At 50.7% G+C, this 115,343-nt stretch carries 98 protein-coding genes, 1 pseudogene and 1 riboswitch (2 of these 100 only partly in view); of the genes and pseudogenes, 32 read left to right on the top strand and 67 right to left on the bottom strand.

From position 1 onward, the window contains the following. A protein-coding gene (locus METMI_RS27075) for a beta strand repeat-containing protein (RefSeq protein ID WP_019867288.1) crosses the window boundary here: on the bottom strand, positions 1-2,473 show its 5' portion. The gene continues 1,610 nt to the left of window position 1, outside the view; 2,473 of the gene's 4,083 nt are visible here — the first part of the coding sequence; it begins with the start codon at positions 2,471-2,473; the stop codon falls past the left edge of the window. A gap of 550 nt (positions 2,474-3,023) precedes the next feature. After that, positions 3,024-3,176, bottom strand: coding sequence for a hypothetical protein (locus METMI_RS27070; RefSeq protein WP_156829875.1), 153 nt, complete (start codon positions 3,174-3,176; stop codon positions 3,024-3,026). Positions 3,177-3,255: 79 nt separating this feature from the next. Between METMI_RS27070 and METMI_RS0115890 the strand changes: the two genes are divergently transcribed. From METMI_RS0115890 to dbpA, 6 genes are all read left to right on the top strand, one after another. Beyond that, positions 3,256-3,879 (top strand): glutathione S-transferase family protein, encoded by a 624-nt coding sequence (locus METMI_RS0115890; RefSeq protein ID WP_019867286.1) that lies wholly within the window; start codon positions 3,256-3,258, stop codon positions 3,877-3,879. Between the two features lie 69 nt (positions 3,880-3,948). Continuing rightward, complete coding sequence (locus tag METMI_RS0115885; protein ID WP_019867285.1) at positions 3,949-4,509, top strand: methylated-DNA--[protein]-cysteine S-methyltransferase; 561 nt, start codon at positions 3,949-3,951, stop codon at positions 4,507-4,509. A 160-nt stretch (positions 4,510-4,669) separates the two neighbouring features. Beyond that, a complete protein-coding gene (locus METMI_RS0115880; RefSeq protein WP_019867284.1) occupies positions 4,670-4,954 on the top strand; it encodes an encapsulin-associated ferritin-like protein in 285 nt (94 codons plus the stop codon). 40 nt (positions 4,955-4,994) lie between these two features. Next, complete coding sequence (locus METMI_RS0115875; protein WP_019867283.1) at positions 4,995-5,516, top strand: peroxiredoxin; 522 nt, start codon at positions 4,995-4,997, stop codon at positions 5,514-5,516. A gap of 91 nt (positions 5,517-5,607) precedes the next feature. Next, complete coding sequence (gor, locus tag METMI_RS0115870; RefSeq protein ID WP_029151749.1) at positions 5,608-6,960, top strand: glutathione-disulfide reductase; 1,353 nt, start codon at positions 5,608-5,610, stop codon at positions 6,958-6,960. Between the two features lie 403 nt (positions 6,961-7,363). Continuing rightward, positions 7,364-8,746 carry an ATP-dependent RNA helicase DbpA gene (gene dbpA / locus METMI_RS0115865; protein WP_019867281.1) on the top strand — a complete coding sequence of 461 codons (1,383 nt, stop codon included), beginning with the start codon at positions 7,364-7,366 and terminating at the stop codon, positions 8,744-8,746. Positions 8,747-8,846: 100 nt separating this feature from the next. Here dbpA and METMI_RS28310 read toward each other — a convergent pair whose 3' ends face one another. From METMI_RS28310 to METMI_RS0115835, 5 genes are all read right to left on the bottom strand, one after another. Further along, positions 8,847-9,044, bottom strand: a complete 198-nt coding sequence (locus tag METMI_RS28310; protein WP_019867280.1) for a type II toxin-antitoxin system HicA family toxin — start codon at positions 9,042-9,044, stop codon at positions 8,847-8,849. Beyond that, positions 9,044-9,406: a DUF1902 domain-containing protein gene (locus METMI_RS0115855; protein ID WP_019867279.1), complete on the bottom strand. Its 363-nt coding sequence runs from the start codon at positions 9,404-9,406 to the stop codon at positions 9,044-9,046. Before METMI_RS0115855 ends, METMI_RS28310 begins: the two co-directional genes overlap by 1 nt. Positions 9,407-9,541: 135 nt before the next feature. Beyond that, positions 9,542-10,585 carry an SIR2 family protein gene (locus METMI_RS24330; RefSeq protein WP_083930351.1) on the bottom strand — a complete coding sequence of 348 codons (1,044 nt, stop codon included), beginning with the start codon at positions 10,583-10,585 and terminating at the stop codon, positions 9,542-9,544. Between the two features lie 10 nt (positions 10,586-10,595). Then, complete coding sequence (locus METMI_RS0115840; RefSeq protein ID WP_019867276.1) at positions 10,596-12,518, bottom strand: Piwi domain-containing protein; 1,923 nt, start codon at positions 12,516-12,518, stop codon at positions 10,596-10,598. Between the two features lie 147 nt (positions 12,519-12,665). Then, positions 12,666-12,899 carry a hypothetical protein gene (locus tag METMI_RS0115835; RefSeq protein WP_019867275.1) on the bottom strand — a complete coding sequence of 78 codons (234 nt, stop codon included), beginning with the start codon at positions 12,897-12,899 and terminating at the stop codon, positions 12,666-12,668. A 454-nt stretch (positions 12,900-13,353) separates the two neighbouring features. Between METMI_RS0115835 and METMI_RS0115825 the strand changes: the two genes are divergently transcribed. Beyond that, positions 13,354-13,677 (top strand): type II toxin-antitoxin system HicB family antitoxin, encoded by a 324-nt coding sequence (locus tag METMI_RS0115825; protein ID WP_019867273.1) that lies wholly within the window; start codon positions 13,354-13,356, stop codon positions 13,675-13,677. A gap of 22 nt (positions 13,678-13,699) precedes the next feature. Here METMI_RS0115825 and METMI_RS0115820 read toward each other — a convergent pair whose 3' ends face one another. The 9 genes from METMI_RS0115820 to METMI_RS0115780 all read right to left on the bottom strand — a co-directional run bounded on the left by METMI_RS0115820 (position 13,700) and on the right by METMI_RS0115780 (position 21,433). Beyond that, positions 13,700-13,993 (bottom strand): type II toxin-antitoxin system RelE/ParE family toxin, encoded by a 294-nt coding sequence (locus tag METMI_RS0115820; RefSeq protein ID WP_019867272.1) that lies wholly within the window; start codon positions 13,991-13,993, stop codon positions 13,700-13,702. After that, entirely contained in the window at positions 13,990-14,205 is a 216-nt protein-coding gene (locus METMI_RS0115815; protein ID WP_019867271.1) for an addiction module protein, read from the bottom strand. Before METMI_RS0115815 ends, METMI_RS0115820 begins: the two co-directional genes overlap by 4 nt. Before the next feature lie 150 nt (positions 14,206-14,355). After that, a complete protein-coding gene (locus METMI_RS0115810; protein ID WP_156829874.1) occupies positions 14,356-15,432 on the bottom strand; it encodes a PA0069 family radical SAM protein in 1,077 nt (358 codons plus the stop codon). Between the two features lie 63 nt (positions 15,433-15,495). Beyond that, complete coding sequence (locus tag METMI_RS0115805; RefSeq protein WP_019867269.1) at positions 15,496-16,617, bottom strand: glycoside hydrolase family 5 protein; 1,122 nt, start codon at positions 16,615-16,617, stop codon at positions 15,496-15,498. A 70-nt stretch (positions 16,618-16,687) separates the two neighbouring features. Beyond that, on the bottom strand, positions 16,688-18,364 hold the full coding sequence (locus METMI_RS0115800; protein ID WP_232215239.1) for an ABC transporter ATP-binding protein/permease: 1,677 nt from the start codon (positions 18,362-18,364) through the stop codon (positions 16,688-16,690). Positions 18,365-18,668: 304 nt separating this feature from the next. Continuing rightward, positions 18,669-18,839, bottom strand: a complete 171-nt coding sequence (locus METMI_RS0115795; RefSeq protein WP_019867267.1) for a rubredoxin — start codon at positions 18,837-18,839, stop codon at positions 18,669-18,671. Positions 18,840-18,935: 96 nt separating this feature from the next. Further along, positions 18,936-20,078, bottom strand: a complete 1,143-nt coding sequence (locus METMI_RS0115790; protein WP_019867266.1) for a GNAT family N-acetyltransferase — start codon at positions 20,076-20,078, stop codon at positions 18,936-18,938. A 47-nt stretch (positions 20,079-20,125) separates the two neighbouring features. After that, positions 20,126-20,908, bottom strand: a complete 783-nt coding sequence (locus METMI_RS0115785; RefSeq protein ID WP_019867265.1) for a ParA family protein — start codon at positions 20,906-20,908, stop codon at positions 20,126-20,128. Positions 20,909-20,947: 39 nt separating this feature from the next. Further along, the gene (locus METMI_RS0115780) at positions 20,948-21,433 is read right to left on the bottom strand and encodes a zinc ribbon-containing protein (RefSeq protein ID WP_019867264.1); all 486 of its coding nucleotides are present in this window, start codon (positions 21,431-21,433) and stop codon (positions 20,948-20,950) included. An 82-nt stretch (positions 21,434-21,515) separates the two neighbouring features. Between METMI_RS0115780 and leuS the strand changes: the two genes are divergently transcribed. The 4 genes from leuS to METMI_RS0115760 all read left to right on the top strand — a co-directional run bounded on the left by leuS (position 21,516) and on the right by METMI_RS0115760 (position 29,315). Next, positions 21,516-24,161, top strand: coding sequence for a leucine--tRNA ligase (gene leuS / locus METMI_RS0115775; RefSeq protein WP_019867263.1), 2,646 nt, complete (start codon positions 21,516-21,518; stop codon positions 24,159-24,161). 13 nt (positions 24,162-24,174) lie between these two features. After that, positions 24,175-24,669 (top strand): LPS-assembly lipoprotein LptE, encoded by a 495-nt coding sequence (locus METMI_RS0115770; protein WP_019867262.1) that lies wholly within the window; start codon positions 24,175-24,177, stop codon positions 24,667-24,669. A gap of 1 nt (position 24,670) precedes the next feature. After that, positions 24,671-25,696 (top strand): DNA polymerase III subunit delta, encoded by a 1,026-nt coding sequence (gene holA, locus METMI_RS0115765; protein WP_019867261.1) that lies wholly within the window; start codon positions 24,671-24,673, stop codon positions 25,694-25,696. A 109-nt stretch (positions 25,697-25,805) separates the two neighbouring features. Then, complete coding sequence (locus METMI_RS0115760) at positions 25,806-29,315, top strand: transglycosylase domain-containing protein (protein ID WP_019867260.1); 3,510 nt, start codon at positions 25,806-25,808, stop codon at positions 29,313-29,315. Here METMI_RS0115760 and METMI_RS0115755 read toward each other — a convergent pair. Continuing rightward, entirely contained in the window at positions 29,312-30,025 is a 714-nt protein-coding gene (locus METMI_RS0115755) for a TSCPD domain-containing protein (protein ID WP_019867259.1), read from the bottom strand. The genes METMI_RS0115760 and METMI_RS0115755 overlap by 4 nt on opposite strands. A 378-nt stretch (positions 30,026-30,403) precedes the next feature. On the opposite strand from METMI_RS0115755, the gene coaBC reads away from it, so the two are divergent. The 4 genes from coaBC to argB are packed head-to-tail and all read left to right on the top strand — an operon-like array spanning position 30,404 to position 34,085. Beyond that, a complete protein-coding gene (coaBC, locus tag METMI_RS0115750) occupies positions 30,404-31,615 on the top strand; it encodes a bifunctional phosphopantothenoylcysteine decarboxylase/phosphopantothenate--cysteine ligase CoaBC (protein ID WP_019867258.1) in 1,212 nt (403 codons plus the stop codon). Then, a complete protein-coding gene (gene dut, locus METMI_RS0115745) occupies positions 31,612-32,067 on the top strand; it encodes a dUTP diphosphatase (protein ID WP_019867257.1) in 456 nt (151 codons plus the stop codon). The genes coaBC and dut overlap by 4 nt, the downstream gene beginning before the upstream one ends. A gap of 28 nt (positions 32,068-32,095) precedes the next feature. Beyond that, positions 32,096-33,136 carry a hypothetical protein gene (locus METMI_RS0115740; RefSeq protein WP_019867256.1) on the top strand — a complete coding sequence of 347 codons (1,041 nt, stop codon included), beginning with the start codon at positions 32,096-32,098 and terminating at the stop codon, positions 33,134-33,136. Between the two features lie 49 nt (positions 33,137-33,185). Continuing rightward, on the top strand, positions 33,186-34,085 hold the full coding sequence (gene argB / locus METMI_RS0115735) for an acetylglutamate kinase (protein ID WP_019867255.1): 900 nt from the start codon (positions 33,186-33,188) through the stop codon (positions 34,083-34,085). Here argB and METMI_RS0115730 read toward each other — a convergent pair. The 3 genes from METMI_RS0115730 to proC all read right to left on the bottom strand — a co-directional run bounded on the left by METMI_RS0115730 (position 34,062) and on the right by proC (position 36,631). Further along, positions 34,062-35,060, bottom strand: coding sequence for a hypothetical protein (locus METMI_RS0115730; RefSeq protein ID WP_232215238.1), 999 nt, complete (start codon positions 35,058-35,060; stop codon positions 34,062-34,064). The two genes, argB and METMI_RS0115730, sit on opposite strands and share 24 nt — an antisense overlap. Positions 35,061-35,228: 168 nt before the next feature. Continuing rightward, complete coding sequence (locus METMI_RS0115725; RefSeq protein ID WP_019867253.1) at positions 35,229-35,804, bottom strand: YggT family protein; 576 nt, start codon at positions 35,802-35,804, stop codon at positions 35,229-35,231. Next, positions 35,804-36,631: a pyrroline-5-carboxylate reductase gene (proC, locus tag METMI_RS0115720; RefSeq protein ID WP_019867252.1), complete on the bottom strand. Its 828-nt coding sequence runs from the start codon at positions 36,629-36,631 to the stop codon at positions 35,804-35,806. The genes METMI_RS0115725 and proC overlap by 1 nt, the downstream gene beginning before the upstream one ends. 492 nt (positions 36,632-37,123) lie before the next feature. On the opposite strand from proC, the gene METMI_RS0115715 reads away from it, so the two are divergent. Genes METMI_RS0115715 through METMI_RS0115705 form a run of 3 tightly spaced genes read left to right on the top strand, consistent with a single transcriptional unit; the run spans position 37,124 to position 40,054 of the window. Continuing rightward, complete coding sequence (locus tag METMI_RS0115715; protein ID WP_019867251.1) at positions 37,124-38,116, top strand: SPL family radical SAM protein; 993 nt, start codon at positions 37,124-37,126, stop codon at positions 38,114-38,116. Continuing rightward, positions 38,104-38,814 (top strand): SDR family oxidoreductase, encoded by a 711-nt coding sequence (locus METMI_RS0115710; protein ID WP_019867250.1) that lies wholly within the window; start codon positions 38,104-38,106, stop codon positions 38,812-38,814. The genes METMI_RS0115715 and METMI_RS0115710 overlap by 13 nt, the downstream gene beginning before the upstream one ends. Before the next feature lie 4 nt (positions 38,815-38,818). Next, a complete protein-coding gene (locus METMI_RS0115705; RefSeq protein WP_019867249.1) occupies positions 38,819-40,054 on the top strand; it encodes a glycosyltransferase family 4 protein in 1,236 nt (411 codons plus the stop codon). A gap of 16 nt (positions 40,055-40,070) precedes the next feature. On the opposite strand, the gene METMI_RS0115700 is transcribed toward METMI_RS0115705, so the two are convergent. From METMI_RS0115700 to METMI_RS0115665, 6 genes are all read right to left on the bottom strand, one after another. Continuing rightward, the gene (locus METMI_RS0115700) at positions 40,071-43,652 is read right to left on the bottom strand and encodes a PAS domain S-box protein (RefSeq protein ID WP_019867248.1); all 3,582 of its coding nucleotides are present in this window, start codon (positions 43,650-43,652) and stop codon (positions 40,071-40,073) included. A gap of 7 nt (positions 43,653-43,659) precedes the next feature. Beyond that, the gene (locus tag METMI_RS0115695; protein WP_019867247.1) at positions 43,660-44,100 is read right to left on the bottom strand and encodes a response regulator; all 441 of its coding nucleotides are present in this window, start codon (positions 44,098-44,100) and stop codon (positions 43,660-43,662) included. A 585-nt stretch (positions 44,101-44,685) separates the two neighbouring features. Further along, complete coding sequence (locus tag METMI_RS25595; protein ID WP_019867245.1) at positions 44,686-46,911, bottom strand: PAS domain S-box protein; 2,226 nt, start codon at positions 46,909-46,911, stop codon at positions 44,686-44,688. Then, positions 46,908-49,880 (bottom strand): PAS domain-containing protein, encoded by a 2,973-nt coding sequence (locus METMI_RS25590; protein WP_019867244.1) that lies wholly within the window; start codon positions 49,878-49,880, stop codon positions 46,908-46,910. Before METMI_RS25590 ends, METMI_RS25595 begins: the two co-directional genes overlap by 4 nt. A 146-nt stretch (positions 49,881-50,026) precedes the next feature. After that, positions 50,027-51,127, bottom strand: a complete 1,101-nt coding sequence (locus tag METMI_RS0115675) for a response regulator (protein ID WP_019867243.1) — start codon at positions 51,125-51,127, stop codon at positions 50,027-50,029. 345 nt (positions 51,128-51,472) lie between these two features. Beyond that, positions 51,473-53,977, bottom strand: coding sequence for a glycogen/starch/alpha-glucan phosphorylase (locus METMI_RS0115665; RefSeq protein ID WP_019867242.1), 2,505 nt, complete (start codon positions 53,975-53,977; stop codon positions 51,473-51,475). A gap of 171 nt (positions 53,978-54,148) precedes the next feature. Here METMI_RS0115665 and METMI_RS0115660 point away from each other — a divergent pair, with 171 nt between their 5' ends. After that, on the top strand, positions 54,149-56,533 hold the full coding sequence (locus METMI_RS0115660) for a calcium-binding protein (RefSeq protein WP_019867241.1): 2,385 nt from the start codon (positions 54,149-54,151) through the stop codon (positions 56,531-56,533). Between the two features lie 47 nt (positions 56,534-56,580). Here METMI_RS0115660 and METMI_RS0115655 read toward each other — a convergent pair whose 3' ends face one another. The 3 genes from METMI_RS0115655 to METMI_RS0115645 form a co-directional block, all read right to left on the bottom strand. Next, the gene (locus tag METMI_RS0115655) at positions 56,581-57,144 is read right to left on the bottom strand and encodes a hypothetical protein (protein WP_019867240.1); all 564 of its coding nucleotides are present in this window, start codon (positions 57,142-57,144) and stop codon (positions 56,581-56,583) included. An 85-nt stretch (positions 57,145-57,229) separates the two neighbouring features. Beyond that, positions 57,230-59,080: a TonB-dependent receptor domain-containing protein gene (locus METMI_RS0115650; RefSeq protein WP_019867239.1), complete on the bottom strand. Its 1,851-nt coding sequence runs from the start codon at positions 59,078-59,080 to the stop codon at positions 57,230-57,232. Between the two features lie 165 nt (positions 59,081-59,245). Continuing rightward, a riboswitch (cobalamin riboswitch) is annotated at positions 59,246-59,452 on the bottom strand. Between the two features lie 153 nt (positions 59,453-59,605). Further along, entirely contained in the window at positions 59,606-61,165 is a 1,560-nt protein-coding gene (locus METMI_RS0115645; protein ID WP_019867238.1) for an alkaline phosphatase D family protein, read from the bottom strand. Between the two features lie 83 nt (positions 61,166-61,248). Between METMI_RS0115645 and METMI_RS0115640 the strand changes: the two genes are divergently transcribed. Beyond that, positions 61,249-61,929, top strand: coding sequence for a glutathione S-transferase (locus tag METMI_RS0115640; protein WP_232215237.1), 681 nt, complete (start codon positions 61,249-61,251; stop codon positions 61,927-61,929). A 10-nt stretch (positions 61,930-61,939) separates the two neighbouring features. Here the strand turns inward: METMI_RS0115640 and METMI_RS0115635 are convergent, their stop codons facing one another. From METMI_RS0115635 to METMI_RS24310, 9 genes are read right to left on the bottom strand one after another with little or no spacing between them, the layout of a single operon-like run. Next, positions 61,940-62,443: a bifunctional adenosylcobinamide kinase/adenosylcobinamide-phosphate guanylyltransferase gene (locus METMI_RS0115635; protein WP_019867236.1), complete on the bottom strand. Its 504-nt coding sequence runs from the start codon at positions 62,441-62,443 to the stop codon at positions 61,940-61,942. Then, complete coding sequence (locus METMI_RS0115630; RefSeq protein ID WP_019867235.1) at positions 62,443-63,843, bottom strand: cobyric acid synthase; 1,401 nt, start codon at positions 63,841-63,843, stop codon at positions 62,443-62,445. The genes METMI_RS0115635 and METMI_RS0115630 overlap by 1 nt, the downstream gene beginning before the upstream one ends. After that, positions 63,840-64,403 carry an alpha-ribazole phosphatase gene (gene cobC, locus METMI_RS0115625; protein ID WP_019867234.1) on the bottom strand — a complete coding sequence of 188 codons (564 nt, stop codon included), beginning with the start codon at positions 64,401-64,403 and terminating at the stop codon, positions 63,840-63,842. The genes METMI_RS0115630 and cobC overlap by 4 nt, the downstream gene beginning before the upstream one ends. Then, the gene (gene cobS / locus METMI_RS0115620) at positions 64,388-65,158 is read right to left on the bottom strand and encodes an adenosylcobinamide-GDP ribazoletransferase (protein WP_019867233.1); all 771 of its coding nucleotides are present in this window, start codon (positions 65,156-65,158) and stop codon (positions 64,388-64,390) included. Before cobS ends, cobC begins: the two co-directional genes overlap by 16 nt. Positions 65,159-65,170: 12 nt before the next feature. Next, positions 65,171-65,506 carry an STAS domain-containing protein gene (locus tag METMI_RS0115615; protein ID WP_019867232.1) on the bottom strand — a complete coding sequence of 112 codons (336 nt, stop codon included), beginning with the start codon at positions 65,504-65,506 and terminating at the stop codon, positions 65,171-65,173. 4 nt (positions 65,507-65,510) lie between these two features. Continuing rightward, positions 65,511-66,626, bottom strand: coding sequence for an amino acid ABC transporter ATP-binding protein (locus METMI_RS28175; protein WP_019867231.1), 1,116 nt, complete (start codon positions 66,624-66,626; stop codon positions 65,511-65,513). Then, positions 66,623-69,622 (bottom strand): ABC transporter substrate-binding protein/permease, encoded by a 3,000-nt coding sequence (locus tag METMI_RS0115605; protein ID WP_019867230.1) that lies wholly within the window; start codon positions 69,620-69,622, stop codon positions 66,623-66,625. Before METMI_RS0115605 ends, METMI_RS28175 begins: the two co-directional genes overlap by 4 nt. After that, positions 69,619-71,580: a SpoIIE family protein phosphatase gene (locus METMI_RS0115600; RefSeq protein WP_019867229.1), complete on the bottom strand. Its 1,962-nt coding sequence runs from the start codon at positions 71,578-71,580 to the stop codon at positions 69,619-69,621. Before METMI_RS0115600 ends, METMI_RS0115605 begins: the two co-directional genes overlap by 4 nt. Continuing rightward, the gene (locus METMI_RS24310) at positions 71,564-72,583 is read right to left on the bottom strand and encodes an ABC transporter substrate-binding protein (protein WP_156829873.1); all 1,020 of its coding nucleotides are present in this window, start codon (positions 72,581-72,583) and stop codon (positions 71,564-71,566) included. The genes METMI_RS0115600 and METMI_RS24310 overlap by 17 nt, the downstream gene beginning before the upstream one ends. A gap of 556 nt (positions 72,584-73,139) precedes the next feature. On the opposite strand from METMI_RS24310, the gene METMI_RS0115590 reads away from it, so the two are divergent. Then, positions 73,140-73,850 (top strand): HisA/HisF-related TIM barrel protein, encoded by a 711-nt coding sequence (locus METMI_RS0115590; protein ID WP_019867227.1) that lies wholly within the window; start codon positions 73,140-73,142, stop codon positions 73,848-73,850. A 29-nt stretch (positions 73,851-73,879) separates the two neighbouring features. On the opposite strand, the gene fae is transcribed toward METMI_RS0115590, so the two are convergent. The 6 genes from fae to METMI_RS0115560 all read right to left on the bottom strand — a co-directional run bounded on the left by fae (position 73,880) and on the right by METMI_RS0115560 (position 84,470). After that, positions 73,880-74,398, bottom strand: a complete 519-nt coding sequence (gene fae / locus METMI_RS0115585; protein ID WP_019867226.1) for a formaldehyde-activating enzyme — start codon at positions 74,396-74,398, stop codon at positions 73,880-73,882. A gap of 119 nt (positions 74,399-74,517) precedes the next feature. Continuing rightward, on the bottom strand, positions 74,518-75,363 hold the full coding sequence (locus METMI_RS0115580) for a triphosphoribosyl-dephospho-CoA synthase (protein WP_019867225.1): 846 nt from the start codon (positions 75,361-75,363) through the stop codon (positions 74,518-74,520). Then, positions 75,339-76,253, bottom strand: a complete 915-nt coding sequence (locus METMI_RS0115575) for an ATP-grasp domain-containing protein (protein WP_019867224.1) — start codon at positions 76,251-76,253, stop codon at positions 75,339-75,341. Before METMI_RS0115575 ends, METMI_RS0115580 begins: the two co-directional genes overlap by 25 nt. A gap of 180 nt (positions 76,254-76,433) precedes the next feature. After that, a complete protein-coding gene (gene fusA / locus METMI_RS0115570) occupies positions 76,434-78,521 on the bottom strand; it encodes an elongation factor G (protein WP_019867223.1) in 2,088 nt (695 codons plus the stop codon). Positions 78,522-79,355: 834 nt separating this feature from the next. After that, the gene (gene hrpA, locus METMI_RS0115565; protein ID WP_019867222.1) at positions 79,356-83,348 is read right to left on the bottom strand and encodes an ATP-dependent RNA helicase HrpA; all 3,993 of its coding nucleotides are present in this window, start codon (positions 83,346-83,348) and stop codon (positions 79,356-79,358) included. Positions 83,349-83,624: 276 nt separating this feature from the next. Next, a complete protein-coding gene (locus tag METMI_RS0115560; protein ID WP_019867221.1) occupies positions 83,625-84,470 on the bottom strand; it encodes a GNAT family N-acetyltransferase in 846 nt (281 codons plus the stop codon). A gap of 344 nt (positions 84,471-84,814) precedes the next feature. On the opposite strand from METMI_RS0115560, the gene METMI_RS25585 reads away from it, so the two are divergent. Continuing rightward, entirely contained in the window at positions 84,815-86,413 is a 1,599-nt protein-coding gene (locus METMI_RS25585) for a transglycosylase SLT domain-containing protein (RefSeq protein WP_019867219.1), read from the top strand. 80 nt (positions 86,414-86,493) lie between these two features. Here the strand turns inward: METMI_RS25585 and METMI_RS0115545 are convergent, their stop codons facing one another. Continuing rightward, a complete protein-coding gene (locus METMI_RS0115545) occupies positions 86,494-88,239 on the bottom strand; it encodes a hypothetical protein (RefSeq protein ID WP_019867218.1) in 1,746 nt (581 codons plus the stop codon). 418 nt (positions 88,240-88,657) lie between these two features. On the opposite strand from METMI_RS0115545, the pseudogene METMI_RS0115535 reads away from it, so the two are divergent. Beyond that, positions 88,658-89,719 (top strand): annotated as a pseudogene (locus tag METMI_RS0115535) (IS701 family transposase). A gap of 121 nt (positions 89,720-89,840) precedes the next feature. Here METMI_RS0115535 and METMI_RS0115530 read toward each other — a convergent pair. Further along, on the bottom strand, positions 89,841-90,233 hold the full coding sequence (locus METMI_RS0115530) for a CBS domain-containing protein (RefSeq protein WP_019867216.1): 393 nt from the start codon (positions 90,231-90,233) through the stop codon (positions 89,841-89,843). A gap of 521 nt (positions 90,234-90,754) precedes the next feature. Between METMI_RS0115530 and METMI_RS24300 the strand changes: the two genes are divergently transcribed. From METMI_RS24300 to METMI_RS28165, 3 genes are all read left to right on the top strand, one after another. Next, positions 90,755-91,186, top strand: coding sequence for a helix-turn-helix domain-containing protein (locus METMI_RS24300; RefSeq protein ID WP_019864175.1), 432 nt, complete (start codon positions 90,755-90,757; stop codon positions 91,184-91,186). A gap of 12 nt (positions 91,187-91,198) precedes the next feature. After that, complete coding sequence (locus METMI_RS28170; protein ID WP_156829872.1) at positions 91,199-91,453, top strand: transposase; 255 nt, start codon at positions 91,199-91,201, stop codon at positions 91,451-91,453. Positions 91,454-91,539: 86 nt separating this feature from the next. After that, positions 91,540-91,788, top strand: coding sequence for a transposase (locus METMI_RS28165; RefSeq protein WP_156829871.1), 249 nt, complete (start codon positions 91,540-91,542; stop codon positions 91,786-91,788). Between the two features lie 210 nt (positions 91,789-91,998). Here the strand turns inward: METMI_RS28165 and METMI_RS0115510 are convergent, their stop codons facing one another. The 3 genes from METMI_RS0115510 to METMI_RS0115500 form a co-directional block, all read right to left on the bottom strand. After that, positions 91,999-92,181: a type II toxin-antitoxin system HicA family toxin gene (locus METMI_RS0115510; protein WP_019867214.1), complete on the bottom strand. Its 183-nt coding sequence runs from the start codon at positions 92,179-92,181 to the stop codon at positions 91,999-92,001. Next, complete coding sequence (locus tag METMI_RS0115505; protein ID WP_019867213.1) at positions 92,171-92,368, bottom strand: type II toxin-antitoxin system HicB family antitoxin; 198 nt, start codon at positions 92,366-92,368, stop codon at positions 92,171-92,173. Before METMI_RS0115505 ends, METMI_RS0115510 begins: the two co-directional genes overlap by 11 nt. A 130-nt stretch (positions 92,369-92,498) precedes the next feature. Next, positions 92,499-92,990, bottom strand: coding sequence for a hypothetical protein (locus METMI_RS0115500; RefSeq protein WP_019867212.1), 492 nt, complete (start codon positions 92,988-92,990; stop codon positions 92,499-92,501). 44 nt (positions 92,991-93,034) lie between these two features. Here METMI_RS0115500 and METMI_RS0115495 point away from each other — a divergent pair, with 44 nt between their 5' ends. After that, positions 93,035-93,214, top strand: a complete 180-nt coding sequence (locus METMI_RS0115495; RefSeq protein ID WP_019867211.1) for a hypothetical protein — start codon at positions 93,035-93,037, stop codon at positions 93,212-93,214. A 1,056-nt stretch (positions 93,215-94,270) separates the two neighbouring features. Continuing rightward, positions 94,271-94,672 (top strand): transposase, encoded by a 402-nt coding sequence (locus METMI_RS26345; protein ID WP_156829870.1) that lies wholly within the window; start codon positions 94,271-94,273, stop codon positions 94,670-94,672. Here the strand turns inward: METMI_RS26345 and METMI_RS24290 are convergent. From METMI_RS24290 to recA, 4 genes are read right to left on the bottom strand one after another with little or no spacing between them, the layout of a single operon-like run. After that, the gene (locus METMI_RS24290; protein ID WP_019867209.1) at positions 94,597-95,661 is read right to left on the bottom strand and encodes a DUF2971 domain-containing protein; all 1,065 of its coding nucleotides are present in this window, start codon (positions 95,659-95,661) and stop codon (positions 94,597-94,599) included. The genes METMI_RS26345 and METMI_RS24290 overlap by 76 nt on opposite strands. 15 nt (positions 95,662-95,676) lie before the next feature. Continuing rightward, entirely contained in the window at positions 95,677-98,286 is a 2,610-nt protein-coding gene (gene alaS, locus METMI_RS0115480) for an alanine--tRNA ligase (RefSeq protein WP_019867208.1), read from the bottom strand. A 14-nt stretch (positions 98,287-98,300) separates the two neighbouring features. Beyond that, complete coding sequence (locus METMI_RS0115475) at positions 98,301-98,774, bottom strand: regulatory protein RecX (protein WP_019867207.1); 474 nt, start codon at positions 98,772-98,774, stop codon at positions 98,301-98,303. Between the two features lie 2 nt (positions 98,775-98,776). Next, positions 98,777-99,823, bottom strand: coding sequence for a recombinase RecA (gene recA / locus METMI_RS0115470; protein WP_019867206.1), 1,047 nt, complete (start codon positions 99,821-99,823; stop codon positions 98,777-98,779). A 213-nt stretch (positions 99,824-100,036) separates the two neighbouring features. On the opposite strand from recA, the gene METMI_RS0115465 reads away from it, so the two are divergent. After that, positions 100,037-100,918, top strand: a complete 882-nt coding sequence (locus METMI_RS0115465; RefSeq protein ID WP_019867205.1) for a carbohydrate kinase family protein — start codon at positions 100,037-100,039, stop codon at positions 100,916-100,918. Positions 100,919-100,923: 5 nt separating this feature from the next. On the opposite strand, the gene METMI_RS0115460 is transcribed toward METMI_RS0115465, so the two are convergent. Together METMI_RS0115460 and hemL are read right to left on the bottom strand one after the other, a co-directional pair. Continuing rightward, positions 100,924-101,346, bottom strand: a complete 423-nt coding sequence (locus tag METMI_RS0115460) for an HIT domain-containing protein (RefSeq protein WP_019867204.1) — start codon at positions 101,344-101,346, stop codon at positions 100,924-100,926. Positions 101,347-101,528: 182 nt separating this feature from the next. Then, the gene (gene hemL / locus METMI_RS0115455; protein ID WP_019867203.1) at positions 101,529-102,809 is read right to left on the bottom strand and encodes a glutamate-1-semialdehyde 2,1-aminomutase; all 1,281 of its coding nucleotides are present in this window, start codon (positions 102,807-102,809) and stop codon (positions 101,529-101,531) included. Between the two features lie 160 nt (positions 102,810-102,969). On the opposite strand from hemL, the gene cobO reads away from it, so the two are divergent. Both cobO and METMI_RS0115445 read left to right on the top strand, forming a co-directional pair. Then, complete coding sequence (gene cobO, locus METMI_RS0115450) at positions 102,970-103,506, top strand: cob(I)yrinic acid a,c-diamide adenosyltransferase (protein WP_019867202.1); 537 nt, start codon at positions 102,970-102,972, stop codon at positions 103,504-103,506. 91 nt (positions 103,507-103,597) lie between these two features. After that, positions 103,598-103,960, top strand: coding sequence for a hypothetical protein (locus tag METMI_RS0115445; protein WP_019867201.1), 363 nt, complete (start codon positions 103,598-103,600; stop codon positions 103,958-103,960). A gap of 60 nt (positions 103,961-104,020) precedes the next feature. Here the strand turns inward: METMI_RS0115445 and METMI_RS0115440 are convergent, their stop codons facing one another. The 12 genes from METMI_RS0115440 to METMI_RS0115385 all read right to left on the bottom strand — a co-directional run bounded on the left by METMI_RS0115440 (position 104,021) and on the right by METMI_RS0115385 (position 114,087). Next, positions 104,021-105,625: a tetratricopeptide repeat protein gene (locus METMI_RS0115440; RefSeq protein WP_019867200.1), complete on the bottom strand. Its 1,605-nt coding sequence runs from the start codon at positions 105,623-105,625 to the stop codon at positions 104,021-104,023. A 152-nt stretch (positions 105,626-105,777) separates the two neighbouring features. Then, entirely contained in the window at positions 105,778-106,863 is a 1,086-nt protein-coding gene (thrC, locus tag METMI_RS0115435; RefSeq protein WP_019867199.1) for a threonine synthase, read from the bottom strand. A 70-nt stretch (positions 106,864-106,933) separates the two neighbouring features. Next, positions 106,934-107,335, bottom strand: a complete 402-nt coding sequence (locus METMI_RS0115430) for a putative toxin-antitoxin system toxin component, PIN family (protein WP_019867198.1) — start codon at positions 107,333-107,335, stop codon at positions 106,934-106,936. Then, complete coding sequence (locus tag METMI_RS0115425; RefSeq protein WP_019867197.1) at positions 107,332-107,556, bottom strand: hypothetical protein; 225 nt, start codon at positions 107,554-107,556, stop codon at positions 107,332-107,334. Before METMI_RS0115425 ends, METMI_RS0115430 begins: the two co-directional genes overlap by 4 nt. A 29-nt stretch (positions 107,557-107,585) precedes the next feature. After that, the gene (locus METMI_RS0115420) at positions 107,586-108,896 is read right to left on the bottom strand and encodes a homoserine dehydrogenase (RefSeq protein ID WP_019867196.1); all 1,311 of its coding nucleotides are present in this window, start codon (positions 108,894-108,896) and stop codon (positions 107,586-107,588) included. A 118-nt stretch (positions 108,897-109,014) separates the two neighbouring features. After that, entirely contained in the window at positions 109,015-110,238 is a 1,224-nt protein-coding gene (locus METMI_RS0115415; protein WP_198007927.1) for a cation:proton antiporter, read from the bottom strand. Between the two features lie 193 nt (positions 110,239-110,431). After that, complete coding sequence (locus tag METMI_RS24285) at positions 110,432-110,851, bottom strand: hypothetical protein (protein WP_019867194.1); 420 nt, start codon at positions 110,849-110,851, stop codon at positions 110,432-110,434. Positions 110,852-111,027: 176 nt separating this feature from the next. Further along, the gene (locus METMI_RS0115405; RefSeq protein ID WP_019867193.1) at positions 111,028-111,384 is read right to left on the bottom strand and encodes a hypothetical protein; all 357 of its coding nucleotides are present in this window, start codon (positions 111,382-111,384) and stop codon (positions 111,028-111,030) included. 11 nt (positions 111,385-111,395) lie between these two features. Next, complete coding sequence (locus METMI_RS0115400) at positions 111,396-112,625, bottom strand: beta-ketoacyl-ACP synthase (protein ID WP_019867192.1); 1,230 nt, start codon at positions 112,623-112,625, stop codon at positions 111,396-111,398. Further along, on the bottom strand, positions 112,619-113,344 hold the full coding sequence (fabG, locus tag METMI_RS0115395; RefSeq protein ID WP_019867191.1) for a 3-oxoacyl-ACP reductase FabG: 726 nt from the start codon (positions 113,342-113,344) through the stop codon (positions 112,619-112,621). The genes METMI_RS0115400 and fabG overlap by 7 nt, the downstream gene beginning before the upstream one ends. Then, complete coding sequence (locus METMI_RS0115390; protein WP_019867190.1) at positions 113,341-113,853, bottom strand: ApeP family dehydratase; 513 nt, start codon at positions 113,851-113,853, stop codon at positions 113,341-113,343. Before METMI_RS0115390 ends, fabG begins: the two co-directional genes overlap by 4 nt. A gap of 3 nt (positions 113,854-113,856) precedes the next feature. Further along, the gene (locus tag METMI_RS0115385) at positions 113,857-114,087 is read right to left on the bottom strand and encodes a DUF2281 domain-containing protein (RefSeq protein WP_019867189.1); all 231 of its coding nucleotides are present in this window, start codon (positions 114,085-114,087) and stop codon (positions 113,857-113,859) included. Between the two features lie 325 nt (positions 114,088-114,412). Between METMI_RS0115385 and METMI_RS0115375 the strand changes: the two genes are divergently transcribed. Continuing rightward, positions 114,413-115,343, top strand: partial view of an Eco57I restriction-modification methylase domain-containing protein gene (locus METMI_RS0115375; RefSeq protein ID WP_029151739.1) — the 5' portion only. It continues 821 nt past the right edge of the window; only the first 931 of its 1,752 coding nucleotides appear in the window; its start codon is at positions 114,413-114,415; its stop codon lies off the right edge, out of view.

Below are 115,343 nucleotides of genomic sequence, written 5' to 3'. Positions count from 1 at the left end.
TGAGGGTATCGGTGCCTGCTGCGCCCGTATTTTGTGCCGTGGCCAAGCTAAGGTTCACCCTGACCCCCGCTCCGGCATTGAGGTAGGAAGCCGTGTCATTACCGTCCGCCCCATCCAGGCTGTCATTGCCGTTACCGCCGCTTAGGACATTGTTACCACTGTTACCGGTTAACGTGTCATTGAAATTGCTACCAATGAGGTTCTCGATGCTGACGAACGTGTCGGTATCCGTGCCGCTGGTGGCCGTGTTGCTTGCCAGATTGGCCGTGACCGCCACGGCCGCCGAACCGTAAGCAGCGGTGTCGTTGCCAGTGCCGCCATTTAAGGTGTCGTCGCCGCCTTCGCCGCTAAGGAGGTTATCCCCGTTGTTGCCAGTGAGGGTGTCATTGAAGTTGCTGCCGATGAGGTTTTCAAAATGGCTGACCGTGTCGCTGCCGGCCCCGCCAGTGTTTTGTGCGGTGTTGATTGCCAAGCTTATGGTAATGGCGGCGGTGGCATTGAGGTAAGACAAGGTGTCGTTGCCTGCACCGCCATCAAGGAGATTATTGCCGTCATTGCCGGTGAGGGTGTCGTTGTAGCCGCTGCCAATGAGGTTTTCGATGTTCGACAGGTTGTCGTTGCCGGCACCCAAGGTGTTCTGCCATTCCCAGCCCGCGAACCCTAGGCTAACGCTTACCCCGGCCCCTGCATTGGCATAAGTCGCCGTGTCATTGCCGTCACCGCCGTTCATGCTGTCATCGCCCGCCCCGCCTTCCAGCGAGTCATCCCCAGCCTGCCCGGAGAGGTTATCGTTGCCGTTCCCACCGGTTAGGCTGTCATTGCCCTCACCGCTATAAAGGCTATCGTTGCCATCACCACCGTCCAGGATGTCATTTCCAGCCAAGCCGTCAGCGTCCCCATAGATGACATCGTTACCTTCCCTGCCATAAATTTTATCGTCGCCTGCCCGGCCCTCGATGTAATTGTTCCCGCTATCGCCAGTGAGCGTATCGTTGAAACCGCTGCCGATGACCGCTTCAAAGTTGCTAAGCGTGTCGTTGCCATCGCCGCCAGTGGCATTGCCAGTCAGCAGGTTCACGGTGACACCGGCGGTGGCGTCCGTGTAGTAAAGGGTGTCTTGCCCGTCGCCGCCATCCAAAATATCGTTGCCTGCACCACCATTGATAGTGTCGTCATCGGCACCGCCGTTCAGCGTATCGGCACCACCGTTACCCCAAAGGCTGTCGTTGCCGTCGCCACCGTTCACGGTGTCATTGCCCGTCAGGCCATCGTAGCCACCATCCCCTGACAGGTTGTCGTTACCGCCGCCGCCCTCCAGAAGGTCATCACCGCCACCTCCGGCGATGCCGTCGTTGCCGTTGCCGCCATCCAAGGTATCATTGCCCGCCACGCCGTAACTATCACCGGAAAGGTTGTCGTTGCCCTCCCCGCCATAGATATGGTCGCTTCCGCCACGGCCTTCGAAGTAATTATTCCCGGCATCGCCTGTAAGGGTGTCGTCGAATCCGCTGCCCACCAATTGTTCGATATGGCTAAGCGTGTCAAGGCCGGAACCGCCCGTATCCTGTTCCGCACTTACTAGCAGGCTCACTGTGACAGCTGCGCTGGCGGTATCGTACCAAGCGGTGTCGGTGCCATCGCCGCCGTCCAATTTGTCATTGCCGTCACCGCCGTTCAAATTGTCGTTGCCAATCCCGGCACTCAAAATATCATTGCCTAATTCTCCGTTCAGGTTGTCGTCCCCTGCCCCGCCAACCAGTTTGTCATCGCCGGCTTGCCCATATAAGGTGTCGTTGCCGTCGCCACCGTCCAATTTATCGTTGCCGTCGCCGCCATAGAGGGTGTCGCTTCCAGTGCCCCCGCCCAAAGTGTCATTGCCAATTTCCCCGACCAAGCTGTCGTTGCCAGTTCCGCCAATTAAATTGTCGTTGCCGTCACCACCATAAAGCGTGTCGTTACCGGCCCCGCCGTCCAAAATATCGGCGTAACTGCCATCGCCACCATAGAGGTTATCGTTGCCGACATCACCGTAAAGTTTATCGCTGCCTAGGCCGCCAAATACGTCATTGTTTAAAGCGTTGCCATAGAGGGTGTCGCTGTAACGGCTGCCAGTGAGGTTTTCAATGTTGAGTAAGGTATCGGTACCATCGCCGCCAGTGTTTTGTGCGGCGGCCAGCTTTAAGTCCACGGTCACGCCAGCCGCCGCCGTCTCGTAGCTGGCACGGTCAATACCGTTACCGCCATCCAACAAGTCATTGCCACTGCCGCCGTTCAACAGGTCGTCGTCAGCTTCACCGTAAAGTTTGTCATTGCCATTACCGCCGAGCAGGGTGTCATTCCCCTCCCCGCCCAGTAATGTATCGTTGCCAGTGCCACCTTCCAGATGGTCGTTTCCGGCCAGTCCATTGATCCAGTCGTTTTCGATGCCGCCGATAAGCCAGTCATTATTGGAATTGCCAAGTATTTTTGCCATGGTAGATACCTCTTTCAATTATTATTAGAATGGGTGCTTACTTACAAAATCAATGGATTATACAACTACGGGGCATAATAGCTTATGTTTTTCAGGCGATGGGCCAAACCCGTAATTCGGCATGGAGACCCAAACCGGATCCGGCCCTTTCGATCAGCAATCTGATGGCAGTGCAGTGCCTGTTTGCGGACGGGATTTCCCGTCCAAGCGCCGGGGCTTTTCCTGGAGGTTAGGTTATCCGCCTGTTTTTCTAGGTATCGGCGCCGCCTTGGGTTTAAGGCCTACGATGGCGGCGAATGTCCGCCAAATAGCTTAGGCCTGGCCTTTTGGAGCTCTGTTTGCCACTGCGGGCTATTTCAATGATAATCACAACAGCCGTTGCAGGTATTTTAGGGGTTGCCTAATTGGCCCATGATACAAAATATCGTAACGGCTTTTTATTTTGTCTTGCCTTAAATTTAGTGGCCAAAACTCAAAGCAAAATGATGAACGGATTCTTGGCTAGGGGAAAATTATGAATTGTCGTCTAGCTTTTGTTGCAACGCTGTTTTTAGCCGCTTTCTCGTAGGATTATTGACCGGCTCCAGTCCAGTGAAATCAGGACGGGGTTGCTGCAAATGACGAATGCGGCCAAGCGTATCGAACTGGGCAAATCCAGCCTTAAAGCATTGGGCGTGCTGTAAGATTTATATTTGCCCATCATTCTAACAAACCCGCTCAGGGCCGGTAACTTCAGATGCTATACGGCTTGCGGGCAATCATTCTCCAGATTAAGGAACCCTATGAAGCTCTACGACTACCCAAAATCAGGCAATGGCTACAAAGCAAGGCTGTTGCTGGCGCAGCTGAACCAGCCTTATGACTACATACCGCTGGACATTTTGCGCGGTGAAACCCGGACGGACAGTTTTTTGCAGAAAAACCCCAATGGCAGGATTCCCCTGCTCGAACTGGACGACGGGACATTCTTGCCGGAATCCAATGCGATTTTGTTTTTCCTCGCCCAAGGTTCCAGGTATTGGCCCAGCGCAACGCTTGAGCAGGCGCAAGTCCTGCAATGGCTGTTCTTTGAGCAATATAGCCATGAGCCGAATATCGCCACGGCACGTTTTTGGTTGTCCATCAAGGGCTTGGAGGACACGCCATTCAACAACGGATTGCTCGCACAAAAACAAAAGCAAGGCCGTGCCGCCCTTGAGGTCATGGAAACCCACCTCAACAACCGTCCGTTCTTTGTCGGCGACCGTTACACCATCGCCGATATGGCGCTGTATGCCTACACCCATGTGGCTGGCGAGGGAGGCTTCACTTTATCGGATTACCCTAACGTCAGCCATTGGCTAGGCCGGGTCTGCGGGCAGCCGGGCCACGTCACCCTGGGGCAATGGCAAAGTGCTGCCAGTTGATATGATGGCCTTTGTGCTAGCGCCATTGCCGGCCATGACCTTAGCACCGCTAACCCAGGGAGAATGCCCATGAAGCCACCCTTGGCCTATTGCCTGTTTGAGACGGCGTTGGGGTGGTGCGCCATTGCTTGGCGGGAACCAGGCAGCCCTGAAGCCACGCCTGCCGTGGCCTTGTTACAGCTTCCCGAGGCCACGCCGGAGCTGACCGGACAGAGGATCGTGCGGGATGGCGGCACCCACCCATCAGACCCGCCACCTTATCTTTCCCGGATTATCAGGAAAGTTGGCAGGCACTTCAATGGCGATCCCCAAGATTTTCAAGACATCGTCCTGGATTTGGGCGGCGCCGGCCCGTTTGCACAACAAGTCTATGCCGCCGCCCGCACCATCCCGGCAGGCGAGACCCGGACTTACGGTGAACTGGCCAAAGCGATGGGCTGCCCGGCGGCGGCCCGTGCCGTTGGCCAAGCCTTGGGCAAGAATCCGGTCGCGCTCATCATCCCCTGCCATCGTGTCCTCGCTTCCGGTGGCAAGCCCGGCGGGTTTTCCGCACCTGGCGGGCTGGCGACCAAAATACGGATGTTGGCGGCCGAAGGTGCGGCTGCCGGATTGCCGGTGACGCTTAAATAGCAGAGGGGCTTGTATTGACTATATCAATTGTTTTAATAGGAACAATCAATTTTTTAATAAGCCGCACAGCCGTTAGACTATCCATCAACTGGACGGGAACAGGGTAAGCAGCCCCCATTTTCCCCGCCCGCATTTTTCACCAAAACCAGAGGCACTGAGCATGGCAAATGAAGGTTATCACGAACCCATTGACGAATTGTCCGATGCGACCCGCGACATGCACCGGGCGATCACGTCACTGATGGAAGAACTGGAAGCGGTTGATTGGTATAACCAACGGGTCGATGCCTGCAAGGACACCGAACTGAAAGCGATACTCGCGCATAACCGCGATGAGGAAAAAGAACACGCGGCGATGGTGCTGGAATGGATACGCCGCAAAGACCCGAAATTCGACCATGAACTGCGCGATTACCTGTTCACCGACAAGCCTATCGCGCATTGAAACCTTGGACTACACCAACCCTAATAACCGGAGCAATGACATGAGCTTAACCGTACCTAATGTAATTTTTAAAACCCGCGTCCGCGATGAAAGCATCGGCGGCGACAACCCCTTCCGCTGGCAAGATGTCAGCACCGACGATATTTTCAAAGGCAAGAAAATCGTTGTCCTGGCCTTGCCCGGCGCGTTCACGCCCACCTGCTCCAGCACCCATTTGCCGGGCTTTGAAGCCAAATACCCAGAAATCATCGCCCAAGGCGTTGATGAAGTGTATTGCCTGAGCGTCAACGACGCCTTCACGATGTTCCAATGGGGCAAGCATTTGGGCATCAAGAACGTCAAGATGTTGCCGGATGGAAACGGCGATTTCACCCGCGGCATGGGCATGTTGGTGAAAAAAGAGAACCTGGGCTTTGGCTACCGTTCATGGCGTTATGCGATGTTGGTGGACGATAAGGCCATCGTCAAAGTGTTCAGCGAACCTGGCATAGCCGATAACCACCCCGAAGACCCGTTCACCGTCAGTGATGCGGACACGATGTTGGCTTATTTAAAACAGTAGTGGGTCAGAACCGGAGCGCGGACATCCTGTCCGCCATCTGTTGCGGTCAAGATGACCACGCTCCAACTTCATAACAGGCAAGAGAATGCACATGACAAATTACGATTACGGCCTGTTCGTGATAGGCGCAGGATCAGGCGGAGTCCGTGCCGCACGGATGGCGGCGGGGATGGGCGTGCGGGTGGCGATTGCCGAAAACCGGTATTTTGGCGGCACCTGCGTCAATGTCGGTTGCGTGCCCAAAAAACTGTTCGTCTACGCCTCGCACTTCCACGAAGATTTTCGGGCCGCTAAAGGCTTCGGCTGGACAGTCGGCGGGGCGCAATTTGATTGGCCACGTTTGCTGGCGAATAAAAACCAGGAGATCAACCGGCTACAAGGCATTTATGAAAACCTGCTGGACAATGCCGGCGTGACGATTTATGAAGGCCAAGCCAGTTTGGTGGATGCCCATACCGTGCGTGTCGGCGACCAGCAATACCGTTGCGGACGTATCCTGATCGCCACGGGCGGCTGGCCTGCCATACCCGACATGCCGGGCAAGGAACACATCGTCTCCTCCAATGAAATGTTTGCGTTGGAGGTGCTGCCGAAACGTATCCTGATCGTCGGCGGCGGTTATATCGCCGTGGAATTTGCGGGCATCATGCACGGTTTGGGCGTGGAAACGACCTTGTGCTATCGCGGCGATAAATTGCTGCGTGGCTTTGATGAAGACATCAGGGACTTTGTTGTCCAGGAAATGCGGAAAAAAGGCATCGACATCCTGCTCAACACACAGATCAACGCCATAGCAAAAACAGCAAGCGGGTTTACCGCACAGACCGAAGAAGGCACTACCCTTGATGCGGATTTGGTGTTATACGCCACCGGCAGGGCACCGAACATCGCCGGGCTGGGGCTGGAAGCGTTGGGCGTGGAACTGGGTGAAAGCGGCGCAATCAAGGTCAATGAAAGTTATCAGACCAACATCCCGTCCATTTACGCCTTGGGCGACGTGACCCACCGGATCAACCTGACCCCGGTCGCGACCGCCGAAGCCATGGCCTTAGTGAACGGGCTTTATTCAGACAAACGGACACCCGTGGATTATGACAATATCCCCACCGCCGTTTTTTGCCAACCCAATGTCGGCACGGTGGGTTTGACTGAAACCGAAGCGAGGAAGCGTTTCGACGATATTGCCGTGTTTAAGTCCGTGTTCACACCGATGAAACATACGCTCTCAGGCTTAGGCGAAAAGACCTTGATGAAAATGATCGTCCGGCGCAGCACGGATAAGGTGTTGGGCATCCACATGGTCGGCGCGGACGCCGGGGAAATCATCCAAGGCATGGCGGTGGCGATACGCGCGGGAGCCACCAAAGCCGTATTTGACTCGACCATCGGCATCCATCCGACGGCGGCCGAAGAATTTGTGACCATGCGCAAGCCAGTTGATTGATTTTTGTCCACGAAAAGCACGAACAAAATACGGGGGCTTGGATTGTTTCGTGTGGCTCAATTGGGGATACTCGCTGGAACGGGTTTGTAACCCATGCCGTTAAGTTAATATATAACTAATGAAAATCAATTTGTTACGCTTATGTATGTTGGGTTAGCGATAGCGTAACCCAACAATAGGCGCATTTAGGAGACACAAAATGCACGAAAAGCCCCCGCCCCTATTTTGTTCGTGCCGCCTAATGCGCCTACTGTTGGTTTTCGTGCCTTTCGTGGACAATTTACCCTAACCCGAAAAATTATCGCCAATCGAGTTAATCCTATAGATTACCCCCCAGTATTGTTATCATAAGCCATTGAATGGCGGCAGTTCGCCGCCCTTCGCGTGACTAAAAGAGCCTTTTGTGAATACTGCCGAATTTTCATCCTTACCGCTAGACCCCGCCCTACTCGAAAACATTGCCTCCTTGGGCTACACCCGCCTGACCCCTATCCAAGCCGAAGCCCTGCCGCACATCCTTGACGGCAAGGACATCATCGCCCAAGCCAAAACCGGCAGCGGCAAAACCGCCGCGTTTGGCATCGGTTTGCTGTCGCGCATCGACTTTAGCCGTTTCAGCGTCCAGGCTTTGGTGATTTGCCCAACCCGCGAACTGGCCGACCAAGTCTGCAAGGAATTGCGTCTGCTGGCGCGGTTTACCCAAAATGTCAAAATCCTGTCCTTATGCGGCGGCGTACCGAGCAGGCCGCAAATTGATTCTTTGGAACATGGTGTGCATATCGTCGTCGGTACGCCAGGCCGTTTGCAGGAACATTTGCGCAAACGTAACCTCCGTCTCAACCATTTGCAAACGCTAGTGCTGGACGAAGCCGACCGCATGTTGGACATGGGCTTTGCCGAAGCCATTTCCGACGTGATTTCCTACGCGCCCAAACAGCGGCAAACCCTGCTGTTTTCCGCCACCTACTCCGACCCGATTAGGGAAATCAGCAAAAAATTCCAAGACCAGCCGATCACCGTCAGCATCGACAGCCACCACCACGACAGCGTCATCGAACAACATTTCTACCACACCGAAAAATCCAAACGCCTCAGTGCCTTAGGTTATTTGCTTGCCTACCACCGCCCCGAATCGACAGTGATTTTCTGCAACACCAAACGCGAATGCCAAGACATCGCCGCCGCTTTAGATAACTGCGGCTTTTCCGTACAAGCCTTGCACGGCGATTTGGAACAAAACCAACGCGACCAAGTGCTAGTGCGTTTCGCCAATAAAAGCTGTTCGATTTTAGTCGCCACCGACGTCGCCGCACGGGGTTTGGACATCAAAGACCTGCAAGCCGTGATCAATTACGAACTGCCTTGGGATCCTGAAATTTACGTCCACCGCATCGGCCGCACCGGACGCGCAGGCAAACAAGGCCTAGCCTTAAGCCTGTGCATAGCAGCGGAACTAGACCGCGTCAAAGCCATAGAAGAGTACCAAAACATGACCGCCAAATGGGACGAACTCGCCCCCTTCCAAATGGTTTACGAAGAACGCTTTAGGCCGCCCATGGCGACTTTATGGATAGACGGCGGACGTAAAAACAAACTCCGCCCGGGCGATATTTTGGGCGCCTTGACGGGCGAAGGCGGCATAGCTGGCAGCGACATCGGCAAAATTGATATTTTTGACGACCAGGCTTATGTGGCGGTCAGGCAAGATAGTGTTGATATGGCTTTGGCTTGGCTGAAAAAGGGCAAGATTAAGGGCAAGAGTTTTATGGTGCGGAAGTCGAAATAAAGGTTGAGGCACAATGTAGGATGGGCTGACGTAAGGAAGCCCATCAAACTCGACAATACCCAATGATGGGCTTCCCTTCGTTCAGCCCATCCTACGAATTTTAAATTTTCGTTTTCAAACCAGCTTGTTTGAGTATGGCATTAGCCGTTGGTTTGGACTTAATGGTAAATGGCACACAGAAAATTTTCTGATTAATTGGGCTACGCCAAATTTCATGGCTACCCTTACCTTGGCGGACAAAAACACAACCAGAAGCGCGTAACAGCTCAATCAACTGCGGATAGAGCGTTGAAACCATTAAGCTTTCACCGGATGCGTGGTTTGTTCATGAGAAAAACGCAACCGAAGATTCTCAGCATCGACACCCACGTTATTTAATTCCGCCAGTTCAGGCGCAATTTGCCAAACTCGTTCCAACAAATCATCATAACTTTCTGCCTCGGTGACCAAACCCAAGGGGTCACATTCAGCCGTCCAAATGCCATCCAACACAGAAACCTCAACCACAAAAATAGTCTCGGTTGGTTCAAATAAATCAACCGGCTTACGCGTCTGTGCCGCCAAAGCCGTTTTTAAAGTGTTTAGTACAAACGCATTGATGTTTTTGATTCCCGCCAATTCGGTGTTCATTTCATCGGGGATTTCAATGGTAATATTCATGTTTTACCTTATTGATTATATTAAAATTTATCTTTATAAACGGCTAATGCTTGTATTACAGGCTGGCGGGATTGTAAAAACTAGTGCTCTTGACTTAACTATTAGTAACGCAAGCTATTTGCTATAAATATTAATTCAAAAAGGCATCTCATTTTCTGCACTAATATTGTTCGTACATATTTCTATAGTTAAGTAGGTTTCAAAAAACTCCTTACCTTTCTTTTCTATCGAAACTAAAGAATCTGGTGAAATACCTAATTTGCGTAAAATTTTCTCTTCATTTTTTTTTGCGTTCGGATCAATATTTACGATACGCTTCCTAGGGTCTCGCTTGATTGCCTGACTTAATAATTTATTGATGTAGTCATCACTAAAACTATAACCGACTGAAAAAATTAGGCGTGTCGATGATTCAAGTGAATATTTCCTTAACTCATGAGTATAGAAAAGATATGGATCACCAGAATTTAATTTGTAGTTCACGCCAAAAATTAGTTCTGGATTTTTACATGAATCATCTCTGCAATATAAAAAATCTTCAGCTGTTCTGCCACGCTCCCAATCAATTGATCCATGCATCTTATAAAGATAAAAATCAACATCCTCAGCCTCATTCCTCTCAAAACGTGATGCTTCCCACTTATAATCAATTGGATCAAATCCCGTTTCGACTCGATAATTTGAATTTTTAAGATTTCGTTCTAACAAAAGGTCATAGTTCAAAGTGAATATTCGAATAGCATATCCATATTGCTTTTTGAAATTACCTAGTCCATTTAAATAGCTACCGTCTTTAAAGGAATTTTTGGGTTTAACCCAATCTATTAGATTACTTCTAATTAATGTATCCAGCTCTTCTAAATTCCTAAATTCTGATCCAGCAACTTTTGTAAGATGGGTATTCCACGCGCCTACAAACGGGTATAACTTGTTTTTATGCTTTTGATTAAGTTCTTCGATAACACCTAATAAATCTTCAATACCTACTGGATCTTCAAAATTCCCCTCAAGCCCTCGCTGATACATAATTGAACTTTTAAGAAAATAATATAAATCACGAAGTTCAGGCTTTTCACCAAGTAGTTCCTCAGTCTGTTGGCTCATTTTAATAGCCATTGGAATACCGGCATCACAACTTGCACCAGCCCCTAATAGAAAAATTACGGATTCAGGGTTCATAATTTAACTTTTATAGAAACCAAGGGTTAAATGATTCACAAGACAATATTGAAAAATCACCTACTGCCTCGTATTTGCTGAACCTCTTCATAAATGTTGCTATCAGCCATGGATAGTAAATTGAAACGGGTTGTGCTTTAGAATTAAAACCTCGCCAATTTGCTCCTGTAAGATTAATAATATCCTGAAGATAAGATTTATCATCATCATAATTATTTTCTGAGCCATGCAAAAATTCGACATGTAAAGGTTCTGAAACTCTTCTACTGACTGTTGGATTACCGTATTGCAAACCTTCCGTCCAAATTAGATATTCTGTATTCGATAACTGTACCATCGAACTTTCATAAGGAATTTTGGTGTTGTGGTAACTAAAACCCAAAAATTTATGTTTTGAATTTATTTTGATCACCTTTATCTGAAAGCTTATGTCCCCAGTTACCTCTTGTACGGATTTTTTAATAATATCCACTTCTTGTCGGCTGACTTTATAAGGAACGTGAATAACACATTCTTCGATATGTGTATTATTCTCGCTGCAGATAATTTTGATCAGTTCCTCCTTTAAACGAATTAAATATTCACCCTCATTTTCAGATGATGACAGTGGCTGTACGCGATTAAAATTTCCTTTTGTATCAATACAAACGGTATATGCAGTGTACTTTATGATATTTCCCTCAGAATCTTTTTCATGGGCACTTCCAATTCCAAATATCAAACATTTTTCATGACTAGGTATAAGCAACCATGGGATGCCTCCCAATTTGCTAAATATTTGAAGCCCAATATTACCAATTGACCATTTTAGTTGTTCTTTTTTACCCATTGTTTCTTGAGTAATTGTCTGAGTATAAAAACCATGCTTTATCGCTTGAAATTTCAAATGTGAATATATTTCTTTATTTTTATCTTCCGTCAACAATGATGGAAAAAAAGTTAGCACACATACCTTGCAATTATTTTTACCAATCATTTCTACTGCTTTTTCAATAACTTCTGCCATTTCAGCATTGTTATAATTGATAACTAATTTGTACTCCACACAGTTTTTTGAAAATGGCAAACTAAACATACTTTCTAATCCAGAAAACATACCATGAAATAATTTGCCATCCAAACCAGAATAAACTTCACGAGCCAATGAACGGAGAGGTTCTGTAAATACAAACAGATATTTCACTTCATCTGATACAACTTTATAAGGGCCATTTTGCTTTATCCCAACAAATGGAGAGCTTGATTGATTACCACCGCCAAATTTATATTGCTTTGTATCTAGTTTATCAGATGGTGTATCAGCAAGTTTGGTCACAATCGAAATATCCTCGAATAAGTTACCAAGATTTGCGATAACAGAATTTATAAAATCTGAAATAAGCCGGAATTTATCACCATAAAAACTACGATTTTGTTGGTACCTATTATCTAAAGAAAGGCTTAATTTCTGAACTTCCCTATTAAAAGGCTGATTCGAATTTACTTTGAAATGATGTTGAATTAGGAAACCAAATTCGAGGTGATTTTTTAGAAAATAAGGCATTAATATGATTTCTGAATTACCTTCTTTATATTCTTTGATAATAAACCGTAATTCGTTATAGAAAGATTTCGGTGGAAAATACCATTGGAATGAACAAGCAACTTCTTCTAATCGGTTTTCAAGTGAACGAAGTAAGTACCGCTTTGTTAAATCAAAATTTTCTTTGGCATCGCAGATATATTCATCAAATCCATCGAGTTTATTCCAACTAATATCAAATTCCTGATAATTATTATATTTCGATAACTTTAATCTGAACCTAATGCCTGTTTCACTTCTTTCATGGCTTTTATTTGCCTCCTTTCGGTAAATTGTGATAGTAAAATTTTGGTCAGATAATGGCAAAAAATTTAAAGTTATTTTATTCATCAAATTCTTATCTGTAACCATACTTCCGCCTCCATGTATTCCTGAATACATTCATTTTATATTACCGATAATTTAATAATACCTTTTCGAGCAAGTACGTCTAGCACTCTCAAAACTGGCAAGTGATATAAATTTCTCAAATTAAGGTGTGGCTCATTCCGCAAAAAGTTAGTCCACATGTTGATCGATGCTGCCTTTAGTAAACCGCCCCGCTGCAACATCTTGCTGGACTTCATAAAACGCCGCTTCCAATTCCATTTCACGGAGGTAATGGTAATGGTCAATTTTCATAACCACGAAGGACTCTTTGCCATTGACGGAAATAACAGCTTCCGGTTGTATGGCTAGGCTTTCTTCCAAACAGGCAATGCCTTTGGTTTTTAAGTCGTTGGCTGTAATCATTTGCTTGGCCTAAGTTTATGTCCGTTTAAGTTTAACTATAGGACTGAGTGGATGCTAGGTCAAATCCTATCTACACAAGGGAAAACAACAGCACCATAGGGTGTGTGCTGAGGCACAAAGCGCATCTGTCGGGTTATCTCCAACTGATCCTACGGAAAAATATCAACCAGCCCAATTGACGCCATGGTGTCATTATTGATACCATTTTAAGCATGACCACTTCCCAAAAAATACTCGAACAAATGCGCCGGGAACCGAACAATGTGCGGTATTCCGACTTGCTCAAAATTTGTGAGGAATTCTTTGGGAACCCCCGACAATCGGGTAGCAGCCATACCGTATTCAAAACCCCTTGGCGATCCTCGCGTGAATATTCAAAATGACAAAGGAAAGGCCAAGGCCTATCAAGTCCGGCAAGTGCTGCTAGCCATAGACAAATTGAAGGAGCGCAAAAATGAACATTGACCACTACACCTACCGCCTCACTTGGTCACCGGAAGATAATGAACATATCGGACTGTGCACTGAATTCCCATCGCTTTCGTGGTTAGCACCCAGCCAAGAAGAAGCCTTAGCGGGTATCCGGCAAGTAGTTGCGGAAGTCATCGCTGATATGCAAAGCAACGGCGAAACCATCCCTACGCCTTTGGCGGATAAACACTACAGCGGTGAATTTCGGGTTAGGATTCCGCCAGAAATCCATCGCGCTTTGGCAATGCAAGCAGCAGAGCAAGGTATCAGTTTGAACCGCTTGGCTAGTGCAAAGTTAGCGGGTTAGAGTTTTCTCCACGACGGACTCACTATTTCAATAATTCCTTCCGAATCCGGTTTGGATCACGCCGACAATCAAGGACGCGATAGACGATTGCCGTATCACCCGTAATTTTGTAATACACGGCATAAGGAAAACGTTTGGCCAACAAACGGTAAAATCCGAAATGGACAGAATGGATGCCTGCGTAGAGGGCCAATGAATCAATCTCGGCGAACAAGCTATCGAAAAAATAGTCGCCAACACCGGGTGCTTGGCGGCCATAGAACCGCCTCGCTGCGGCAAGGTCTTCGATTGCAGAACGGAAAACTTGGATTTTCATTCAAATTGCGAACGTAGCGCTTTCTTGGCATCTTGCCAATCCAACACGTCAATATCGCCAGCCAAAAATTTTCCCTCGGTTTCTTTTAGCTCGGTTTCATGCCAAGACAAATTGGGCAAATTGCTTTCATCACTGACCAAATCGCCCCAAAGGGCTTCTATCAGCTTGAGTTTTTCAATGGCAGGTAGGTTATGGAGTTCGGTTATGTTCATAATGGGAAACACCTGTTGTACTTATGGGTAAAATTCAAATCGGCTGCGGATAAAGTGACTGCCCTGTCAGATGAACCCATCGCTAGGCCACGCAAGTAGGGCGGGATGGATACCCGGCATATTTCCCATTATGAACATATTTGCCGGAACTCAAACAAAAAAATCAAAACTCATCTGCCCGCTTTCGTCGGGTTTGCGGAACAAATCGGTACGCAAGGCGGGCAAGCCTCCATCCAATTGCAAACGTTTGCTAATCAAACGGAAACGTTGGGCGAGCAAATCCGCGTAACTGCCAGTGCCAGTCATGCGTTGGGGAAATGCCGGATCATAGGTTTTGCCGCCCCGGCATTCGCGGATCAGGTTCAACACATGCCCGGCTTTGAGCGGGTAATGCCCATGCAACCATTCTTCAAACAATCCGGCAACTTCCATCGGTAACCTTAGAAGGATGTATTCGGCGCCCATCGCCCCGGCGGCGTGGGCGGCTTTGACGATGCTTTCCAGCTCGTGGTCGTTTAAGGCCGGGATTACGGGCGCGACCATCACGCCTGCCGGAATGCCCGCTTCGCGCAATTTCGCCAAGGCCTCCAAGCGCCGTTGCGGCGCGGCGGCGCGGGGTTCCAATGTACTTGCCAACCCCTTGTCCAGCGTCGTGACCGAAAGGAAAACCGACACCAAGCCCTGCCCCGCCATTTCCGACAGCAGGTCAATATCGCGCTCGACCAATGCCGATTTGGTGACGATGCTCAGCGGATGCCGGGTTTCCGCCAGCACTTCCAATAGTTGCCGCATGATTTTGTGCTGGCGTTCTAGCGGCTGATAGGGGTCGGTGTTCGTCCCCAAGGCCAAGGGCGCACAACGGTAATTGCGTTTGCCTAGCTCTTCGCGCAACACCCGCGCGGCATCGGGTTTGATCAGGATGCGGCTTTCAAAATCAAGGCCAGGCGACATGCCCAAATAGGCGTGGGAAGGCCTGGCAAAGCAATAAATGCAGCCGTGTTCGCAGCCCCGGTAGGGGTTGATGGAGCGGTCAAAGGGCAAATCCGGCGAATCATTGTAGCTGACCACCGACTTGCTGCTGTCGATGATGGTTTCGGTTCTCAGCGGCGGCAAGTCGGCATCCAGGCTGCCCCAGCCGTCGTCTTCCGCCACGCTGCCTTGCTTTTCGTAACGTCCGGCGGCATTGCTGATGCTGGCGCGGCCTTTATAAACTAAGGGTTTTGGCATATCCGTCATGCTTGTGATGGCAAGTGGCCACAACCTAAACGGTTAGCCCAAACGTTGCTGGCATCATACAAATTGGTCGGGCAACCAGCCCCTTTGCACACCTTCACGAAAACACCACGCCGGTGTGGTTTCGGTTTTGTAGCTCCAAAAAAACCAGCCCAGGTATTTTTCAAAGGTGATCAGCTGTGCGCCGGCGTGGGCGCGGTAGGCAACCTCGGTTTGAAAATCATCAAGCCCTTCCAATGCGTGGTTGAACGGGCCGTTCGCCCACAGTGACACGACCCGCAAATCAATCCCCAAGCTCCATTCGCCGACCACGGTCCATACGCCACGGTCATTGTTGATGTCGTCGGCTTCGTTTTTCCATTCGACGACGGTTTTTTCAAGGTGGCCTTGCACGTCCAAATCAATATCTTCGCGGACGAAACACTGGTAGCGGTGGATGTCGAAAATGACATTGCGGAATTCAGGTCCGGCCATGAAGCCGCTGTATTCGGTGTAGGAACGGAAACCATCATGGAAAACTACGGCGACGTCTTCAGGCGGGCAGTATTTGCGGATACGGTGGTAGGCATCGGTATGGTATTTTTTTAACAAATCGGTCGGGATGTCCCAACGCGGTTCGTTGAGGGTCTCGATGGCATGTAAGGCAGGGCGGGTGTGGTAGCGTTCCGCCAAGCGTTCCAGCACGGATAAGGCATGGTTGATATAGGCGTCTTGGGTGTGCCATTCGCACACGTCCTTAATGCCGCCGTTGTCGAAACCGTTTTGGCAGCCTGGTGCGGCATGCAAGTCCAACACGATATGCAGGCCAAATTCTTCCGCCCAATCGAAGGCGCGGTCAAGGACATCAATGCCGCCTTGCACAAACGGGTATCTTGCATCGCCATACGCGCGGTGATAGGGGTAATCGTGGCCGAATATCCAATGCCCTAAAGGGATGCGCACGGCATTAAGGCCCCTGGCGGCTATCCATTCAAAATCAGCGCGGGTGATGAAGGTGTTCCAATGGTGCGTCAAGGTTTCTGCGGCACGTTCGCCCAATTCCACGCAGTAGGAAGTTTCATCGGTCGCTTCCAGACCGTCAAATAGGCTGGGCACCATCCATTTTTCAATGACCAACCAACTGCCCAGGTTGACGCCGCGCAATTTTTTGCCAAATTTGTTTGCGAAAGTTGTTTTCATCTTAATTCACTATCGGTTAAGGGGTGAAGCGGGATTGCCAGGACATTTGGCAATGCCGCCAGGATGCCGTTCAAGAGCCCAATGCGATCCGCCGCTCATGAAAAGGCTCCGCCGTTGGTTGGTTGCTGGTCGTCAGAAGTGTGGCGTTCGGCAATTGTTGGCAAATCAGGCGGTACATGTCTGACTCACCGTTTGGCGAAAGCGAATCCAGGGATTCTTGCAACAGGATCCATTTGGGTTTTTTTAACAGCAACCGGGCCACACCTAAACGTTGCTGCTGTTCGCGCGGCAGGGCGGTATCCCATGATTCCACCCGGTCAAGCTGCCCGATCAATTCGGTAAGCCCCACCAATTCCATAATCTGTTGCAGTTCGTTTTGATCAACATCTATCGGGTCATCGGGATAGCAAACGGCGTCGCGGAGCGTGCCCGTCGGCAGATAAGGCCGTGGCGGCATAAAGAACATGGGCTCGTTATCCGGCAACTCGATGCGCCCTTCCCCCCAAGGCCATAATCCGGCGACCGCCTTAAACAATTTGGCGGCGGTGGCCGTATCACCTTCCATCAACACATGTTCACCGGGCCTAATATCTTCGTTAAACGCGGACATGCAAACCTTGCGGTCAAGTTTGGCAAGGCACAGGTTGTGAAAACGCAAGAACGGTTGGTCAGTCCTTTCCAGGGCGATACGGTAGGGGTCGGGGCGGGAGAGTTCTTGCTCAAGGTCGTCCAACGCCTTGACCAGGCTTAACACCCTTTCGACCGAAGCGCGCCATTGGGCGACTGCGGACATATTGTCAACCGGCCAAGATAACGCGGAGGTGGTTTGCTGAAAAGCTTGCACGGATTGCATCAAGCTACCTAAGCTAATGCTACCGAGAATATAACGGGGGGCTGACATCAGCACGGGGAAGGCCATCGACAGCACCGAATACCCGGAGGTGAACAGCATGATGTTCGACATGGCGCGGGTTTGCTTATGGAAGGCTTCGACAATGTCGCCAAACAATCCCTGAAGATGTTTGCGTTGCGTGCTTTCCCCGTAAATCAGGGCAATGGCTTGGGAGTTTTCACGGGCGGTGGCCAAATCAAAACGGAAGTTGGCCTCAACGGTCTGCCGGGCATCGGTCGCTTGGGTCAATGGCTGGCCAATACGCCAACCCAGGAAAGACGCGCTAACGGCATAAATAATGGCCGCCCAGACCAGATAACCATGGATCGTCAAGCTGAACAAGCCGACATCCAGCGTGACCGTGCCGGAAATATCCCAGAGTATTGTCGTGAAACTGGCTATCAGCAGCAGGCTATAAAAAAGCGAGTGGGACAAGGCAATCGCTTCTTCAGTGGCAATGCGGATATCTTCGGCGATGCGCCCGTCGGGGTTATCGTGTTCGGCAGACTGGATATGGGTCACCTGGTAATGCCGCCCTTCCCTCATCCATAGCCCCGTGACCCGTTCAGTCAACCAAGCACGCCAGTCAACTTGCAGACGCCGCTTGATTTTCAGATGGTTGACGGTGACCGCCATACTGGCGGCAAAAATTAGCGCCAGCAAGGCCATTTCTTTCAGCAAACCGGACATGGAATGCTGTTCCAAGGCGTCAAACAGTGCGGCGCTCCATTCAGTGATGATCACCGCAAGCATCATTTGCATCACGGTCAAAGCAATGAGCAACAGCGTTTGTAAACGTATTTTGGCCCGATTTTCGGAGCACCAGAATGGCCCCGCCAAACGTATAAATTGCATAAAAAATCCGTTTTTATACCACATAAGCCTTACTCCTTATGGACGTGGCACCAGCACAGTTTTGTCTTTAAGTTGTTATTTATACTGTGATAATACCGGGTTAGTGTAGAAACGCAGGAAGCGCATAGTGGCGTTTATTGTTATTGTAAATGCCGCGTCTTCGTCTACGGTTAGGTGTTTTTTTGTTTTTATTATTTTTGTTTTTATTATTAAGGACGGAACGTCAAGCCCAGTATCACCCTAAAGCCATCAAAATTTCCATGTTAAAGGATTGTTCATATCCATTAACCGCATCCCTATCTAATTAATCCATCAAGACAAAATCTTCCTTACCGACCCTGCAATCAGGGCAGCGCCAATCATCCGGCACATCTTCCCACCGTGTCCCCGGGGCAATATCAGCATCCGGGTCGCCTTCCGCTTCATCATAAACATGGCCGCAAACTTCACATGCGTATTTTTTGTATTCAGACATAGTCATTTCCTGTATCGATATAGTTGTGAGAAAGCCGTATCGCCCTTTTCGTCGTTGGCTTATCCGACTGTAACATTTTCAGCATAATTTTCAATGCTAATCTGCCCCGCACTTTTTAAAGGGTAAATACGTGGCCGCTTCGGCTTTATAGGTTTGCACCTCCAACCGCTCACGGCGTAAAAAATCGGCAATGGCTTCAGCGAATCGCCCATCTTGGATCCAGTGTGCGGAATAGGTTGTCACAGGCTCAAAACCACGCGCAATTTTATGCTCACCCTGCGCACCGGAATCAAACTTGGCCAGCCCATGTTCTATGCAGTAATCAATGCCCTGGTAGTAACAGGCTTCAAAATGCAGGGAATCATATTCTTCGTAACACCCCCAATAACGCCCGTATAAGGTGTCTTCGCCAATAAAACTTAATGCGGCACCGACCGGGCTACCGTCTTTAAGTGCAAAAACCAACAAGAGTTGCCCGGGCATAGTTTCTGCAATTTGCCGGAAAAAGGCCAAGTTCAAATACGGCTGGGAGCCTTTTTTTAGATAAGTGAGGGCGTAAAATTGGAAGAACACCTGCCACTGCCCTTCACTAATGTCCTTTCCTTGAATTTTTTGCAATTGGACACCTTGCCCTATGACCTTGCGCCGCTCCCGCTTGACCATTTTGCGTTTGCTGGCGCTTAAGGTTTGCAAAAAATCATCAAAATGCCCATAGCCTTTGTTAAACCACTGGAACTGCACACCCTCACGGATACTTAATTGTGCGTTTTGCAGCAACGCAAGCTGTTGGGGATCAGGGAACAGGCAATGCCAAGACGAGACGCCATATTGCAGGGCCAGTTGTTTTACGGTGGCAAGCAGCAACACCAGGGTTTCATCAGCATTGACGCCCGGCTTAACGGCAAAACGCGGGCCTTGGCAGGGCGTGAACGGGATGGCGGCCAGCCACTTGGGGTAATAGTCCAGACCGTGTTGGTGGTAAGCATTGGCCCATTGCTGGTCAAACACATATTCGCCACGCGAATGGTATTTAAGGTACATCGGCATGATGGCGCAGAGTTCGCCAGCATTGAAAACCAACAGATGCCTGGGCAGCCAGCCCGATTTTTCGGACACGGCACCGGATTGTTCTAAGGCAAGCAGGAACTCATGGCGTAAGAACGGGTAAGCACCCTTTGCCAAGCCATTCCAAGACGCGGCATCCACTTGGCTAAGGCTTTCAAGCAGTTTCACTTCCATGGCCAATCAGTGGGGACGGGTAAAAAACTTGAAAGCCAGGATAAGGTTTAACGGGTGTGAAGTTCCGCGTACAAGGCGCGGAATTCGTCGCTTAATTTGTGGTTAGGCACATAATGCACTAAGGGTTGCGATACCGAATGGGATTCCCTGACCTTGACCGAAGGCGAAATCATCGCCGCGAGCACTGGCAAGCCTTCCGCAATCAGCTCATCGACCAATTGCCGTGGCAAATTGGCCTGTTTTTGGTACTGGTTAACGATGATGCCTTCAATTTCCAGGCTTTGGTTATGGTCGGCCTTGACCTCGGCGACCGTATGCATCAGCGTATAGAGGGCTTCCCTGGCAAAGGTGTCGCAATCGAAGGGAATCAGGCATTTTTCCGCCGCAATCAATGCGGATTGGCTATAGAAATTTAAGATCGGCGGGGTGTCGATGAAGATATTGTCAAAACCCGCCAATTTTTCCAACGCCTCTTTGAGTTTAAATATCTTAAACCGCGATTCCAGACGGCCTTGCAAGGGATCCAGTTCAGGATGGGAAGGGATGACAAACAAATTCGGGAAAGGCGTGTCATGGATAAGGCCTTCCAAACCCGAGGCATTACTGTTGCCACCAAACAATGACAAGCTAAGGGAATTTTTGAAGAACAGCGCAATAGTTTTGTCGCTTTCGCTGACTTTACTACCCAACAAGTATTGCGTGGAGTTACCTTGAACATCCAAATCGACCACTAACGTCCGCTTGCCTTCCATAGCGCTGATGGCCGCCAGATTACAGGTGATTGTTGACTTGCCGACACCGCCTTTTTGATTAAAAATCACTCTACGCATGGTTATTCCTGCTAAATTATGGTTAAGCCTTGGCTATTGTTAGATACGGACAAAAGTGTTGCCATGGCAAGAGGGGCATTCGGGGATTTCGCTGGCGGCTTTGAAGGCGATTTCCTTACCGCAAGCATCGCAGATAAAAGTGCCGGGGCTAGTGATGTCACCGCTGTGGTACACATGCTTGGTCGCCAATTGCTCAAGTTTTGCCAATTCGATACGGGTTTTGTCAGCAAGGCTTAAAAATGCGTCCAGGGCAAAGTTCTCTATCAATTGCACATCAAACTTAAACCATTCGCTAAGGGAATCGTTATCGGTGCTGCCGGACAAGCCATGCGCCGCATGCTCCACATCGCGTTTGACAAAGCCCGCCACTTTATCCAATTCCTCGCTGGTCAAGTTGCTGACTTTGCTTATTTTTCCTTTGGCGATTTCCAGACTGTCGGCAAACGAATGCAAGGTGTCGTCCATCGCTTCGTAAAGATGGTTCATCAGTTCTAGGTAAGCATTGATAAGTTTATTTTTATTCATAGTCCAACTCCTGAAAATGGCGCTTTAGATTTAAGCAAGTGTACGGTATTCTAACGCTTTTGATCGGTAAAAGACGAGAAGGATGCAAGAAAATTATCAACCGCTCATGATTGAGCAAGACGCGCAAAACGCTTGGGAACATTCCGGCGTATTCAAAGCTTCAGAATCTTCTACAGCAGACAAGTACTATTGCCTGTCGATGTTCCCCTACCCTAGCGGCAAACTGCACATGGGCCATGTCCGCAACTACACGATTGGCGATGTGATCAGCCGCTATCAACGTATGTTGGGCAAAAATGTCTTGCAACCCATGGGCTGGGATGCCTTTGGCCTGCCCGCCGAAAATGCCGCGATGCAAAACAATGTCCATCCTGCCGACTGGACGTACAGCAATATCGACTACATGCGCGACCAGCTCAAACGCTTAGGGTTTGGTTATGATTGGGATAGGGAAATCGCCACTTGCGACCCTAGCTATTATAAATGGGAGCAATGGTTCTTCCTGAAATTGCTGGAAAAAGGCTTGGTTTACAAAAAAACCGCGCCCGTCAACTGGTGCCCGAACGACATGACCGTGCTGGCGAACGAGCAGGTCATTGACGGCTGTTGCTGGCGTTGCGACACCCAAGTCGAACGCAAGGAAATCGCCCAATGGTTTTTGAAAATCACCGCGTATGCCGAAGAATTATTGACCGCGTTAGACACATTGGACGGTTGGCCTGAACAGGTCAAGACCATGCAGGCCAACTGGATAGGGCGCTCGGAAGGCGTAGAAATGGATTTTGCCGTGCCTGAGCTGGGCGAACCTGTGCGCATTTACACCACCCGCCCTGACACCTTGATGGGCGTGACTTACCTTGCGGTTGCCGCCGAACACCCGCTGGCCTTGAAAGCCGCCGAAACCCATCCTGAAATCGAAGCGTTTATCCACGAATGCAAAATGATGGAAACCTCCGAAGCGGCGATGGAAACCATGGAAAAACGCGGTGTCGCGTCCGGCATCTCTGCCCTGCATCCGATCACTGGCGAAGCCGTGCCCGTGTGGATCGCCAATTTCGTGCTGATGGGTTATGGAACAGGCGCGGTGATGTCGGTGCCGGCTCACGATCAACGCGATTACGAGTTTGCTAGAAAATACAGTATTCCAATGAGGCAGGTAATTGAAGAAACACCTCCTTTGCCTACTTACCCAGCACAAATATCATCTATGATCCGTTGTGAATCTGAGCTCTGGACTAATGATAAATGGCAAGATTGGTACGCAACAAAAAATGGCAAATTGATTAACTCAAGTGATGAATTTAATGGAATGCCCTTTAAGGTGGCATTCGATGCAATTGCCAAAAAATTAGAGCAAGATGGAAAAGGTACACGCAAGACCAATTTCCGCCTGCGTGATTGGGGCGTGTCCCGCCAACGCTATTGGGGCGCACCGATCCCGGTCATTTATTGCGACGGCTGCGGCACTGTGCCTGTGCCGGAACAAGACTTGCCTGTCACCCTGCCGCGTGATGTGGTGTTGGACGGTTCACAATCGCCGCTGGTCGCGCATCCGACCTTCTCCAAAACCACTTGCCCGACTTGTGGCAAACCCGCGCGGCGCGAAACCGACACTTTCGACACCTTCATGGAATCGTCCTGGTATTTCGCCCGGTTCGCCAGCCAGCCCGGCAACGCCATGCTAGACACCAAGGCCAACCATTGGTTGCCGGTCAATTATTACATCGGCGGTATCGAACATGCGATTTTGCATTTGTTATATGCACGGTTTTACACCAAGCTATTGCGTGACGAAGGTTTAATCACCTGTGACGAGCCGTTCAAAAAATTGTTGACCCAAGGCATGGTGGTTGCCGAGACTTTTTATCAGCTTAACGGCCACGGCCACAAACAGTATTACAACCTGACCCAAGTCGATGTTGAATGTGATAAAAAAGGCAAAATCATCAGTGCCAAGTTGAAAACCGACGGTTCGGAAGTCACCGTGGGGCATATCGAAAAAATGTCCAAATCCAAAAACAACGGTGTCGACCCGCAAGTGCTGATCGACCAGTATGGGGCGGACACGGTGCGTTTGTTCATCATGTTCGCCGCGCCGCCTGAGCAATCCTTGGCCTGGTCGGATAGCGGCGTGGAAGGCGCGTTCCGCTTCCTGAAACGGCTGTGGCGGCAAGTGCATTTGCATGTCAGTTCCGGTTTGGCGGCATCAACGGTCGATAAAGCAACTTTGACACCTGAACAACGCAACGTCCGCCGCCAATTGCACCAGACCATCCAAAAAGTCAGCCATGATGTCGGCGTGCGGACGATTTTCAACACCGCCATCGCCGCGAACATGGAACTGATCAACACGATGTCCAAATTCACTGATGAATCCGCCAATGGCAAGGCCATCAGCCAAGAAGTGTTGGAAGCGATAGTGCTGATGTTGTCGCCTATCGTGCCGCATATCTGCCACAGCTTGTGGCAGGCATTAGGCCATGAAAAAGCCGTGATGACCGAAACCTGGCCTCAGGTCGATGAGGCCGCCTTGGTGCAAGACGAGCTGGAAATGATGGTGCAGGTCAACGGCAAGCTGCGCGGCAAAATCGCCGTGCCGGTCGGCACGTCCAACGATGAAGTGCAAGCGATGGCGCTGGCTGACGCGCAAGTGCAGCGCTTCCTTGAGGGGGCGCCGATCAAAAAAATCATCGTCGTCCCAAAAAAACTCATCAATATCGTTATTTAAAAGGAACTGCTTGATGGCGCCCAAAACTTTTATCTTTATTTTTGCCTTATTCCTCAGTGCCTGCGGTTACCATCTGCGCGGTGCGGTGGATTTGCCGGAAGGCTTAAAAAAAGTTTATCTGGAAGGCGCATCCATGCAATTGCGCGAACAATTCAGGAAGGTCTTGCGCACCGCGTCAGGCGAACTGGTCAGTTCGCCTGACGCGGCCAGTGTCTTCATCAGGATCGCTAACGAAAACAATGACCAACGGGTGCTGTCCCTGAGCGCGAGGGGCCGGTCGAATGAGCTGGAGCTGTATTACCGCCTGAACTATACCTTGGCGAAAGCCGATAATTCCGTGCTAATAGAAAGCCAACCACTTGAAATAAAAAGGGAATATTTTAATGACCAACAGGATATGGTCGCCAAGGATAACGAGCAGCAAGTCATCCGCAACGAAATGTACCACCAAGCCGTGCGCATGATGATAGACCGTATCCAGGCCGTACTGGTAGCCAACACCAAATAGCATGCAACTTAAAACTGAGCAACTTAAACCTGCTTTGCAAAAAAGTTTGGCACCCGTTTATTTTATCAGTGGCGATGAACCCCTGCAGATCGGTGAAGCCGCCGACACCATTAGGACAGCCGCCCGCCAGGCCGGCTTCACTTCCCGTGAGATATTTTCGGTTGATACGGGGTTTGCTTGGAACCAGTTGGGCATGGCCGCCGATTCCATGTCCATTTTTGCGGATAAACAAATTATCGAGCTACGCTTGTCTTCAAGCACCCCTGGAATTGAAGGCGCGAAGGCCTTGACGGCGTATTGCGGACGCCCGCCGGAAACGTCCTTGTTATTGGTGACTGCCGGCAAGCTCAGCAAAGAATCGCTAAAAAGCAAATGGTTCCAGGCGCTAGATAAAGCCGGGGTGACCATTCAGGTGCGGGCGTTGGAAGGCCAAGATTTACTGCGCTGGTTACAACAGCGTTTGTCATCGCGTGGCTTGCAGACCGGACAGGCCGGCCTAAGGTTATTGGCGTCCCGCGTCGAGGGCAACTTACTGGCGGCCGCACAGGAAATTGAAAAACTGTACGTGCTATATGGGGACGGGGCACTGGACACGCAGCAAATCGAAACCGCTGTTGCGGACAGCTCCCGCTATGATGTCTTTAAATTGATGGACAGTATCCTGGCGGGCAAACCCAACCGTATTTTGAAAATCTTATCCGGCCTACATGCCGAAGGCGTTGCCCCGCCAGTGATATTATGGGCGATCATGCGCGAAGCCAGGACTTTGGTGAAAATAAAATGGGCCGTCGTACAAGGCCAGGGCTTGGAAACCGCTTTTAAAAACCACCAAATTTGGGACAAACGCAAACCCTTGGTGAGCGAAGCTTTGCAAAGGTTAAGCGACAGCGACCTGGACAAAGTGCTGGTGTTAAGCGCAAAGGCTGACCGGCAAAGCAAAGGCCAGCAAGCAGGTGATGTTTGGGAAACCTTAAGGGTGCTTTGCCTGGTGTTTGCATCAGTTCCCGTTATGGCCCCCATCGGCTGAACCATGGATGTCATAACCCATTCACAACATCTTCAGTATTATCAAACCTATGATGTTTTCCCCCCACAAGAAAATGGGGCATCTTTTTACGTTGTAATGGAAATGGCGCGTGAAACAAAATAGCAGCTCATTGATAAAGCGGATTTTGACCATTTACATTGTGGTGGTCTTGCTGGCGGTAACGCTGGTTGTGGCGCGGCTGATCCAACAAGAGGTGAAAACCTCCAAATACCAGGCCCAATATCTTTCACAAATTAGCAAGCAACTGAGTTTCAAGCTCGTCAACGGCGCCAGCACTTCAGTCCGTTACCCGCAATTTGGCCCTTATGACCAAAGGCTGGGCTACACCTTATTACCGGATGCGATAAGCCGATTAACAAAACTCGGCTATGGCATTACCGCGCAAGCGGATTTTTCACCGATGATGGCGGAATTGGTCGATTACGGGCTATTTACCGTTTACCACGAAAAAAGCCAGGCAGGCTTGCGTATCCTGGACCGCCGCAACCAATTGGTCTTTAAAGCCGTTTACCCTGCATTTGGTTACCCCAACTTCGAATCCGTCCCCCCTGTCATCCTCAATACCCTGCTGTTCATCGAAAATAGGGAACTGCTGGATGAGCAAAACACCCAGGTTAACCCCGCCATAGAATGGGACAGGCTAGGCTTCGCCAGCTTGCAATTGATGGCGCACAAACTAGGCGCGACGAGCGCCGTCCCTGGTGGCAGCACCCTGGCGACACAAATTGAAAAATACCGCCATTCCCCAAACGGCTATACCAATTCGATCACGGATAAATTCCGGCAAATGGGCACGGCGTCGGTGCGGGCTTATTTGTTAGGCCCAGACACCCGTGCGATGCGCCAGGAAATCGCCCTTTCTTACTTAAATTCCATGCCGCTCTCCGCAACCCCCAAATCCGGCGAAATCCATGGCCTTGGCGATGGCCTGACCGCATGGTTTGGCGCCGACTTTAATGAAATCAACAAATTGTTGGCACCTAAAGCCTTGGCCGTGAAACACATTAGCCCGCAGCAGGCCCAAGCTTATCGGCAGGTATTGGGGATTCTGTTATCGCAAAGAAGGCCTACTTATTTATTGGGGCGAGGTTTTGATGCGCTACAAAACCTGACCGACAGTTATTTAAGGATATTGGCTGAAAAAGGCCTTATTTCTAATGCCTTACGTGACGCCGCATTGAAAGAGGCCACCTTGCGCCCGTCCAAAACCAGTACGATCCCGGCCAAGTTTGCCGTTGAGAAAAAAACCCAGTCCGTGCTACGTAGCCGGCTGGGGAAATTGCTCAACATTAAATCCAATTACGACCTGGACCGCCTCGACCTGACCGTCAAAACTTCCCTCGATTTCAATACGCAGCAAGCCGTCAATCAGGAATTGCGCCGGCTAGGTGAACCTGAAAACGCAAAAGCGGCAGGCCTGCTGGGAAAAAGGATGCTCAGTGAAAACAGTAAATTGGCGCCTATCATTTATAGCTTAATGCTGTTTGAACGGGGCAAGACCGGGAATATGCTACGTGTGCAAACCGACAATTACGACCAAGCCCTGGACATCAACGAGGGTATACGCATAGACCTAGGGTCGACCGCCAAATTGCGCACCATGGTGCATTACCTGGAATTGGTCACTGACATTTACCATCGCTACAAAGACCAGCCACCGGCCGTGTTGAAGCAAATCCAACTGCATCCGCGTGATTATTTTTCACAATGGGTGATTGAGCAGCTACTGGCAACCCCCCAGGCCCGTCTCGAAGACTTGCTGAACAACGCACTGGACAGGCGTTATTCAGCCAGTCCGGGCGAAAGTTTCTTTACGGGGGGGGGCTTGCATACCTTCAGCAACTTCACTAAAGATGAAAACCATAAGATCATGTCGGTACGCGAGGCTTTGCGTGACTCGGTCAATTTGGTCTTTGTCAGGCTGATGCGCGATGTGGTTTACCATCACCTTTACAAGCCAGACGGTTTGGCACGCTGGTTGGAAAGCCCTGATGACCCGCGTAGAAAAGAATATTTGCAACGTTTCGCCGACCGTGAAGGCGGCGTGTACTTACAGCGGTTTTATGCCAAATATCAGGACAAGACACCTGAAGAAACGCTGGCGTTATTGTCCAACCGGGTATATGCCAAACCCTCAAGGTTGACCATGTTATTTCGGGCCGTTTATCCGGATGCGGATGAACAGGCATTAAAGAAATTTTTAAAAACCCGTTTGGATAATAGCCAGCTGTCGGATGACGATATTTATAGCCTTTACGATAAATATACCGTGGATAATTTCGACTTGCAGGATCAAGGCTACATCACCAAGATCCATCCATTGGAACTCTGGCTGGCCAATTATTTGGCACAACACCCTAAAGCCAGCCGTGATGAGGTCATGGAAGCCAGCACCAAACAGCGCCAGGATGTCTACCGTTGGCTGTTCAAGAACAATAGAAAAAATGCCCAGCAGCGGCGCATCATGACCTTGTTGGAAATTGAGGCGTTCAGGGCAATACATAAAGCGTGGCAACGGGTAGGTTACCCGTTTGAAGAACTCACCCCGTCTTACGCAACCTCTATCGGGGCCTCGGGTGACCGTCCGGTGGCCTTGGCCGAGCTGATGGGCATATTGCGTAATGATGGCATGAAACTCCCTTTCGTCCGTTTTGAAAGCCTGCATTTCGCACAAGGCACGCCCTATGAAACGGTGTTGAACAAATCCCTAGACCAAGGGGAGCGGGTGTTTGCGCCTGAAATCGCCAAAGTGGCGCGTGGCGCTTTAAGCGGCGTCGTCGAAGGCGGGACGGCGGCGCGGCTCAATGGCATATACACGAATGCGGCGGGCAAACCATTGACCGTTGGCGGTAAAACCGGTACGGGAGACCACCGCAAGGAAATTTGGGGGCCGGGCGGACGTTTAATCGAATCGAAGTTTATCAGCCGCGCCGCCGTATTTACCTTTTTTATTGGCGAACGGTTTTTTGGGGTGATCACAGCCTATGTTGCCGGGGACGATGCGGGCAGCTACCACTTCACGAGCTCATTGCCCGTGCAAATTATGCGTCACCTCAAGCCCACGCTATCGCCGCTGATCAATATGGTGCCCGAAGAAGAAGGGGTTAAGCCGGAAGCCAAAGTTGCGGCCATTAAAACCGGCGCACCCAGACCTAAGGCGGAACCTGCACAAACTACCGGAAACACCAAAGCCATACGGAAATTGGTCAGGCCTAAGCTAGTAACCAGCCCAAGCACCCTGCCGGCCTTAACCCTCCCTATGGGCACCGGCATAAAACCTGTCCCCAGGGCGCTTATCAGCAAACCTAAGCCCGTTAAGCCGCAAACCCTTCCGCCTAACGTTTTACCGCCGAAAATTTTGACTAACCCTCCGGTGACAAAACCCAAACTTGTGAAACCACCCGCCACCGCCCCGGCGTTGGCCGTGCCCGGCAAACCCGTCATCAAGCCACTGCCTAAACCCGTAAAAAGCCTGGTTCCCGTGACCCCAAACCGCCCGCTTAACAAGCCTTTGCCTAGACCCCTGAAACCACAAACAGCACCAAGCAGGCCTGTGCCCCAACCGCCTAAGCCCCAAATAACACTACCGTCGCCTTAGCTACACTTACTGTCGCCACAATTGAGGCAAGTCATACAGCCATCCATCAGCACCACGGCTTTGGTCTGGCATTTGACGCACAACAACGCTTTGGCCGGAAAACCGCTGTCAACTTCGATGGCTTCAGGCCCGGCGTGCAACGCGTCAAATTCACGGCGCTTTTCGGCCAGGAACTGCTTTTGATGGTCGTTGAGCTCATTGTCCTTAAGCATGCCGATGCTTTTTAAATGCGATTCAATGGCACAGCCAATTTCCGCCACCAGTGAAGGCATAAACACCCCGCCTTTTTTAAAATAGCCGCCACGCGGGTCGAACACGGCCTTTAGCTCGTCAACCAAAAAGCATGCGTCGCCGCCTTTACGGAACACCGCCGAGATAACCCGTGTCAATGCCAACACCCACTGGAAATGCTCCATATTTTTTGAGTTGATGAACACTTCATAAGGGCGGCGCTCTTCATGCTCGCTGCCTTGGTTCAAAATCATGTCATTGATGGTGATGTACAGCGCATGTTCCGATTGCGGGGTTTTGATTTTATAGGTTGAACCATACAAAATTTCAGGGCGTGCGACATTTTCATGCATGCTTTCCAAGTTCGGAACGGGCTCTTGGGCGGCTAATGGGGTGGCATCCTGGTCTTCATTGCTTGCCGATACGTTAGGGGACAGTACTTTATAAGCGGTAATTTTTTTATTAATTTGCTGGATCATAATGGTATAGGGGGTGCTGTGATAGGTGGGGATGGCTAGCAGGCGGTTTAAGACGGACAAATTTCAAAAAACGGCAGACACCGACACTGCATATAGTGAAAAAAATAAAGATTAACACAAAATATAGTTTTTATGGAGTAAATTTCAGTTCCGTATGGGAATTCACCCAGACCCTAACTGGCCAAACAAATGGCCCTATGGATGCTTGCCATTTCCCTTATCTGCTTAATATAGGTTGGGTAGGCGCTACGGCAAAATGCCCCATACCATAGAATAGCCGTTACATGATCCGGCATATCCTATTGTTTCAAGAAAACCGTCTTTCCGCATACGATTAAGCCTAGAACAATTTATCCAGACTTGCCATAATAGCCGTTTTTGCCTTATTCAGGAAACACCATTAACAAGCGAATTTTATTAGGGATTAGTGGCGGCATCGCCGCCTATAAATCGGCAGAACTAGTGCGTCTGCTGCGCAAACAAGGGGCGGATGTACGGGTTGTTATGACCCAAGCCGCCACCGGATTTATTAGCCCGCTAACCTTCCAAGCCTTGTCCGGCAACCCTGTCCATACTGCATTACTTGATGTAGATGCGGAAAATGCCATGGGCCATATTAATCTGACCCGCTGGGCGGATATTTTATTGATAGCCCCCGCCACGGCGGACTTGCTTGCCAAATTAAGCCATGGCCTGGCCGGCGATTTATTGTCCACCCTTTATCTGGCGGCAACTTGCCCGGTTTATGTGGCTCCGGCAATGAACCAGGCGATGTGGAACAAACCGGTCACCCAGGAAAACGTCCGGCGGCTCAAAGCCCAAGGCGTCCGCTTCATCGGCCCGGAAGCCGGTGACCAGGCATGTGGTGAAAATGGTTTTGGCAGAATGTCAGAACCTGGACACATTTGCCGTCACTTGTCCGGCACGCCTACCCCCTTAACCCTTCAAGGCCTGAAGGTTTTAATAAGCGCAGGCCCGACGCGGGAACCTATAGACCCCGTGCGTTACATCACTAACCGCAGTTCGGGAAAAATGGGATACGCATTGGCGGCCGCCGCAGCCAACGCGGGTGCCGAGGTGACGCTGATTAGCGGCCCGGTGAATTTAGCCTTACCGGATAATGTGAAGGCCATCCAGGTGGAAACGGCAATGCAAATGTATGAAGCGGTCCTACCCGCCGCCGTTAACCACGACATCTATATTGGTGCGGCGGCTGTGGCCGATTATAGCCCGATGCCCATGCCTGAAAAAATCAAAAAACAGGATGGCCAAAGCCAATTGCTATTGCACAAGACCCAAGACATTTTGGCGGCTGTCGCCGCACTTGGGCAGCGGCCATTTACCGTCGGTTTTGCCGCAGAAACCGAAAACCTCGAACAGTATGCCCTGGCCAAGCTAAAACAAAAAAACCTGGATATGATCGCCGCCAATTGGGTGGGGCGTGACGCGGGCGGTTTTGACAGCGACCAAAACGCCTTGCAAGTGTTCTGGCCAACAGGCCATAAGACCTTGGCAATGGCCGATAAAACCCTTCTCGCCGAGCAATTGCTTAGCCTTATCGCCGAACGATTTAAATTACATAAACCATGAAAAAAATACAGCTAAAAATTCTTGACGCCCGTTTGGGCAAGGACATCCCCCTGCCCCAATATGCAACTGAAGGTTCGGCGGGACTGGACTTACGCGCCTGCCTTGACGAAAACACCCTGATCTATCCTGGAGAAAGCCTTTTGATACCAACGGGTTTGGCCATCTTTATTGATGACCCTGAATTGGCTGCGGTATTATTGCCCAGATCGGGTTTAGGCCATAAGCATGGGATTGTGCTGGGTAACTTGGTCGGCTTGATCGATTCGGATTATCAAGGCCAAGTTTTTGTTTCTTGCTGGAACCGGGGCGCAACGGCGTTCACCATTAATGTCGGCCAACGCATCGCGCAAATGGTTTTTGTGCCTGTGATACAGGTTGAATTCATGCAGGTCGGCGAATTCACGGAAAGTGCACGTGGCGATGGTGGCTTTGGCCACACTGGGCAACATTAAAACGGTTCTTTATTTTTGAGGTTATAACATGAGAAAGCTCTTTTATTTGCTCGCGGCTGCGATAGTTTTAATGATACTCACAACGGCTTTTGGCATTTACTGGTTATCACAATCTGACATTACCAAAGCCCGGGAAGAATCGGCGGTTGCGGAGGCAAAAAATGTTGCACTCGGCTTATCGGCGCAAATTGACCTATTGAATAAAACCTTGGACAAAATGACCCAAGACCCGGACGTTTTAAATGCCGTGGCCCTTGGCAACAACGGGCTCTTAAAAATGGCGGCGGCCAAACTCGAACAATATATCCCTGACATCCTCAAAATCAGGATCTTGCTGCCTGATACCCATGAAACTGACGACCAAACCCAGCCAAGCATGGGGTTTGCCGACCTGGAGTTAGTGCGGGAAACCCTGAACGGCAACCCATTTCCTGGTATCCAAGGTGAAAAAGGGGCGGGCCGGCACTTCGCAATTGCACGTGGCATCTACCAAAATGGCAAAATAACAGGGGTCATCCTGGCGAGTTTTGACGAAAATGTCGTCCTAAAAAGCTTACGCCTTGCCAGCATAAAAAACGGCTATATGGAACTGAAACAAGGGCCGGCAGTGCTGGGTACCTTGGGTGACAAAATGGCTGTCGGGCATATTGACGCTAAAGAAATTAATGTCGCCAATACCGGTTGGACGATCCATTACCAATACCCGGATAGTACCGGGCTAGGCGATTTGGCCCTCTTAGGGAGCCTTATTTTTACGACCTCATTCGTTGCCTTATTGGCCCTGTTTGTAGGGCACCGCTGGTTGTCAAACATCTTAAGGCAAGATTTGGAAAGCCTGATGAAAGCCTTTAAAGATATAATGACCCATAATTCGCAAAGCAATTACCCATTGGAGCTGACCGAATTCACAGCCGCCATTTCCAACCTCATGCAATTCAAACGGGTCCTTGATTATGGGGACAGGGAATCTCCAGCGGAGCTTGAAAGCGGTGTCAACATTATTGTAAATGACGACGATGACTTCGATATTGAAGGTTTGTTTGATGAAGTCAATGGTTTTAAGCTATAGCGGCCAAGCGGCCATAGCGCACAAAGTTTATTTATTGGAATTTTAGAAAATGACGAAAAAGAAAGCCCCTTCCCTGATCGCCGAAGTATTGATTGAAGCCCTACCTTATATCCAGCGCTTCAAAGGAAAAACGGTTGTCGTCAAATTCGGTGGCAATGCCATGGTTGACGAAAGCTTGAAGAACAGTTTTGCCAGGGATATTGTGTTAATGAAGCTGGTCGGTTTTAACCCAATAGTGGTGCATGGCGGTGGCCCGCAGATTGGCCAGTTACTTGAGAAATTGGGGAAAACGACGGGGTTTGTCGATGGGATGCGCATCACCGACAGCGAAACCATGGATGTCGTTGAAATGGTGCTCGGAGGCTTGGTGAATAAGGAAATTGTCAATTTGATCAATATGAATGGAGGCAAGGCGGTCGGCTTGACCGGAAAAGACGGGGATTTTATCCGCGCCAAAAAAATCAACCTTAAACGCTCGTCCTTAGATGCCGAAGCCTCGGAAATTATTGACCTGGGCCATGTCGGCGAAGTCAGCAGCATTGACCCTTCCGTTGTTGAAATGCTTGGGCGGAGTGATTTTATTCCCGTCATTGCACCGATTGGTGTGGGTGCGGACGGCCATTCCTACAATATCAATGCGGATTTGGTGGCAGGCAAAATAGCCGAAGTCTTGAAAGCGGAGAAACTGATCCTATTGACCAATACCGCCGGCATCCTGGATAAACAAGGGAGTTTATTGACCGGATTGTCGGTCACCGATATTGACTCGTTAATTGCCGACGGCACCATTTCCGGGGGGATGATCCCCAAAACCCGTTGCGCCACTGACGCCCTAAATGGCGGGGTCCATAGTGTGCATATCATTGATGGGCGTGTCGCACACGCGGTGTTGCTGGAATTGTTTACAGACCAAGGGGTGGGTACGTTACTGTTGAGCCGTCCGCGATAACGCGTTGTTGACATAAGCCCGAAAAGAAGCCCGCAAGTCTTTAATTTTTTGGCTAGCGCATAATTGTTCACCGACTACGGAATTGTGGCAATGGATATCCAAAAAAAGCTGGTAATCGTTGTCGGTGATGGCAATGCGCGATAACGTCAAGCTGATGTCCGTGTCAACCGCTGGCGGCCGGTTCATAATCAGTTTTTCATTATAAACATCGGGCACGGTAGTCGAATTCCGGTTTACGAATTGCCGGGCAATTTCCCAAGCCTTATTGCATTGATGGTCATTATCGCAATGGAACAAACCTAGCGCATTGGCCAATTGGATACTGGGTATGGTGTTTTTCAATGGCTTATGTGTTTTCAACGATTGGGTCAGGAACAAATAGCGGTCGATATTGGCGGTGTATTCATTCCTTACCATGCCCTGTTTATCGACATTGGCATTAATGACCCTATGGATTTGCTCCATCTGGTCTTGCGTTGACTTAATATCTTCAAGCAGTTTTTCCGTAACCTGCTGGCCGTTACGCTCCATCGCCGCCGCCGCTTTTTGCTGGTTGTTCAGCTGATGGGCCATGTTTTTTAACGTGCCTTCAAGCACCCTCCTCTGATTGTCAAACTCCTGCATTTTGACATTCATCGCCTGCTCAATTTCCTCTTCTGAATGGAAAGTGCTTAACAGCGCGTGGTCATTGACCTTTTGCTTGGCAATCAGCTTCTCTTCCTCTTTCCGTAGCTCCGTAAGCCGCGCTTCAAGTTCGAGTTGCTCTTTGGTTTTTGCCCTTTCGGTAATCTCAAGGACTGTTGCCCTAGGGCTTAACAATTCCCGCCGGTTTTGGGATTGTTCGGGGGGCACCTGATCTGAAAACACCGTATTGCCGTATTGGTCTTCCAAACGGTATAAACGTTTGGCAAAGGCCATCTCGCTACTAAGCAAGCATATTAAAACTATTAAGGTTTGCAAAATTGATACAGGCATAGACTTTTAAATGCTTTACACAAGATTTTGAATTATAGGATAAAGACCAGCCAAAGAGAAAGCCTAATTATCTGAGGGCAACCTTTTCTTAACGTTATTGTTAGCGGCGAGCAAAACGGCAAAACGGCATTGTCTATTATGGCTATATTAGCCAGTCAAATAAGCCCGTTAACCGATCAGACTGGCCAATTGTTGCAAGGGGGGCAAGATGATCATTTTAGCTAACTGCAAAAACAACAACACCGCCAATGGGGACAAGTCTATGCCAGCTAAGTCCGGGATCACCTTACGGCATAAATCCAGTAAAGGTTCGGTCAAGCTCACTAAGATCGACGATGCCGAGTTATAAGCCTCCGGATTTATCCAACTCAATAAAGCCCGTGCGAACACGGCAAAAATAAATATATTGATCAGCAACGCCACCAAATCGGTGATGGACAAAATGGTCAACGCCCCTATGTTGATTGTCACCCCCTTTAAAATCAGGATGCTGAAATTGGCCGCCATCTGCAAGAAAAGCACCAACACCAAAGAAGACGTGTCAATCCTGCCGATAGGGGGTATGAACCGACGTAGGATGCGTAAAGGCGGATGAGTGATTTTAAGCAACAATTGCGCAATGGGGTCATAAAATGAGGTTCCGCACCATTGCAACAAAAAACGCAATAAAACGGCCAGAATATAGAGCGACGATAAGGAATCGACAACAAGGATAATAGGATCAGTCAGATAGCTCGAATCCATTAGGAACTCTCCATTTGTTTGGACATTTCAATAGAACGGTCATGTGCCGCATGTAACGCACGGGCAACCAGTTGGGTAAACCCCCCTTCTTCAAAGGTTTGGATCGCCTGCTGGGTGGTCCCTCCGGGCGAGGTCACCCGCTTACGCAATAATTCTGGCGACTCGGAGGATTCCAAGGCAATTTTCGCGGCGCCCAACGCGGTTTGTTGCACCAACAACCGTGCCGTTTGTGCATCCAAACCAAGCCCTACCGCCGTTGCTTCCATCGCTTCCATCAGCAAAAAGAAATAGGCGGGGCCACTGCCGGACACCGCAGTCACCGCGTCCAAATCGCTTTCCTCATTAACCCAAAGCGAAATGCCCACCGCCCGCATAATGCTTTCCGCCAAATCCCGTTGTTGGGCAGAGACATGCGGGTTGGCATATAAGGCCGTCGCCCCCGTCAACACCAATGCTGGCGTATTGGGCATGCAACGCACAATGGCGGTTTCTGTGCCTAACCAAGCCCCCAAACTTTGTTGGGTGATGCCCGCCGCGATGGAAACCACCAATACCTGCCGCTGCCGGATTAACTTTGCCGCCCTGCACGCCACGTCTTTCAGTATTTGCGGCTTGACCGCAAAAACCAACACATCCACCGCCTCAATTACCGTGTCATTACTCAGCGACGTGTTAACGCCCAGATTAACCGCAAATGCCGCCAACGCCGCTTCGTCCACATCGGACACCCAGATAGCCCCGGCGGGATGGCCGCTGGCTATCAGCCCGTTCATCAGGCTTGAAGCCATATTGCCGCCGCCAATAAAACCTATTTTATTCGTTTTCATAATGTCCCTGTACAGATAATCATTGCAGGTATTTTACCCTATATAAAGCTGGAGTAATAAATCCCTAAAATTTTCATATAAAATGCCGGCATTGTTATCCTAACTGATGTTACGCACGACTTCCTTTTGTCTACGAAAAACACGAAAATGCACGAAAGGATCCTGGGCATTTATTTGGCTTTGATTGCTCGGAGCAGGACAAAACCCGTCCTTAAGGTTTCAAAATCGCTATAGGTACTGAAATCGTTACGTAACGGGAACAACTTGCGTTACAAAGCGAAAAAAGGCTAGGGAGACCCTTTCAAGTTGCCGCTTATTTTTGCTCACGAAGGCGTTAGTGCGTTTTTTTCGTGCTTTTCGTGCTTTTCGTGGACAATGCCTAACATCAGATCCTAATTTGCCCCCATCATCCAGTGACTGGAGCCACCTCCACGACGGCCACACCCATGCGAAAGCAAGCCATTCATCCCTAAGCCCCAAACCATCCCGACAATGATCGACACCATTTATATAGAAGAAGCCATCCGCCAACATCCACGGGTATTGGAAATTTTGGCGCGCTTCCCTAATGCCGCACGCATACCCTGCCGCCGCTACGGGGAAGTGTTTAACCCTAAGGCCCAGAATTTCCGGTTGCAAAAACTCAAACCGGCGTTGATCCTTGCCGAAAAATACCAACATTTTGCCCTCCCTGCCCCCGCCGGGTACGGCATCGGCGCACGGCGCAATTTTTATTTTTCCCACGTCTTAAATTGCCTTTACGATTGCCGTTATTGTTTTTTGCAAGGCATGTACCAATCCGCACATTACGTGCTATTCATCAATTACGAAGATTTCCAACAAAACATCACACAACTGTGCGCACAAACGCCGGATGAGGCGGTGCATTTTTTCTCCGGCTATGATTGCGACAGCCTCGCTTTGGAACCCGTGACTGGCTTTGCCGAAAGCTTTCTGCCCTTTTTCGCCGGATTGCCCAATGCGTGGCTGGAATTACGCACTAAAAGCACCCAAGTGCGCAGCCTGTTAAACCGCGAGCCCTTGCCACGTGCGGTGGTGGCGTTCAGTTTGTCACCAGGGCTTATCGCCGAAAAAGTCGAGGCCAAAGCCCCTACCCTACAAAAACGCCTGGATGCCTTAGTTAAATGCCAGGAGCAGGGCTGGCTGGTGGGCCTGCGTTTTGACCCTTTGCTGTACCAACACGATTACCAGGCGCATTACCAGGCGCTGTTTGAACAGGTTTTTGCCCGCATCAACCCTGAACGGCTGCACTCGGTGAGTTTGGGCGTGTTCCGTTTGCCGGAAAATTTCTTCAAAAAAATCCACGCCCTGTATCCCGACGAAAAGCTCTTCGCCAGCCCTTTGGAACGGCAAAACGGCAGGGTGTCCTATCCGAAACAATTGGAACAGGACATGATAGGCTATTGCACCGGGCAAATACTGACCCACATCCCATCTGACAAATTTTTCCCATGCACACTGTAAAACGCACAACCCTGGTCACCGGAGCCAGCTCCGGCATAGGCCGCGCCATCGCCAAGGTGTTGTTGCAACAAGGCCATCACGTCATCGGCGTAAGCCGCGATTGCGGTAAATTCCGCCAAAATGTCATGGGCTTTACCGGCGTGCAGCTGGATTTGTCGGATCTGGACGCTTTGCCCCAACACCTGAACAAATTGGTGAACACCTATCCGGCGATTGATTCGGTGGTTTTTTGCGCTGGCCAAGGCCAATTTGGTTCGCTGGAAGAATTTTCTTATCGGCAGATCAACGGGCTGATGGGCGTCAATTTCACCAGCCAAGCCTTTGTGACCCGCGCCTTGTTGCCCGCCTTAAAACGTAAGCCCCGCAGTGATTTGGTTTATATAGGCTCAGAAGCCGCGTTAAAAGGCAGCCGGAAAGGCGCGGTCTATTGCGCCAGCAAATTTGCTTTGCGGGGCTTCACCCAAGCCTTGCGCGAGGAATGCAGCAAAAGTAATGTGCGTGTCTGCTTGGTTAACCCCGGCATGGTCAGGACGGAGTTTTTCGATACCTTATCCTTTTCGCCTGGCGATGACGGCAGCAACGCCTTATTGCCAGAGGATGTTGCCCAAGCCGTGCTCTATGTGCTGGAATCACGCGCCCAAATGGTCGTCGATGAAATCAACCTCAACCCTTTGAACAAAGTCATCAAATTCAAATAACCGTATGCGTATCCTGTTTATCCATAACAACTTCCCCGCCCAATACCGCCACATAGCCGGCGCACTGGCCGATAACCCCGACAATAAAATTGGCTTTATCACCCAAAACAAAACTAGCGCGGAGATGCCAGGAGTCACCAAACTGGTCTACGAACCCGCCCGGAAAGCCCACGCCAGCACGCATTTGTATGTGAAAGCCTTTGAAAATGCGGTGCTGGAAGCGCAGGCGGTGGTGCGGATATTGGAACAATTAAAGGCCAAAGGCTTTGTGCCTGACCTGGTCTGTGCGCATACCGGCTGGGGCAGCGGCATGTTCGTCAAAGACATCTTCCCCGACACACCGTTGTTATTGTATTGCGAATGGTTCACCCGTTTCCGCGGCAGCGACCTGGATTTCGACCCTGGCGCACCGCCGGCCAGCCTGGATGACATCCTGCGTTTCCGCGCCAGCAACGCCGCAATGTTGATTGACCTGGAGGCCTGTGATGTTGGCGTGACGCCCACCTATTGGCAACATTCCCGCTTCCCCGACGCCTTCCAGCCACGTATCCAAGTCTTGCATGACGGCGTCGACACCGATTATTTCCAGCCCAAAACAGGGGCAAAACTGCAACTGCCGGGCTTGGATTTAAGTGGCGCCCAAGAAATTATCACCTATGTCGCACGGGGCATGGACACTTACCGGGGCTTCCCGCAATTCATTGAAAGCCTCACCCGGTTGTTAAGCCGCCGCCCAAATTGCCATGTGGTGATCGTCGCCGCCGACCGCATCGCCTACGGCCCACCTCCCCCTGAAGGCCAAAGCTGGAAAAGTTGGATGCAGGCAACAGTGGATTTGGACTGGACTAGGGTGCATTTCACGGGCTCCCTACCCTACCGGGATTACCTCCAGGTTTTGCAGGCCTCGTCCGTGCATGTCTATTTGACAAAACCGTTTGTGTTGTCATGGTCCTTATTGGAAGCCTTATCGGCAGGCTGCCTGGTGGTCGCGTCAGACACCGCACCTGTCCGTGAAGCCATTCAAGATGGCCACAATGGCTTGCTGGTGGACTTTTTTGATACCCAGGCGATAGCCGACCGTATCGAAGAAGCGTTGGATAATGGTACCTTAGGGGATATGCTTAGGCGGCACGCCCGTGCAACGGTTCTGGAACATTACTCGCTGGCAAAGTTATTGCCGGCACAGCTGCAATTATTGGACAAATGGGCAACCAGGCCAGGGGCCCCTGCCACATTATAGGCGGGCCCTTGGCCCATTAGGGGACAGGTTTGGTTTGGAGGGTTTCCCGCAAGGTCGCCAATGCGCTTTCGTAGTCAAATGCGTCAATTTGGCGGCTAAACTCAGCGTAACGTTTACCTAGCCTGACATTTAGCAAATTGGCCGATTCCCTAGCCAAGCGGCTGGCAATGGCATTGTCTTCGGCAAGCAAAGCTTCCAGTTCTGATAAGACCCGGTTTACCTGTTCAGGGTCAACGCAGTTATCCGTGCTTCCGGCTAGGCCAAGGCCTTCCGGTTGGCTCAAAATGCCCCCAATCAGTTGCGCCAACTCCTCATCACACGACTTGGCCAATTCCATGCAGTCGGCTAGCGCGGCTTTCTGATGCAGGGCCGTATCCAGTTTGGCCGCCAGTTCAGAAACCCTAAGGGCGCCTAAAGTGGCGGACACCCCTTTAAGTTCGTGCGCCAAACCTTGTGCTTCTTGGATTTTGCCAGCCTTCAAAAAATCCTGGAGATGTTTCATGTCCAGGCGATGGTTATTGGCGAACATTTGCAAAAGTTGCCAAAATTTATTCGCGTCGCCCATGACGATGGCAAGCCCCCGCCCGACATTAAGCCCGGGGATCAATTGCAAGCGGTTTTCCAGGTTGATGGCCACATCCGGGTCTGGCACCGGGACGGCCACGGGCATAGCAGGCCGCGCATCCGGATCCGTCCGGGATTTGGGGGTGTCAGAGCGCGCAAGCCAATGCAGCAGGGCCGTGTAGAGGTCTTTGGGGACCACGGGCTTGGCAACAAAATCGTCCATGCCAGCCGCTAAGCAGGCGCGCCGGTCTTCGTTAAAGGCATTGGCGGTCATCGCCAGAATGGGTAAGGCTTTGCAACCCGGAAGGGCGCGGATGGCCTGGGTTGCCATCAGGCCATCCATCTCGGGCATTTGCACATCCATCAGCACCAGGTCATAGCCGTTCATGGCAGCTTTTTCCACGGCAATCCGGCCATTTTCGGCGGTGTCCACCGACAGGCCCGCACCATACAACAATTCCAACGCCACTTCACGGTTGATGGCGTTGTCTTCCGCTAAGAGCACACGGGCGGCCGTAAAATTTTGGCGGAGTATGATGGCGGCATCGGCCCATTTTTCTTCGGCGGCACTGGGCATGGCGCCATGCCCACGCTGGAGCAAAACGGTTATCCAAAAAGTGCTGCCTTGCCCCAAGACACTTTCAGCCCCGGCGTCCCCCCCCATCATCCGGGCGAGGTGCCGGGTAATGGCCAAGCCCAGCCCTGTGCCCCCGTAATGGCGGGTCGTCGAAATGTCAGCCTGGGTAAAGGCTTCAAACAGCATCGGCAAATTTTCTTTAGCGATACCGATGCCTGAGTCCTGGACTTCGAAACGCATCAGCAAGCCCAGGCCAGTTTCCTGTAACAGTTTGGCGCGTAAGCAAATCGTGCCATGCTGGGTGAACTTGATGGCGTTGCCCGCGTAGTTGAGTATGGCCTGGCGCAACCGGGTAGGGTCGCCACGCAACCATTGGGGCACATTGCCGGTTTCTATTTTAATGTCCAAACCTTTCATCCTAGCCTGTTCGGCCAGCAGCGAATAGACATGATCCAACAAAGGGCCCAAGGCAAAGTCAGTCTGCTCCAGCTCCAAGCGGCCCACTTCGATCTTTGACAAATCCAGGATATCATTGATGATGGACAGCAAATGTTGGGCGGCGGCGTCGATTTTGTCCAGACGCCCGCTTTGTTCGGGCGTGGGGGAGTTTTGGCGTAAGAGATACGTCAAGCCAATGATGGCGTTCATGGGCGTACGGATTTCGTGGCTCATATTCGCCAGGAAAGCGCTCTTTGCCCGATTGGCCGTTTCGGCTTGCTCTTTGGCATGCCGCAATTCAATTTCCAATTGCTTGCGTAGGCTAAGGTCGATATGCGTGCCAACCGCACGTAGCGGTTGGCCTTCTGCATCACGCGCCACTAACTTGCCCCGGCTCAGTATCCATTTATAGCTACCGTTCTTGGTGCGCATCCGGAATTCCATTTCATAAAAGCCTTCGTTCTCCAGCCGATGCCTGGTCTGTTCCACAACGTTGTCCCTTTCCTCAGGGTGCAGCAAATCCACCCACAGATTGTTGGTGTCCAGGCCAAACTCACCCGGCTCATAACCTAGCATCTTGTAATAAGCGGGGCTACAGTAACCGGCGTTGGATTGGATGTTCCAATCCCATATACCATCATTGGTCGCGTCCAGCGCCAATTTAAAGCGTTCCTCGCTCGCCTTAAGCTTATTGACCATGGAATCGAGCTCTGCGGTGCGCGTCGCCACCAATTCTTCCAAATGGAAACGGTGCTGCTCCAATTCCGCCTCCGTCCGCTTTTTTTCGGTGATGTCCTCTTTCACCCCGACATAGTGGGTGATGCTGCCGTCAGGCTGGCGGATGGGGGAGATTCTGGCAAACTCCAGATATTCGCTACCATCTTTACGGCGGTTATGGAGTTCCCCTTGCCAAGACTCGCCTTGGTTCAAATTTCCCCACAGCGATTTATAGGTCAAATAGGGCGTGTTGCCCGTTTGGAGGATGCCCGGGTTCCGCCCGAGCAATTCTTCGCGGCTATAACCTGAGTTCTGGACAAAGGCCTCATTGACGTATTCGATTTCGGCGTCCAGATTGGTGATGATGATGCTTTCCGGACTTTGTTCGACAGTTTGTGCCAGCTTGCGTAGCTGGTCTTCCATCTTCATGCGTTCCGTAATATCAAAAGCCAGCATGAGTTCCGCCCGCCGCCCGCCAAAATCCAGGACATGGGAGGTGATTTCCACCAAAATCACACTGCCATCTTTGCGGCGATGATGCAAAATCCCGGCTTTATCGATACCCGGCGTAACCCGCCCGATACTGTCAAAAAGCTTTGGCAAGTCTTCTTGCGGATAAATATCCTTGACGGCCATCGCGAGGAATTCCTCACGGCTGTAACCATAATGCACGATCGCCGCATTGTTGACGGCGAGGAAGGCGAGCGTTTCCAAATCGTAGACCCACATCGGATGCGGATTGGTCTCGAACAACAGGCGGTAACGTTGCTCGCTTTCGCGTAATGCGGCATTGGCGGCTTCGGCACGGGCGCGGGCGGCGACGGCATCCTCCATCAAATTCAATGCCGCCAGGCTGGCTTGCCGTTGGGCTTGTAGGGTGGCTTGCTGGTTTTCGTTCAACGCGGCTTCGGCTTCGGCGCGGGCGCGACGCTCCTTCGTTTCTGTCAAGGCACGGAGCAACGAAGGCCATAAACGCACCAGGTTATTTTTGGAAATGAAATCGCTGATGCCCAAGTGCAACAAGGCCACCGCCGCCGCTTCGCCAATACTGCCTGACACCAGCAGCACGGGCACGTCCTTCGCCAAACGGATACGCCTCAGGGTGGCGGGGAAATCCATCCCTGACAAGTTGTAATCCGACAGGATGGCATCCCATTCATCAAGCAACGCCAACTCCAGTTCCTCCTGGTCACTGGCGCACTTGCACTCAAGCGACGGGTCCTGCTTGCGCAAATACCGCTCCAGCAACAGGAAATCGGCCGGGGTATCTTCAATGACAAGGATTTTTAATGGCCTGTCCATAACGGCTTTACCGTACCAACGGCGGTTCGTTGGTCACCAGCCAATACACCCCCAAACGCGCCACAGTCTCGGCGAATTCGGCAAAATCGACCGGCTTGCGCACGAAACTATTGACCCCTATCTGGTAGCTCTTAAGGCGGTCACGTTCCTCATCTGAAGAAGTCAAAATGACGATTGGCAACAATTCAGTGCGGGCGTCACCACGCAAGCGTTCCAATACCTCCAGGCCGGACAGGCGCGGCAAACCGATGTCAAGCAAGACCACAGTGGGCAAATCCGGGCCTTCACGGCCAACAAATTCACCTGCCTTAAAAAGATAATCCAGGGCTTGTTGGCCATCCCGCGCCACGTCTATCCGGTTTGCCAAATTGGCTTTGCGCAAGGCCCGTAAGGTCAGTATTTCGTCCTGGGGATTGTCTTCCACCAAAAGGATAGTTTTGTGGTTCATTGCCAAACCTCGTTTATGTAGCATTGATGGCTTAAGTGGCCGTTCAAAAGTCTTTTAACCTTTGTGGCGGATAAGGGGGAACAAATGAATTTTTCATTATGTTAACTGACGTTACGCAGTAACGTGTTTTTGCTCCCGTTTGCCGCGCCGAGCACCGCAGGTTTTGTCGGGATCAGCCCGAATACCCGCAGGGCATAAAGGGCAGGAAGCCCCTTCTACCGACCCCCGACAAAACCGAGGAGCGCAGGATGAAGCGGCAACCGGGCCGCCTTTTCTTTGGATACTTTCTTTTCGACTGCATGGATGCCACCACTAAAGGGTGGTCTATGGACAGAGGTAGGGCAACGCAGGAGCAGTTGCCGAGGCGGCGCAAAAGAAAGTATCTCGCCGTCGGGTGCGAGAACCCGATTAAATAGTCGTCGCGATAGCGACTCACTATTTTTTATTTTCAATTTGCAGAAAATGTCTGCGTAATATCAAATGTTAAAAAACTTTTGGCCACTTACTGATAGGCTCCGGCACCTGCCCGCCCCAGCGTCGAAATAAAGGAAGCACTTGTTCCGGGTAAATCCAGGCCACCTTCCCTCACCTGATAGTAAAACTAAACACCGCCCCCTTGCCCATTTCCCCATGTGCCTCTATCGTGCCGCCGTGGCGATGGACAATGCGTTGTACGGTCGCCAAACCAATGCCAATTCCAGGGAATTCATCCTGACGGTGCAGGCGCTGGAAGGGCTGGAACAGGCGGCTGGCATACGCCATATCGAAACCGGCGCCATTGTCGGCGACACAGAAATAGCGCTTGCCATCACGTTCCTCGGCATAAACGCGGATATGCGGAACGGCGACATGCGCGGTATATTTCCAGGCATTTTCCAACAAGTTGGACATCAGCACTTCAACCATACGGACATCGCCACGGATTTGCAGGCCTGCCTCAACCTCCACAACAACTTGCCGCGGATTATTTTTTCCCAATTCCGCCAACAGGCGTCCGGCAAGGGCGGACAAGTTTATGTCACCCAATTGCAATTCGCCCCGCACGCTCCTCGACAACACCAACAAACCGTCGACCAAACCGCTCATTTTATTACTGGCGATATTGATTTGGTCCAAATACATTTTCGCTTCATCCTGCAGCTGGTCGCCGTAATCTTCCAGCAACGCTTGGCTAAATCCGCTCATGGCGCGTAACGGCGCCCGCAAATCGTGGGAAACCGCGTAGGCAAAGGCATCAAGTTCGCGGTTGGCGGCGGTCAATTCGGCGGTGCGTTCAACCACGCGCTGTTCCAATTCGGCGTTAAGGCGGCGGATGGCTTCCTGGTTCCGGTTCCGCTCGGCGATGTCCCGCAATATCACGGTGAACAGCTTGCCGCTGGCAATGTGGGCTTGGGAGATAGACGCTTCGATAGGGAACTCCTCGCCATTGGCGCGCAGGCCGCTGATCTCGCCCAATGCGCCCATACGCCGCGCGGTTGTGCCGACCTGTGAAAATCTCCGGATATTGTCCCCATGTGAATCGCGGAAACGTGGCGGGATGAGCCGCGCCAAGGGCTGCCCTATCGCCTCTGCCGGATCCAGGCCGAACACCTGCCCGGCGGCCGGGTTAAATAAGCGTATCTGCTGCTGTTCATCCACCGTTATGATTGCATCCATCGCCGAACCGATAATGTTCGCCAAGCGTTCTTCGCTTTCACGCAAGCCTTGCTCCATCTGTTTGCGCACGGTGATGTCCTGCACCGTGCCGTGCAGGATGATAACGTTGCCATTGGCATCCTGCACGGCTTTGCCACGGGCGGTGATCCAATGGCGGGCCCCGTCGCTACGCACGGTTTCAGCATCGCATTCGTAAGCCTCCCCTTCCGCCAGGCACTTCTCCACCGCCGCTGACAGCAGCGCCCAACTTTCAGGGCTAAAGTATTGCCGGACTTCCGAATAACTGGCCGGAGGCAAGCCGGGGTCCCGGCCATAGATACGGTAGATTTCCTCCGACCATGTTTGCGTGCCGGTTTGGACGTCCCATTGCCAGTTACCGATACCAGCCAAGGTTTGCGCTTCCCTCAAAGCCATCTCGCTGGCCTTAAGCTTAGCTTCCGCCGCTTTCCTGTCAGTGATGTCACGTAAACTGAGGACCACGCCTTGGATTTCCCCGTCCTGCCGGAAAGGCAGGTATTCAGTATCCAACACCCGTGGTTTGCCGTCAGGGAATGTGAGTTCGGCAATGCAGCGCTGCATCTCGCCGGACAAGGCGCGGTCAATATAGGGGGAGAGATGGGCGTACATGCCGGTACCGACAACGTCCGCCACTGGCCGTTGGCGTAACCCCTCAGGTGTTGTCCCAAACCTCCCGGCATAGGCAGGATTGGCCAGATGATAGCAACGTTCCGTGTTTATGAAGGCCAGCATATCGCTTGAAGTGGCGAAGATTTCCCCATAACGTTGCAATTCCGCTTGGGTGCGCTGGCGGACATCCATCAAATCGGCATTGACCTGCTGTTGCGCCCGCCGCAAACGCTCATGGGTGTCGCTGAACCAATAACCCATGGCCAGGAACAGGGCTACCGAATAATATCGGTTAGGGTTATCCACCGCCCAACTTAACTGCGGGGGGATAAAAAAATACCAGGCCATGGCGGTACTGATGACGGTGCTGGCCAAGCCACCACGGAGCCCGCCGAGGCGCGCACTGAAAAATACGGCAGGGTAGAACAGGAGCCAGACAAAAGGGGATAACCAAGGCCACAGCACCCATTGCAAGGCGAGTGCCAAAAAAGGCAGCAGGATCGCGAGGCCCCAGTTCTTGCCCATCATGGTTTTACCGTGGTTGCAGTTGCGGCATCCAGAAATGCCAATGGATAAGGCGGCTCTTGTCCAAGCTGCCGGCATAAGGCGTTGACTTGCTGCTTCAGTTCAATCATGTTTAGCTCACGCCCGACCATGGCGCGGTTGAAGCGTTGCAGTTCGGCGTTACGCTCAGCCAGTTCGCCAGTCTGCTGGCGTAAGGCCAATTCGGTGGCCTTGCGTTCGGTGATGTCGCGTGAAAGCACAATAAAATGCTGGAGATTGCCTTTTACACCGGATTTGCGGGCCACGGACAGCTCAAAATACCGCCCTTTCCCCGCCAGTTGTAAATTGATCGTGCGGCCATAGTCCGATCCCATCTGGCTTGCCGCCGCGAGTGATTCCATGACTGTCCGGGCCGCCTCTGGCGGTAGGACTTCATGCACAGTATGCCCTAGCAACTGTGCTGGAGGCGCGGCCAGCTGCTCTTCCTGGGTCGTTTTCACTTTGACATAGCGTCCGGTTTCATCCACCTCAAACAGCAAGTCGGGGACCGCTTGCAAGGTGGCGGACATATCATCGGTAAGCTGGCCCAAAGCTTCCTCCGCCTCTTTGCGTTCGGTGATGTTGGTATGGGTGATCACAGCCCCCTGTTTCCCTTCCCCCATCGGGGTGACGGTCAGGATGAACCAGCGTTGCCGCGTCGGTAAATGGCAGGGATATTCAAGGTTGAAGCTGGGAAGGCTCTTGTCGAGCACGGCCTGGATGCCGTCGTGGGCGGCCTGGCCCGCTCCTGAGTAAGGGCCTATGCTTTGCCGGCAGATGTCCAGGTATTTTGCGCCAACCCCAATAAACCCACCAGGATAAGCGGCATTGTCCTTGCCAAAACATTCCCAGGCCCTATTCACGGCGGTTATGGTGCCCTGATTGTCAAGCACGGCAATATGGGCGTTTACCGAATCCAAAATGGCATGTTTGAATTCCTCGCTTTCACGTAGCGTCATTTCTGCCTGTTTGCGCTCGGATATATTGTCGAACACGACCACGATCTGTTCCGCTTGCGGACTGAATACGGAAATGGAAAACCATATGCCCAAGGTCGGGACATAACTTTCAAATTGCCGGGCCGGGCCGCCTTTCGCCACTTCCCCAAAAATCTCCAACAAATCCCGATTGGTTTCAATGAAACCCGGGATAACCTCGCTGACGTGGCGGCCAACCACATCCTTAAGCCCGGTCAAAGCCTCAAACGCCTTATTGATTTTCAGGTAGCGGAAATCTTTGGCCTCGCCATGTTCATAAATCATCAGGCAATGGGCGTAGCCGTTCATCATATTATCGAATAAGGAGCGGTAGCTTTTCTCGCTGCTATGCAAGGCCATCTCCGCCTGTTTGCGCCCGGTGATGTCGCGTGAAATGCCAAAAATACCGATAATATTGCCTTGTTCATCCCGTAACGGCCCTTTGGTCGCCAAAAAAGTCCGTGGCCCGTTTGCCGTGCTGAGGGTTTCTTCGTGGGTATAGGATTGGTTTTCGGTGATCACCTGCCTGTTGATCCCCATCAGCCGTGCGGCCTGTTCGGCCGGGAAAATGGCCCGGTCATCTTGCCCTAGCACCTCTTCGGCCGGTTTGCCGACGAAATGGCTGGCGGCCGCATTGAACAAGATGTAGCGCCCATCCAAATCCTTGGCGAATATGGCGTCGTCGGAACTTTCGGCAATGGCGGCAAGCAGGTTTAGGGCCCGCAGGCGTTCAGCTTGGGATTGTTGCACGCTGTTGGCGATAACCAACGCCTCGCGTTGGCGTAACAGGTACAAACCACTGCCTGCCATGAACAGGAACAACAGGCCGACAAAACCCACCCAAATGCCGTCATTAAGGACTTCCGCATATAACTCGGACTGGTCTTGCTTGACCATAAGATACCAACTGGTGCCAGGGATGGAGCGTGCCACCCCGGATGATGGGACACCCCGGTAATCCATATCTTGGATGAGCTTGCCTAACGGCGCTTCGCCACGTAACACTTGCGCAAAAATCAGTTTGTCCGTGGTTATCGGCAGGTGCAGGTTAGCGGCCGAGCCTTTTTTATATTTTAGCTCGTTAAGGAAGAGCACTTGGTCGCCATCACGCCGGAACAACACCGTTTCGCCACTGATGCTCGGTATAGGCCACGTTTGTAAAGTGGGGAGCAGCCACTCCGCCAGGTCAATATGCAGGATGACGATGGCGGGGCTAGGCATGGCGGTAAGCGGGGCGACAAAATCTAACCGCACATGGCCGGTCAAATCACGGTAGGGGCCGACAAAGCCCACTTTGCGGCTTGAGGAGGCCAACTGCGCGGCCTCCTGCAAAGGCGGCGAAAGGTTGGCGGGCGAGGATGCGCTGCCCCAAATTTTTTCACCCTGGGTGTTGAGCAAGGAAATGGCGCAAAACCCACGGCTCTTGCGAAGTTGTTCCAAACGTTTCTGTAGGCGGCCTCCACTAAGCACATCGCCTGATTCTTGCCAACGTCGGTAATGGTCTGCAAAAAAATCGCTGGTCTGGACAAAATCCGCATCGCCTTGCCTTTCCGTGAGCCAATCGGCAATTTGCCGGGCCTTCAAATCGGCAATGGCTTGGAGGCGGATAGCTCCAGCTTCCTGGTGCTGGTTGAAGGCGTTGATAATACCCACACTGGTCAGCGTGATGATGACCACCGACAACCCTACAAAAGGCTTATACAACCGGCGGGAAACCATTGGCATGGCCGTCGTTTCCGGATCGGCACCTAACCAACGCCGCATCAGGCCATATAACAACAATGCGGTCACGCCGACAAACAACCACCCTTTAAACATGCCGACCAGGATAATTTGCCCGGGGTCACTAAAGACCATTTGCATCAGCTTATCAGACAGGAGTATCCATAAACCAGAAAACAGGGTGTAAACCAACACTACGGTCAAAATCCTGTCGCGGCGGGTTGCTACAAGTTGGTTGGCAATAACGGGGGGCATATTGGCTCACAAACTGTGATGAATTAACGGACTCGGTGGTTCAGCCATATCCTTTAGCCATGATGTTATCACTAATTAAAATATTTATGGAATCATATACTTAATTATATTAGGCAAACCGATACGGATAAGCCCGATGGGCGCATTTAGTCTGGTTCAGGGTCGCGGTGACGTTCATGGATGTCGCAGAAAGCATCGAAATGGGCCAGAAACATATCAACCATGTCCGGATCGAAATGCTGCCCGCGCCCGGCTAAAAGGATGCGTTGGACTTCTTCAAGGGGCATTGGGTTTTTGTAGACGCGGCGGGAAATCAACGCGTCAAAGACATCCGCCAAGGCCATGACCCGTGCCGAAACCGGGATGGCGTCACCTTTAAGGCCATCCGGATAACCGCTCCCATCCCATTTCTCATGGTGCCAATGGGCGATTTCTTTAGCCAAGGCTAGGAATTCCACCTTAAGGCTTGCATCGCGTTCTGCGGTTTCAATAGCCTCGCTGCCTAGATAGGCATGGGTTTTCATCACGGCCCATTCCTCCGGTGTGAGCGGGCCCGGTTTTTGTAAGATACAGTCAGGAATGCCCACTTTGCCAATGTCATGAAGCGGTGCCGAACGGGCGAGGATTTGAATATAGTGGTCGGTCAATATTTCCGCAAAACGCGGTAGCGCCCTTAATTCTTGGGCCAGTTTCTGGACATAGTGTTGGGTGCGCAAAATGTGGTTGCCGGTTTCCGGATCACGGATTTCTGCAAGATGCGCCAAGGCGCGGATGCTCACTTCCTGGATCAGCTCGCTTTCGGTGATGCGGTTTGATACTTCGGCTTCCAAATAGCTATTTTGTTCGCGTAACCAATCACGCGCCCGTTTCAGTTCCAGATGGGTGCGGACACGGGATAACAATACGGTGGGTATGATGGGCTTGGCGATGTAATCTAAAGCCCCCATTTCCAAACCACGCAACTCGGATTCAGTGTTATCCATTGCCGTGACAAAAATCACCGGGATGTAAGCGGTGGCGGGGTCTTTACGCAAGTGCTCAAAAGCTTGATAACCATCCATTTCAGGCATCATCACATCCAGCAGGATCAAGTCCGGGCAAGGCAAGGTGGCGGCGATACGCAAGGCTTTCGGCCCTGAATTGGCCACGCGCACGCGGTATAGCGGCTGTAGCAATTCACTGAGGACAGCCAAATTTTCTGGCGCGTCATCTACGATCAATATCGTAGGCGTAAATTCATCCGGCATGGCTCCCCTCCCCCTAGTCGTTTTTTGTTTTGATCTGTAGCCACAACCCCAGGATACAACCGTAGTTACCCCGATTAAAAAAGCCCGCCAAAGCGTTCCAGGCTTTTTAATCTGGCCAGGAACGGGAATATCCCCTGTGCCGTTAAACAAATAAAGCAACTAGCTTTGATTTGGCAATCCATAACCTACCTTATTTGCCGGAATAGGCCAAGGGCGGATGCGCCGCCCTTACGGCGCGGCCCGCTTATGCCTTTTGGGTATGCCGGGAGGGGGCCTTTACAAAATTGGGCTGGCATTTATTAGGTATGGGCCGTAACGGGCGCCCATACCCAATGGCAGGGATGTTTAACGGGATGCAATAGGCACAGGCGTCAAATGCCAGATTTCCCGGTTGTATTCGTTGATCGTGCGGTCAGTAGAAAACTTGCCGCTTCCGGCACAATTTAAAATGCTCATTTTGGTCCAGCGGTCTTTATCCCGATAAGCATGTTCCACCTGTTTTTGCGCGTCAACAAAACTCCGGAAATCGGCAATGGTCATCCACGGGTCATTAGGGCTCTTCAAGGCGGCAATCACGGCGTCAAATATGCCGGATTCAAACTGGTTAAAATGCCCGCATTCCAACAGGTTCATGACCCGTTTCAAATCTTCGTCCTGGCTGATCATCGTCACCGGATCGTAATGATGGCGTAATTGCTCGACCTGTTCTTCGGTCAGCCCGAACAGGAAGAAATTTTCATCGCCAACTTCTTCACGGATCTCGATATTCGCGCCATCCAACGTACCAATCGTCAACGCCCCGTTCATCATGAATTTCATGTTGCCCGTGCCGGAAGCTTCCTTACCGGCGGTGGAGATTTGTTCGGACAAGTCGGCGCCAGGACAAATTTTTTCCATCGCGGAAACCCGGTAATTAGGCAGGAAAACCAGTTTTAATTTATCGCCGACATCAGGGTCATGGTTAATCACCGATCCTACGTTATTGATAAGTTTAATGATTTTTTTCGCCATATAATAACCGGGCGCTGCCTTGCCGCCTATCAACACGCACCGGTTAGTCCAATTTACAGTATCACCACGCTTAATGCGGTCATACAGATGGATCACATGCAGGACATTAAGCAATTGGCGTTTGTATTCGTGGATACGTTTGACCTGGACATCGAACAAGGCATCGACGCTTAAATCGACATCCAATTCCTGTTTTTTAAAATCAATCAGCCTTTGCTTGGATTGTTGCTGGATCTCATACCAACGTTTACGGAATTGTTTATCGCCAGCTAAGGGTTCGAGCTTTTTTAGCACCGACAAGTCGGTCAGCCAACCATCACCCAACGTTTCGGTCAACAACGCGGCCAGTTCAGGGTTGCACGAGGCCAACCACCGTCTCGGCGTCACCCCGTTGGTTTTGTTGTTAAATTTTTTCGGCCACAATTCGTAGAAATCCCGGAATAGGCCTTGTTGCAGCAGTTTCGAATGCAATTCCGCGACACCATTGACCGAAAAACTGCCGACGATGGCCAAATAGGCCATCCGGACGTGTTGCTCTTGGCCTTCCTCAATCAATGACATGCGCCTTTGACGGCTAGTGTCGCCAGGCCAATGGGCGGAAACCTCGGCGAGGAAATGGACATTGATCTCAAAAATGATTTCCATCAATCTTGGCAATAACTGCTTGAACAAATTAACCGACCACCGCTCCAAGGCCTCGGGCAACAAGGTGTGGTTGGTGTAGGCCATGGTGTCACGGGTAATTTTCCAAGCGGCATCCCATGACAAACCATGGATGTCCAACAATATGCGCATCAATTCCGCAACCGCGACGCTCGGGTGCGTGTCATTTAACTGGAAGCAGTTTTTTTCGGCAAAATGCGTGAAGTCATGGCCATGGTCGCGCACCCAGGCCGCAATCACATCCTGCAAACTGGCGGATGCCAAGAGATATTGCTGGCGCAAGCGCAAGGCTTTCCCGTTTTCGTTGGCGTCGTTGGGATACAGCACCATCGTGATGTTTTCGGCGGTGTTCTTGGCCGCTACGGATTCGGCATAATCACCAGCGTTAAATTCCTGCAAGTCAAATTCTTCAGTGGCGGCGGCTTTCCACAACCGCAAGGTGTTTACCGTGCCATTTTTATAGCCCGGAACCGGGGTATCGTAAGGTATTGCCAAAATGTCATGGGTATCCACCCAACAGACCCTGACATTGCCATTTTCATCTAAATGCCTTTCGGTATGGCCACCAAATTTGATCCGGTAGGCATATTCGGAGCGTTCGATTTCCCAAATATTGCCATAACGCAGCCAATGGTCAGGTTTTTCGACTTGTTCGCCATTCACAATGGCTTGGCAGAACATGCCGTATTCATAACGGAGGCCATAGCCTGTCACCGGTAATTGCAAAGTCGCGCAACTGTCGATAAAACACGCCGCCAAACGCCCTAGGCCGCCGTTACCCAAACCTGCGTCCGGTTCGCTTTCAATCAGTTCTTCCATATCCAGGCCAACTTCATACATGGCTTTTTGGACCGCATCGGTAATGCCCAGGTTTAACATGGCGTTGCTGAGGGTACGCCCCATCAAAAACTCCATCGACAAATAATAGGCGCGTTTGCAACCTTGATCCCGGTAAGCATTATAGGTGTCTTTCCAGCGTTCTATCAGGCGGTCACTGACCACCAATGACAAAGCTTCATAAGCATAATGCGGTGACCGGCAGTTTTGGTCACGTCCCAAACGGTGGCTGTAATTACGTTTAAAATCGGCGACAATATCATTAACTTCCATCCCTAAATCCGGAACTAAAGTAATAGTGGATTTGGGCTGGCTTTTCTTAAAGACTTTATTTGGCATGATTCACTCGTTTTAACAGTTGATATGAAGGTTTTCCTTTGCATTTTACCAAGTTAAGCAAAAAGTTTCTGTCTATTAAATTTAGGATCCGCTCTTGGCGCGATGGCAATCCGGCCACTTATTTTTATAGCGCTTTTCCCCCCAACAACTACTTTATAAAGGCATACAGTAATGGCAAATATGACAGGCACGGCTGCAGGCGAAACCTTGAATGGCACGGTTGCAGACGATCAAATTTTTGGCTTAGGCGGCAACGATATATTGTTCGGCAATGATGGCAATGATTACCTTGATGGGGGTGACGGCAACGATAGGCTAGAAGGGGGTAATGGCAATGACAACTATGTGGGGGGAAAAGGCCAGGACACGTTCATGATCAACCTCGAAGCCACGGATAGCAGTAACCAGATCAATGATTTTGAATTGGGTGTTGACCGTATTGACTTGACCAAGGTAGGGATTGCCGATTTCGCTTCCATCCAATCTATCTTAGGCAATGCCGGCGCCGGCAACAGTGGCTTCGGCATATACCGCAACGGTGTCTGGTTGACAACCGCCCTGCTGGGCGTCAACCAAGACGACCTGATCGCCAGCGATTTTATATTTTCCAGCCTCGTCAGCAATGACACTAAAACCGGCGGGGATTTGATTGATTATCTTTTTGGAGGCCTAGGTAACGACAAGGTGATGGGGGGGCTGGGCGATGACCGCCTGTTTGGGGAAGGCGGCGATGATATTTTGTACGGCAATTCCGCCGGGGCCGTCAACGGGGTCAATGATGGCTCCGACCTCTTGTATGGTGGCGGCGGCAATGATTTATTGTTTGGTGGCGGTGGCCGCCCCGGAACATCGGAAGGGGACCAGTTGTTTGGTGGTGACGGCAATGACCGCCTGGACGGCGGCGCGGGGCCGGATTTTATGACGGGCGGCACGGGAAGCGACACGTTTGTCATAGCGCCTGAAAACAGCACCCAAGACGACAGCATTTTGGATTTCGACCTCTTCCAGGACAAACTGGATGTGTCCGCACTGGGCATCAGCGATTTTGACACCATCAAAACCCTAAGCAGCATCACCACGGACTACAACATAGTGCTCATTTACAACACCTATGGCGCCAGGTCCGGGGTGTTTCTCAACGGTATCCTTCCAGGTAGCCTGGCCGCCAGCAATATCCTTTTTGCGTCGGCAAACACCAACAACATCATCGCCGGCGGGGGGCAAGACGATGATCTTTTTGGGGGCTTGGGCAATGACAAATTGTCTGGCGGCCTGGGCAATGACCGCCTCTTCGGCGAACAAGGCGATGACCAATTATTTGGCAGCGACAGCAGCAATCCGGCCGGGAGCGACAGGGACTACCTCTATGGGGGCGCAGGCAACGACAAATTGTTGGGTGGCGGCGATAATGACACCCTGCTGGGTGGCAGTGGGGATGACACCCTGACGGGCGGCAGCGGCAATGACAAACTGGACGGCGGCAGCGGTTCCGATACGGCCAGCTATATTGATTCAACCTCCGCCGTGACCATCAGCCTATGGAACAACACCATATCCGGTGGCGATGCCTTTGGCGACACCCTCATTAATATCGAAAATATCACCGGCAGCAAATTTGCGAACGACACCTTGGTCGGCAATGCCCAGGCGAATGTGCTGGACGGTTCGGGCGGAGCCGATATTATGAATGGCCGCGAAGGCAACGACACGTATTTCGTCGACAATTTTGGGGACCGGATTAGTGACCGCTCAGGCATAGACACGGTCAACAGCGCCTTTAGCTATACCTTAAGCCCCAATCTGGAAAACCTAAACCTTTTGGGGACGGGCCCGCTAAACGGCAATGGCAATGCGCTTAACAATACCATCGCCGGGAATGCAGCCAACAATACGCTGAATGGTTTTGATGGTGTGGACACCGTTTCCTACTTTAACGCTTCAGCGGCGGTCACCGTTAACCTTGGCAACAATAGTGCGCAAAACACCTTAGGGGCAGGCATAGATACCTTGCTGAATTTTGAAAACCTGACGGGCGGTGCCTTTAACGACACCTTGCTAGGCAATGGCAATAACAATGTGCTGAACGGTAATGCGGGCGGGGATAGGTTGACCGGAGGTGGCGGCGCAGACACTTTTGTCTTTAACAGCAAAATCGGTTCCGACACCGTGGCTGATTTTGCCACAAATGCCGATAAGCTACAGTTTAGCCAATTAGGAATCCGTATCGGCGATGGCGATACGCTGGTTGAAGGCGGGACGGTTAGGGGGTTTGGTTCAGGCGGTTTCGCCAATAATGCGGAGCTGGTGATCATGCAACAAAACGTTGCTGGCGCCATCACCACGACCAGCGCCGCCCTTGCCATCGGTTCGGCAAACTCAAGCTACGCTTTGGGGCAAACAGTTTTGTTTGTTGTCGATAATGGGGCTGCGACAGGATTGTTTTTATTTTCCGCCACTAACACCGATGCGCAAGTATCGGCGGGTGAGCTTAGCCAGATTGCACTCATTGGCAATACCGCCGCCACCGCTTTGACGGACTACGGGTTCATTGCCTAAAAACAACCCCGGCAGGTTTCACAAACCTGCCGGGGTTTATGCCGCTATTAAACCGTTTTATGCTCGCCCGCAACCTGCAACAAAACCCGTGCCGCCTTAACCGCCGCCAAGCTTGCCACTGCGTAAGCCACCGCCCAACCGACATAAGCGGGCAAATATTTGGCGATTGCCAAACTGTAACTGGCCACTGGCATATCCGCGTAACGCCCAGAAAACAAGAAAAAACTGCCGTTGGAAATGACGAAGGCCACTATTGCCGATAAGGTTACCGAAGCTGCAAACACCGCCCACTCCTGTTTTCCTGAAGCCGCCAAAGTCCGGCAAAACCGCCCCGCCGACCACATCACGCCATAAGTGGGTATTAAGAACACATAAGCGGGTGACATGCACCAATCGCTGACATTAAATTGGTTGATCGCCAGATAATCCAACAGCCCTGCCGCCAATAGCAAACCCGCCAACCACATGCGGTTGCTGACATATAAACCCGCCAAAAAAAACACGGCTAAGGATGCGTCCGGCAACGACCAAGCCGAGCCGAAATGATGCACCCGTGTAACCGCCATCAGTGCAAGTAAAGGGACAATTGCCGTGTTCAAGGTTAATTTCATAAGGTTTCTCCTAAATTAAATAAGTGGCATCGCATCGCCCATCAACAGTCCGGTCCCGCAATGGGCAACGCCAATACCGTGTAGCTTAATGGTTATAATGCACGGACACAAAAAAGTTTCGGTCCGGCGTGTTGTAACCATTCGCCGTTTGATAATTCTCATCCAACAAATTGTTCAACTTGCCGCTCAGCATCCAGCTTTTATTGATATGCCACGCCGTGCGCAAATCCACCGTGACGAAGCCATGCAGGTTGACCCGGGAGCTTGGGAAGGTGTTGTAATCAATGTCAGGACGGTCGCCTTGAGCCAGCACATTAGCCCCGACATCAATCTGACCAAAAGAGCGCGACACGTCAAAAGACAAGGATTTGTCGCTACGCCGTTGCAAACGCAAACCCGTCGCCACATCAACCGGATCCAGCAAATTCAAGTTCAGCTTCTGATGCCAGCCTAACAGGTCTGTGGTTATTTGCGCTTCGATACCTTCAATACGCGCCTTATCGACATTAACGGGCGGCCACCCGGAGATCAATTGCTCGACATCGGTATGATAGGCCCGCAATTCCCATTGCCAACGGCCTTGCCCCCCGGCCAAGCCCACTTCAAATGATTGTGATTCTTCCGGCTTCAGATTCGGGTTGCCGTGACCATAACCATCAAATGGGTAATATAATTCGTTAAACGTTGGGGCTTTAAAAGCATTGCCGAAACTGGCGAAAGGGCTGATACCGAAGGCGGAATTATAACGCCATCCAATATTGCCAGTGGCATAATCACCAAACGCTTCATTTTTGTCGCCGCGCACTGAAGCGTTAATAAAATGACGGTCAAACAAGCGGCTGTGCAATTCCGTAAACAAGCCGGCATCGTAACGGGAATGCCGGGCATACGTATCAAAACCTGCGATGTAGGGGACTATATCGCTGTTTTCAACCTCATCCAAACGATAGTCAGCACCAACCGTCAGTTGATGGGCGTCGCTTAGCTGCACTTGGTTCAACCAACTGGCATTCCAGCGGGTCGTGTCATAACGGTTCTCGAAGCTTCCATCAGGGAAAAAGGTGTCCAAATCATCCGAGCTCCGTCCTAAGCGCAAGAGGCTATGCCAATTTTCCAACACATCCATTTTTCCTGTTAGCCCCACCACTTGATTGACAAACGCCGAATTATCACCATAGCCAGGGTATGAATCGTATTCGTTTGTGCCTTGCGAGCGCATAAAAAACGCTTCGATTTCCGCATCATTGGCAAACCGATGCCCGACCCGCGCATTCATGCCCGTGTTTTCGTAACCGTCACGGTCAGGGTCGCTATTGCGTTTGGCATTAAAACCTTGTGAATCAATGTGTGACACCCCCAAGTTATACCAGTTTGCCCCTAGCTTGCCGCTCACCGTGCCCGCCGTGTGCGCCGTGTCATAAGATCCGCCGCCCGCTTGCAGCGAGACATGCGGCTTGTCATCATCAGGGTTGCCTTTGCGGGTAAAAATCTGGATGACCCCGCCTATCGCTTCCGAACCGTACAAACTCGATAGCGGCCCACGGATAATTTCCACGCGCTCGATTTGGTCAATGGGGAGCAATTCATAAGGCGTCGTGCCAACCGTCGCAGAACCGACCCTAATGCCGTCAATCAACACCAGCACATGGCCTGGATTGGTGCCGCGCAAGAACAAGTCAGTGGTTTGCCCGTAACCGCCACTCTGGGCAATATCTAGGCCTAAGGTGCCTTTGAACAAATCCGGCAGGGTTTTGACTTGCAAGCGGTCAATGTCTTGACGGGTATAAACCGTCGCGCCTGCCGCGAGCTCGTTTTTGAGGGTTTCAGTCCGGGTTGCCGTGACAATGACACCCGGTAAATCAACTGGCTGTCTGGCATGGACGTTGGAGAAAGGGATGACAAGAACTGATAAGGATGTGGCTATAATTTTTTGCATGATGTCCTCTCGGCAATTGCTCCTGCATTGCTCTACCTCCTGCATCCATGCAGTCGTGCGCCGCCCGCGCATCGTGAAAATAAAATCACAGCGCGAAAACGACCACAAAAGAAGACCCATGTAAACCAGCGCAACAAAGCCTAATTTCGTAGACAGCCCGCCGCTGTGCCGAAGTGCTTTTAGGCCGGTCTCCGGGCTTACCAGTGGCTTATGGCCTGGCTTGTCACCTTCCCATGCTAAGCACAGTGGCATTACGACAAGCTTTTACTGGTTTACCGTTGCGGGGGCAGCGTCGGATTTGGGGTGGCCTCACCGACTTCCCGTTTAACCAGCGGACATTTGTCCACTGGAACCTGAAAGCAAGCGGTAATTATAGGTGTTTGTGGCAATAAAGCAACTTGGAGTTGCTATTCACCAACTTTTGAGGGATTTGAAGCGCGGCCTACTAAACCGCATTAAGCGGTCAGTAAGCCGACAATGTGAGAACTACGGTAAAGTTTTCTGTCCGTAGTGGTCAAAGCCTAATTATTCGGCAACCAGGGTTTTGCTGTACACAGAATCACCATTGATGTCTTTCAAATCAACTGTCATGGCTTTGCTGGTTTTGTCGATGTTGACATCGCCAAAAAATTGCAGGCCTGCATAAGGTGACAAGTTAGATTGGCCTGTTGGTGGGGCTTTATAAAACACCACTTGCGGGCCAAAGGTGGCGTCAGTCGAGTTAGGGCCGAATGAACCCGCGTTCAACGGGCCGGCGATGAACTCCCAGAAGCCATTGAAATTTGTTGATTGGGCTTTTGCAGGGTCGTAATAATGCGCCGCCGCGTAATGGACGTCAGCGGTCAACCAAACGATATTTTTGATGTTGTTGGCTTTAATGTTGCCCAACAAATCCGCCATTTCCAACTCACGGCCTAAAGCGGGGCCGTCGTTGCCGTTAGCGACCGCTTCCCAGAGTTTTGGCGGGTTATTGACAAAATCATCGCTGATGTTGAGGCCAATTGGCATATCGGCCGCAATCACCTTCCATACCGCAGTCGAGTCTTTCAAACCTTTTTCCAACCAGCTAACTTGCTCGGCACCCAAAAATGCCGTTTCGGCACTTTGTTCAGTTTGCAGGTTATTGGTGTTGGGGCCACGGTAGCTGCGCATGTCAATGACAAACACATCCAACAAGGGCCCATAAGACACTTTGCGGTAAACACGGCCAGGCTCTAAGGCGTTATTAGGGCGTTGTGCGCTGAATTCTTGGAATGCAGTGGCCGCCCTTGCCACCAATAAGGGCACGTCTTTTACGGTGTAGCGGGGATCGGCGCTCAAATCTTTTGAGTCTGACCAGTTGTTGACCACTTCATGGTCATCCCATTGCCAAATTTGTGGCACTTCGGCATTGAAGGCACGGACGTGGGTGTCCAATAAGTTGTATTTGTAACGGCCGCGGAATTCGGCTTGGGTTTCGGCGACTTTTGACACTTCAGGCGTGACCACGTTAGTCCAGATTTGACCGTTCTCAACGGTCTTGCTGGCCGGGATCACTCCATCCGCATAAATGTTGTCGCCGCTATGGATAAAAAATTGCGGTTTCACTTGGCGCATCGCTTCATAGATTTTCATGCCGCCGAACGCTTCGTTGATCCCAAAACCTTGGCCTGCCGTATCGCCACCCCAAACAAAGTGGACATTGTCGTTTTTTCCAATGGTATGGAAATGGCCCACCACGGGCGCGCTTTTGGTGCGGGCGTTCGTCAAATCTTCAAACCAGACTTTGACAAACACATCCTTGCCCAACGGTAATCCGGCCAATTCTTGTTTGGCGGTATAATCTGTATTGGGGAGCGCATAAGGGCCACGGACAGTTTTGGCATGGGTAAATTGCTCATCCAATGCGTATTCAACCATCATACGGGCGGGGCGGTTAGACCGGCTCCAAACCATGACCCGGCCATTTTGCAAATCACCAAATTGGATGCCCTGCTCCATGACCGGAGGCCTTGCCGCCAACACGGCAGAATCAATGGCCAAAGTGCCTGCGACAATTAACGGTAAAGCAAACAACAGACTACTGCGTGATTTCCTGATTTTCATGAAACGCCCTCATTGTGGGTTAATGGAACCCCCTAGTTAACCGTATCAAATTGACATGGCGATGAAGTTTATGTGTCAATTTCATGAATCCACCTCACAACCTATTATCCGCCCACGACATGGACACCGCCCTCCCCGTTTTATATAGCTTCCGCCGTTGCCCTTATGCCATGCGGGCGAGGCTCGCCATTGCCTATGCGGGCATCCGCACCGAAATCCGCGAAGTGGCGTTAAAAGGCAAGCCCCAGGAACTGCTGGCCATTTCGCCTAAGGCAACCGTTCCGGTGCTGCAATTGCCAAACGGGCAAGTGGTTGAGGAAAGTTTGGATATTATGCTCTGGGCTTTGGCGCAGCATGACCCTGAGGATTGGCTGGCATCTGCTGCTGACGCCATGCCGCTCATCCAGAGGAATGACGGCGGCTTTAAATATTATTTGGACCGTTACAAATACGCAGACCGTTACCCGGATTATCCGGCGCACCATTACCGTCAGCAAGGGGAAATGTTTTTGGCGGAACTGGAAAACCGCTTGGCATGCGGCGGGCACTTATGCGGCCAGGATTTTTCCATAGCCGATGCGGCGATTTTCCCGTTTGTCCGGCAGTTTGCGGCAGTGGACGGGCGGTGGTTCCAAGCGTCCGGCTATCCGGCATTGAAGCAATGGCTGGATAGCCTATTGGCGTCGGCGTTGTTTGATGCCGTGATGGGGAAATATCCGGTTTGGGTGGCGGGTTCACCGGGCGTGGTTTTTCCAGGGCGTTAAACCGGAAGGGCTATGGCTTCATCGCCAACATCAGGCCCGCACTGCAAAAAAACACCTTGTCACAATGCCCGCCCATCAGCTGCGCGGCCTTGCCCGACAAGTCGGCAAATTGCCGCGCCAAAGGGTTATCGGGGATAATGCCTAAACCCACTTCGTTATGGACAAACACGAAATCGCCCGGCAATTGCAAGGCCGCCTCCAACTCCTGCAAAATCGCCGCTTGTGAAAAACCATGATAAAGCCGGTTGTTCAGCCACATCGTCACGCATTCCACCAGCACCGGGCCTTGGCAAGCTTGTAAAGTTTTCAGCAGGTTAAGTGGCTCTTCCAAGGTGATGAACGCCGTTTGCCGACGTTCCTGGTGCACGGCGATACGCTGGCGCATTTCCGCATCCAACAATTCCGTCGTTGCTAAATAAAAGGGCTTGACGCCAACCGAACGCTCCAAGATATACGCTTCGGCCAAACGCGATTTGCCGCTTTTTACGCCGCCGATAAACAGGGTTTTCATCATCAGGAATCCTGTATGGCCCGCATAATTGCCTCCATATCCAAACACTCCACCACCATATCCGCAAACCCTTGGATTTCCGCATCCCGGTAGCCACCATAAGCATAGCCGCGATAATCGCGGTGGATAGACCGGAGATAATCCGTGCGGAAGTGATCATCATCAAACACCCCATGCACATGGGTACCGGCGATGCGGCCTTGCTGGTAAAACAGCGGATATTTCGCCAGCCGCCCGCAATGGATTTCATAACCGTTGATCGCCGGATAGCCAAACAGCGCATACGCACCCCGCGCCAGGATTTTTGGGTTTTGGTACACCACGCTGTCCGCAACCAGCCCCAAGCCTACTTCGGTGCTGGCCAGGCCATATTCCAAGGCATCGGGGTCATGCAGGGTTTGGCAAAGCAACTGGTAACCGCCGCACAGGCCAAAAATCGGTTTGCCAAATTGCTGCAAAGCTTCAAACAAACCTTGTGCTTTCAGCCAATGCAAATCGCGGATCACGGTTTTGCTGCCCGGCAATAGCACCATATCAAAACTATCCAGCGGACGGCCGGTTTCCACCATCACCACTTCCACTTCATTGTCCGCCATCAGCACATCCAAATCATTGTAATTGCTCAGGCCTGGGTAGGCGATCACGGCGATACGGATTTTCACCGCACCCAAACGCTGCCGGTAATTGCTTAAGGACTGCGAATCTTCCATGTCGATATTCAGGCTACGGTAGGGGATGACGCCCAGCACAGGGACACCGAAACGTTCGCGGATAATGGTTTCGCCGTCATCAAAAAAGCGGCGGTCGCCACGGAATTTATTGATGACCACACCGACCAAATTCCCGCGCATGACCGGATCCATCAACGCCAAGGTGCCGTAAATGGACGCAAACACGCCGCCGCGTTCGATGTCGGCAACGAGGATATTTTGTGTCTGGAACGTTTTCGCGATGAAGGTATTGGACAAATCCTTATCCAGCAGATTTAGCTCGACGGGCGAGCCTGCACCTTCGGCAATCACCACATCATAATCGCGTTGCAATTGCGTAAATGCCTGGGTGACCACCTGTTCCAAGTTACCAATGTTATCGTAGTAATCGGCAACCGATTGGTTTTGGTACACCACGCCATTGACGATGACCTGCACGCCGCCGCCACCGTGCGCTTTCAGCAACACCGGATTGAACAAAAAGCTCGGCCCGACCCGCGCCGCTTCCGCTTGCAGGCATTGCGCCCTGGAAATTTCGAGGTTTTCTATTGTGACGGCGGAATTGTTGGAGACGTTCTGCGCTTTAAACGGCGCGACTTTCAGGCCACGATCCGCAAAAATCCGGCACAAAGCCATGGCCAAGGTGGTTTTTCCGGCATCGGAACTGGTGCCAAAAACGGCGAGTGGTTTCATTGGTTGAGGGTGTCTATGTAAGTGTACGCAGGGGTGTAATGCAGCTTATGCACGGAACCCAAGGCGATACGGAACTGGAAGGCATTGGCTAAAGGCAAGGCCAAGACCTGCGCCAATAAGGCACGGATAGTTCCGGCATGGGTGACGACCACCACCAGCGGCGCGTCTGTTTGGGTCAAATCCCGCCAAAAATCGCCCGCACGGTGGTACAAATCGGTAAAGCTTTCGCCATTAGGCGGGGCGATATGGACAAAATTATCGGCCCAATGCCGCAACGCCTCGATTTCAATCGCGTCAAACAGGATATTTTCCCAATCGCCGAAATTGATTTCCAACAACCGTTCGTCACGCTGCACATTATTGGACAAACACTCCGCAAGTTGCAGGCAACGGCTTAACGGGCTGCAAAACACCGGGCAACCGGGGGGCAAATCCGGCAATTTGGCGCGTATTTTGGCCAGTTCACCGGCAAAGTCACCGTCCAGCGCAATATCCGTGCGCCCGTAGCACAATCCTGTTGGCGCGACGGTTTTGCTATGGCGGATCAAATAAATGTCCATAAGGCGCTGGCCCCCAAATAAAACACCACTTCCGCCACTTGCTGGCTTGCGCCCAGGCAATCCCCCGTATAACCGCCGATGTGGCGGTGGAAATACCGCCCCAACAGCCCGTTCACCAATAGCACCGGAAGGGCCGCCAGCCAACAGCCCGTCGGCAACAGCAACACCGGCGACACTGCGCACACACCAGCAAAGCCCAAATCTTTAGCGCTAGGCTTAAACACCGCCGCCGCGCCTTTACTGCTATCCACCCGTGCATAATCATATCGCCGCATCAACAACAACGGCGGCAGACGGCTGACGCTATGCCCCGCCCACAACACCAACGGCACGGCGGCGGCAGGCATAGCGGACAAGACACTGGCTTTTAACAGCAGCAACAAGCCAATGCCCATCGCCCCATAAGCCCCCACCTGCGAATCCTTCATAATATCCAAAATCCGTTGCTTGCCCCATCCACCGCCAAAACCATCACAAACATCAGCAAAACCATCTTCATGGAATGCACCCGTCATGAAAATTCCGGCGGTTATGGAAAGGATAACCGCGGTCATCGGCGGCCATACCAACACCGCCAGATAAAACACCAACGCACAAACACCGCCGGCCACCCAGCCGACTAAGGGCAGGTAGATACTGGCTTGGGGGAGTTTTTGGTAATCCAGGTGAAGCGGGGTGGGCAAGCGGGTGTAGAAGCTTAGGGCGAGCAAAAATAAGCCAAGGCAACTGTGCAAACGGAGATAAAGGTTGGCCATGAAAACTTTGGTTCAGGCCAGCGTGGCAAGGGCTTCGCTTACCGAGTTTTCTATTTTGAACAGGTCGTTGAAACCGGACATTTCAAATACTGACCGGACATTGCCATTGACGTTCGCAAAACAGACCTTGCCATCTTTTGCGTTCAGCAGCTTGGCCATAACGAGCAGCCCGCGCAAGCCGGCGCTGCTGATGTAGTCAAGCCGGGCAAAATCCACCACAAACCGGCTATTGCCGCCGTCAATCAAGGCACGGATTTGTTTTTCATACTCTGGCGCGGTGACCGTGTCCAGCCTGCCTCCGACTGAAACAATGAGGGTGCCAGCTTCGTTTTTTGTCTTAAAATCCATAATGTCATTCCAAATGAGGGCTATTTTTAGGTCCTTTCTGCATCAAAAGCTCCAGCCGGTTTTTGCCGTCCACAAACTGGTAGGTTATGCTTTCCGTTAATTTTTTGATGATCATCAAGCCAAAATCATCAGGCAGGCCGCCACTGTCCAGCGGGTTAAAAGGCCCGCCCGCGCTTTCGCACATTAAGGTCAGATGCCCGCTTTTTTCCGAATAGGCTATGGTCATCTCAAAAGCCATGGCTGGCAGATAGGGGGTATAGATTTGCAGCAATTCTTCAACCAGCAACAAGAGGTTGTCACGGGTTTTCTTGGGTAAAACCTGCTTTTCGCAAAACGCTTCTATCTCCGCGTTCATCGCATACAAATCATAGTCGGGCGAACCAATCCGGCAATGGTAACTGCGGATCCGGTTGATGAAGGCTTTGGTCTTTTCCTTTTGCGGATTGTCAAATATCTGCGCCGGGCTACCTTCTTCATAGATCAGGCCCTCATCCATATACAGCACCCGGTTGGACACGTCTTTGGCAAAATCCATCTCGTGCGTGACGATCGCCATGGTCATGCCGTCTTTGGCCAAACGGCGGATCACCGACAACACTTCGCTGATCATGGTCGGGTCTAGCGCGGAGGTCGGCTCGTCGAAGAGGATGATCTCAGGCTCCATGGCCAGGCAACGGGCGATGGCCACCCGCTGTTTTTGGCCGCCGGACAGCTCGTCGGGATAACTGTCGGCTTTCTCCGCCAGCCCGACCAGCCTGAGCAATTCCAACGCTTTAGCTTGCGCGTCTTGCGTGGACATGCCTTTCAGCCTGATGGGCGCCAGGGTCAGGTTATCGAGCACGGACAGATGCGAAAACAAGTTGAACGATTGGAACACCATGTTCATCTTCTGGCGTATTTTGGCGATGTCCGCCTTTTTGTCGAGGATGTCCATGCCGTCGATCTCGATGGTGCCGCCGCTGGGCTGTTCCAGCAAGTTAAGGCAACGTAGGAAGGTGCTTTTGCCCGTGCCGGACGGGCCGATGATGGCGATGACCTCGCCTTTTTTTATTTCCGTGCTGATGTCTGCCAAGACCGTGGTGCCAGCAAATGATTTGGAAAGGTGCCCTACTTTGATCATACCTTCCCTACCTTGCGCCGTTTGTGTTTCGGGTCGGTGGCCCGCTCCAAGTATTCCAGGAATTGCATCAGCGCCCACGATATTAAAAAGTACAGGACCGCAACCATGACCAGCGGAAAAAACGCGTCGAAAGTACGGCTGCGGATAATGTCGCTGGCCTTGGTCAAATCCTGCACGGCGATGTAACCGACTATCGAGGTCATCTTGACCAGGGAAATGAATTCGCCCTTATAAACCGGCAAAATACGTTGCACGGTCTGCGGCAGCACGATGAACAGGAAAGTCTGGATTCTGGTGAAGCCCATCGCGATACCCGCCTCGGATTGCCCCCTATCGACACCCTGGATGCCCGTCCTGAAAATCTCGGACACATAAGCGGCGAAATTCATGCCGAAGGCGATAATCGCCACCAGCACCGGGCTGATGTCCACGGAGGCGAACACCACATAAAAAATCAGCATCAATAGCACCAGGACCGGCATGCCGCGCAGGATGCCGATATACAGCCGTGCCGGTAGGTTCAGGGCGATTTTTTTCGACATGCGCATGAAACAGACGAGGCCGCCCAGCAGGGTTCCGAACAAGGCGGAAAACACCGAAATGGTCACCGTGGTTTTCAGGCCGTCCCAGATCAGCAAATAACGGTCTTCCTGGATGATGTTGCTGTCAAAACTGTTGGCGATCCCCGTCAGGAAAGAAACCGGTGCGGCTTGGGCCACCACCGGGGCGGTGTAACCGGCGACGTTTTGTTTCAGCGCGAACACCCGTGTGCCCATTTCGTAATAAGGGACGGAAAAATCGATCTGTTTTTGCCGTTCCTCGGTGATGTAAATGGAGCTGATAATGATGTCCACCTTGCCTGTCGCCACCGCCGCAATCAGGCTGCCGAATTCCATGTTGGCAAATTTGGCCTCTTTACCAAGCTGCGCGGCAAAGCGGGCGGCCAGTTCTATGTCAAAGCCGACCAGTTGATTGTCCTTAACCATCGTGAACGGCATCCCGGCATCGCTGACACCGATGCCCAGGCTGCCGTTAGTTTGGGGATTCTTAATGGCGGGCATCCGTGTGTCACCCGTTTCCATCCAGCGTTTGACCATATCGCCGTAAACGCCATCGGTTTTGAGCTGCGCCAAAAAGCGGTCGAATTGCTGTTTCAACGCACCGTTACTTTTGTTGAACCCGGCACCAACGCCAAAGGAAAACAACGGCCCGCCCACCAGCGCGAACGAGTCGTCCTGACGCATAATTTCGCGCAAGGGTTCGGCATCGAACAAGGCGGAATCAACTTTGCCGGTTTTTACTGCCAGCGCGACGTCGGCAGGCGCTTTGTATTGTAGTATGGTCGCCTTGGGGTAGTGTCGGGTCGCATAAGTGTCGTGCGCGGAACCCAACAGCACGCCGATGCGTTTGTCGGCCAGGTCGGCCACCGAAGCCAGCTTTCCCGTTTGCACGGCAACGGCTTGGGAGGGGACGGATTTGCGCACCAACGCAGATATGTCGTTTTGGATATAAGGCAAAGAAAAAAGCACCAGTTTTTTGCGCTCCTCCGTGACATTAAAATTGGACAGCGCAAAATCAATTTTGCCGGACTGCAAGGCCGGGATCAACGCCTCAAAATTCATGTCAATAACCTCGATTTTTTTGCCCAGGCGCTGGCCTAGCAATTGGCCCAGCTCTATGTCCAAACCGGTCAGCTTGCCGTCAGCCTGGAAGGAAAAAGGCTCAATGGTCGCGCTGGTGCCCATCCTCAACACGCCCTGGCTTCCGGGCTTGGCGATTGTTGGCAACGGCGGCGTGACCGAATATTTGGAATCCACCCATTTAGACCGTAAGCGGTCGAGTTCCCCTTCCTTTTTCAAACTGACCAAGACGGCGTTGATCCTGGCCAGCAGGGCTGGGTTGTCTTTGTTGATGGCCGCCGCCACTTCCAACTGGTCAACCGGCTGGGCGACAATCGCCAATTCCGGGTTTTTCTCGGCCACATTGAGCAGCACGCTTTTGTCATAGACAAACGCGTCGGCCTTATTGGTTTTGACCGCCAGCGCCGCATCCGCCGACGCGGCCAGCGCTTGGAAACGGGCGTTGGGAAAGTGCTTGCGGGCCGCCAAGTCGCCGGCGGAACCGGAGAGCACGGCGATCCGCTTGCCGTCTAGGGCTTGCAAATCCGTAATGGCCTTGGCATCCGCCGCCGTTGCCGCAACGGGCGCACTGGCAGCGGCTTTCCTGACCAGCATGACTTGGGCATTGGCATAATAAGGCCCGGTGAAATCGACAAATTTTTTGCGCCCCTCCGTTGCGGTCATGCCGGTGACGATCATATCCACCTTCCCCGATTGCAACGCGGGGATCAAGGCCATGAACTTCATATTCAAAAACACGACGGGCCTGTTAAGCTTGGCGCCGATAAGCCTGGCCAATTCGCCGTCATGGCCAGTCACGCGGCCAGTCTTGTCAACAAAACTAAAGGGTTCCCGTGTCGCGCTGACCCCTATTTTTAGCGGCGTCCCCTGGGTCGGCAGGGTTATTTGCAATTCCTCATAAGGCGTCAAATCCGGCTTGAACCAGCGCTTCTGCATGGACTCCAGCGTGCCGTCCTGCTTTAGCCCTGTGATAATCCGGTTCAAGGAAGCCAGCAGCCCGGCATTCCCCTTCATGACCGCAATGGCCGTGTCTTCATTAGCCAGCGGTTCAGGCAACAGCCCCAATTCCTGGTTCTTTTTGGTGACCTGTAGCGCGGCCGGGAACGCGGTCACGATCGCGTCGATTTGACCGGATTTGATGGCCGCAACCGCGTCCATAATGTCGTCAAAGCTTTTGACCTGCGCCTTAGGGAATTTTGCCTGGGCGATGGCCTCGCCTGTGGAGCCGGTCATCACGCCAATTTTTGCCGTTTGCGCGTCATCAAAATTGGCGATGACGGTTTCCGTTTTACTGCAACTGCCAAGGCCAGCCATCACCGCCAGCAAGACCAGCATAAATGCCGCCGCTATTTTCATGCGCCGCTTCTGGCACTTTCGATGCCCATCGTATTGTCCGTCATTTTTATCGCCAACATGGTGATGTCGTCTGATTGGGGGGCTCCAGCGGCATGTCGTGACACCTCGGCGCTGATATAGTGGACCATGCCTGAAACATCCCCTTTAGGGGCGAGCAGCAACGCCTTCAGCAACTGCCGCTCACCATACAGTTCCTCTTGCTGGTTTATTGCTTCAGTGACGCCATCCGTATAAAGGAACAGCATATCCCCGGGCTTTAAGCTGATACGCTCAGTCCCATAAACCGTTCCCGCCATAGGGCCAAGCATTAACCCAGGTTTCACGGCCAGGTAACGCACATCCCCTGACTCGATGATCAGCGGGGGATTATGCCCGGCATTGGCAAAACGCACCTCGCCTGTCCTGACATCGAGTATGGCGCAGAACACTGTCGTGAACATGCAACTGTCATTGTCGGCCGCGAGGATTTTGTTGACGGAAGACAGTATCTTATCCGGTTCGCCCAACCGTTGCCCTTCCGACTTCAAAAGGGTTTTTGTCACCATCATATACAATGCCGCAGGCACCCCCTTGTCGGAGACGTCCCCAATCAGGAACAACAGGTTGTAGTCATCTATAAAAAAGAAATCGTAGAAGTCACCGCCCACCTCTTTGGCAGGCACCATCGACGCGTATATCTCAAATTCGGGGTGGTTAGGAAACGGCGGGAACAAGCGGGGCAACAGGCTTTCCTGGATATGGGTGGCGACCTTGAGTTCGCTTTGGATACGTTCCTTTGCGGCGGTGGTTTCGGTCAAATTTTTGATGTAATCCTTGAGTGACGCGGCCATCACTTGAAAATCGTGGGCCAGGACACCCACCTCATCATCCGAGGCCACACTTGGCATCACCACATCAAAATTCCCGGCAGCGATTTCATCAGTTGCATCAGCCAACAATTCCAAGGGCTTGATGATGGTCCTGGCAATATGGACAACCGCCGAAACCAGCAACATCAGCCCGAAGAAACCCATGGCGGCCATGGTCATACTTAACTGTTTGACATTTTCAAGCAGCTCTTCCTCCGGGAACACCACCGCCAGCGTCCAGCCAGTCGACCGGACAGGCGCGTAATACAGCCAACTCCTGACCCCCATCAGGCTATTGTAGAGTATGAAGCCGGATTCACCCCTGACCATTTTTTTGCCCAGTTCCCGTAATGAAGGGTCATTACGTGACTCCCCGATGCTAAAGAACGTCTCATTCATGATGGCGCCCTTCAAGGGGTGCGCAAGTATCATCCCGTTGCGGGAGAGCAGCGCGGCGTAGCCACTTCTGAGTATCCTGACGGAGGAAATGAGTTCCGTCAGCGCATCCAGGGAAATATCCGCCGTCACAATCCCCCGGAGCCGCTTCGTGGCGCCCGTCCCCCCATAGAAAGGGACTGAACAGGTCGCCATCAAAATATTGCCCGCGCCCTCATCGAAATAGGGTTCGCTCCATTCGGGCTTGCCCAGCTCCCGCGGAATCTGGTACCAATCCCAATACAAATACGGGACGTAGCGATAAGATTTATCCAGGCGGCTGAAAGCGATCCTGCCTTTTTCACGGTAATAATAAGGCGCATACAGCCGGGACTCGGCGCTAAAAGCATAGGGTTCAAAAGCGATGCCCGAACCGTACATTTCGGGGTTTTTTTCGACGGTCGTCCTGAGCAGGGCCAACAATTCCTGCTCCGAATGTTTGCTGGTTTCCAATGACCTAGCCACCCCTTCCGCAACCTTGGCAACTGACATCAGTTCCGTCTCCACCCGATAGACCAACGACGAGACCAGATTATGCGCATTGTTCTCCAACTCACGTTCCAGGATCATGCGCGACTGGTAATAGTTATAACCGAGCGTCACGGCAAAAATCAGCACACTGCTGAGCGTGATCACCAGGATGAGCTTGGTGACGATACTATTTTTTCTCGGCATCCGCTCTCCAGGCAAAGTCATTGTAATCGGGATAATTACGGATCAGGCCGGCTTCTTGCATTACACGCCCCACATACCCGTAATCCTGCTCATCGAGATGCCCGGGCGGTTCTTGGCGTGTGCCTGTCACCAGCAGGTCCCGCATCCTATCCAACATCCATTTCTGGTGGACGCGGTTGGCAGGCACCTTGGCTTCGCGCATATATTTGATCACAATGTCCAAGGCCTCGTCGGGATGGGCAAAAGCGTAACGCCATCCCTCCAGCGACGCCGCAACAAAGGCTTCCGCCAGGGCCGGGTCTTTGTGGAGACCTTGTTCCATAGTGTAGATCCCGTCTTCCGGAAAATTCATTCCCTCCCCACTGAAGGAAACGACATTCAATTCATCAAAATCGACCCCCGAACTGTAAATCGTATGGTATTCGTTGAACCACATAGCGGAAGCCACGTCAATGCCGCCACGCAAAAACAAGTTAACGGTGTGGGACTGCGGGACTGCTTGGACTTTGATGTGGTGTTTGGCAAACAGGACCAGCGGAGGTATTGACAAGTCGCCGACCCAAAGCCCCACTTTCTTGCCATCCATGTCGGCGACAGTCCTGATACCGGCGGATTTTTTTGAAACCAGCATCAGGGATGATTTCTGGATGATCTGCGCCAAATTGACCAGTTTCATACCGGCAGCACGGCACTTAATGGCGGTGGTAAGCCACAGGATTGCGAAGTCCGCCTTACCTTCCTTTAGGGCTTGGTCAGGAAAATTTCCGGGCCCCGACTCAAGAATTTTCAAGGCGATGCCGTAACGGGCATAGATTCCCTTGTCGAGAGCCACATAATACCCGGCAAACTGGGCCTGCGGGCTCCACAGCGGCATGAAGGTGGCATGTTTCAAGATCATTTCTTCGGCGGCTAAAGAAAAACTTAGCAAGAAAAGAAACAAGGCCACCACAACCATGGAGCCCTTCCTCCGTTCCGGATGATTTTTATGCCACATATCGTTCATAATCACTGCTGCCGGGCTCTTCAATTCGCTGCGTAACGGGCCGTTAAGCGGCCTCTGGTAAAGGTGGTAAGCGCTGGATACCTTGTGGCAAATACAAAATGGCATTGCATTTTAAATGCCATATAACTTAATAACCATCAGCCCTGTCTAATTTCAAGCCCGGACAATATTGAGCTTCAAAAAACTATCGGTCAATTTAACCGCATAAAAAGCAAGGGTCTTAACCATGCCACGAAATAATAAAGTGGCTAGCGCCCCAAAATGATAGCCAACAACCTAAAATACAACAGACCGATGGTATAAAGTATACCCCGCAAGCACTTTCACAACCAGAAGTTACGTTAGCCCTAACGTTGTATCAATTTGTTTTGTATCGCTCCCGTTTGATTCAAAAACGATATACTTTTAAGCTTTGCACCTAACAAACATACCATTTAGTTGAAACGCTTGGTGATGCGAAGCGGGCCATCACACCTTAAACATAAACTTTATCCGGGTATGCCCGCATTTTTAGCGTGAACCCATCATATCCGTGAACAGGCCATTACCCATTTTGATGAAAACTATCCCCGTCCTAGACCTAAAAAATAACCAAGTCGTCCACGCCAAGCAAGGTGACCGTGAACATTATCGGCCTATCCGTTCCAGTTTATGCCAGTCAGCGGATATTTTTGAGGTGATCGAAGCTTTTTTGGCTTTGGATGACTTTGATACTTTTTACATTGCGGATTTGAACGCCATCAGCCAGCAAGGCGACCATGCCAAATTAATTGCCAAGGTGCTGGCGGCTTTCCCTGACATTCGGTTTTGGGTGGACAAGGGTTATCAGCAAGCCACTACGTTGCCGGATCACGCGAATTACCTGCCTGTGTTGGGTAGCGAGTCTTATAGCGACGCATCTATAACCGAGTTGCTGGCGTTTGGTAAACACTTTGTCCTATCACTGGATTATTCGGCGAATAGCGAGGCCTTGGGGGCGGCCAGCTTGTTTTCTGGAGCCGGTTATTGGCCTGGGGATATTATCATCATGACGTTGGCTCGGGTAGGTAGCGGCAAAGGGCCGGATTGGGGGCGTTTGGCGCAGTATTGCCGGGATTTCCCTGATTACAATTTTATCGCGGCGGGCGGGGTCAGGAATGTTGCAGATTTACAGGCTTTAAATGATTTGGGCATCAAGCAGGCCTTGGTGGCTAGCGCGTTGCATTCGGGAGTGATTGGACGCGGGGATTTGGAAAGCTTAAGGCAAAAAAATACCCCAGCGAGCTGAGGTATTTTTAACATCCGTCAACTTAAAGCTTATGCTTCGTTGTTTACTGCGAATGGATGTTTTGCGTCTTTTTTAGCAGCCACAACTTCAGCAGCAGTTGGTGAACCGGATACAGCGCGTTTCAGGGCTTCTTTAGTTGCCGCATAGTTGAATGATTCAATTTTAGCGTCGTCTTCAGCCAACCAGTGAATGAATACACCAACAGAGATAAACAGGTCATCAGCTTCGTCAGCTGGGATAGTGCCGTCTTCTACACAATCAGCAACCGCCATAGCAACAGCGCGTTGTGCTGGGCCAAACATTTGTACGGCTTGTTTTGAACCTTTGATGGTGACTTTGTTGAACAAAATAGTCGCTGGTTTAACCATCAGGTTAGGAGCAACAACAGCTAACAAAGTAGAGAAGCCGTCTTTGTTGTTGGTCAAAGCATTTGCGAATGCTGATTCAGCGGCTGAACCTCTTGGGCCAATGATCAGGTCAATGTGGGCGATTTCGTTGCCATCGCCAACTAAAGATTCACCAACGCACAATTTAGTAATTTTTGCCATTTTTGTTTTTCCCCTGTGAAGAAAAAGGTTGAAAGGTTTTAGCTAATAGTGACACAGCGTGTTTAATACTGTCCGTGCCGGATTATTTGTTTTTGAAAACAAATTCTTGATGGATAGAGTCATGTCCACTCTTCCTGTAAAAGTACCGCCAGCAACGTTGCTACGGTCATATCTGCTGTGGTCCCTGGATTAATCCGTTTGGCTTTCAGTTCCTGGTCTACCTGATAAAGCAACGGCATCACCTGTTCAGGCATTGGCGTTGCCAACGCACGGCTAAGTTTACCCATTGTTTGCATTATCATGCCAGAATACTGCTTGCCGTATTTTCTTTCGATATGGCTGTCAGGAAACCGGCTTAACAACGTTGTATAAACGGCTACTCCAGACCAACTTTTGCTTTTCCATATATTCATAGCATTATAGTAGTATAAGATAGCAAAATCAAAAATATCTTCATAATCTGTAAGGTATTGAAGTGCAATGCGATCTTTATCACTAGCCAAGCCCATCGCCGCTTTTAAGGTAACTGTCGCGGCGGCATGCACATCTTGTTCTTGCGTTTTACCTAATCCCCCAGGTGAGGCCAAGGCAATCGCCCGAAACACCCAATCGGCATCAGTTACGGTGGTGGCGCTTAAAACTTGCCGTAAGGATTCCCGCAAAGTTAAGCCCGAACCGTTAAGGGTGGCTTGCAGCAAAGGCGCGGCCAACAAAATAATGCCTAGGTTGGTGTTGCAGGCAACCGCTTCCTGGGTGGCTTTGACAGCGTAGTATATTTTTTCGCCCAAACAATAACCAGGGTGGCATAAAGGCGTTGCGCTGACTTCGGCGCTGATACGGAAATCAGCGACAGTCATATCGTGCCCATCAGCGTAAACACTGACGTTGCCGGGCTTGAAGGCCTGCAATTCAAGCTCGCAAGCTTCGCGGTACAGTTGCGCTAAACGCTCAGGGGATACGGCCATTTGGGTTTTATAAGGCGACCAATCAAATCATCAGCTAACAAAGCGGCAATATTGACATCGCAGACGCTTTGCAGGCCTTTCCAAGCCGGTATACTGTTCACTTCAATGATGGTGTACTGCCCCGCCCTGTCTTCAATAATGTCGACACCCGCATAATCCATGGCCAGGGCAGCCGCTGACTTGGTTGCCAAATCAGCCAAGCCGGCATTTAACGTGACATGCTCACAACTCGCGCCGCGAGCGACATTGTTCAGCCAAAATTTTCCGTGCCGCTGCATGGCGGCAACAGCGCGGCCATTGATGACAAAGACGCGGTGGTCGCAATAGCCATCGCCAAAACACTCGACAAACCGCTGCAAATAATAAACGCCACGGCTTCCTGTCAACCATAACAAATCGGTCATTTTCTCAAGCCTGCGTATGCCTTCGCCTTGTGAACCAAACAGTGGCTTGCTGATCAGCAAGTGCCCGTCATTTAATTCCCGTTCGGCAATTGCCAAAGCTTCTTCCCGGTCACGCAACACCCAAGTCAAGGGCGTCGGTAAGCCTGCATGGTGCAGTAAAAAACTGGTCATGCCCTTATCGACACTGCGCTCTATGGCATGCCCGTCATTATAAACAGGGATAGCCAGTGTTTTTAAGGCATGGAGCATGTCCAAATACAGCACCACCTCTTCCAAGGAACCGCCAGGCACACCGCGCACAAAAACGGCATCCGGCAAGGCCTGTTCAAACTTTGGGATCAATACAGGCAATTCGCCTGGAGCAATGCGCAAACGGCATCCGGTCAAGCTGGTAAAATCGCTTTGATACCCACGCTCGGCAAACGCCAGTTGTAGCTGCTTGCCATGCCAGCCTGGGTCATCGGTAAAAATGGCTATTTTGCCCACGGATACATTTTTGGTCTGTCATGTTTAAGGCAAGTCGCCTTAACGCACAAAGGAAAGGGTCGGAAAGACAGTAAGAAAGGGTATATAGCATGAAAACAGCCGGAACCAAGTTGCCACTCCCGGCCATTAAAACTTAAAAGGACGGGGGTGATACCCCCGTCCCTTGTGCCGAAAACCTTATTAGTTTTTAGCTTTGTTGCGCTCGTTGACTTCTTTGATAACTTCGTCGGCAACGTTTTTCGGACATGGCATGTAATGCGAGAACTCCATGGAGAACTGGCCACGGCCTGAAGTCATGGTGCGTAAATCACCGATGTAACCGAACATATCGCTCAACGGCACATCCGCTTTAATACGCACGCCAGTGATGCCTGGATCTTGTGATTTGATCATGCCACGGCGGCGGTTAAGGTCACCAATCACGTCACCGACGTGTGCATCTGGCGTGAACACATCCACTTTCATGATAGGCTCCAACAACTGCGGCGCCGCTTTTGGCAGAGATTGGCGGTAGGCGGCGCGGGCGGCGATTTCGAAAGCGATAGATGACGAGTCAACTGCGTGGAAGCCACCGTCGGTCAGATTGACTTTGAAGTCCAAGCAAGGGAAGCCTGCCAACACACCTTTGTCGACGCAGGATTTGAAGCCTTTCTCAACGGCCGGCCAATATTCTCTTGGCACGTTACCGCCAGTGACGGTCGATTCAAACACAAAGCCGCTGCCTGGCTCACCTGGCTCGATGATGTAGTTGATTTTCGCATATTGGCCAGAACCGCCGGATTGTTTCTTGTGGGTGTATTCGTCTTCAATGCGCTTGGTGATCGTTTCGCGGTAGGCCACTTGTGGCTTACCAACGTTAACCTCAACACCATGGGTACGTTTCAAGATGTCCACCTTAATATCAAGATGCAACTCGCCCATGCCTTTGATGATAGTCTCACCACTGTCTTCGTCAGTTTCCACGCGGAAAGACGGGTCTTCCTGGATCATTTTGCCCAGGGCGATGCCCATTTTTTCTGAACCGGCCTTATCTTTAGGCGAAATGGCAATGGAGATAACCGGATCCGGGAACACCATCGGCTCCAAAGTGGCCGGTTTATCAGGGTCACACAAGGTGTGTCCGGTTTGGACATTTTTCAAACCAATCAAGGCGATAATATCGCCCGCTTGTGCCGATTCAATCTCAGAACGGTCATCGGCGTGCATTTCCACCATACGGCCGACACGTTCGGTTTTACCGGTAAACGTGTTCAACAACGTGTCGCCTTTTTTCAGACGGCCTGAATAGATACGGACGAAGTTCAATGCGCCAAAACGGTCGTCCATGATTTTGAAGACCAAAGCACGGACTGGACGGTCGGCATCAACCTTTGCGAATTCGCCAGTGGGGTTGCCTTCCAAATCCACTTCCGGTTGCGGACTGACTTCGGTAGGATTGGGCAAATAATCAATAACGCCATCCAAAACCAATTGCACGCCTTTATTTTTGAACGAAGAGCCGCAGAAAGTTGGGAAAAAATCCATTTTGATCGTACCTTTGCGTAGGCAGCGTTTGATTTCTTCCAAGGTAGGCTCTTCGCCTTCCAAATATTTTTCCATAATGTCGTCGTATTGGTCGGCGACTTGGTCGATCAACCGTGCACGCCATTTTTCCACGTCCGCTTCCATATCGGCAGGCACGTCTTTAATTTCATATTTCAACGGGTCTCCAGAGTCGTCCCAAACCCAGGCTTTGCGGGTCAACAGGTCAACCACACCAGCAAATTGGTCTTCACAGCCGATAGGCAAAGTCATCACCACCGGTACGGCACCCAATACTTCTTCGATCTGTTTGACAACACGGTAAAAATCAGCACCTAGCCTATCCAACTTATTGACGTAAATCACACGGGAAACTTTGGAATCGTTAGCATAACGCCAGTTGGTTTCAGATTGTGGCTCCACACCGCCAGAACCGCAAAACACACCGATACCGCCATCCAGTACTTTTAACGAACGGTAAACTTCGATGGTAAAGTCAACGTGACCAGGAGTATCAATGATATTGAAGCGGTGGTCTTTCCAAAAACAAGTGGTCGCTGCCGATTGGATCGTAATACCGCGTTCTTGTTCTTGCACCATGAAGTCAGTAGTTGCCGCACCGTCGTGCACTTCACCGATTTTATGGATTTTACCGGTGAGCTTTAAAATGCGCTCGGTGGTAGTTGTCTTACCGGCATCAACGTGCGCGAAAATACCGATGTTTCTGTATAACGATAGGTCTGTCATGTGTTTACTCTAAGGTTGGGCATAAAAAACTTTTGGGTGACCACTCATGAACCTTAAACTCAAGAGGGTTCGGTTCGGATCAGGGCTAAGGGACCCCCTTAGCATCTCACCCGTCCAGCTTCGATAGCCAACTATTCTAACCTAAAAGTCTAGTAAAAATATAGGAAACCATGAATGCAGATCATAAAGACCTATAGATTTAGGATTTTTCTTTGGATCAGGGCGGCAAAGCCATCATAGTGGGCTTCTGAGTTATACACAAAACCTGTGGATAACTTTGTGGATTGCGTGTCGGCTTAAATGGTTACCTACGGTTTTTATTAATGTTTTGTTAAATTGTACAAATATCGGTCAATATCACAATTACCATAGTTATCAATTAATTAGGTTTTATAACCGATAATCATACGCTTACCGGAGTATCAAATCCAAGTCCTTGATTTTTTCTGTGGGCAACTATTGTTGAATCAAAACCAATTGCCTCCGGAACGATAAGGCGGTTTTGAAATTGTCCAAACGGCGGGACAAACCCCTAAAAATTTACCAGGCCCTGTTTTAACCCCCTACGCATTAAAACTTATGCACAAAACCTGTGGATAAGTTTGTGCATTACTTGTTAGGATTGACGCTTAATTGCGGTTTTTATTACAGTTTTGTTAGATTGTACAAATTGGATACAATTTAATTTATTAAAAATATCAATAAGTTATACATTAACTACTGTTTCTGTTGCGTAACGGAAATAAACGCTAGGTAGTTGATTTTTTCTGTGTGCAAACCATTTTTTTGACCCAAAATGGTTCGTGACAAAACCAAGCGATGATTTTCCCAATCTTAGGCCCGCTCATCCCAAGCCTTATCCAACCGCTTTGCCGAAATTGGATAAGCCGTTTTCAGGTGTTGGGCGAACAGCGACACCCGGAACTCTTCCAGCATCCAACGGAAAACCTCCTGCTCAGGCAGGATTTGGATTTTGGCGGCTTTTTTTTCCACGTCTTTCCAATAACGCAAGACATAGCGGTTCAGCTCTTGAATTTTTTGGGCATTATTGTCCAGCTTATCCAAGCGGTAGCTGATCGCCTTTAAATAACGCGGGAAAGCTTTGAGCTGTTCGTAAGGCGTGTTGCGCAAAAATCCCGCATACACCAGCATCGCCAATTGCGCGTTGATATCTTGCGCCAGCGGGTCACTTGCGTTTAAACGTTGCAATTGGGATTTGATGGCGGTGTAGGCGTTCATCACCTCCAAGGCCAGTTTTCCGGCTTCGTTGGCGACCATCAACAAGCTTCCCTTGTGTTGCCTCAAACTGTCTTCAAACGCGGCTTGGGTGCGGATGGTGCGCCCGTCGATAAAAACATGGTGCAAAATCAATTGCAGCATATCCTCTTTATAAGATGCGGTGGCGGGCAGCTTTAAAATAGGGTGTGCAGGCAAGCGTTGGTAAGCTAACTCGGCAGCGGCTGATTGCAGATTGTTTTTGGTCAAATAAGTGCAATCTTTACGCAAAGACAGTTGGAATAAGCGCAATAACCCTGCCTGATGTTCGGCATCGGCTTTGGCTTGGGTATCGAAAATCTTCACGCCCACGGCATCGCCTTCATCGACTATCGCCGGAAAACCGACAAAGTTTTGCCCTTGTTGGATAAACGCATACGTGTCCGGCAAATCATCAAACGCCCATTGGATGCAGCCCGTGTAACTCAACTCATCAGCAGCGATTTGATCAAAACTTTGCACGGCTTGCGTGGCGTGCTTTTGCTGTAATTTTTTTAAATCCCGCCCGTAATCCAACAATTTGCCGTTTTCATCTATGACGCGGAAATTCATTTTCAAATGGTCGGTCAGGCCATCGAGCACCCACGCATTCAACGGAATCGCTTCGCCAGTCAATTTGCGCAGACGGTTGCCGAGCCATCCTTGCAATGTCCCTTTAAAATCCGGCTCGATTTCCAAACAACGTTTCACGGTTTCCGGCACGGGTACAAAATGCTTGCGGATATTTTTCGGCAAGGCTTTTATCAGTGCGATACATTTTTCTTCCAGCATCCCCGGCACTAGCCAATCAAACGGCACAGGCGATAATTGGTTGAGCTGATGCACCGGAATCACCGCCGTCACGCCATCTTCGTCATGACCGGGTTCAAAACGGTATTGCAAGGCGATGCTGAGATTGCCGATTTTCTTATGGTCAGGATAATCCCATTCGTTAACGTAACCGTCTTTTTCGCGGGTCAAATCTTCCTTGGTCAGGAACAAAAATTTCGGATTAGTCTTTTCAACGGTTTTGCGCCATTGGTCTAGCGTGATGCCATTGACCACTTCGGCGGGCAGTTTTTGGTCATAAAACGAATACAGCCACAATTCATCTTCGACCAAATCGACGCGCCGCCCTTTATGCTGGATCATGCCGACTTCTTCCAAGAGCTTTTGGTTGGCGACATAAAACGGCGCGTTGCTGTGGTATTCGTGGCTGACCAAAGCCGATTGGATAAAGAGCATACGTGCTGATTTGGCATCAACTCGCTCATAAGGAATTTTCCGACCCGCTTGCAAAGTGAGGCCATAGAGCATGGTGCGTTCGTAAACCGCCGAGCGTCCGGCCTTTTTCTCCCAATGCGGGTCGTAATGCGTGTGCTTGACCAAATGCCCCGCGCAGGCCTCTATCCATTCCGGTTCGATACGTGCCACGTTACGGGCATAGACTTTGCTGGTCTCGACTTGCTCCGCCGCCATAATCCATTTAGGTTTGAGCTTATGCAGGCCAGAGCCTGGGAAGATGAAAAATTTGAGGCCGCGTGCGCCCAGGTATTCGTGGGTTTCGTGGCGGAAACCGATGTTTGAGAGCAAGCCCGTTAATAAGGCGCGGTGGATGTTTTCGTAGCGGTCATTCGATAAAATATCCCGCACTTCAGATTTAATATCTTTAGGTTTAGGCGGCTTAACGGATTTTTCCTCATTCTTCACCAAGCGGGCAACGGGTTCGCTCACGCTCATGTTCAAATCGCCCTTCACCACCTGCAAAATCTGCGCGTGAATATCAAACCACTCGCGCATCCTGAGATAAGACAAAAAATTGTCCGAGCAATATTTCCGCAATTTGCTGTTGGACAGGTGCTTTTTCTGCGCCTCGTAAGTGTTCCACAAATTGAGCAGCGTCAAGAAATCCGATTCAGGATGACGGAAAGCCGCGTGTTTGGCTTCGGCCTGACCCATTTTTTCCGCTGGTTTATCACGTGGGTCTTGAACACTCAAAGCTGCGACGATAATCGCCACTTCGTGCAAACAACCTTCCTCATGCGCGGCAACCAACATCCGCGCCAATTTCGGATCGGTCGGGAATTTTGCTAACTGTTTACCCGTTTCGGTCAGTTGCCCCGCTTTATCGAGGGCGTTGACCTCGTGCAACATGGTTTTGCCGTCACGGATCATTTTGTCATCGGGCGGCTCGATAAAAGGAAAATCCTCAATATCACCCAATTTCAAGGCCAACATTTGCAAAATAACTGCCGACAAATTTGTCCGCAAAATTTCCGGTTCCGTGAATTCCGGTCTGGCTTCGTAATCTTGGCGCGAATACAAACGGATACAAATACCTTCTGCGACCCGTCCGCAACGTCCGGCTCGTTGGTTCGCGCTCGATTGCGAGATGCGTTCAATCGGCAAGCGTTGGATTTTGCTTTTGGGGCTGTAACGGCTGATGCGGGCGTGGCCTGTGTCGATTACGCCGCGTATTCCTGGCACGGTGAGCGACGTTTCGGCAACGTTGGTTGCCAAGACGATGCGGATTTTGCCGCCTTTGGGATTGAACACGCGCTCTTGCTCACTGACGCTGAGCTTGGAGTAGAGCGGCAAAATGTCGTATTGCGTGGGATGGTGTTTTTTTAAGGAATCGGTGGTTTCGCGGATTTCCCGCTCGCCGCTTAAAAAAATCAGAATATCGCCGCGCAAATCACGGGTCAGTTCATCGACCGCATCGAGAATCGCATTTTGAAGGTCATCGGTAGTCTCGTCGTTCGCCGCTTCTTCATCACCATCTTTGGGTTCGATCGGACGATAGCGGACATCCACCGGATAGGTTCGTCCCGACACTTCAATAATCGGCGCATTACCAAAGTGTTCTGAAAAGCGCTTGGTATCAATCGTCGCCGAGGTGATGATAAGTTTCAGATCAGGCCGTTTCGGCAACAGCCATTTCATATAACCGAGCAAAAAATCAATGTTCAGGCTGCGCTCGTGCGCCTCGTCAATAATGATGGTGTCGTATTGGTTTAAGTAAGGGTCATTTTGCGATTCCGCCAACAAAATCCCGTCGGTCATCAGTTTAACCAGCGATTCAGCATGGGTTTTGTCGTTAAAACGGATTTTATAACCCACCGATTTGCCCATCGGCTCGCCTAATTCCTCGGCAATCCGGTCTGCCACCGTCCGCGCCGCAATCCGGCGTGGTTGGGTATGGCCAATAAAACCCGCCGCGCCGCGCCCTATCGACAAACAAATTTTCGGCAATTGCGTGGTTTTGCCTGATCCGGTCTCACCGCACATCACTACCACTTGATGGTTTTTAATCAATTCGGCAATCTCGTCTTTTTTGCCAGTGACAGGCAAATCAGGGAAGTTCAGCGGCGGAATACTGGCAAGGCGTTTATTCCTGAACGCCACGGATTTATCAATCCGGCTGGCAAGATTCGCTAACGCACTATCTATAGGCTTACCTTTTTTGGCATCCTGACGCAAACGGTCTAACTGCCGTTTCAGCGCGTGACGGTCTTGGTTCAGACACAGTGGTAATTGGCGGGTGAGTTGTTGGAGCTGTTCGGTGGTGGACATTCAGAAATGGAAGGGTGTTGCTGTAAAGTGAAAAATGGATGATATTTGTGGAGTGAAACTTAATAATCCGCCAGACCAAATGCCCACCGCAATTCAGGAGAAGATTCTACGGTAAGGTGGCTTGCCTTGCGGAACTTTTCTTCCAACGCAGATTTAGATTCGGGATGGCGGCTCCAAAATTCTCTAATTAAATTGCTTAGATAATGACACGCATCTTTTTGTTATATAGCAGTAAGGCATTGAATGATATTTTATTGTGGCATGAGAACTTCCATCTCACCCCAACTCCAAACTCGTAACCCCATAACTCCGCGTCAAATCAATATCAGGTGCTTGCCGTGTGTACATCCGGGCGGTTTCAAATATCGGTTCCATAGCATAGCGGGTGACCAGAGCCATCGCATCCGCATTAGGCTCCGGGATGTCGATAAAAATGGGGCTATGTTCAGGAATGGTGTTTTGCAGGGCGTTGAACAGAACTTGCGCTTCGCTAGGGCTATCGGCGAATAAGGGGCCGATCCTGAACCCCGTGTGGCAAGCGCGGATCACCCCGTAACCAGACACGCGGCTTTGCCGGGTGATGGCCAAGGCCGTGCCGTGTTGTTGTTTTAGCCACCCTTGTAAAAAGCCGGGCCTTGGTTCTGGGAAAAAGGCGTTGTCATAGGCCAAGATGTCAGCAAACGGGATTTGTCCGGCAGGCACGATACCATGACCCGGCACCGGTTGATGTACCGACACGCCTTGATAGCGCACATGCCGATGGGCAATTTGGAAGCCGGATTTTTGGTAATTGCCTTGTTGGGCGATCACGCCGTCCAAACCGATATTGCGGCCTTGCAAATAGCCCATCGCGGTATGCCAGAGTTGGATACCAAAGCCCTGCCCCCGCCACTGCGGTTTGACGATATACAAGCCAATAAAGCCGTAACCGTCGCCATATTTGATCCCGGATATGCTGGCGATAGGCTCGCCGCCCAACAAACCGATGAAAAAACCGTGCGGGTCGGTCGGGTAAAAATAATCGGCATCGGCCAACCCAGGCCGCCAACTTTCTTGCTCCGCCCAACCCAACACTATATCCAGTTCGTTTCGGGCCATTTCCCGAATGATAAAATCAGCCATGCTCCACCCCGTAATTTACGTTACAACATCCCCAGCCGCCCAATATGCACCAATGGGCGCTGGGTCGGATTATAGTGGATATAACCGACAAACCCCATAAAATCCGCTTCCCCCTGAATTTGATGGGCAAAACTGTTTCCAATGAATAAAGCTCGCACCATAATAATAAATAGATAAAATAAAATATTTACAAGCTATCCTAAATGGGGATACTGAACCGTAGCACAAGCCATGGGCCTACTTGAAGCCCCATACATCAAAAATAAAGCAAAACCCTTATTATTCAAATAATTAATTAACAAATAAAAGGTTATAGAATGCGACCATTCGTTTTGGTATTGAATATGTTAGTTGGTGTTTCTTTATTGACGCCCGCCAACAACGTTTCCGCAGCTTACGGAAGCATCAAGGACAGTAAAAGCCACTACCACGGAAAAAACAACGGGAAAACGACCAAGAAAATCAGGTTGCAGGATCCTGGTGATGTTTGGGAGCGCATCCGTTTAGGTATGCAAATTCCCCGTCCTAACCTGGCACAAGAATTCCCCGAACGCCTACCCATTCTGGAAAACGGCAAGCCATTAAATGCCCGCCTTACCCCTTCAGCTATCCAGGCACGGTTTCACAAACAGCCGGGGGAAATCATGAAATTGGACAAGATTAATGCCCTGATCAGTGCCGCAGCCACGCATAAGCCTGTCCCAACGCTTTCCGAAGATGATAATCCAGGCCGAATATCCATACAAAAAATCAATGTCCCCGGCAATACTATGGCCGGGCAAACACGTTACCGGACGACAATCGGTTTTCATTCGGAGCTGCGAAAACAACGCCCCAAAGCCCCTTTAGTCCCTATCATAAGCAGCCTTTCCGCTAACAAAGAGTTTACTTTTGCAAAACCAATCATGGGCAATCCGCTTTGCCTTAAACCTAAAGGGCAAAACCAAGATGATGCGGAGCCAGGGTTGCAACTGGCTGATAAATGCCCGGCAGAAAACAAATACCAACGCGTCAATAAACAGATACTTTGGTATGCCCAGCGGCCCGATTATCTGCGTCAGGTGGCCGAACGTTCCCGGCCTTACCTCTATCACATCGTCGAAAAATTAAGCAAGAACAAGCTGCCTTTGGAGTTGGCTTTACTACCTATCGTTGAAAGTGCATACCAGCCTACCGCACTATCGCCCAAAAATGCTGCCGGGCTTTGGCAATTTATCCCCAGTACCGGGAATGATTTTGATTTGGAGCAAAATGATGACTATGATGAAAGGCTTGACATCATGGCTTCCACGCAGGCCGCCGTACGCTTTCTGTCCGGACTGAAACAGCATTTCAATGGTGATTGGTTGCTCACCCTGGCCGCCTATAATTGTGGGCAAGGCGCAGTGGATGCCGCCATTAGCCGCAATATATCCGATGGCCTGCCCACCGATTTTTGGTCTTTACCCCTGCCTGAAGAAACCCAGGATTATGTCCCGCGCTTGCTGGCTTTATCGAGTATCTTTGCCAACCCTGGCAATTACCATTTGAAACTTCCCGCAGTGAGCAATGAACCCTATTTTGTTAAAGTCAAAATTGAGCATCATAACGACATCAAGCTGCTGGCAGGTAAAAATCTCTCCACCGTCGCCCAGCTTGCCAACCTAAGCATCGAGAAATTCAGCCTTCTTAACCCTGGCTTTAAAAGTGCCAGCTTGCCTACCACAGAGCCCTTAACCTTTCTTATGCCGGCGGCGAATGCTAACCAACTGCACCAAGGCTTAGCGGCACTGACGCGGATTACAACGGAAATACAGAAGAAGGAATTGCCATCTGAGGTTTTCTCAGCTTGGCTGGCAACCCCCACATTACCAAAATTCCCTACCCCGTTTTTATCCCTTGACATGGATACTAACCAAACCGCACCACGCAAAGCGAATAACAATCCGGTCAATATCTTATAGTGATTACACTCAATCATTGGGTGTTTAATTCCGTAGGCTGAAATCCCTTTCAGCCTATATTTTCCAGCAAGCAAGACCTGTTAGTCGTCAAAATTCGGGCCGTTATGGCAATCAAAACAAGTCACTTTCTGTCCGGCGGTGTAGTTCTTGGTACCAAATTCAGTGACAAACACCCTATTTGCTGCGGCTTTGGCTAAGGGTGAACCTTTCAAGTCCAGACCATGGCAAGACTGGCAGGACTTGGCATTGTGTTCATAAAAATCACCATGCCCACCATTCGCCCATTCCTTATCATTGACATTGTGCATGCCATGCGGCCCATTTAAGGTCAATGCCAAACTGCCGTTTTTATGGCAAGTTGTACATTCCATAATCGTGCCGGTATGGCCTTGTGCCTTAATCGCCGCGACATTGTCGTTGGGATGCTTGGCATCACCGGGCCAGATTGCATGGGTGCTGTTGTGGCAATTTTCGCATAAGACTCCGCCATGCCCTTTGCTGAAGCGATACAGGGTGTTGGCTTGTTCGGCAAAACGTTTGTTGGTTGCGAGCCGTGGCGATGCGGAACGGTCAACGATATCAAAGGCAAAATGTTCGCGCAGGCCATCCCCAGAAGTGCTGGCCGTTACCGGCAAATGGTTGGTTTCATCTCCTGTGTGGCAAGATTGGCAGCGTGGCAGGTCGACCCAAGGACGGCGTTTGCCACCGTCATTTTTACCATCCAAAGAGCCGCCCGTTTTAAGCGGATAATGCCCGCCCGTGGCCTGCATGTTGCCATGGCAGTTTTGGCAAGTGACATTTTCGGTCATCGCCCCGCGTAAACAACGCGTCTCACTGCCAGGATGGCATTGGTAACAACTTTGCTTGGCAGGGTTGGGGATTTTTCCACCGACCAGAACAGGTTTGTCGGGAAGTTTTACGCTATTCAACACCATTTTATTAGCATGGTTATCGTGCATCACCGCAGACATGGTCTTATGCAGCTTCTGCACTTCACTAGGCCCTGATCCGGTTAAATCCAGTGCCGGGGAATAATGGCAGGAAGCGCATAACACGGGCTTGGCGGCTTCCAATGCCGTTGTAAATTTGGCATCGTGCAGTTTTAAGACATTTTCCCGATATTGGACGCTAGGATCCGGATTGAGTGACCAAGCTATTTTCGGAAATTTGACCGGATCGGCGGCGCTGGCATTGGTGGCATGGCAATTTTTACAGGTAGTTTCATCGGAGACCGGCAAGACAATGCTGGTTGAAGCACCCGCCAGCGCCTTATGGGTAGCGGAATTGCTGGCCTGGATTTTTAACAGGGGATAAAAGTTTTTATTGCCGTTATCATCAATCGGCAAAATTGGGATGCCAGGGGCTTTAAAAACACTTGTTTCATTGACCCAAGAGAAAGATTTGTCGGCGCTGGTTTTGGCATCTTTAGGCATGGTCAAACCAAAAATACCCACGCCGTCCGCTAACTTTAGCCCGTAAGCTTGTTGATAAGACCAAAAATTGGTTTTTGGGTTGCCATATTTGTCCTTCCATGAGCTGTTAATTGAACCTAAGCGATCAGCTGTGGGGGCATAAGTCAGTTCCACCCCATTAGCGGGCGATAACACCGAAGGGCGGCCTTGCGTATCAATGCCAATCACTTGCGCCTGCACGACATTAAACGGCGGCAAAATAGTAAATGTTGAAAAATCATCATCGACGCAATGCATGCCCAAATCGTTTACCGCAAAGACTTTATATTCCTGTATCGGGGCGCTTTTCACATGGTGACTGAGCAACAGCATAAAAATCAGCAAAATAGCTGATTGGAGTTTTGATTTGACCATAAATAAAGTTCCCCTACACAATGTTTAATTTGGGCATGGCTACATGCAAATTTTATTAGTTTATTAACATTTTCTAATAATTGTTATGATAGCCTTATATCCCATAATTAATCTATGGTTAATTGTTAAATTTACGGATTTGATCGCATTTTTTCAGGGCTCCTGCCGGTGTCAATACATCGTGAAAATCAGTTGACCTTATAAAACAATAGCCAACCTGAATCCCACCAAAGGCTTGGATGATAAGTATTAGCGGTTCCCAGTTGTTAAGTCATTTGTAACGAGCCGTTAATAAAAAAGCCTTTCAGGCTTTAACAACCTGAAAGGCTTAATATTTTAGAAGTTACGCATTGACAGCCAAGTTATAATATGAATTTTAAAATTCCCCAAGCAGCCGCCACCGGAAGGCCAAACCATGATCAGGACAATCACCCGCCCCAGCACCGCCCGTTGCACCTTGCCGATGTACATCAGCTTCCTGCTGGGCGAACCCAAATACGGCAGTTGCCGCCGTCTGGGTGAGGTGATGGAGATTTCCCACGATAGCGCAACCCGCTTCCTGCAACGGGAACGCTACGAGGGCAAGGATTTGTACAACGAATCCGCGCCGCTCCTGATCCTGAAAGGCGGCACGTTGAGCGTCGACGACAGCGTGCTGGACAAGCCGTATAGCCAATACCTGGCTTTCGTCGGCTACTTCTAGTCCGGCAAGCACAAGCGTTCCGTGAAGGGCATCAGCCTGGTCACGCTGTATTACACCGACACCAACGGGCAGCACCTGCCCGTCAACTTCCGCGTCTATGATTTATGCCCCAGAGGGTACAAATCGGAAGGCAAGACCAAAAACGACTACTTCCGCGACATGCTGGAAGAAGTCCTGGCCTGGGGGCTGGAGCCCGCTTTCGTGACCGGCGACAGCTGGTACAGCGGTGCGGACAACCTGAAGCGGGTGAAAAACCACCAGCGGGGTGGGCTGTTCGCCATCGAAAGCAACCGCACCGTGTCCGTGGACAAAGGCCAGTGGACGCAGGTGCAAAAGCTCGACATCCCCGATGACGGCCTGCTGGTCTGGCTCAAGGACTTCGGCAACGTGAAACTGTTCCGGACCTGGCTGAAAGACCAGCCACGCCATTATGCGGTTTTCTTGCCCGATGACGACCAGCTCGCCGCCGTCGGCCGGAAAACCTTCACCGAACAGCACGACAAGCACTGGCATATTGAGCAGTACCACCGCGCCATAAAGCAGGTCTGCAACATCGAACATTTCCAGGTGCGCAGCAAGAACGCCATCCGAAACCACCTGTTCGCCGCCCTATGCGGCTATGTCCAACTCCAGAAACTCAGTGCCATGTCCTTGATAGATAACTGTTATAGCGTCCAGCGTAACCTGTTCAACGGGGTCATTGCAGGGTTCATTGGTCGACTAATGCCTACCATGAGCCACTTGAACCCAGATTTTCAGGCTGTCGTCAATGCGTAACTTCTATATTTATAAGACAAGCAATAATTCAATTACCTGCGTTGGACTACCGGGTTGCAGCATCATTGCCTACGGGGCCGGACGGACACCTTGTGCTTCCAGTTGTTTTTGGGATTACGGCTTAAATGTCAACCAACGCCCTTAGCACGTCAACACGGCTAATTACGCCAACGAACTCACCCTCTTCAAATACCGGAAAGCTTCTGACCGAAGATTTATCTAATTTTTCAGCCAGATCTACGATACTGGATTTGGCATCGACACTGATGGTTTCAGTGCTCATGTATTCGCCCACTTTGCCCGACATGCCCTGGTTGTAAACACTTTCCAAAAAAACCCTCATGCCATCTTTTTCAGAAAACATACCGACCAATTGGCCTTTGGAATCAATGACCGGAGCGGAAGTCACTTTATGGTCCAGTAATTTTTTGATGGCATCAATCACATTGGTGTCTTTAGTCAACGTGACCAATCTTTTAGTCATAAAATCTGATACAGTTATTTTTGCCAGCATAATAAATTCCTCATTGTTTTTATTAGTTGCTTTATTAAATATCCTCCCTGATTAAATTTAGCTGCTTCTGCTTATTTCTTTTGGAACCCATGCCAACACATAAGTCCCAACGCGAAATTTCTAATTCTTCCGATATTATTTTTAGTTTTTATTTACGGTGCCAAACACAACAGCTGCCGTCACAGCAAGAATACACCCACCAGACCAAGTTCCGCAAATGGTGCGATGTTATCCATACAATCACTTCCGTCGCCAGATAATAACCCTCTAAACCCTCAATGCCGTTTTCAATGATTTCTTACAGAGAATCGGCTTTAGAACGCCCTGTTTGCATCACTAAAAAGCCAAGCCGTCGTTCTATTTCTGGGTTTAATTTGGATGGACATGGTAAAAAGTCTTAGATTTGGCAAGTAACCATCCCGTTAATTTGTAGGTTGGGGTGAGGAACGAACCCCAACATTGTAAGTAATTTGACATAAGTTAAAGGGTATAAAATATAAGCTTTTTGAGCCACCGCCCCCATGCCACGTTTAAAATTTGTCCGGCCACTCAGCGACACAGACAAGCAAGAGTTGGATGCGCTTTACAAGACCCACCCAAACTTTAAGGTGCGAAGACGCGCCCACGCCTTGTTGCTGAGCGGCAGCGGGCATACGATAAACCAGCTACAAGCCATTTTCCAGGTTGACCGTGACCCTATCAGCCAGTGGATCAACCGCTTCAACGCGCAAGGTGTCGGCGGGCTTGGGGATTTACCGCGCTCCGGGCGTCCACCGATTTACACGCCCGAAGAAATCGCACTGTTCCGGGCCCAATTGGACGAAGAACCGCGCCAAATCAAGCAGGCCCAAGCCCTTCTGGAGGCCCGGACCCGGAAAAAGTCGGCGACCGGGACGTTAAGGCGCATTTTAAAAAAACCGGTTATTCATGGCGGCGGTGCAGGCGCTCCGTAAAAAGCAGGCGTTGTGCCGAGGGCTTTGCCAAGGCCAAGGACATCCAAACCGCCCCCTGAAAAATGGGACGATGAAGACAAAATCAGCCTGTTCTATTTTGACGAATCCGGCTTCAGCACCGCGTCCTCCGTGCCTTACGCCTGGCAACCCAAAGGCCGGACGTTGGAAATCCCCTGTTTCCATAGCCAGCGCCTCAATGTCCTGGGGTTTGTTTCCCGGGACAGCCGGTCTTTTTTTCCCACCGTTGAAGGGGAGCGTCAAAACTGAACAGGTGGCCGGGGGCCTTCGACCTGTTTGCCGCCACACTATGGCGACGGCTACGCCGTCCATAAAAAAACCGTGCGTCGTCATTATTGACAACGCTTCCATGCACACCAGCCGCGCCTTTTTGGCACGCCGCGACGACTGGATGGCGCAAGGGTGTCGTGTTGCATTATCTGCCGCCCTATAGCCCTGAGCTTAACCTGATCGAAATCGTCTGGCGCAAGATCAAGTATGAATGGCTGCCCCTATCGTGCTATGCCAGTTACGGGACATTGAAACAGGCCGTATTGGACATCCTTTCAAAATTCGGCGATGAATACCGGGTTACTTTTGTGTAATTACTTAGGCAATCAAATATTGTTGGTTCCTTACGTCACCCCAACCTAGAGGCTGTATGCAGCGATAGCGGAGTTGGAAATAATAAAAGCCCGATAACGTTACTTATGAAGCCGTAGGGTGGGCAAGGCTTTTCTGCCCACCATTGTCGGCATAATCGGTGGGCAAAAAAGCACTGCCCACCCTACCTGGCTTTATGTCAAGCCGCCCAATTAAGCATCTAAACCCAGTTGCTTTTTAATATGCTTTACCAGCAAATCATCAATTTCATTATGGCGAGGAACAGGCTGTTTTTTACCATTCTTCAAATTAACGTAAATATCGTGCCTGCCGCCATTGCGATGCAATACGCAATCGTGTTGCTGCAACCAACGAATAAATTCGCTACGCTTCACACACGATTTCCTTTATTTGATATTGCGGCGGTAAATCATCAAATACCATCATTTGGTAAGCATCCATAATATTGGCTTCCAGTTCCTCTAAGGTTTCACCCTGCGTCATAATCTCAGGGTGTTCCATGAGCTTTCCCAACCAAAACTGGTCTGATTTCCAGTAGATCAAGTGGAATTTATTAGACATAATTGCTACCTCATTTGATTTTGAAAATGTATTTCAATCGGTATTTGCGTCATTCATTGTTTCCCACCCTACCTGACTTGTTGAATTTGGAAAACTCCGTAATCCGCTTTGCTCCTTACGGGCTACCTTGCTACAAGCCTTTAAATTTAAGAAAACTCAATTCTTTAGATTCTATTTGCCCGTTGTAACTAGAATAATAGGATTGATAGAACTTAAAATTATTGCGATTGTTGGTACGACATTTAGATTCTATTATTTTGATAATCTCTAATTTATCTTGCTCTGACGTGTTGATTCCAAAAATAATGCCTTCTAAATCGTTGAAGTCGTATTTCAATTTGCGTTCTGATGAATCTAGATCACTGGTCATACCAGTAAGGATTAATCTATATTCTTTTTCATAATCCCAATCTTGGTTTTTTACTGTGATTGAATTAATAAATTTAACCCAATATTGGTTTCTCCATTCAGATACATTATCAAAAACATCGTCGTGGCAGGAGCTTATCTGCCCATTTTCAGAAACATACCAATTGGCATTCAGAACGGGAATTGGCAATTGGAATGACCTAAAAAAGTCAATTTCAGGATGTTTTTTATCGTATTGTAAGTAATTTGACATAAGTTTTATGGTATAAAATATAAGCTTTTTGAGCCACCACCACCATGCCACGTTTAAAATTTGTCCGGCCACTCAGCGACACAGACAAGCAAGAGTTGGATGCGCTTTACAAGACCCACCCAAACTTTAAGGTGCGAAGACGCGCCCACGCCTTGTTGGCTGAGCGGCAGCGGCATTACGATAACAGCTCAGTCAGTGATGCCATCAGCATGTCAACCGCTTAGGCAAGTTCGCGCTGTTACCGCCCGTCCATTTACCAGACACTGTGGACAGTTCAGAACCCGCGATCAGCAGCCAAGTCTGACGACCGAGTCGCGACGACTTGGGGCAGTTTACGTTACATGCGCGTGAGCGTCCGAACAGCAGTTGCCAGCTTGCCAAGCAAGGCATAAACCGTCTGAACTATGTGCCGTGAGACATCAGCCGCCATTTTGCGACATCGGTTCAGACACGTCTCCGATGCCTTACGGCCTGGCAACCCAAAGGGCCGGATGTTGAATCCCTGTTTCCATAGCAGCGCCTCAATGTCCTGGGGTTTGTTTCCCGCGGACAAGCCAGGTCTTTTTTCGCACACCGTGAAGGAGCGTCAAAGACCTGACAAGCGTGGCCAGGGCCTTCGACCTGTTGCCGCGACCACTATGGCGACGGCTACGCGGTCCATAAAGAAACCGTGTCCACAGTCCCGCTCATTAAATTGAGCAACTGTCTTACCACTCGTACAACCTAAGGCAAGCCTTATTTGGCAACGACCGCCGTACAGAAACTGGATGCTCGCAACAAGTGTGATTGGCATAGCTCTAGACCTGTCCCCTATTAGCCCTGGAGCTACAATATCACCTACACTCGCACACTACGGGAGCACACAGCATATCAAGTAAACCTCGCAAGCGACTGGACCCACCCTAATCCGTATAGCGCAAAACCGTCATGCCACGCTCTCATCCGCGGCACCACTATGACACCCCAGGCCCGACCACCGAGGTGGATCGACGAGGCGCCAAGTTCAGCGAGCGCGCTGGAGGCCGACGGACATCACAGCGGTGTAACGCACACGGGCTACCGCTCCGTGTTGGCAGTCGCGGGTGTCAAGCAGCGCCTTGAAAAGCCAGCTATTGAGGGCTTCACCAACACGGTCCAACCGGGCTCGACAAATTCCGATGTCCGACGGAAAAATCACCTGTTGACGAATCCGGCTTCAGCACCACGTCCTCCGTGCCTTACGCCTGGCAACCCCAAAGGCCAGACGTTGGAAATCCCCTGTTTCCATAGCCAGCGCCTCAATGTCCTGGGGTTTGTTTCCCGGGACAGCCGGTCTTTTTTTCCACACCGTTGAAGGGAGCGTCAAAACTGAACAGGTGGCCGGGGCCTTCGACCTGTTTGCCGCACACTATGGCGACGGCTACGCCGTCCATAAAAAACCGTGCGTCGTCATTATTGACAACGCTTCCATGCACACCAGCCGCGCCTTTTTGGCACGCCGCGACGACTGGATGGCGCAAGGTGTCGTGTTGCATTATCTGCCGCCCTATAGCCCTGAGCTTAACCTGATCGAAATCGTCTGGCGCAAGATCAAGTATGAATGGCTGCCCCTATCGTGCTATGCCAGTTACGGGACATTGAAACAGGCCGTATTGGACATCCTTTCAAAATTCGGCGATGAATACCGGGTTACTTTTGTGTAATTACTTATTTTATAAAATAAATTATCATGGCAATGCGTGGTTGGTTTCGTTTCCCTTCCATCCCAATTTAAAGTTTGTGAAAGCCTGATAAAAAACTTTTCATCAATTGAGTTTATTTTAAATTTCAAACAAACTCCCTTGTGTTTATCTGCATAATGAGACCACATTGAAGGATTATGGTCATTCTCCATAAAACAAGCGACATACCAATTTGGATAAGTGAGCTTTTCTAGTTCTTTAACATATGCTTTCGGAAACCAAGAAAAAAATTGCATTTCATTGTTTTTTATATTGTCATGATTGAATTGAGTTATAAGACCGATCTCCCCAAGTATCATCCCCGAAAAAGTGAAAAATTTCTCTGCCCAATCCTCTGCATTTGAATGATTTTCCTCAATGATATTTATCTGTGATAAGCCATCCAGATTAATCGCTTCTAACTCATATCCATTCAAAACATTTTTTATGCCGGCATATTTTTCATAAGCAGAAAAAATCGCATTAAGCGCATGTAAATGTAAACTTTGCAAATAAATAGACAGTTCATTTTTTCGTATAGGTTTTATCCGAGAAGCCAAAAATTTTGGAAAATCTGCAATTTCCTGACTAGAGAAAAAAAGGTTGCAGATTTCTTTATATATATCGATCTGATTTGAGTTTTCAAAACATTCTTTAGTTTTGAAAATATTAATTTTAGACTCGCTGAGCTGAAATTTTTGATCCTTAGAAGAATTCGAGATAAGAAAAAGGACAAAAAAATCATCTAAACATAACAAATAATGTTTCAGAAGATTTGCCCATACAACTTGATCGCCACACCAGATCATATCTTTAAACCCTTCCATAGGATCGTTGAGTTGATCTGGAGATGCAAAATATATTTCTTGGTTCTCTAGCTCTTTGAATTTAAATAAAGAATTAATTGTTCGAAATCTATATAAATGCTTCATCTTAGAAATATCGCGGGTTGAGCCAAGCGGTGTGTGCATCGCATACCCTAAAATTTAAGCTAATTTCTCCTGCACCCAACCCAAAACCCCACCCAAAGCCGCACTCAAGCCACTAGGATCATTCCCGCCAGCCATTGCCATATCCGGCCTGCCGCCGCCTTTGCCGCCAACTTGTTGGGCGACAAAATTGACTAAATCGCCTGCTTTCACTTGCCCCATCCGGTCTTTACTCACACCTGCAACCAAGCTGACTTTGTCGCCTTCGACGACTGCCAACACCACCACCGCGCTGCCAAGTTTGTTTTTCAATTGGTCGGCGAGGTCGCGTAGGGCTTTGGCTTCTATGCCTTCGAGTTTGACCGCCAAAACTTTCGTGCCAGCGACTTCGACGGCTTGATTGACTAGATCATCACCTTGCGAGCTTGCGAGCTTGGCGTTGAGGCGTTCGAGTTGTTTTTCCAAGTCACGGCTTTTTGCCAGTAACTGTTCGACTTTTTCTGCGGCTTTGTCGGGTGCGCTTTTCAGCAATCCGGCGATGGTGTTCAGCACCTGTTCGCGCTCACCTAGCCATGCCATGCAACCCGCGCCAGTGACGGCTTCGATACGGCGCACACCTGCGGCTACGCCCGTCTCGCTGATGATTTTAAAGCAGCCGATGTCGCCTGCGCGTTCAACGTGCGTACCGCCGCAGAGTTCGGTAGAGAATGCGCCGATTTTTAATACCCGCACTTCATCGCCGTATTTTTCGCCGAACAAAGCCATTGCGCCTGCTTTGACCGCGTCGTCTTTTGCCATAATTTCGGCGGAAACGGGCTGGTTCAAGCGGATTTGTTCGTTGACCAGTTTTTCTAAAACGCTGATTTGTTCCGGTGTGACGGGTTCAAAATGTGAAAAGTCGAAACGCAGACGTTCAGGATTGACCAGCGAGCCTTTTTGCGCAACGTGGTCGCCCAAGGTTTGGCGCAAGGCGGCGTGTAATAAATGGGTGGCGGAATGGTTCAGTTCGGTGGCTTTGCGCTCTTCGGCACTGACTTTGGCATTGCACAAATCCCCGACTTTCAACTCGCCGGAAACGACTTTGCCTTTGTGCAGGAACAACGTGCCGCCTTGTTTTTGGGTGTCGGCTACCGCAAACACGCCCCCGTCGGTTTTGAGTTCGCCACAGTCACCGACTTGTCCGCCGGATTCGCCGTAGAATGGGGTCTTGTCCAAGACCACCACGCCTTCGTCGCCTTCATCCAAGGTATCAACGGGCTGGCCTAGTTTAAACAAACCGACAATATGCACTTCGTCATCCAAGTTGTCGTAGCCTGTGAATTCGGTTTGGCTGTCGAGTTTGATGTCTTGGTCGTAATCCGCCCCGAAACTGCTGGCGGAACGGGCGCGGTCGCGTTGTGCCGCCATTTCTTTATCAAAGCCGTCATAATCGACGCTCAAATTGTGTTCACGGGCAAAATCGGCAGTCAAATCGACGGGAAAACCGTAAGTGTCGTACAGTTGGAACACGGTTTCGCCGGGAATGATCGTGCCTTCCAACTTGGCGACACAGGCTTCGAGGATTTTCATACCCTGCCCTAAGGTTTCCGCAAAGCGTTCTTCTTCTTTTTTCAGAATGCGCTCGACTTGCTCTTGTGCAGCGGCAAGTTCAGGATACGCCGCGCCCATTTCTGCAACTAAAGGCGCGACCAGTTTGTAGAAGAAAATATCGAGAATGCCTAAACGGTAGCCATGACGGATGGCGCGACGAATAATGCGGCGCAAGACATAGCCACGACCTTCGTTGGATGGCATCACACCATCGGCAACCAAAAACGCGCAAGAGCGGATATGGTCGGCGATGACGCGCAAGGAGCTGTTGGTCAAATCATCGGTTTTCGCCAACACTGCGGCGGCAGTCAGCAACTTTTGGAACAAGTCGATTTCGTAATTGCTATGCACACCTTGGGCGACGGCGGCGAGGCGTTCCAAGCCCATGCCTGTATCTACTGAAGGTTTTGGCAGAGGTGTCATCGTACCATCGGCGGAACGGTCATACTGCATGAACACCAAGTTCCAAATTTCGATATAGCGGTCGCCGTCTTCATCTGGACTGCCTGGCGGGCCGCCGCTTATATGTTCGCCGTGGTCGTAGAAAATTTCGGTACATGGGCCGCAGGGGCCGACATCGCCCATAGACCAGAAATTGTCTTTCGTGGCGATACGTGAGAAGCGGTTCGGGTCAACGCCGATTTCATTCAACCATATCGCTTCGGCTTCGTGGTCTTCCGCGTATACCGTGACCCACAGTTTTTCGGCGGGGATTTCCATTGCTTTGGTCAGAAATTCCCACGCATATTCAATGGCTTCTTTTTTGAAATAATCACCAAAACTGAAATTGCCGAGCATTTCAAAAAACGTGTGGTGCCTCGCGGTGTAGCCGACGTTTTCCAAATCATTATGTTTGCCGCCTGCGCGTACGCAACGTTGGCTAGTCGCGGCAGTGGTGAAGGGTTTGTGTTCACGGCCTAAAAATACGTCCTTAAACTGCACCATACCTGCGTTGGTGAACAGCAAAGTCGGGTCATTGCCTGGCACTAGCGAGCTGGATGGCTGAATGCTGTGTCCACGTTGACGGAAAAAGTCCAGGAAGGCGGCGCGTAAAGCAGCGCTAGTCATTTTTTTCATGATAGTAGTGTGGTCTAAAACTTAGGGAAACGGATGGCTAAATGGGTGAACAACGCGCTGACCATATCGGCTGGGAAACCGCGTTGCATTAAAAATCGGCTACGTTTTGCCCATTCTTGGCGGCTTAACCGCCGATCATGGGTGTATTTTTTATGGTATACCTGCTCCAGCACGTCTAGCCAACTGTCGGCAACACTGTGCAGGAGCGGTTGGATGGTGTCGATTTGGACACCGTTCTGGCTGAGTTCGTACTGCACGGCAATCGGCCCATAACCTTTTTGGATGCGTTGCCGTGCGTAGCTCTCGGCGTAACGGGCATCATCTTGCCAGCCTTTGTCGGTCAATTCATCCAGCACGGGCAGAACATCGCTCTTTTGGAAACCTTTCAGCGAACATTTGTTGAGCAATTCTTTGCGGCTGTATTCGCGCCTAGCCAGCAACCGTAAGCAATACGCTTTGATGGTTTTGGTGGTTTCCTCTGCCGGCATTGTTACTCGTCGTCAACAAACGGCTCTTCGGCCAGCTCTTCTTCAAGCACTGGAATCGGTTTGGAAAACGCTTCCGCACGGATTTTTTGTTCGATTTCCAAGGCTTTTTCAGGGTGTTCTTTCAGGTATTGTTTGGCATTGTCTTTGCCTTGACCGATTTTTTCATTGCCGTAAGCGTACCAAGAACCGGATTTTTGGATGAAGCCGTATTTCACGCCCAAATCCACCAATTCGCCAACAAAGGAAATGCCTTCGCCGTATAAAATTTCAAACTCCGCTTCTTTAAACGGTGGCGAAACTTTATTTTTGACGACTTTCACACGGGTTTCGTTACCGATAATGTCATCGCCTTTTTTAATCGAACCGATGCGGCGGATGTCCAAACGGACGGAAGCGTAAAACTTTAACGCATTACCGCCAGTGGTGGTTTCTGGGCTACCAAACATCACGCCGATTTTCATACGGATTTGGTTGATGAAAATCACCAATGTGTTGGCGCGTTTGATATTGGCGGTGAGTTTACGCAAGGCTTGCGACATCAAGCGAGCTTGCAAACCCATGTGCGAATCGCCCATATCGCCTTCGATTTCAGCTTTTGGGGTCAAGGCCGCAACCGAGTCGATGACGACAATGTCCACCGCGCCGGAGCGCACCAGCATATCGGTGATTTCTAAAGCTTGTTCGCCTGTGTCAGGCTGGGAAACCAGCAAATCATCAACGTTAACGCCAAGCTTTTCGGCATAACCCGGGTCTAGCGCGTGTTCGGCATCGACAAACGCCGCTGTGCCGCCGAGTTTTTGGATTTCCGCAATCACTTGCAGGGTCAGCGTGGTTTTACCGGAAGATTCCGGGCCGTAAATTTCCACCACCCGACCGCGTGGCAAACCACCGCAGCCTAGGGCGATGTCCAATCCCAATGAGCCCGTAGAAACCACTTCTATATCACGTGAAGCCGCGACATCGCCCATGCGCATGACCGAACCTTTACCAAATTGTTTTTCAATTTGCATCAAAGCCGCGCCGAGTGCTTTCTTTTTGTTCTCATCCATTATTAATGCCCTTATGTGTGCGTTAGACCCGCAAGAAACGGGGAGTGTGACTAAAGAAATACCGCAAAATCAAAGCCGTTTATTATTACATAGCGATAGGGCTTCGGGTAGTGCTGATTTGCGCTAACTAGCCTGCTTGGCGGACACCATTACGCCTGTACAATCGCAATCAATATCAGTAGATTTAAGCCATTTGCATAGCGAGGAAATACCATGACCCCACAAACCATTGCCATTATCGGCGAGGTGTTGTTTGACCAATTCCCGGACGGGCAACAAATTTTGGGCGGCGCACCGTTTAACGTCGCTTGGCATTTGCAGGCCTTTGGCCAACAGCCTTGTTTTATCAGCCGAGTGGGCGCTGATGAATTGGGCGATAAAATCCGCACTGGGATGATGGCTTGGGGTATGGGCACCGAGAATTTGCAAACCGATTGGGAACACCCGACAGGCGTGGTGCAAATCACGGTCAACGATGGCGAACCCGCCTACCAGATTCTCGACCATCAGGCTTACGATTACCTTGCCGAACCGGGTCAAGCCGCTGGGTCAACGGGTGTCATTTATCATGGGACGCTGGCGTTGCGGAATCCAACCTCGACGCAAACCTTGCGCAAATTGCTGGCACAGCATTCTGGGAGAGTGTTTGTCGATGTCAATTTACGCGCACCATGGTGGCAAGCCAAAACCGTTACAGAATGGCTACAAACTGCCGATTGGGTCAAACTCAATGACGATGAATTGCGCCAACTTGCCGAAACCAAAGCTACGCTAAAAGAGACTTTGCAAGGTTTTTTGGATACGTATCAATTAACGGGGTTGATTGTCACGCGGGGTGAATTGGGCGCGGTGGCGTTGACGGATAACGGTGAATATGTGGAAGTCACCCCCAACGCGCTTGCCGAGGTGGTTGATACCGTCGGTGCGGGCGATGCTTTTGCCAGCGTCTTATTATTGGGTTTACAGCATCATTGGCCTTTGACCTTGACCTTACGCAGGGCGCAAGATTTTGCCTCGGCACTGGTGACACAAAAAGGCGCGACCGTGCAGGATATGGATTTTTATTTGCCGTTTATTGCGCAATGGCAGTTATAAGCAAACTACCATTGCAGTGTTGCCAACGCATTTCTGACTTGCGCGAGTTGACCTGCGATTTCTGCATCACCGTAAGGTATCGCGGCAAATTTCCCCCATACAGGCGCGGGCCAGGCCCTATCGGTTTGATAACGGACAATATGGTGGATATGCAACTGCGGGACCAGATTACCGATAGCGGCGATATTCATTTTGTCGGCTTGATAAAGCACCGCCAATTGTTCAGCCAAATAGCTCGATTCTTCCATGAATACCTGTTGCTGCGCTTTGCCTAGCTCGTAAAGCTCGCGCAAACCGTCCACTTGCGGTACGAGGATGAACCAAGGGTATTGGCTATCGTTCATCAGCAACAATTGGCAAAGTTCAAAACGGCCTACAGGGATACAGTCTGCCTGTAGGCGTGGGTGGAGTTGGAAGGAGGGTGTCATAGGTGTTTGAATTGATGGATTTGTCCACGAAAGACACGAAAAGCACGAAAAGCACGAAAAATTTACTTCATTAAGTTAACTGTTCTTTCAATTGCCTTGCTATTCTGAAAATAGCCATATTTTCGTGTCTTTCGTGCTTTTCGTGGACAATAAATCATTAAATTTTCTAGTTTAACGAGGGCTTACAACTGCTTAAACACCTCAGCCGCTTTGCTGATAGTCGCATCCAAATCCGCGTCACTATGCGCCATCGACACAAACCCCGCTTCAAACGCCGACGGGGCCAGATACACGCCTTGTTCCAACATGGCGTGGAAAAAGTGCTTAAACCGTTCCTGGTTGCATTGCATGACTTCGGCAAAAGTGGCGATTTGGTCGGCGGCGCTGAAAAACAGGCCGAACATGCCGCCGACGCTGTTGGTGGTGAAAGGGATTCCGGCGTGTTGGGCGGCGGTTTCCAGCCCCGCCGTCAGGCGTTCCGTCTTTGCCGTCAAGGTTTCATAAAAACCGGGTTGGCTGATCAGTTCCAACGTTTTCAAGCCAGCCGCCATCGCCACCGGATTGCCGGACAAAGTCCCCGCCTGATACACCGGCCCCAAAGGCGCGAGCCGTTCCATAATTTCCCGTTTGCCGCCAAACGCACCGACCGGCATACCGCCGCCGATGACTTTGCCTAGCGTGGTCAGGTCGGGCGTGATGTTGTAATAGCCTTGCGCCCCTTGCAGGCCAACCCGGAAGCCGGTCATCACTTCATCAAAAATCAATACGCTTTGGTAATCGTCACAAACTTGCCGTAAAGTCTCCAAAAAGCCAGATGCGGGCGGGATGCAGTTCATATTCCCCGCCACGGGTTCGACGATGATGCAGGCGATGTCTGCACCGCATTCGGCAAACAGTTTTTCCACCGCCTCGCTATCATTGTAAGGTAAGGTCAAGGTATGTGCCGCCACCGACGCGGGCACACCAGGGGAACTGGGCACGCCAAAGGTCAACGCGCCGGAACCGGCTTTGACCAACAGACTATCGGCATGGCCATGGTAACAGCCTGCAAATTTGACAATTTTGTCGCGCCCCGTGTAGCCCCGCGCCAAGCGGATTGCGCTCATGGTCGCTTCCGTGCCGGAACTGACCATGCGCACCAAGTCCATGGACGGCAATAATTGGCAGACTTTTTCCGCCATCAACGTTTCAATTTCCGTGGGTGCGCCAAAGCTCAGGCCTTTTTCAGCCGCCGATTTGACCGCCGCAATGACCTCAGGATGGGCGTGGCCCAACACCATAGGCCCCCATGAACCGACATAATCAATGTACTGCTTGCCTTCGGCATCAAAAATATAAGCGCCGCAGGCATGGTCAATAAACACAGGCGTACCGCCAACACCGCTAAAGGAGCGCACGGGCGAATTGACGCCGCCTGGAATGACTTGTTTGGCATTGGAAAATAATAAACTGGCATCAGTCATGGATTAATCAAGGGTCAAGGGGTTATACACATCCACGAAGCTCAGAAACAAACTGTCGTGGCTACGGAAAATCTACATCAATACAGGATAAGGCAACTTTACCATGATTGAAAGTACCCGATGCGTTAAAATGGCGGGACTTGTATTTAAGGGAACGATGATGAAAACCAGAGAAAGGCGGCAGGGATTGGTGGTGGTCAACACGGGCGACGGCAAAGGCAAATCGTCCAGTGCCCTAGGGATGGTCTTCCGTGCGGCGGGCTGGGGCATGAAAATTTGCGTCATCCAATACATCAAAGGCCAATGGCAAACGGGCGAACAAAAAGCCGCCGCCCGTTTTGACAATATCGAATGGCACGCGCTGGGTGATGGCTTTACGTGGGACACCAAAAACCCCGAACAAGACATCAAAACCAGCCGCGAAATTTGGGAACTCAGCAAACAAAAAATCTTGTCGCAAGAATTTGATGTGGTCTTGCTGGATGAAATCAATTATTGCTGCGGTTATAACTGGATTTCCGGGCAAGAAATCGCCGATTTCATCCGTGACCACAAGGCCCCGTGGATGCATGTGATACTGACCGGACGCAACGCCGCGCCGGAAGTGATCGCCATTGCCCACACGGTCACCGAAATGGTCATGGTAAAACATGCCTACGAACAAGGCATTAAAGCCGAGCAAGGGATTGAATTTTAGAATTATCCGGCATAAACCGGGGTTTATGCCACTCCACGTCGGTAACACGGCACCACAGCTCCAACTAAAAAAACCATGAGGGGAAACAACCATGTCTGAAACAATGAAAATCATACTGGCGGTCGTTGCGGTATTTGCAAGCGGATTTATTATGGTCGGCACCAATAAGCAACAATCCAAAGAAGAAATGGAAGCGGCGTCCATGATCAGGAATTACGTCGCCATCCAAACGATGGCAAACCAAAAATGTCCTGTGGAAGTCAAAAAAGCCACGGGCGAACAAGTGTTTTTCCCGTCAGAAACAGTCAGTGATAAAGAGAGTTATATCACTCTGAAATGGGTGGGCGAGAACAGTAAAACCGGCGGTTTCAAAAACGCCAGCTGCACCTTAAAAGCGGCTTTGGGGGGGATTTCCGAGTTGGTGATTGACGACAAGGTCATCATTAAAAAATAAGCTCTTCCGATAGGCCGGAATCCCGCCCTTATCAGCGGCGGGATCCCGGTCTGGTGGCCACTAAACCGGCCCAGGCTTAACATCAAACGCCACGCACACGCGTTCGAGGCCAGCATGGAATGGGAGGGTGCGGTGGAATAAAGACGAGGGGAACAGCACCAGGTCACCTATTTTCAAATCGACAATTTGGCTAGGAAACCCGTCATGCAAGCGGGGATAACCGTCGCCATCCAGGCCGTATTCAAAGCTGCCTTCATGGCGGCCATTTTCAGGCGGCAATTGCAAATAAACACAGCCGCTAATCCAACCTTCTTCGTGCATGTGCGAGGTCAAGTATCCGCCTTGTTTCATACGCAAATACCATGAACTGGCAAAGCTTATCCCTTTAGGGAAGCCCCTTATCAACTCATCCGTGCCGCCCCTAAAGCATTTTTGGTAGCCCTTGATTTTGTTACAGATAAGCGTGGCGAGTTTTTGAAATGAGGGTTCCGGGCGTTGCAGCAAATTTCCTGCGGATTGGATGCCGAAATACAGGCGTCCTTGTTTGCGTTCCGCGATTGCGAGATTTTGGATGTCGTGCAATAAACGGTCGAGCAAGGGATTTTCAGGGGCGGACAATTCCTCTATCCGGGTATGTTGCACATAACCCATAGGGTCTTTGCAGAAGCGGTAAGGGTTTTCTTGCTGAAAATTAACCGCATAATGCGTGGATAATGTGCCAAGCAAAACTGACGCATGCCGCCTGTTTGCGGTGAAGCGCTCAAATTTGGCTTTAAACGCTTCGAATTGGCGGGTTTTATATAAACATTGCAAGGCCCGTTCTGGCGCATCGGCAAAACGTGACGCTTCAAAATACGGGATTGCCTCCGTCAACTGCCCGTTAAGGCAAAAAAATTCCGCCAAATTGTAATGGGCGCGGCCATGGTCAAATTGGGCGTTTATCGCGGTTTTATAGCAATGCACGGCTTCTGCCATGTCACCCCGATCACGTAATACCTCACCTAAATTATTCCACGCGTCGGCAAAATGCGGGTCAAGTTTGACTGCGCTACGGAAGGAGCGGATCGCTTCTTCGTGTTCGCCTTGCCCATATAAGGTAGTGCCCAAATTGAAATGCCCACGGGCATCGGGACGCAAAACCAACGCCTTGCGGTAACATTGTTCGGCGGCCTCGAGCTGGCCGCGTTGTTGCAGAACCGTCCCCAGATTACCCAAGGCTTCAAAAAAACCCGGTTCAATGGCGACCGCTTGTTGGTAATGGTGGGCGGCTTCTTGCAACAGACCCTGTGCTTGCAACAAGGCGCCCAAATTGAACTGCGCCAAGGCCAGTTGGGGTTTGATTTGCAAAGCTTTACGGTAACTGGCGATAGCCGCTTTAGGGTCATTTAGCTGGCTTAATATCGTCGCGAGATTGCAATGGATTTCGGCGACGCGCGGGTCGATAGCCAATAATTTGCGGAAGCTGGAGGCGGCTTCGCCCAGTTTGCCTTGGCCTTGCTGGCAAAGCCCAAGCAGATTGTATATGGCGATGGACTTAGGATATTTTTGCAGCATCGCCAGCGCGGTGGTTTCGGCCTGCACAAGGCGGCCGCTTTCATAAAGCTGATGCAGATGTTGCAATTCCGCTGGATGCGGTTGTGCGGCTGGTTTCGGTGGCGTTTTCATCACAATCGCTCGGATCGTAGGGATGAAAAATTTTAGCGCAAGCCGCCCATGATGTCAGTTTCCAATCTCTAAGTGATCAGAAAAAAATGCATGGGCGATCGTTGAAGCCACGGATAACATCCTTACCTGGACATTATCCGTGTTGGGGGGATTTACAGGTTATCCAAAATTGCCCGTTTAACCGCATCCAAACTGGCATCTATCGTCACAGGATGCGTGTTGGCACATTGTTGCATGGCGATTTCAGGATCCTTGATGCCATTGCCGGTCAGCGTACAAACGATGCGGCTACCTTCGGGGATTTTACCCGTGCCGATGTCATGCAATGCACCTGCCAAAGAAGTCGCCGAGGCGGGTTCACAAAACACCCCTTCAAACTGCGACAGCATCTTTTGCGCCGCCAAAATTTGCTCGTCAGTGAACTTATCAAACCAACCACCGGATTCTTTTTGGACATTCCAAGCCAAATCCCAAGATTGCGGGTTGCCGATACGGATGGCGGTCGCCACCGTTTCAGGGTTTTCTATCGGATGCCCAGCGACAAACGGCGCGGCACCGGCCGCCTGATAACCGCACATGACCGGCAAGCTGCGGGTCACGGCGGTGTGGCCAGCCGAATAGCGTGCGTATTCGGTATAGCCTTTCCAATACGCGGTGATATTGCCCGCATTGCCGACGGGCAGGCAGTGGTAGTCCGGCGCGAAACCCAACTCATCAACAATTTCAAACGCGGCGGTTTTTTGGCCTTCGATGCGGAAAGGGTTGATGGAGTTGACGATGGTCACGGGAGCCAGCTCGGCGACTTCTTTGACCAAAGCCATGCCCCGGTCAAAATTACCGTTGATCTGGATGATTTTGGCATCGTACATCAAAGTTTGCGCCAATTTGCCCAGAGCGATTTTGCCTTCAGGGATCAACACGAACGCCTTGATGCCAGCGCGGACGGCATAAGCGGCGGCGGAAGCGGAAGTGTTGCCCGTGGACGCGCAAATGATCGCTTGGCTGCCCGCCTCCACGGCTTTGGTCACCGCCATGGTCATGCCACGGTCTTTGAATGATCCGGTCGGGTTCAGGCCTTCAAACTTGACGTAAATATCCACGTCTTTGCCAATCAGGCGCGGGATGTTTTGCAATTGGATCAAAGGCGTGTTGCCTTCGCCCAAGCTGATCAGGCGGGTGTTGGCGCTGACGGGCAGGCGGTCACGGTAGCGTTCGATAAGTCCGGTATAGCGGGTCATGGTGGTTCCTATAGGAGTTTACGTCTGGACTCTGCCAGATTGTTATTTAATTTTAAGAATTAGCCCGCCATTATAGGTGGCCAATAAATTCAGAAATGGTCAATACTTGTAACTTGGGGAATTCTATTGTTTTTAACACATTGAAATGCCTATCATTGCTTACCAAAAAATCGGCATTCCCCGCAATCGCACAATCGACGAATTTGTTGTCGTCTTTATCCGCGTCGATTAGCTGCCATTTGTAATAAACCTCATGTTTATGCACGTTTGATAAGGTCAGCAACATTTCAGCGATATTATTTGCAACTACTGGATTAGCTTTTCGGGCAATGATTTCGGTATATTCATGCAGCACCTCATTGCTGATAAGCAAATCGTATTTTTTGGCAATCAAATGATCGAAAATAACGCGGTAAGGCGATTGCTTTGGGATAGAAACCAACAATACGTTGGTGTCTATTACAACTTTCATGAAGAATGATAAGGCGTTCTTAGATGTTCATCCGTCCATTCAATCATTGTCCCTTCATTCCAGCCCTTTTCCTGCCACAGCCTGTCCATTTCTTGAGTTGCTTGCTGGGCAAAATAATTTGCCAGCAAATTTTTTATATCGGCTAGTTGCTGGTTAGTGATTTCGTGGCTGAACAGCTTTAATAACTCCAGTTGCAACGGGGTTAATTTTTGAGCCTGCATGATATTCTCCAAGCCGAAAGTAGTTTTGCTTACCCCAGCGTCTCCATCCGAATCCGATTAACCTTGCCACTGACAGCCGGCAATGCTTCAATCCCGGCAATCGCCGCGTTCATTTCCTGCTCCAAAGTGATTTGTGTCAGCATAATGATTGGCACGGCGGTTTCGCCTTTTGACGGTTCTTTTTGGATCATCGCTTCAATGCTGATGTTGTGGTCGGCAAGGATTTTGGTCACATCGGCCAATACACCGGGTTTGTCTTCCGCATTCAGGCGCAAATAATACGAGGTTTTGATGCACTCACTAGGCAACACCGGAATGTCCGCCAACGCATCGGCTTGGAAAGCCAAATGCGGGACACGGTTTTCAGGGTCAGAAGTCAAAGCCCGCACCACATCAATGACATCGGCGACCACAGACGAACCGGTCGGTTCGGCACCGGCGCCGGCGCCGTAATACAACGTCGCACCCACCGCATCGCCTTTCACCAGCACCGCGTTCATCACGCCGTTGACGTTGGCGATCAACCGCCGTTCGGGGATCAGGGTCGGGTGCACGCGCAATTCGATGCCTTCCGGGGTTTTTCTGGCGATGCCTAAGTGTTTGATGCGGTAGCCCAGCTGTTCGGCATATTCGACATCGGTACGGGTGATTTGGGTGATGCCTTCGGTAAAGACTTTCTCGAATTGCAAAGGGATGCCAAACGCAATCGAAGCCAAGATGGTCAGTTTATGCGCTGCATCAATGCCTTCCACGTCAAACGAGGGGTCGGCTTCGGCATAGCCCAAAAACTGCGCTTCCGCCAGCACATCGCCAAAATCGCGGCCTTTATCGCGCATTTCGGTGAGGATAAAATTGCCTGTGCCGTTGATGATGCCCGCCACCCATTGGATTTGGTTGCCGCTCAAACCTTCGCGTATGGCTTTGATAATCGGGATGCCGCCCGCCACCGCCGCTTCAAACGCGACTATCACGCCTTTTTCGCTGGCCTTGGCGAAAATCTCGTTGCCATGCGTGGCGATCAGCGATTTGTTGGCGGTGACGATATGTTTGCCGTTGGCGATGGCGGTCAGGATCATGTCCTTGACTATCCCTGCCCCGCCGATAGTTTCCACGATAATGTCGATGTCGGGGTCGTTGATGATTTCAAACGGGTCGTTGGTGACTTGTATGTCTTGCGTATCGCAAATCCGCGGTTTATGCAAATCCCTTGCCGAAGCGCGGGTGATGACAATTTCGCGTCCGGCACGGCGGGCGATTTCTGCGGCATTACGCTTTAAGATATTGACCGTACCGCCACCGACAGTACCCAACCCCAACACACCCACTTTTATCGGTTTCAAAGCAAACTCCAGTTCAGCTAAAAGCTGCCATTATATTTCATAAGCAGCGGGGTACAACCCTAAGATTAGGTTTTTTAACTCTGTAAGGCCTGCCACATGGCATTCGAATACAAACCGGTTAAGGTTTGGCCAGATATTTCAAAACGGAACCGCTGATGATGGAGGTTGCGAAAGCCATCAACACCAAGGCGACAAAAATGCGTTGGTCAATAAGGTGATGCTCCAATGCGACCGAAGCCAAAATGATTTCAATGGCGCCCCGGGCGTTGAGGCCAACGCCGACAGGCCATGCTTCCCGCCAGCGCATCCCGCCGAGCCGGGCGCCCACGCCCGCACCCACGACTTTCCCCAGGCAGGCGACAACAAATACCAGCAGCACCAGGATGCCGTCAAACTGGCTGAAAAAATTCGCCTTGAGGCCTACGGAAACGAAGTAAAGCGGTGCAAAGAAGTTGATGGCAAAAGGCTGAACCATCAATTTGATAGGCTTTTCCTGTCCAGAACCCTGATCCTGGCCGATTGCCATCCCTACCAAAAAAGCACCAAAAATGGCGTGGATACCGATTTCTTCCGCCCCCACCGCCGCCAGCACGATCAGCACCGAAACAAAAGTCAGCAAACCTCCAGGCCAATCCTGAAAATAACGGACACGGCGCAAAAAAGGCTGTATTAGCCAGTGCCCTATCGCCAAAACCAACACGGCATAGGCAAGCACCAATGCCAGTGTCGAAAAAATATTTCCACTGGGGTCACCCTGCCCCAGATTACGTAGTATGAAGGCGAACAAGGCCCAACCGGCCAAATCGTTAATCATCGCCGAAGTCATGACCGTCATCCCGATCCGGGTGCCGATCAAATCCAGGTCCATCAATATGCGGGCAATCACCGGCAAAGCTGAAATTGACAAGGCTGTCCCCATGAACAGGGCAAGCAACAAAGGACGGCTGTTTCCCCCCCAGAGCCCAGGAAACAGCAAAACCATGCCAAACCCCAATGCAAACGGTAGCGCCCCGCCGATCAGGCTGGTCGAGGCGATGATAAGCTTGCATTGCCGAAAATGGACGAGATTGATCTCCAGGCCGGCCGCGAACATGAAAAATAGCATCCCGACCTTAAGCAGGCCGTCAATGCTCGTGGTGACGGTTTTGTCGATTGGGAACAGCGAGGCATAAACATCGGGGCAGAAAGCCCCCAATAGGGTCGGCCCCAAGAGGATGCCACCTATCAATTCGCCCAACACGACAGGTTGGGCGAATTTTTTCATCAGATAACCGAACAGCCAGGCGACCGCCAGCATCAAGCCTATCTGCACGAAAAATGCGTGGAGTTGTGGATGGGTCATTTTGTCATGGGTTGGTGGCGCCCGGTACATAAAAACTACCGGGTCAGGTGTTTAGCCCCAGAAAACCTCTTTATATGGTGTGGCCAGTATCTGGGTAATGAAACATGTCAGGAATCAGCAACGGGATTATTGGGATTTTGCCACAGGCTTAAGCCCTAGCCGCGGGCGGATGCCCGCCCGCCGCCCGCCCGCCTTATTTCCTAAACAGCTCAATCAATAACGGGCGGATCTTATTTTTGGTTTTGCCTATCGCTGATGGCCCTAAACTTGCCGTATACGATGCCATACCAATTTGGTGGTTGTCTTTGGTCACAGAAAACTCGGCCATCGACAGGTAAACGCTGAATGTCCAAAACCAATCCCACGACCATTGCGCGTCATAACTCAAGACATAGTTGCATATCGAATCCGGGCTTAAAAGTCCGGTCTTGATACCGTGTTCTTCAATTTGTTGCCTTACTTCCGGCAAAAAGTCTTCCATAAAGACTTTTGGGTTTTCTTTTATGCAGAGCTGGGCAATGGTCTCCGTGGCCGGAACTGGCTCAACCTTGGTCACAGGGGATGCACACGCCACCAATAATAAACACGCGGTTATAGCATAAATTTTTTTCATTCGCCTATCCTCTGGTACCCGTTTAAAAACCAACACCTAGATGCCGCCATACGCAAAACAACATGGCCACCCGATCAGTTTGCAGCGCCTGCTTGGCGGCGCAACCCCAATGAAACGCATTGGTATCACGGGATGGAACGACCGGTTCCGCAACATTTTATTGGGGCTGCCATCAGCTACTCTTGCTTATCGTTAACCAGGTCGTAAGTGATGTCAGGGTTGAATCCCATAGGCCAGTAGATGGCGGCGAAAGGGGGCCAGAACAATGACACGGGGCGGAATTTGGTGCGCAGTTTACCTTCTTTAACCGTTTGGCCGTTTTGTTCCAGCCGATAGGGGATACCGCCACCAGGTGGCATACCGGCCGCGGTCCAAAAAAACGGTTTGGTCGTCACTTCACCATTAGCCTTAACATCCACCGGCTGCGGCCTTTGATAGATATACAAGCTGGAGCTTTCAGGCACCTTAAAATGGCCTGTCGTCGAACAGCCCGCCATCATTGATAAAACCAACACGATATAAAGTTTTTTCATTGTTATTATCCTCATTGTGTGATGTGTTTAAAAATTAAGGCGGTATTTATACCGCCAAAAGCAAAATTATTGCTCATAACATACCCGCAATTTAAGTTGCGGATATCGCCTTTAATATAATCCAAGTGCGCACAAGCCGGGTCAATATTTTCAAGGTTGGCCGTGGCGTGGAACCAGCCTTCGTTCATCATGTTGATCGCCACCCACGCTTCCAATGCGCCGCAAGCACCCAGCGTATGGCCAGTGAAGCTTTTTAGCGAACTGACCGGGGTTTTCGCACCAAAAACCGCCGCCGTGGCATGGCTTTCGGCGACATCGCCATGCGCGGTCGCCGTGCCGTGGGCGCTGACATAACCGATAGCCGAAGCGTCAAGGCCGGCGTCCTGCAAAGCCAAACGCATCGCCGTTTGCATGCTATTGCTGTCAGGCTGGGTGACATGCAAGCCGTCCGAATTGGTGCCAAAACCGACCAGTTCGGCATGGATACGGGCACCGCGGGCCAGCGCGTGCCCGCGCTCTTCAAGGATCAGCGTCCCGGCGCCCTCGCCGATGACCAGGCCGTCCCGGTCACGGTCAAACGGCCTGGGGGATTTTTCCGGGGTGCCGTTGCGGGTGCTGGTGGCAAACAGCGTATCGAACACCGCGGCTTCCGATGCGCAAAGCTCATCGGCACCACCCGCCACCATCAGTTTCTGGTGGCCGTGCTTGATCGCTTCATACGCATAGCCTATGCCCTGGCTGCTAGACGTGCAGGCGCTAGAGGTCGTATAGACCCGGCCATTGATGCCGAAAAAAATCCCGATATTGACGGCGGCGGTATGCGACATCATGCGGATATAAGACGTGGCGTTGAGGCCATTGACGGTATGGTTGAGCAGCATATTGCCGAATTCCGCCAACGCCTCATAACTGCCTGCGGAACTGCCGTAAGCAATGCCCATCTGCCCACTGTTAAGGATAGGGTCATTTAATAAACCCGCGTCGATCAGCGCCAGTTCCGTCGCATAAGTCGCCATCAAGGCGATGCGCCCCATGCCCCGGGTTTGTTTCCGGGAATAATGCGCAGGCCGGGTAAAATCGGCGGGGGCGCCTAAACGGGTGTTCAGGCCGACGTATTTGTCCCATTCCCCGATGAACTGGATTCCGGTGGCTTGCGCTTTTAGCCGCGCTGCGACCTGTTGCCAGTCATTGCCTATCGGTGAAATCCCGGCCATGCCGGTCACGACCACACGTTTTAACATAAGCCACCATTGACCGATAGGACTTGGCGGGTGATGTAGCCCGCATCTTCTGACATTAAAAACGCAACCGCCGCCGCGACTTCTTTAGGATCACCGACCCGGCGTGCCGGTATCATTTTTTTGATCTCGTCCAGCGGCAGCCCATCGGCCATGTCCGTGGCGATCAAACCTGGCGCGACACAGTTGACGGTGATATCGCGTTTCGCCAGCTCCAACGCCAGCGCTTTGGTGGCGCCGATGATGCCCGCCTTGGCCGCGCTGTAATTGACTTGGCCGCGGTTGCCCATGATGCCGGACACCGACGACAAGGTGACGATGCGCCCTGGCTGGCGCCGTCTGACCATCGGCATGATGACCGGCTGCAAGACGTTATAGAAGCCGTCCAGATTGGTGTGGATCACGCTGTCCCATTCCTCGCCGGTCAATGATGGGAACGCATTGTCGGCGGTGATGCCGGCGTTGCAGACCACCCCGTAATAGGCGCCGTGCCGCTCAATATCCTGGTTGAGTTGTCCGGCGCACTGGCCGCGGTCGCCAATATCAAACTGCAACAGCCTAGCTGATGAACCTAATTGTTCAATTTCGGCAATCACCTCGTCCGCCCGGGCTTTTTGGCTGCGGCAATGCAGCACCAGGTCATAGCCCTGCTTGGCCAGATATAAGGCAATGGCTTTGCCTATGCCGCGGCTGGAGCCAGTCACTAAAATCGTTTTCTTCATAGTTTGGTATCTAGCTTAATTTCTATCGGGGGTTCATAGACATTCAGGTTGGCGCTGATTTCAATGCCTGCCCCATGAATTTTACAATCAAAAACCCCCAGTTTATCGTCCCGGATGATAATTTTTACCTGTATCGTCAGCGCCGTGCCGACATTAAAACAAGGGACATTGCTAGCATAACGGCGCGTGCCAAGTAAAAACCCCAGTTTTATCGGCTCCCCGGCCAGCTTAGCCCTAATGCCCACATAAGCCGCCACCGCCTGCGCCATGTATTCGATACCCGCCCACGCCGGCACGGTTTTGTCATCGCCTAGCAAGCCATCGGGCCGGACAACCATTTCCGCAGTCAGCGTGTGCTCGTCATAATCAACAACCCTGTCCAGCAATATCATTTGGCCGCTATGCGGGATCAATGCGGCGATGTCGGTGCAATCTATCAAATGGGGTTCCTTGGGATGTATCTGTGTAGATTGGGGTGAGTTTGCGAACGCCAACAGGATGTATTTCACCCTTTATTCCTCGCCCAGCCAAAAGCTATCAGGCAAAGAGCCATCAAAACCATCACTCATCCAGACAGTGCCTTTCCCTAAGCCGGCCTGGCGTTTTTGTGGTTTATTTTGTTGTACGGCATCCTGGGCTATAGATTTTAAGAACAAGCTAAACTCTAAAACCGATTGCTGTTTATCTAACGGCAAACCGTGCATATTGGCGACCACTTGCTTTTCAATATTTGATAATTTCATTATTTGTCTCCTGATTGTTTCACCAAAAACAAAACCACAATATCCACGGCAAATGGTTAGATGATTCATAATTTAAAATTGGAATTAGACAAGATGAAATTGGATACCATCATGCTTATAACGACTACTCGGACGATGCTTTTTCTGTTATGGGTAAAAGTAATTTCTTTGTTATTAATTCTCGCATCGAACGCTATTTCTGTCCCCAACGCTCTAAAATACCGTAAATTTATTGTTATTGCCTTATGTTGTCTATTTTTTGGGCTTTCATTGACTTACATAGCAATTTATAATGATGACTATAAGTATCAAATAGGCTTCATTAATGCTTAATATAGTAACAACTGCTCCGCGATACAGTGATGCTAACCAGCAAAAAGCCGATGGGGCAACCTACACACCTGGGATACTTGCTCAATTTGTCGCTGAACAAATGCTGCGGATAGCCAGTCTTCCCAAGCACGGAAAAATCCGGGTATTAGACCCTGCTGTCGGTGATGGCGTGTTATTAGCGGAATTGATTAAGCAAATCCCTTTAGTTACCAGAAAGCGGTTAGATGTCGTGGGATATGACACGAATCCCGAAGCTGTTCAATTTGCTAAAAGACGTCTGCGACAAAATTTTCCTTACCTACATCAACATTTAGAACAAAAAGATTTCCTGGAACATGTCCTGAGCATCCAATCTTGTGGCGACCTTTTTGCTATCGGTGAAGAACAAGAACCTTTTCATCTAATTATCGCCAATCCGCCTTATGTCCGCACCCAAATCATGGGTGCTTATCAAGCACAACAGCTGGCAAAGAATTTCGGTTTGTCTGGACGAGTCGATTTGTATTATCCGTTTTTATTGGCTATTCCCCAAGTCTTGGCAAGCGAAGGGATCGCTGGCGTAATTACCTCGAACCGGTTTATGACGACGAAATCGGGACAGGCGGTTAGACGCGAGCTATTGTCAAGATTTCAAATTTTGCACGCTTGGGATCTTGGCGATACCAAGCTTTTTGGCGCGGCGGTGTTGCCTTCCGTGTTGTTAGCGCATGGTGTTGGCGCTCGAAAACGCAGTAATAACAACCCTATTGCTTATTCGTCAATCTATGAAACCATAGATCAGGCGTCATTGGATACTCCTGATGCGTTAAGCGCGTTTGCCGCCGAGGATAATACAGTGGTTGCTTTACCCGATGGTCGGCATTTCCGCATCCGGCATGGAACACTGGATAATACTGGAAATTCTGAAGGGGTTTGGAGGATTG

Source organism: Methylovulum miyakonense HT12 (genome assembly GCF_000384075.1).
GTDB classification, from domain to species: domain Bacteria; phylum Pseudomonadota; class Gammaproteobacteria; order Methylococcales; family Methylomonadaceae; genus Methylovulum; species Methylovulum miyakonense.
This window is presented reverse-complemented; position numbering and strand designations above follow the sequence as displayed.

Bases quoted from the DNA above. Each gene is read 5' to 3' on its own strand.
- METMI_RS27070 (WP_156829875.1), bottom strand. From the start codon at position 3,176: ATGATGGGCAAATATAAATCTTACAGCACGCCCAATGCTTTAAGGCTG.
- METMI_RS0115890 (WP_019867286.1), top strand. From the start codon at position 3,256: ATGAAGCTCTACGACTACCCAAAATCAGGCAATGGCTACAAAGCAAGG.
- METMI_RS0115885 (WP_019867285.1), top strand. From the start codon at position 3,949: ATGAAGCCACCCTTGGCCTATTGCCTGTTTGAGACGGCGTTGGGGTGG.
- METMI_RS0115880 (WP_019867284.1), top strand. From the start codon at position 4,670: ATGGCAAATGAAGGTTATCACGAACCCATTGACGAATTGTCCGATGCG.
- METMI_RS0115875 (WP_019867283.1), top strand. From the start codon at position 4,995: ATGAGCTTAACCGTACCTAATGTAATTTTTAAAACCCGCGTCCGCGAT.
- gor (WP_029151749.1), top strand. From the start codon at position 5,608: ATGACAAATTACGATTACGGCCTGTTCGTGATAGGCGCAGGATCAGGC.
- METMI_RS28310 (WP_019867280.1), bottom strand. From the start codon at position 9,044: ATGGTTTCAACGCTCTATCCGCAGTTGATTGAGCTGTTACGCGCTTCT.
- METMI_RS0115855 (WP_019867279.1), bottom strand. From the start codon at position 9,406: ATGAATATTACCATTGAAATCCCCGATGAAATGAACACCGAATTGGCG.
- METMI_RS24330 (WP_083930351.1), bottom strand. From the start codon at position 10,585: ATGAACCCTGAATCCGTAATTTTTCTATTAGGGGCTGGTGCAAGTTGT.
- METMI_RS0115840 (WP_019867276.1), bottom strand. From the start codon at position 12,518: ATGGTTACAGATAAGAATTTGATGAATAAAATAACTTTAAATTTTTTG.
- METMI_RS0115835 (WP_019867275.1), bottom strand. From the start codon at position 12,899: ATGATTACAGCCAACGACTTAAAAACCAAAGGCATTGCCTGTTTGGAA.
- METMI_RS0115825 (WP_019867273.1), top strand. From the start codon at position 13,354: ATGAACATTGACCACTACACCTACCGCCTCACTTGGTCACCGGAAGAT.
- METMI_RS0115820 (WP_019867272.1), bottom strand. From the start codon at position 13,993: ATGAAAATCCAAGTTTTCCGTTCTGCAATCGAAGACCTTGCCGCAGCG.
- METMI_RS0115815 (WP_019867271.1), bottom strand. From the start codon at position 14,205: ATGAACATAACCGAACTCCATAACCTACCTGCCATTGAAAAACTCAAG.
- METMI_RS0115810 (WP_156829874.1), bottom strand. From the start codon at position 15,432: ATGCCAAAACCCTTAGTTTATAAAGGCCGCGCCAGCATCAGCAATGCC.
- METMI_RS0115805 (WP_019867269.1), bottom strand. From the start codon at position 16,617: ATGAAAACAACTTTCGCAAACAAATTTGGCAAAAAATTGCGCGGCGTC.
- METMI_RS0115800 (WP_232215239.1), bottom strand. From the start codon at position 18,364: ATGCAATTTATACGTTTGGCGGGGCCATTCTGGTGCTCCGAAAATCGG.
- METMI_RS0115795 (WP_019867267.1), bottom strand. From the start codon at position 18,839: ATGTCTGAATACAAAAAATACGCATGTGAAGTTTGCGGCCATGTTTAT.
- METMI_RS0115790 (WP_019867266.1), bottom strand. From the start codon at position 20,078: ATGGAAGTGAAACTGCTTGAAAGCCTTAGCCAAGTGGATGCCGCGTCT.
- METMI_RS0115785 (WP_019867265.1), bottom strand. From the start codon at position 20,908: ATGCGTAGAGTGATTTTTAATCAAAAAGGCGGTGTCGGCAAGTCAACA.
- METMI_RS0115780 (WP_019867264.1), bottom strand. From the start codon at position 21,433: ATGAATAAAAATAAACTTATCAATGCTTACCTAGAACTGATGAACCAT.
- leuS (WP_019867263.1), top strand. From the start codon at position 21,516: ATGCAAGAAAATTATCAACCGCTCATGATTGAGCAAGACGCGCAAAAC.
- METMI_RS0115770 (WP_019867262.1), top strand. From the start codon at position 24,175: ATGGCGCCCAAAACTTTTATCTTTATTTTTGCCTTATTCCTCAGTGCC.
- holA (WP_019867261.1), top strand. From the start codon at position 24,671: ATGCAACTTAAAACTGAGCAACTTAAACCTGCTTTGCAAAAAAGTTTG.
- METMI_RS0115755 (WP_019867259.1), bottom strand. From the start codon at position 30,025: ATGATCCAGCAAATTAATAAAAAAATTACCGCTTATAAAGTACTGTCC.
- dut (WP_019867257.1), top strand. From the start codon at position 31,612: ATGAAAAAAATACAGCTAAAAATTCTTGACGCCCGTTTGGGCAAGGAC.
- METMI_RS0115740 (WP_019867256.1), top strand. From the start codon at position 32,096: ATGAGAAAGCTCTTTTATTTGCTCGCGGCTGCGATAGTTTTAATGATA.
- argB (WP_019867255.1), top strand. From the start codon at position 33,186: ATGACGAAAAAGAAAGCCCCTTCCCTGATCGCCGAAGTATTGATTGAA.
- METMI_RS0115730 (WP_232215238.1), bottom strand. From the start codon at position 35,060: ATGCCTGTATCAATTTTGCAAACCTTAATAGTTTTAATATGCTTGCTT.
- METMI_RS0115725 (WP_019867253.1), bottom strand. From the start codon at position 35,804: ATGGATTCGAGCTATCTGACTGATCCTATTATCCTTGTTGTCGATTCC.
- proC (WP_019867252.1), bottom strand. From the start codon at position 36,631: ATGAAAACGAATAAAATAGGTTTTATTGGCGGCGGCAATATGGCTTCA.
- METMI_RS0115715 (WP_019867251.1), top strand. From the start codon at position 37,124: ATGATCGACACCATTTATATAGAAGAAGCCATCCGCCAACATCCACGG.
- METMI_RS0115710 (WP_019867250.1), top strand. From the start codon at position 38,104: ATGCACACTGTAAAACGCACAACCCTGGTCACCGGAGCCAGCTCCGGC.
- METMI_RS0115705 (WP_019867249.1), top strand. From the start codon at position 38,819: ATGCGTATCCTGTTTATCCATAACAACTTCCCCGCCCAATACCGCCAC.
- METMI_RS0115700 (WP_019867248.1), bottom strand. From the start codon at position 43,652: ATGGACAGGCCATTAAAAATCCTTGTCATTGAAGATACCCCGGCCGAT.
- METMI_RS0115695 (WP_019867247.1), bottom strand. From the start codon at position 44,100: ATGAACCACAAAACTATCCTTTTGGTGGAAGACAATCCCCAGGACGAA.
- METMI_RS25595 (WP_019867245.1), bottom strand. From the start codon at position 46,911: ATGATGGGCAAGAACTGGGGCCTCGCGATCCTGCTGCCTTTTTTGGCA.
- METMI_RS25590 (WP_019867244.1), bottom strand. From the start codon at position 49,880: ATGCCCCCCGTTATTGCCAACCAACTTGTAGCAACCCGCCGCGACAGG.
- METMI_RS0115675 (WP_019867243.1), bottom strand. From the start codon at position 51,127: ATGCCGGATGAATTTACGCCTACGATATTGATCGTAGATGACGCGCCA.
- METMI_RS0115665 (WP_019867242.1), bottom strand. From the start codon at position 53,977: ATGCCAAATAAAGTCTTTAAGAAAAGCCAGCCCAAATCCACTATTACT.
- METMI_RS0115660 (WP_019867241.1), top strand. From the start codon at position 54,149: ATGGCAAATATGACAGGCACGGCTGCAGGCGAAACCTTGAATGGCACG.
- METMI_RS0115655 (WP_019867240.1), bottom strand. From the start codon at position 57,144: ATGAAATTAACCTTGAACACGGCAATTGTCCCTTTACTTGCACTGATG.
- METMI_RS0115650 (WP_019867239.1), bottom strand. From the start codon at position 59,080: ATGCAAAAAATTATAGCCACATCCTTATCAGTTCTTGTCATCCCTTTC.
- METMI_RS0115645 (WP_019867238.1), bottom strand. From the start codon at position 61,165: ATGAAAATCAGGAAATCACGCAGTAGTCTGTTGTTTGCTTTACCGTTA.
- METMI_RS0115640 (WP_232215237.1), top strand. From the start codon at position 61,249: ATGAATCCACCTCACAACCTATTATCCGCCCACGACATGGACACCGCC.
- METMI_RS0115635 (WP_019867236.1), bottom strand. From the start codon at position 62,443: ATGATGAAAACCCTGTTTATCGGCGGCGTAAAAAGCGGCAAATCGCGT.
- METMI_RS0115630 (WP_019867235.1), bottom strand. From the start codon at position 63,843: ATGAAACCACTCGCCGTTTTTGGCACCAGTTCCGATGCCGGAAAAACC.
- cobC (WP_019867234.1), bottom strand. From the start codon at position 64,403: ATGGACATTTATTTGATCCGCCATAGCAAAACCGTCGCGCCAACAGGA.
- cobS (WP_019867233.1), bottom strand. From the start codon at position 65,158: ATGGCCAACCTTTATCTCCGTTTGCACAGTTGCCTTGGCTTATTTTTG.
- METMI_RS0115615 (WP_019867232.1), bottom strand. From the start codon at position 65,506: ATGGATTTTAAGACAAAAAACGAAGCTGGCACCCTCATTGTTTCAGTC.
- METMI_RS28175 (WP_019867231.1), bottom strand. From the start codon at position 66,626: ATGATCAAAGTAGGGCACCTTTCCAAATCATTTGCTGGCACCACGGTC.
- METMI_RS0115605 (WP_019867230.1), bottom strand. From the start codon at position 69,622: ATGAAAATAGCGGCGGCATTTATGCTGGTCTTGCTGGCGGTGATGGCT.
- METMI_RS0115600 (WP_019867229.1), bottom strand. From the start codon at position 71,580: ATGCCGAGAAAAAATAGTATCGTCACCAAGCTCATCCTGGTGATCACG.
- METMI_RS24310 (WP_156829873.1), bottom strand. From the start codon at position 72,583: ATGAACGATATGTGGCATAAAAATCATCCGGAACGGAGGAAGGGCTCC.
- METMI_RS0115590 (WP_019867227.1), top strand. From the start codon at position 73,140: ATGAAAACTATCCCCGTCCTAGACCTAAAAAATAACCAAGTCGTCCAC.
- fae (WP_019867226.1), bottom strand. From the start codon at position 74,398: ATGGCAAAAATTACTAAATTGTGCGTTGGTGAATCTTTAGTTGGCGAT.
- METMI_RS0115580 (WP_019867225.1), bottom strand. From the start codon at position 75,363: ATGGCCGTATCCCCTGAGCGTTTAGCGCAACTGTACCGCGAAGCTTGC.
- fusA (WP_019867223.1), bottom strand. From the start codon at position 78,521: ATGACAGACCTATCGTTATACAGAAACATCGGTATTTTCGCGCACGTT.
- hrpA (WP_019867222.1), bottom strand. From the start codon at position 83,348: ATGTCCACCACCGAACAGCTCCAACAACTCACCCGCCAATTACCACTG.
- METMI_RS0115560 (WP_019867221.1), bottom strand. From the start codon at position 84,470: ATGGCTGATTTTATCATTCGGGAAATGGCCCGAAACGAACTGGATATA.
- METMI_RS25585 (WP_019867219.1), top strand. From the start codon at position 84,815: ATGTTAGTTGGTGTTTCTTTATTGACGCCCGCCAACAACGTTTCCGCA.
- METMI_RS0115545 (WP_019867218.1), bottom strand. From the start codon at position 88,239: ATGGTCAAATCAAAACTCCAATCAGCTATTTTGCTGATTTTTATGCTG.
- METMI_RS0115530 (WP_019867216.1), bottom strand. From the start codon at position 90,233: ATGCTGGCAAAAATAACTGTATCAGATTTTATGACTAAAAGATTGGTC.
- METMI_RS24300 (WP_019864175.1), top strand. From the start codon at position 90,755: ATGCCACGTTTAAAATTTGTCCGGCCACTCAGCGACACAGACAAGCAA.
- METMI_RS0115505 (WP_019867213.1), bottom strand. From the start codon at position 92,368: ATGTCTAATAAATTCCACTTGATCTACTGGAAATCAGACCAGTTTTGG.
- METMI_RS0115500 (WP_019867212.1), bottom strand. From the start codon at position 92,990: ATGTCAAATTACTTACAATACGATAAAAAACATCCTGAAATTGACTTT.
- METMI_RS0115495 (WP_019867211.1), top strand. From the start codon at position 93,035: ATGCCACGTTTAAAATTTGTCCGGCCACTCAGCGACACAGACAAGCAA.
- METMI_RS26345 (WP_156829870.1), top strand. From the start codon at position 94,271: ATGTCCTGGGGTTTGTTTCCCGGGACAGCCGGTCTTTTTTTCCACACC.
- METMI_RS24290 (WP_019867209.1), bottom strand. From the start codon at position 95,661: ATGCACACACCGCTTGGCTCAACCCGCGATATTTCTAAGATGAAGCAT.
- alaS (WP_019867208.1), bottom strand. From the start codon at position 98,286: ATGAAAAAAATGACTAGCGCTGCTTTACGCGCCGCCTTCCTGGACTTT.
- METMI_RS0115475 (WP_019867207.1), bottom strand. From the start codon at position 98,774: ATGCCGGCAGAGGAAACCACCAAAACCATCAAAGCGTATTGCTTACGG.
- recA (WP_019867206.1), bottom strand. From the start codon at position 99,823: ATGGATGAGAACAAAAAGAAAGCACTCGGCGCGGCTTTGATGCAAATT.
- METMI_RS0115465 (WP_019867205.1), top strand. From the start codon at position 100,037: ATGACCCCACAAACCATTGCCATTATCGGCGAGGTGTTGTTTGACCAA.
- METMI_RS0115460 (WP_019867204.1), bottom strand. From the start codon at position 101,346: ATGACACCCTCCTTCCAACTCCACCCACGCCTACAGGCAGACTGTATC.
- hemL (WP_019867203.1), bottom strand. From the start codon at position 102,809: ATGACTGATGCCAGTTTATTATTTTCCAATGCCAAACAAGTCATTCCA.
- cobO (WP_019867202.1), top strand. From the start codon at position 102,970: ATGAAAACCAGAGAAAGGCGGCAGGGATTGGTGGTGGTCAACACGGGC.
- METMI_RS0115445 (WP_019867201.1), top strand. From the start codon at position 103,598: ATGTCTGAAACAATGAAAATCATACTGGCGGTCGTTGCGGTATTTGCA.
- METMI_RS0115440 (WP_019867200.1), bottom strand. From the start codon at position 105,625: ATGAAAACGCCACCGAAACCAGCCGCACAACCGCATCCAGCGGAATTG.
- thrC (WP_019867199.1), bottom strand. From the start codon at position 106,863: ATGACCCGCTATACCGGACTTATCGAACGCTACCGTGACCGCCTGCCC.
- METMI_RS0115430 (WP_019867198.1), bottom strand. From the start codon at position 107,335: ATGAAAGTTGTAATAGACACCAACGTATTGTTGGTTTCTATCCCAAAG.
- METMI_RS0115425 (WP_019867197.1), bottom strand. From the start codon at position 107,556: ATGCAGGCTCAAAAATTAACCCCGTTGCAACTGGAGTTATTAAAGCTG.
- METMI_RS0115415 (WP_198007927.1), bottom strand. From the start codon at position 110,238: ATGACCCATCCACAACTCCACGCATTTTTCGTGCAGATAGGCTTGATG.
- METMI_RS24285 (WP_019867194.1), bottom strand. From the start codon at position 110,851: ATGAAAAAAATTTATGCTATAACCGCGTGTTTATTATTGGTGGCGTGT.
- METMI_RS0115405 (WP_019867193.1), bottom strand. From the start codon at position 111,384: ATGAAAAAACTTTATATCGTGTTGGTTTTATCAATGATGGCGGGCTGT.
- METMI_RS0115400 (WP_019867192.1), bottom strand. From the start codon at position 112,625: ATGTTAAAACGTGTGGTCGTGACCGGCATGGCCGGGATTTCACCGATA.
- fabG (WP_019867191.1), bottom strand. From the start codon at position 113,344: ATGAAGAAAACGATTTTAGTGACTGGCTCCAGCCGCGGCATAGGCAAA.
- METMI_RS0115385 (WP_019867189.1), bottom strand. From the start codon at position 114,087: ATGAAATTATCAAATATTGAAAAGCAAGTGGTCGCCAATATGCACGGT.